General features: G+C 64.8%; 104 protein-coding genes and 1 riboswitch (2 of these 105 running past the window's edge). Of the genes, 52 read left to right on the top strand and 52 right to left on the bottom strand.

The window, feature by feature from the left end:
- Positions 1-358, bottom strand: the 5' portion of a protein-coding gene (mreC, locus tag ACNFH5_RS06430; protein ID WP_416744967.1) for a rod shape-determining protein MreC. 701 nt of this gene lie to the left of the window's left edge; only the first 358 of its 1,059 coding nucleotides appear in the window; its start codon is at positions 356-358; its stop codon lies off the left edge, out of view.
- A gap of 93 nt (positions 359-451) precedes the next feature.
- Positions 452-1,489, bottom strand: coding sequence for a rod shape-determining protein MreB (gene mreB, locus ACNFH5_RS06425; protein WP_017518164.1), 1,038 nt, complete (start codon positions 1,487-1,489; stop codon positions 452-454).
- A 239-nt stretch (positions 1,490-1,728) separates the two neighbouring features.
- Here mreB and gatC point away from each other — a divergent pair, with 239 nt between their 5' ends.
- The 5 genes from gatC to ACNFH5_RS06400 are packed head-to-tail and all read left to right on the top strand — an operon-like array spanning position 1,729 to position 5,788.
- Entirely contained in the window at positions 1,729-2,016 is a 288-nt protein-coding gene (gene gatC, locus ACNFH5_RS06420) for an Asp-tRNA(Asn)/Glu-tRNA(Gln) amidotransferase subunit GatC (RefSeq protein WP_015475813.1), read from the top strand.
- 19 nt (positions 2,017-2,035) lie between these two features.
- Positions 2,036-3,490, top strand: a complete 1,455-nt coding sequence (gene gatA, locus ACNFH5_RS06415; RefSeq protein WP_416744834.1) for an Asp-tRNA(Asn)/Glu-tRNA(Gln) amidotransferase subunit GatA — start codon at positions 2,036-2,038, stop codon at positions 3,488-3,490.
- Positions 3,491-3,504: 14 nt separating this feature from the next.
- Positions 3,505-4,950, top strand: coding sequence for an Asp-tRNA(Asn)/Glu-tRNA(Gln) amidotransferase subunit GatB (gatB, locus tag ACNFH5_RS06410; RefSeq protein ID WP_416744832.1), 1,446 nt, complete (start codon positions 3,505-3,507; stop codon positions 4,948-4,950).
- Positions 4,951-5,004: 54 nt separating this feature from the next.
- The gene (locus ACNFH5_RS06405) at positions 5,005-5,388 is read left to right on the top strand and encodes a septal ring lytic transglycosylase RlpA family protein (protein ID WP_416744831.1); all 384 of its coding nucleotides are present in this window, start codon (positions 5,005-5,007) and stop codon (positions 5,386-5,388) included.
- Positions 5,389-5,398: 10 nt separating this feature from the next.
- Positions 5,399-5,788 carry a carboxymuconolactone decarboxylase family protein gene (locus tag ACNFH5_RS06400; RefSeq protein ID WP_416744830.1) on the top strand — a complete coding sequence of 130 codons (390 nt, stop codon included), beginning with the start codon at positions 5,399-5,401 and terminating at the stop codon, positions 5,786-5,788.
- Positions 5,789-5,889: 101 nt separating this feature from the next.
- Here the strand turns inward: ACNFH5_RS06400 and ACNFH5_RS06395 are convergent, their stop codons facing one another.
- From ACNFH5_RS06395 to ACNFH5_RS06335, 13 genes are all read right to left on the bottom strand, one after another.
- Positions 5,890-6,705: a YfaP family protein gene (locus ACNFH5_RS06395; RefSeq protein ID WP_138521215.1), complete on the bottom strand. Its 816-nt coding sequence runs from the start codon at positions 6,703-6,705 to the stop codon at positions 5,890-5,892.
- Between the two features lie 5 nt (positions 6,706-6,710).
- A complete protein-coding gene (locus ACNFH5_RS06390) occupies positions 6,711-8,354 on the bottom strand; it encodes a DUF2300 domain-containing protein (RefSeq protein ID WP_416744829.1) in 1,644 nt (547 codons plus the stop codon).
- Between the two features lie 3 nt (positions 8,355-8,357).
- The gene (locus tag ACNFH5_RS06385; RefSeq protein ID WP_416744828.1) at positions 8,358-12,911 is read right to left on the bottom strand and encodes an alpha-2-macroglobulin family protein; all 4,554 of its coding nucleotides are present in this window, start codon (positions 12,909-12,911) and stop codon (positions 8,358-8,360) included.
- Positions 12,908-13,522, bottom strand: coding sequence for a DUF1175 domain-containing protein (locus ACNFH5_RS06380; protein ID WP_416744966.1), 615 nt, complete (start codon positions 13,520-13,522; stop codon positions 12,908-12,910). Before ACNFH5_RS06380 ends, ACNFH5_RS06385 begins: the two co-directional genes overlap by 4 nt.
- A gap of 14 nt (positions 13,523-13,536) precedes the next feature.
- Positions 13,537-15,285 carry a DUF2138 domain-containing protein gene (locus ACNFH5_RS06375; RefSeq protein ID WP_416744827.1) on the bottom strand — a complete coding sequence of 583 codons (1,749 nt, stop codon included), beginning with the start codon at positions 15,283-15,285 and terminating at the stop codon, positions 13,537-13,539.
- A 38-nt stretch (positions 15,286-15,323) separates the two neighbouring features.
- The gene (locus tag ACNFH5_RS06370; protein WP_416744965.1) at positions 15,324-16,118 is read right to left on the bottom strand and encodes a YfaP family protein; all 795 of its coding nucleotides are present in this window, start codon (positions 16,116-16,118) and stop codon (positions 15,324-15,326) included.
- A 187-nt stretch (positions 16,119-16,305) separates the two neighbouring features.
- The gene (locus ACNFH5_RS06365; protein WP_416744826.1) at positions 16,306-17,247 is read right to left on the bottom strand and encodes an AEC family transporter; all 942 of its coding nucleotides are present in this window, start codon (positions 17,245-17,247) and stop codon (positions 16,306-16,308) included.
- A gap of 69 nt (positions 17,248-17,316) precedes the next feature.
- Entirely contained in the window at positions 17,317-17,751 is a 435-nt protein-coding gene (locus tag ACNFH5_RS06360; protein WP_416744825.1) for a bactofilin family protein, read from the bottom strand.
- Positions 17,752-17,769: 18 nt separating this feature from the next.
- Positions 17,770-18,135 (bottom strand): hypothetical protein, encoded by a 366-nt coding sequence (locus tag ACNFH5_RS06355; RefSeq protein WP_416744824.1) that lies wholly within the window; start codon positions 18,133-18,135, stop codon positions 17,770-17,772.
- On the bottom strand, positions 18,116-19,075 hold the full coding sequence (locus ACNFH5_RS06350) for a M23 family metallopeptidase (protein WP_416744823.1): 960 nt from the start codon (positions 19,073-19,075) through the stop codon (positions 18,116-18,118). The genes ACNFH5_RS06355 and ACNFH5_RS06350 overlap by 20 nt, the downstream gene beginning before the upstream one ends.
- A 191-nt stretch (positions 19,076-19,266) precedes the next feature.
- Entirely contained in the window at positions 19,267-21,000 is a 1,734-nt protein-coding gene (locus ACNFH5_RS06345) for an ABC transporter ATP-binding protein/permease (RefSeq protein WP_416744964.1), read from the bottom strand.
- A gap of 71 nt (positions 21,001-21,071) precedes the next feature.
- Positions 21,072-21,632, bottom strand: coding sequence for a response regulator transcription factor (locus tag ACNFH5_RS06340; RefSeq protein ID WP_017518181.1), 561 nt, complete (start codon positions 21,630-21,632; stop codon positions 21,072-21,074).
- Between the two features lie 24 nt (positions 21,633-21,656).
- Positions 21,657-22,913: an ATP-binding protein gene (locus ACNFH5_RS06335; RefSeq protein ID WP_416744822.1), complete on the bottom strand. Its 1,257-nt coding sequence runs from the start codon at positions 22,911-22,913 to the stop codon at positions 21,657-21,659.
- Positions 22,914-23,143: 230 nt separating this feature from the next.
- On the opposite strand from ACNFH5_RS06335, the gene ACNFH5_RS06330 reads away from it, so the two are divergent.
- The 3 genes from ACNFH5_RS06330 (at position 23,144) to ACNFH5_RS06320 (ending at position 27,329) form a co-directional block, all read left to right on the top strand.
- The gene (locus ACNFH5_RS06330; RefSeq protein WP_416744821.1) at positions 23,144-23,860 is read left to right on the top strand and encodes an SIMPL domain-containing protein; all 717 of its coding nucleotides are present in this window, start codon (positions 23,144-23,146) and stop codon (positions 23,858-23,860) included.
- 222 nt (positions 23,861-24,082) lie between these two features.
- Positions 24,083-25,684 carry an ABC transporter substrate-binding protein gene (locus tag ACNFH5_RS06325; RefSeq protein WP_416744820.1) on the top strand — a complete coding sequence of 534 codons (1,602 nt, stop codon included), beginning with the start codon at positions 24,083-24,085 and terminating at the stop codon, positions 25,682-25,684.
- A gap of 52 nt (positions 25,685-25,736) precedes the next feature.
- Entirely contained in the window at positions 25,737-27,329 is a 1,593-nt protein-coding gene (locus ACNFH5_RS06320; protein WP_416744819.1) for an ABC transporter substrate-binding protein, read from the top strand.
- A 91-nt stretch (positions 27,330-27,420) separates the two neighbouring features.
- Here the strand turns inward: ACNFH5_RS06320 and ACNFH5_RS06315 are convergent, their stop codons facing one another.
- Positions 27,421-28,638 carry a M24 family metallopeptidase gene (locus ACNFH5_RS06315; RefSeq protein WP_416744818.1) on the bottom strand — a complete coding sequence of 406 codons (1,218 nt, stop codon included), beginning with the start codon at positions 28,636-28,638 and terminating at the stop codon, positions 27,421-27,423.
- Between the two features lie 174 nt (positions 28,639-28,812).
- Here ACNFH5_RS06315 and ACNFH5_RS06310 point away from each other — a divergent pair, with 174 nt between their 5' ends.
- The 9 genes from ACNFH5_RS06310 to ACNFH5_RS06270 all read left to right on the top strand — a co-directional run bounded on the left by ACNFH5_RS06310 (position 28,813) and on the right by ACNFH5_RS06270 (position 39,246).
- The gene (locus tag ACNFH5_RS06310; protein WP_416744817.1) at positions 28,813-29,376 is read left to right on the top strand and encodes a helix-turn-helix domain-containing protein; all 564 of its coding nucleotides are present in this window, start codon (positions 28,813-28,815) and stop codon (positions 29,374-29,376) included.
- A gap of 207 nt (positions 29,377-29,583) precedes the next feature.
- Positions 29,584-31,182: an ABC transporter substrate-binding protein gene (locus ACNFH5_RS06305; protein ID WP_416744816.1), complete on the top strand. Its 1,599-nt coding sequence runs from the start codon at positions 29,584-29,586 to the stop codon at positions 31,180-31,182.
- 157 nt (positions 31,183-31,339) lie between these two features.
- Positions 31,340-32,749, top strand: coding sequence for an OprD family porin (locus tag ACNFH5_RS06300; protein WP_416744815.1), 1,410 nt, complete (start codon positions 31,340-31,342; stop codon positions 32,747-32,749).
- Positions 32,750-32,760: 11 nt separating this feature from the next.
- Entirely contained in the window at positions 32,761-34,344 is a 1,584-nt protein-coding gene (locus ACNFH5_RS06295) for an ABC transporter substrate-binding protein (RefSeq protein ID WP_416744814.1), read from the top strand.
- A 74-nt stretch (positions 34,345-34,418) separates the two neighbouring features.
- The gene (locus ACNFH5_RS06290; RefSeq protein WP_054906646.1) at positions 34,419-35,429 is read left to right on the top strand and encodes an ABC transporter permease subunit; all 1,011 of its coding nucleotides are present in this window, start codon (positions 34,419-34,421) and stop codon (positions 35,427-35,429) included.
- 14 nt (positions 35,430-35,443) lie between these two features.
- Positions 35,444-36,355: an ABC transporter permease subunit gene (locus ACNFH5_RS06285; RefSeq protein ID WP_416744813.1), complete on the top strand. Its 912-nt coding sequence runs from the start codon at positions 35,444-35,446 to the stop codon at positions 36,353-36,355.
- 133 nt (positions 36,356-36,488) lie between these two features.
- Positions 36,489-37,466 carry an ABC transporter ATP-binding protein gene (locus tag ACNFH5_RS06280; protein WP_416744812.1) on the top strand — a complete coding sequence of 326 codons (978 nt, stop codon included), beginning with the start codon at positions 36,489-36,491 and terminating at the stop codon, positions 37,464-37,466.
- A complete protein-coding gene (locus ACNFH5_RS06275; RefSeq protein ID WP_416744811.1) occupies positions 37,463-38,434 on the top strand; it encodes a peptide ABC transporter ATP-binding protein in 972 nt (323 codons plus the stop codon). The genes ACNFH5_RS06280 and ACNFH5_RS06275 overlap by 4 nt, the downstream gene beginning before the upstream one ends.
- A 161-nt stretch (positions 38,435-38,595) precedes the next feature.
- Complete coding sequence (locus ACNFH5_RS06270) at positions 38,596-39,246, top strand: hypothetical protein (protein WP_416744810.1); 651 nt, start codon at positions 38,596-38,598, stop codon at positions 39,244-39,246.
- A gap of 102 nt (positions 39,247-39,348) precedes the next feature.
- Here the strand turns inward: ACNFH5_RS06270 and ACNFH5_RS06265 are convergent, their stop codons facing one another.
- A complete protein-coding gene (locus tag ACNFH5_RS06265; protein ID WP_416744809.1) occupies positions 39,349-39,975 on the bottom strand; it encodes a LysE family translocator in 627 nt (208 codons plus the stop codon).
- Between the two features lie 134 nt (positions 39,976-40,109).
- Between ACNFH5_RS06265 and ACNFH5_RS06260 the strand changes: the two genes are divergently transcribed.
- The 3 genes from ACNFH5_RS06260 (at position 40,110) to prfH (ending at position 42,549) form a co-directional block, all read left to right on the top strand.
- On the top strand, positions 40,110-40,592 hold the full coding sequence (locus ACNFH5_RS06260) for an Lrp/AsnC family transcriptional regulator (RefSeq protein ID WP_416744808.1): 483 nt from the start codon (positions 40,110-40,112) through the stop codon (positions 40,590-40,592).
- A 209-nt stretch (positions 40,593-40,801) separates the two neighbouring features.
- Complete coding sequence (locus tag ACNFH5_RS06255) at positions 40,802-41,938, top strand: RNA ligase RtcB family protein (protein WP_416744807.1); 1,137 nt, start codon at positions 40,802-40,804, stop codon at positions 41,936-41,938.
- On the top strand, positions 41,938-42,549 hold the full coding sequence (gene prfH / locus ACNFH5_RS06250) for a peptide chain release factor H (protein WP_416744806.1): 612 nt from the start codon (positions 41,938-41,940) through the stop codon (positions 42,547-42,549). Before ACNFH5_RS06255 ends, prfH begins: the two co-directional genes overlap by 1 nt.
- Before the next feature lie 2 nt (positions 42,550-42,551).
- Here prfH and ACNFH5_RS06245 read toward each other — a convergent pair whose 3' ends face one another.
- Genes ACNFH5_RS06245 through ACNFH5_RS06235 form a run of 3 tightly spaced genes read right to left on the bottom strand, consistent with a single transcriptional unit; the run spans position 42,552 to position 44,895 of the window.
- The gene (locus tag ACNFH5_RS06245) at positions 42,552-43,469 is read right to left on the bottom strand and encodes a biotin-dependent carboxyltransferase family protein (RefSeq protein WP_416744805.1); all 918 of its coding nucleotides are present in this window, start codon (positions 43,467-43,469) and stop codon (positions 42,552-42,554) included.
- Positions 43,466-44,143 carry a 5-oxoprolinase subunit PxpB gene (gene pxpB, locus ACNFH5_RS06240; protein ID WP_416744804.1) on the bottom strand — a complete coding sequence of 226 codons (678 nt, stop codon included), beginning with the start codon at positions 44,141-44,143 and terminating at the stop codon, positions 43,466-43,468. The genes ACNFH5_RS06245 and pxpB overlap by 4 nt, the downstream gene beginning before the upstream one ends.
- Positions 44,140-44,895 (bottom strand): 5-oxoprolinase subunit PxpA, encoded by a 756-nt coding sequence (locus ACNFH5_RS06235; protein WP_416744803.1) that lies wholly within the window; start codon positions 44,893-44,895, stop codon positions 44,140-44,142. Before ACNFH5_RS06235 ends, pxpB begins: the two co-directional genes overlap by 4 nt.
- 131 nt (positions 44,896-45,026) lie before the next feature.
- Here ACNFH5_RS06235 and lpxO point away from each other — a divergent pair, with 131 nt between their 5' ends.
- Positions 45,027-45,926, top strand: coding sequence for a lipid A hydroxylase LpxO (gene lpxO / locus ACNFH5_RS06230; RefSeq protein WP_416744963.1), 900 nt, complete (start codon positions 45,027-45,029; stop codon positions 45,924-45,926).
- 297 nt (positions 45,927-46,223) lie between these two features.
- Here lpxO and ACNFH5_RS06225 read toward each other — a convergent pair whose 3' ends face one another.
- Together ACNFH5_RS06225 and ACNFH5_RS06220 are read right to left on the bottom strand one after the other, a co-directional pair.
- Positions 46,224-48,773 (bottom strand): PepSY domain-containing protein, encoded by a 2,550-nt coding sequence (locus tag ACNFH5_RS06225; protein ID WP_416744802.1) that lies wholly within the window; start codon positions 48,771-48,773, stop codon positions 46,224-46,226.
- A 180-nt stretch (positions 48,774-48,953) separates the two neighbouring features.
- A complete protein-coding gene (locus tag ACNFH5_RS06220) occupies positions 48,954-51,260 on the bottom strand; it encodes a TonB-dependent receptor (protein WP_416744801.1) in 2,307 nt (768 codons plus the stop codon).
- A gap of 201 nt (positions 51,261-51,461) precedes the next feature.
- Here ACNFH5_RS06220 and ACNFH5_RS06215 point away from each other — a divergent pair, with 201 nt between their 5' ends.
- The 3 genes from ACNFH5_RS06215 (at position 51,462) to ACNFH5_RS06205 (ending at position 54,843) form a co-directional block, all read left to right on the top strand.
- Positions 51,462-52,142, top strand: a complete 681-nt coding sequence (locus tag ACNFH5_RS06215; protein ID WP_192224694.1) for a Fe2+-dependent dioxygenase — start codon at positions 51,462-51,464, stop codon at positions 52,140-52,142.
- Positions 52,143-52,148: 6 nt separating this feature from the next.
- Entirely contained in the window at positions 52,149-52,943 is a 795-nt protein-coding gene (locus ACNFH5_RS06210; RefSeq protein WP_416744800.1) for a tetratricopeptide repeat protein, read from the top strand.
- A 97-nt stretch (positions 52,944-53,040) separates the two neighbouring features.
- Positions 53,041-54,843: a phosphoethanolamine transferase CptA gene (locus ACNFH5_RS06205; protein ID WP_416744799.1), complete on the top strand. Its 1,803-nt coding sequence runs from the start codon at positions 53,041-53,043 to the stop codon at positions 54,841-54,843.
- Between the two features lie 465 nt (positions 54,844-55,308).
- Here the strand turns inward: ACNFH5_RS06205 and ACNFH5_RS06200 are convergent, their stop codons facing one another.
- The 5 genes from ACNFH5_RS06200 to ACNFH5_RS06180 form a co-directional block, all read right to left on the bottom strand.
- The gene (locus tag ACNFH5_RS06200) at positions 55,309-56,472 is read right to left on the bottom strand and encodes a type III PLP-dependent enzyme (protein ID WP_054906660.1); all 1,164 of its coding nucleotides are present in this window, start codon (positions 56,470-56,472) and stop codon (positions 55,309-55,311) included.
- Between the two features lie 522 nt (positions 56,473-56,994).
- Complete coding sequence (locus ACNFH5_RS06195) at positions 56,995-58,161, bottom strand: betaine/proline/choline family ABC transporter ATP-binding protein (RefSeq protein WP_416744798.1); 1,167 nt, start codon at positions 58,159-58,161, stop codon at positions 56,995-56,997.
- A 2-nt stretch (positions 58,162-58,163) separates the two neighbouring features.
- Positions 58,164-58,829, bottom strand: a complete 666-nt coding sequence (locus ACNFH5_RS06190; RefSeq protein ID WP_416744797.1) for an ABC transporter permease — start codon at positions 58,827-58,829, stop codon at positions 58,164-58,166.
- Position 58,830: 1 nt separating this feature from the next.
- Positions 58,831-59,772 (bottom strand): glycine betaine ABC transporter substrate-binding protein, encoded by a 942-nt coding sequence (locus ACNFH5_RS06185; protein WP_416744796.1) that lies wholly within the window; start codon positions 59,770-59,772, stop codon positions 58,831-58,833.
- Between the two features lie 26 nt (positions 59,773-59,798).
- Positions 59,799-60,515 (bottom strand): ABC transporter permease, encoded by a 717-nt coding sequence (locus ACNFH5_RS06180; RefSeq protein ID WP_416744795.1) that lies wholly within the window; start codon positions 60,513-60,515, stop codon positions 59,799-59,801.
- A gap of 449 nt (positions 60,516-60,964) precedes the next feature.
- On the opposite strand from ACNFH5_RS06180, the gene ACNFH5_RS06175 reads away from it, so the two are divergent.
- The 6 genes from ACNFH5_RS06175 (at position 60,965) to ACNFH5_RS06150 (ending at position 66,532) form a co-directional block, all read left to right on the top strand.
- Positions 60,965-62,236: a cation:proton antiporter gene (locus ACNFH5_RS06175; protein ID WP_037014467.1), complete on the top strand. Its 1,272-nt coding sequence runs from the start codon at positions 60,965-60,967 to the stop codon at positions 62,234-62,236.
- Positions 62,237-62,364: 128 nt separating this feature from the next.
- Complete coding sequence (locus tag ACNFH5_RS06170) at positions 62,365-63,948, top strand: peptide chain release factor 3 (protein WP_017517575.1); 1,584 nt, start codon at positions 62,365-62,367, stop codon at positions 63,946-63,948.
- 250 nt (positions 63,949-64,198) lie between these two features.
- A complete protein-coding gene (locus ACNFH5_RS06165; protein ID WP_416744962.1) occupies positions 64,199-64,786 on the top strand; it encodes a GNAT family acetyltransferase in 588 nt (195 codons plus the stop codon).
- Between the two features lie 149 nt (positions 64,787-64,935).
- Positions 64,936-65,514, top strand: a complete 579-nt coding sequence (locus tag ACNFH5_RS06160; RefSeq protein WP_416744794.1) for a DUF2846 domain-containing protein — start codon at positions 64,936-64,938, stop codon at positions 65,512-65,514.
- Between the two features lie 100 nt (positions 65,515-65,614).
- Complete coding sequence (locus ACNFH5_RS06155; RefSeq protein ID WP_331319267.1) at positions 65,615-66,196, top strand: DJ-1/PfpI family protein; 582 nt, start codon at positions 65,615-65,617, stop codon at positions 66,194-66,196.
- A gap of 33 nt (positions 66,197-66,229) precedes the next feature.
- Complete coding sequence (locus tag ACNFH5_RS06150; protein WP_017519692.1) at positions 66,230-66,532, top strand: ribbon-helix-helix domain-containing protein; 303 nt, start codon at positions 66,230-66,232, stop codon at positions 66,530-66,532.
- A 307-nt stretch (positions 66,533-66,839) separates the two neighbouring features.
- Here ACNFH5_RS06150 and ACNFH5_RS06145 read toward each other — a convergent pair whose 3' ends face one another.
- Positions 66,840-68,363: a fumarate hydratase gene (locus ACNFH5_RS06145; protein WP_416744793.1), complete on the bottom strand. Its 1,524-nt coding sequence runs from the start codon at positions 68,361-68,363 to the stop codon at positions 66,840-66,842.
- A 252-nt stretch (positions 68,364-68,615) separates the two neighbouring features.
- On the opposite strand from ACNFH5_RS06145, the gene ACNFH5_RS06140 reads away from it, so the two are divergent.
- From ACNFH5_RS06140 to ACNFH5_RS06130, 3 genes are all read left to right on the top strand, one after another.
- Positions 68,616-69,743, top strand: a complete 1,128-nt coding sequence (locus tag ACNFH5_RS06140) for a diguanylate cyclase domain-containing protein (protein WP_416744792.1) — start codon at positions 68,616-68,618, stop codon at positions 69,741-69,743.
- A complete protein-coding gene (locus tag ACNFH5_RS06135; protein WP_416744791.1) occupies positions 69,736-70,674 on the top strand; it encodes an iron-sulfur-binding ferredoxin reductase in 939 nt (312 codons plus the stop codon). Before ACNFH5_RS06140 ends, ACNFH5_RS06135 begins: the two co-directional genes overlap by 8 nt.
- Before the next feature lie 106 nt (positions 70,675-70,780).
- Positions 70,781-71,554, top strand: coding sequence for an enoyl-CoA hydratase-related protein (locus ACNFH5_RS06130; RefSeq protein WP_416744790.1), 774 nt, complete (start codon positions 70,781-70,783; stop codon positions 71,552-71,554).
- A gap of 451 nt (positions 71,555-72,005) precedes the next feature.
- On the opposite strand, the gene pyk is transcribed toward ACNFH5_RS06130, so the two are convergent.
- The 3 genes from pyk to ACNFH5_RS06115 all read right to left on the bottom strand — a co-directional run bounded on the left by pyk (position 72,006) and on the right by ACNFH5_RS06115 (position 75,387).
- Positions 72,006-73,457, bottom strand: coding sequence for a pyruvate kinase (gene pyk / locus ACNFH5_RS06125; protein WP_205337346.1), 1,452 nt, complete (start codon positions 73,455-73,457; stop codon positions 72,006-72,008).
- A 106-nt stretch (positions 73,458-73,563) separates the two neighbouring features.
- A complete protein-coding gene (locus tag ACNFH5_RS06120; protein WP_416744789.1) occupies positions 73,564-74,472 on the bottom strand; it encodes a universal stress protein in 909 nt (302 codons plus the stop codon).
- A gap of 102 nt (positions 74,473-74,574) precedes the next feature.
- Positions 74,575-75,387 (bottom strand): outer membrane assembly lipoprotein YfiO, encoded by an 813-nt coding sequence (locus ACNFH5_RS06115; protein WP_416744788.1) that lies wholly within the window; start codon positions 75,385-75,387, stop codon positions 74,575-74,577.
- A gap of 99 nt (positions 75,388-75,486) precedes the next feature.
- Here ACNFH5_RS06115 and ACNFH5_RS06110 point away from each other — a divergent pair, with 99 nt between their 5' ends.
- From ACNFH5_RS06110 to ACNFH5_RS06100, 3 genes are all read left to right on the top strand, one after another.
- Positions 75,487-75,855 carry a tetratricopeptide repeat protein gene (locus tag ACNFH5_RS06110; RefSeq protein ID WP_416744787.1) on the top strand — a complete coding sequence of 123 codons (369 nt, stop codon included), beginning with the start codon at positions 75,487-75,489 and terminating at the stop codon, positions 75,853-75,855.
- Between the two features lie 86 nt (positions 75,856-75,941).
- On the top strand, positions 75,942-76,364 hold the full coding sequence (locus ACNFH5_RS06105; protein ID WP_416744786.1) for a DUF4124 domain-containing protein: 423 nt from the start codon (positions 75,942-75,944) through the stop codon (positions 76,362-76,364).
- A gap of 60 nt (positions 76,365-76,424) precedes the next feature.
- Positions 76,425-76,784: a PilZ domain-containing protein gene (locus ACNFH5_RS06100; RefSeq protein WP_138522220.1), complete on the top strand. Its 360-nt coding sequence runs from the start codon at positions 76,425-76,427 to the stop codon at positions 76,782-76,784.
- 135 nt (positions 76,785-76,919) lie between these two features.
- Here the strand turns inward: ACNFH5_RS06100 and ACNFH5_RS06095 are convergent, their stop codons facing one another.
- The 8 genes from ACNFH5_RS06095 to ACNFH5_RS06060 all read right to left on the bottom strand — a co-directional run bounded on the left by ACNFH5_RS06095 (position 76,920) and on the right by ACNFH5_RS06060 (position 85,659).
- A complete protein-coding gene (locus tag ACNFH5_RS06095; protein WP_416744785.1) occupies positions 76,920-78,248 on the bottom strand; it encodes a DUF58 domain-containing protein in 1,329 nt (442 codons plus the stop codon).
- Positions 78,245-79,255 carry an AAA family ATPase gene (locus ACNFH5_RS06090; protein WP_416744784.1) on the bottom strand — a complete coding sequence of 337 codons (1,011 nt, stop codon included), beginning with the start codon at positions 79,253-79,255 and terminating at the stop codon, positions 78,245-78,247. The genes ACNFH5_RS06095 and ACNFH5_RS06090 overlap by 4 nt, the downstream gene beginning before the upstream one ends.
- Entirely contained in the window at positions 79,252-80,541 is a 1,290-nt protein-coding gene (locus ACNFH5_RS06085) for a DUF4350 domain-containing protein (RefSeq protein ID WP_416744783.1), read from the bottom strand. The genes ACNFH5_RS06090 and ACNFH5_RS06085 overlap by 4 nt, the downstream gene beginning before the upstream one ends.
- Positions 80,538-82,133 carry a DUF4129 domain-containing protein gene (locus ACNFH5_RS06080; RefSeq protein ID WP_416744782.1) on the bottom strand — a complete coding sequence of 532 codons (1,596 nt, stop codon included), beginning with the start codon at positions 82,131-82,133 and terminating at the stop codon, positions 80,538-80,540. Before ACNFH5_RS06080 ends, ACNFH5_RS06085 begins: the two co-directional genes overlap by 4 nt.
- Entirely contained in the window at positions 82,120-83,106 is a 987-nt protein-coding gene (locus ACNFH5_RS06075) for a stage II sporulation protein M (protein ID WP_416744781.1), read from the bottom strand. The genes ACNFH5_RS06080 and ACNFH5_RS06075 overlap by 14 nt, the downstream gene beginning before the upstream one ends.
- The gene (locus tag ACNFH5_RS06070; RefSeq protein WP_416744961.1) at positions 83,103-83,792 is read right to left on the bottom strand and encodes an RDD family protein; all 690 of its coding nucleotides are present in this window, start codon (positions 83,790-83,792) and stop codon (positions 83,103-83,105) included. The genes ACNFH5_RS06075 and ACNFH5_RS06070 overlap by 4 nt, the downstream gene beginning before the upstream one ends.
- 136 nt (positions 83,793-83,928) lie before the next feature.
- Positions 83,929-84,696 carry a hypothetical protein gene (locus tag ACNFH5_RS06065; RefSeq protein WP_416744780.1) on the bottom strand — a complete coding sequence of 256 codons (768 nt, stop codon included), beginning with the start codon at positions 84,694-84,696 and terminating at the stop codon, positions 83,929-83,931.
- 147 nt (positions 84,697-84,843) lie between these two features.
- Positions 84,844-85,659, bottom strand: a complete 816-nt coding sequence (locus tag ACNFH5_RS06060; protein WP_416744779.1) for a hypothetical protein — start codon at positions 85,657-85,659, stop codon at positions 84,844-84,846.
- 142 nt (positions 85,660-85,801) lie between these two features.
- On the opposite strand from ACNFH5_RS06060, the gene sbcB reads away from it, so the two are divergent.
- Positions 85,802-87,232 carry an exodeoxyribonuclease I gene (sbcB, locus tag ACNFH5_RS06055; RefSeq protein ID WP_416744778.1) on the top strand — a complete coding sequence of 477 codons (1,431 nt, stop codon included), beginning with the start codon at positions 85,802-85,804 and terminating at the stop codon, positions 87,230-87,232.
- 69 nt (positions 87,233-87,301) lie between these two features.
- On the opposite strand, the gene mvaT is transcribed toward sbcB, so the two are convergent.
- Positions 87,302-87,676: a histone-like nucleoid-structuring protein MvaT gene (gene mvaT, locus ACNFH5_RS06050; protein WP_416744777.1), complete on the bottom strand. Its 375-nt coding sequence runs from the start codon at positions 87,674-87,676 to the stop codon at positions 87,302-87,304.
- A 258-nt stretch (positions 87,677-87,934) separates the two neighbouring features.
- On the opposite strand from mvaT, the gene purU reads away from it, so the two are divergent.
- Together purU and ACNFH5_RS06040 are read left to right on the top strand one after the other, a co-directional pair.
- Positions 87,935-88,786, top strand: coding sequence for a formyltetrahydrofolate deformylase (gene purU, locus ACNFH5_RS06045; protein ID WP_017519713.1), 852 nt, complete (start codon positions 87,935-87,937; stop codon positions 88,784-88,786).
- A 90-nt stretch (positions 88,787-88,876) separates the two neighbouring features.
- On the top strand, positions 88,877-89,056 hold the full coding sequence (locus ACNFH5_RS06040) for a hypothetical protein (RefSeq protein WP_416744776.1): 180 nt from the start codon (positions 88,877-88,879) through the stop codon (positions 89,054-89,056).
- Positions 89,057-89,059: 3 nt separating this feature from the next.
- Here ACNFH5_RS06040 and ACNFH5_RS06035 read toward each other — a convergent pair whose 3' ends face one another.
- The 3 genes from ACNFH5_RS06035 to upp all read right to left on the bottom strand — a co-directional run bounded on the left by ACNFH5_RS06035 (position 89,060) and on the right by upp (position 92,150).
- A complete protein-coding gene (locus tag ACNFH5_RS06035; RefSeq protein ID WP_416744775.1) occupies positions 89,060-90,058 on the bottom strand; it encodes a lysylphosphatidylglycerol synthase transmembrane domain-containing protein in 999 nt (332 codons plus the stop codon).
- A gap of 160 nt (positions 90,059-90,218) precedes the next feature.
- The gene (locus ACNFH5_RS06030; RefSeq protein ID WP_416744774.1) at positions 90,219-91,508 is read right to left on the bottom strand and encodes a uracil-xanthine permease family protein; all 1,290 of its coding nucleotides are present in this window, start codon (positions 91,506-91,508) and stop codon (positions 90,219-90,221) included.
- A gap of 3 nt (positions 91,509-91,511) precedes the next feature.
- The gene (upp, locus tag ACNFH5_RS06025) at positions 91,512-92,150 is read right to left on the bottom strand and encodes a uracil phosphoribosyltransferase (RefSeq protein WP_416744773.1); all 639 of its coding nucleotides are present in this window, start codon (positions 92,148-92,150) and stop codon (positions 91,512-91,514) included.
- A gap of 155 nt (positions 92,151-92,305) precedes the next feature.
- Here upp and ACNFH5_RS06020 point away from each other — a divergent pair, with 155 nt between their 5' ends.
- From ACNFH5_RS06020 to ACNFH5_RS06010, 3 genes are all read left to right on the top strand, one after another.
- Positions 92,306-92,863 carry a hypoxanthine-guanine phosphoribosyltransferase gene (locus ACNFH5_RS06020; protein WP_017519718.1) on the top strand — a complete coding sequence of 186 codons (558 nt, stop codon included), beginning with the start codon at positions 92,306-92,308 and terminating at the stop codon, positions 92,861-92,863.
- Between the two features lie 2 nt (positions 92,864-92,865).
- A complete protein-coding gene (locus tag ACNFH5_RS06015; protein ID WP_416744772.1) occupies positions 92,866-93,339 on the top strand; it encodes a WbuC family cupin fold metalloprotein in 474 nt (157 codons plus the stop codon).
- Positions 93,340-93,550: 211 nt separating this feature from the next.
- Positions 93,551-94,975: an aldehyde dehydrogenase family protein gene (locus tag ACNFH5_RS06010; RefSeq protein WP_416744771.1), complete on the top strand. Its 1,425-nt coding sequence runs from the start codon at positions 93,551-93,553 to the stop codon at positions 94,973-94,975.
- On the opposite strand, the gene ACNFH5_RS06005 is transcribed toward ACNFH5_RS06010, so the two are convergent.
- Entirely contained in the window at positions 94,959-95,876 is a 918-nt protein-coding gene (locus ACNFH5_RS06005) for a LysR family transcriptional regulator (protein WP_416744770.1), read from the bottom strand. The two genes, ACNFH5_RS06010 and ACNFH5_RS06005, sit on opposite strands and share 17 nt — an antisense overlap.
- Before the next feature lie 150 nt (positions 95,877-96,026).
- Between ACNFH5_RS06005 and ACNFH5_RS06000 the strand changes: the two genes are divergently transcribed.
- From ACNFH5_RS06000 to ACNFH5_RS05990, 3 genes are all read left to right on the top strand, one after another.
- Positions 96,027-96,509 (top strand): hypothetical protein, encoded by a 483-nt coding sequence (locus ACNFH5_RS06000; protein WP_416744960.1) that lies wholly within the window; start codon positions 96,027-96,029, stop codon positions 96,507-96,509.
- Positions 96,510-96,607: 98 nt separating this feature from the next.
- A complete protein-coding gene (locus ACNFH5_RS05995) occupies positions 96,608-96,895 on the top strand; it encodes a PA4642 family protein (RefSeq protein WP_416744769.1) in 288 nt (95 codons plus the stop codon).
- Positions 96,896-97,135: 240 nt separating this feature from the next.
- Positions 97,136-97,537, top strand: coding sequence for a VOC family protein (locus ACNFH5_RS05990; RefSeq protein WP_416744768.1), 402 nt, complete (start codon positions 97,136-97,138; stop codon positions 97,535-97,537).
- 70 nt (positions 97,538-97,607) lie between these two features.
- Here ACNFH5_RS05990 and mqo read toward each other — a convergent pair whose 3' ends face one another.
- A complete protein-coding gene (gene mqo / locus ACNFH5_RS05985; protein WP_416744767.1) occupies positions 97,608-99,101 on the bottom strand; it encodes a malate dehydrogenase (quinone) in 1,494 nt (497 codons plus the stop codon).
- Between the two features lie 796 nt (positions 99,102-99,897).
- Between mqo and ACNFH5_RS05980 the strand changes: the two genes are divergently transcribed.
- Positions 99,898-100,485: a YajG family lipoprotein gene (locus ACNFH5_RS05980; protein ID WP_416744766.1), complete on the top strand. Its 588-nt coding sequence runs from the start codon at positions 99,898-99,900 to the stop codon at positions 100,483-100,485.
- Between the two features lie 69 nt (positions 100,486-100,554).
- Here ACNFH5_RS05980 and ACNFH5_RS05975 read toward each other — a convergent pair whose 3' ends face one another.
- Complete coding sequence (locus tag ACNFH5_RS05975; RefSeq protein ID WP_416744765.1) at positions 100,555-100,761, bottom strand: hypothetical protein; 207 nt, start codon at positions 100,759-100,761, stop codon at positions 100,555-100,557.
- Between the two features lie 262 nt (positions 100,762-101,023).
- Between ACNFH5_RS05975 and ACNFH5_RS05970 the strand changes: the two genes are divergently transcribed.
- Entirely contained in the window at positions 101,024-101,308 is a 285-nt protein-coding gene (locus ACNFH5_RS05970; protein WP_416744764.1) for a hypothetical protein, read from the top strand.
- A 47-nt stretch (positions 101,309-101,355) separates the two neighbouring features.
- On the opposite strand, the gene ACNFH5_RS05965 is transcribed toward ACNFH5_RS05970, so the two are convergent.
- Complete coding sequence (locus ACNFH5_RS05965) at positions 101,356-102,507, bottom strand: 1-acyl-sn-glycerol-3-phosphate acyltransferase (RefSeq protein WP_416744959.1); 1,152 nt, start codon at positions 102,505-102,507, stop codon at positions 101,356-101,358.
- Positions 102,508-102,646: 139 nt separating this feature from the next.
- Here ACNFH5_RS05965 and ACNFH5_RS05960 point away from each other — a divergent pair, with 139 nt between their 5' ends.
- From ACNFH5_RS05960 to ACNFH5_RS05950, 3 genes are read left to right on the top strand one after another with little or no spacing between them, the layout of a single operon-like run.
- Positions 102,647-102,829 carry a CPXCG motif-containing cysteine-rich protein gene (locus ACNFH5_RS05960; protein ID WP_416744763.1) on the top strand — a complete coding sequence of 61 codons (183 nt, stop codon included), beginning with the start codon at positions 102,647-102,649 and terminating at the stop codon, positions 102,827-102,829.
- Entirely contained in the window at positions 102,829-103,095 is a 267-nt protein-coding gene (locus tag ACNFH5_RS05955) for a putative signal transducing protein (RefSeq protein WP_416744762.1), read from the top strand. The genes ACNFH5_RS05960 and ACNFH5_RS05955 overlap by 1 nt, the downstream gene beginning before the upstream one ends.
- A gap of 19 nt (positions 103,096-103,114) precedes the next feature.
- A complete protein-coding gene (locus ACNFH5_RS05950) occupies positions 103,115-103,726 on the top strand; it encodes an SOS response-associated peptidase (protein WP_416744761.1) in 612 nt (203 codons plus the stop codon).
- Between the two features lie 227 nt (positions 103,727-103,953).
- Here ACNFH5_RS05950 and ACNFH5_RS05945 read toward each other — a convergent pair whose 3' ends face one another.
- Positions 103,954-106,086 (bottom strand): methyl-accepting chemotaxis protein, encoded by a 2,133-nt coding sequence (locus ACNFH5_RS05945; protein WP_416744760.1) that lies wholly within the window; start codon positions 106,084-106,086, stop codon positions 103,954-103,956.
- A gap of 428 nt (positions 106,087-106,514) precedes the next feature.
- On the opposite strand from ACNFH5_RS05945, the gene ACNFH5_RS05940 reads away from it, so the two are divergent.
- Positions 106,515-107,333, top strand: a complete 819-nt coding sequence (locus ACNFH5_RS05940; RefSeq protein WP_416744759.1) for a M48 family metallopeptidase — start codon at positions 106,515-106,517, stop codon at positions 107,331-107,333.
- Between the two features lie 92 nt (positions 107,334-107,425).
- Positions 107,426-108,409, top strand: coding sequence for an NAD-dependent epimerase/dehydratase family protein (locus ACNFH5_RS05935; RefSeq protein ID WP_045210965.1), 984 nt, complete (start codon positions 107,426-107,428; stop codon positions 108,407-108,409).
- A gap of 145 nt (positions 108,410-108,554) precedes the next feature.
- On the opposite strand, the gene ACNFH5_RS05930 is transcribed toward ACNFH5_RS05935, so the two are convergent.
- The 4 genes from ACNFH5_RS05930 to ACNFH5_RS05915 form a co-directional block, all read right to left on the bottom strand.
- Entirely contained in the window at positions 108,555-108,998 is a 444-nt protein-coding gene (locus ACNFH5_RS05930; protein ID WP_416744758.1) for a ketosteroid isomerase-related protein, read from the bottom strand.
- Between the two features lie 100 nt (positions 108,999-109,098).
- On the bottom strand, positions 109,099-109,680 hold the full coding sequence (locus tag ACNFH5_RS05925) for a TMEM165/GDT1 family protein (RefSeq protein ID WP_081516290.1): 582 nt from the start codon (positions 109,678-109,680) through the stop codon (positions 109,099-109,101).
- A 6-nt stretch (positions 109,681-109,686) separates the two neighbouring features.
- A riboswitch (yybP-ykoY riboswitch) is annotated at positions 109,687-109,889 on the bottom strand.
- A gap of 44 nt (positions 109,890-109,933) precedes the next feature.
- Positions 109,934-111,391, bottom strand: a complete 1,458-nt coding sequence (locus ACNFH5_RS05920; RefSeq protein ID WP_416744958.1) for an amino acid permease — start codon at positions 111,389-111,391, stop codon at positions 109,934-109,936.
- Positions 111,392-111,511: 120 nt separating this feature from the next.
- Positions 111,512-112,291, bottom strand: partial view of a methyltransferase gene (locus ACNFH5_RS05915; protein WP_416744757.1) — the 3' portion only. Its footprint extends 222 nt past the window's final position; the window shows 780 of its 1,002 coding nt (coding positions 223-1,002); its start codon lies off the right edge, out of view; it ends in the stop codon at positions 111,512-111,514.

The raw sequence follows: 112,291 nt of genomic DNA, 5'->3' as shown, positions 1-112,291 counted from the left end.
GCTCGCCCACCAGCACCTTGTCATCGACCAGCGCGGAGGAGTTGAGCAACTCGCGCAGGCGCACGTTCTGTTCGGTGAGGGTGGCGAGCTTCTGCAGACGGCGCTGCATCAGCAGCTGCTCAGCCTTCAGGCGCTCGTTCTCGGCCTGCAGTTCGCTGCGGCTGGTGAACTGATCACGCACACCTTCCCAGGCACGAACAGGGAAGTCGGCAATGCCATAGAAAGGACTCAGCACGAGGCCCATCTGGCTGCGTACCGGTTTCAGATAATCGAAGCGGGCATCGACCACCATCAAGGCGACCGACAGGACAGCGAGCACCAGCAGGCGCGCACCCAGCGAGGGCCCTTTGGAGAATATCGGTTTGATGACCGGCTCCTAGCTGTTCGAAGTCGGTTGAAGTTTCACCAGTGCGGGCGAAACGTCAACCGACCTTTACAGGGCTTTCCTACCTTATTCGGTGGAAAGCAGGTCCATCGAATGACGGTCCATCATTTCCAGCGCCTTGCCGCCGCCACGGGCGACGCAGGTCAGCGGGTCTTCGGCGACAATCACCGGCAGGCCGGTTTCCTGGGCCAGCAGCTTGTCCAGGTCGCGCAGCAGCGCGCCACCACCGGTCAGCACCAGGCCGCGCTCGGCGATGTCCGAAGCCAGTTCCGGCGGGGACTGCTCCAGGGCGCTCTTGACCGCCTGGACGATGGTCGCCAGCGATTCCTGCAACGCTTCGAGCACTTCGTTGGAGTTCAGAGTGAAGCTGCGCGGTACGCCTTCGGCCAGGTTGCGACCACGGACGTCGACTTCGCGGACTTCGCCGCCCGGGAAGGCGGTGCCGATTTCCTGCTTGATGCGCTCGGCGGTGGATTCGCCGATCAGGCTGCCGTAGTTGCGGCGCACGTAGGTGACGATGGCCTCGTCGAAGCGGTCGCCGCCGACGCGGACGGATTCGGCGTAAACCACGCCATTGAGGGAGATCAGGGCGATCTCGGTGGTGCCGCCGCCGATGTCGACGACCATGGAGCCACGGGCCTCTTCCACCGGCAGGCCGGCGCCAATGGCTGCAGCCATCGGTTCTTCGATCAGGTACACCTCACGGGCGCCAGCGCCCAGGGCCGATTCACGGATCGCGCGGCGTTCCACCTGGGTGGACTTGCACGGTACGCAGATCAGCACGCGGGGGCTGGGCTGCAGGAAGCTGTTCTCGTGAACCTTGTTGATGAAGTACTGCAGCATCTTCTCGCAGACGCTGAAGTCGGCGATCACGCCATCCTTCATCGGACGAATGGCAGCAATGTTGCCCGGGGTACGGCCCAGCATGCGCTTGGCTTCGGTACCGACCGCCACCACGCTCTTCTGGCTGCCGTGGCTACGAATGGCGACCACGGACGGTTCGTTCAGGACGATGCCGCGCTCGCGCACATAAATAAGGGTATTGGCAGTGCCCAGGTCGATCGACAGATCACTGGAGAACATGCCACGCAGTTTTTTGAACATTGGAAAGAAACCCATAGGTGGCGCGTGGGTGAAAAGTGCGCGGGTAAAAAAGTGCGGCAAACTCTAACAATGACGGGGGTTTTGGGCAAGGCGGCAATTTATGCTAGATTCCTCGTTTTTCGGGCCTGCAGGCCCGTCCCAGCGGCCTTCGACCGTCCGCCGCGGGTTCTGTTCCCTGCCCCACCAATTCCTTCCGGCCAGGTCCAGTTCGAACCGGGCCGCTCTAGCTGGAGACCTCGATGGCGCTTGAACGCTCCGACGTGGAAAAGATCGCCCACCTCGCCCGCCTGGGCCTGGAGGAAGCCGACATTTCGCGTACCACCGACACCCTGAACAACATCCTCGGCCTGATCGACGCCATGCAGGCGGTCGACACCGACGGCGTGGAGCCCCTGGCCCACCCGCTGGAAGCCACCCAGCGCCTGCGTGCCGACGCCGTCACCGAGGAGAACCGCCGCGAAGCCTACCAGGCCATCGCGCCGGCCGTGGAAGACGGCCTTTACCTCGTCCCGAAAGTCATCGAGTAAGCGCTAAGGACACGGACATATGCTGCATCAATTGACCCTCGCCGAAGTCGCCCGCGGACTCGCCGACAAGCAATTCTCCGCCCAGGAACTGGCCACTGCCCTGCTCGCGCGCATCCAGCAGCTCGACCCGCAGCTGAACAGTTTCATCACCGTCACCGAAGAGAGCGCCCTGGCCCAGGCCAAGGCGGCCGACGAGCGGCGCGCCAAAGGCGAGACCGGTGCCCTGCTGGGCGCGCCGATCGCCCACAAGGACCTGTTCTGCACCCAGGGCGTGCGCACCAGCTGCGGTTCGAAGATCCTCGACGCTTTCGTCTCGCCCTACGACGCCACTGTCGTCGAGCGCCTGGCCGACGCCGGCACCGTGAGCCTGGGCAAGCTGAACATGGACGAATTCGCCATGGGTTCGGCCAACGAGTCCAGCCACTACGGGCCGGTGAAGAACCCCTGGGATACCTCCCGCGTGCCGGGCGGCTCCTCCGGCGGCTCGGCTGCCGCCGTGGCCGCGCGCCTGATTCCGGCCGCCACCGGCACCGACACCGGCGGCTCGATCCGCCAGCCGGCCGCGCTGACCAACCTCACCGGCATCAAGCCCACCTACGGCCGCGTATCGCGCTGGGGCATGATCGCCTACGCCTCCAGCCTCGATCAGGGCGGCCCGCTGGCCCGCACCGCCGAGGACTGCGCGCTGATGCTCGGCGCCATGGCCGGCTTCGATCCAAAGGACTCCACCTGCGTCGACCAGCCAGTGGACGACTACCTGGCCGCCCTTTCCAAGCCGCTGACCGGTCTGCGTATCGGCCTGCCGAAAGAGTACTTCGGCGCAGGTCTCGACGGCCGCATCGCCGATGCGGTCATGAAGGTGGTCGAGCAGCTCAAGCAGCTCGGCGCGGTGGTCAAGGAGATTTCCCTGCCGAACATGCAGCACGCGATCCCTGCCTATTATGTGATCGCGCCCGCAGAAGCCAGCTCCAACCTGTCACGTTTCGACGGCGTTCGCTACGGCTACCGCTGCGAAGACCCGAAGGACCTGCAGGACCTGTACAAGCGCTCCCGCGCCGAAGGCTTCGGCGCTGAAGTGAAGAACCGCATCATGGTCGGCACCTACGCGCTTTCCGCTGGCTACTACGACGCGTATTACCTGAAAGCTCAGAAAATTCGCCGCCTGATCAAGAACGACTTCACCAATGCTTTCGCAGAAGTCGACGTGATCCTCGGCCCCACCACGCCGAACCCGGCCTGGAAACTGGGCGAGAAGAACAACGATCCAGTCGCCCAGTACCTGGAAGACATCTACACCATCACCGCCAACCTCGCCGGCATTCCGGGCCTGTCCATGCCCGCCGGCTTCGTCGACGGCCTGCCGGTGGGTGTCCAACTGCTCGCGCCATACTTCCAGGAAGGCCGCCTGCTCAACGTCGCGCACCAGTACCAACTGGTCAGCGACTGGCACAAACAAGCACCGGCTGGGTTCTGAGGAAGGATTACGATATGCAATGGGAAACCGTGATCGGGCTGGAAATCCACGCACAGCTCTCCACCCAATCGAAAATATTCTCCGGCAGCGCCACCACCTTCGGCGCCGCCCCGAATACCCAGGCCAGCCTGATCGACCTGGCGATGCCCGGCACCCTGCCGGTGCTGAACCAGGAGGCCGTGCGCATGGCCTGCCAGTTCGGCCTGGCGATCAACGCCGAGATCGCCGAGCGCAACGTGTTCGCGCGCAAGAACTACTTCTACCCGGACCTACCCAAGGGCTACCAGACCAGCCAGATGGACCACCCCATCGTCGGCAAGGGGCACCTGGACATCACCCTGGAAGATGGCACCGTCAAGCGCGTCGGCATCACCCGCGCACACCTGGAAGAGGACGCCGGCAAGAGCCTGCACGAAGACTTCCACGGCATGAGCGGCATCGACCTGAACCGCGCCGGTACTCCGCTGCTGGAAATCGTTTCCGAGCCGGATATCCGCAGCGCCAAGGAAGCCGTGGCCTACGTCAAGGCGATCCACGCGCTGGTGCGCTATCTGGGCATCTGCGACGGCAACATGGCCGAAGGTTCGCTGCGTTGCGACTGCAACGTTTCGGTACGGCCGAAGGGCCAGGCCGAGTTCGGCACCCGCGCCGAGATCAAGAACGTGAACTCCTTCCGCTTCATCGAGAAGGCGATCAACCACGAAGTGCAGCGTCAGATCGAGCTGATCGAGGATGGCGGCAAGGTCGTGCAGGAAACCCGCCTGTACGACCCGAACAAGGACGAAACGCGCTCCATGCGCAGCAAGGAAGAAGCCAACGACTACCGTTACTTCCCCTGCCCGGACCTGCTGCCGGTGGTGATCGAGCGCGCCTTCCTCGACGACCTGCGCACCCAGCTGCCGGAACTGCCGGACCAGAAGCGCGAGCGCTTCGAGAGCCAGTACGGCCTGTCCGCCTATGACGCCAGCGTGCTGTCCGCCAGCCGCGAGATGGCCGACTACTTCGAACAGGTCCAGACCATCTGTGGCGATGCCAAGCTGGCCGCCAACTGGGTGATGGGCGAGCTCTCCAGCCTCCTCAACAAGGACGGCCTGGAAATCGAGCAATCGCCGGTCTCCGCCGAGCACCTGGGCCATATGATCCTGCGCCTGAAGGACGGCACCATCAACGGCAAGGCCGCGAAGACCGTGTTCGCTGCCCTGGCCGAGGGCGAGGGCTCGCCGGACGAGATCATCAAGGCCAAGGACCTGGTACAGAACACCGATTCCGGCGCCGTCGAGAAGCTGCTGGATGACGTGCTGGCAGCCAACGCCGAGCAGGTCGAACAGTACCGCGCCAGCGACGAAGCCAAGCGCGGCAAGATGTTCGGCTTCTTCGTCGGCCAGGCCATGAAGGCCGCCAAGGGCAAGGCTAACCCGGCACAAGTGAACGAACTGCTGAAGAAGAAGCTCGAAGCCTGAGCCCACACTTCAACGACGCCGGGCTTGCCCGGCGTTTTTTCGTCCGGAGGTTCGATGCTGCGACCCATGGCCCTCATCGGCTGCCTGGCCTTGCTGGCCGGCTGTAGCACCACGTCATATGACAGCGACTCGGAGGTTTCCGGCCGCGGCTACCGCGCCGAAGGTACCGCGTCCTATTACGGCAAGGCTCACCATGGCAAGCGCACCGCCAGCGGCGAGCGCTTCAACCAGAACGCCCTGACCGCCGCGCACCGCACTCTTCCCTTCGGTACGCGAGTCAAAGTCACCAACCTCGACAACGGCCGCAGCGTCGTCGTGCGCATCAATGACCGCGGGCCGTTCGGCCGCGGGCGGATCATCGACGTCTCGAAAGCCGCTGCCGAACAACTCAATATGCTGCGCTCCGGCACCGCGCCGGTGCGCCTGGAAGGTCTCTGAAGGAGCCAGAATGAGCAACGACAACCGCAAGGCCGGCGAGCAGGTTCGCCGCGAAGTGATGGGCGACGTTTTCGTCGATCGTGCGCTGGGCAACGCCACCGACTTCACCCAGCCGCTGCAGGACTTTGTCAACGAGCATGCCTGGGGTGGCGTGTGGAACCGTGAAGGCTTGCCACGCAAGACCCGCAGCCTGATCACCCTGGCCGCGCTGACTGCGCTCAAATGCCCGCAAGAGCTGAAAGGCCATGTGCGCGGCGCACTGAACAACGGCTGCACGGTGGAAGAGATTCGCGAAGCGCTGCTGCATTGCGCGGTCTATGCCGGTGTTCCGGCGGCTATCGATGCCTTCCGCGCGGCACAGGAAGTGGTCGACGCGTGGCAGGCAGACCAGAACGCCTGATTCAGACGTTACGTAGGAGCGGACTCCGTCCGCGATAGGTCCGAATCGCGCCGGATGCCATCGCGAACAAAGTCCGCTCCTACGCAGGCCTGAACATTCATTTATGGATAACTGAACCGCTTCACCAGGGTCAGCTCACCCGGCTGGCGCATCGGGATCAGGAAGGACTCCTGCTTCTCGTTCACCGTGCCCTCCTCTGTGACGATGGTCACCTGCGCCGTGGTCAGCGGCTTGGCTGCATTCACGTCGCCGGAGCTTTCGTCCGAACTCCAGCCGCCACCGTAGTAGTTCACATAGACCAGGTACTGCCCCTTGAGCGGAGTTGGGCTGGCGATGATTTCCGGGCCATAGCCAGTGGTCACGTCGACGTCCTGGGCCGCGCCGTTGGGCAGTGAGCGGTTGCCGTACCAGACGTGCCCGCCATCGGGCGTCACCAGGTGCAGGTCGAGGTCGGTATTGTCCGAATCCCAGGACAGCATGACCCGCAGCTTGGCCGCCACCTCGCCACCACCGCCGCCGTGGTAGAACTGCACGCGCTTGCGCTGCTGGCCGTCCGGGCTGACGACTTCGACGCTGTTGGAGCCCGCCGGGAAGGCGAACGGACGGTCGAACCGTCCGTCACTTTCGACCCGCATCGGCATGGCCACGCCATTGACCACCAGGCGTGCCGGTTCCTTGCTGTCCTTTGGCAACCCACGGATTTCGCCACGGATGCGCGCGGTGTCGGACTGGTCCTCCCGCGAGTTCACCGAGGACGCCGGGTAGTTCACCGTCTGCCGGAAGTCGGCCTTGTCGCCGTCGCCTGAGCGCCAGCCGCCCAGTGGGGTATCCAGGCTGATCGGCGATTCGGCGGCCTGCGCACCCAACGGAATCAGGCTGGCAAGCAGGGACAGGCGGAGCACATGGGCGAGTTTCATGCTGATCATTCCAGTATCAGGCGACGGGCCAGGCTTTCCACGTAGCCCTCGTCTTGTCCATTGGGGTGCGCCTGGAAAGCCAGGTGCAGATATTCATGAGCCAGGTCGAGGCGATCCTGCTGGGAGTAGAGGCCGCGCACGTAGATGCGCTGGCGTTCGCGGTCAACATAGGGCCGGCCGCTGCTCAGGCGGCACACGGCGAAGGACTGCAGCTCCTCATAGCCGGCCTCGGTCTCCAGGCGCGGACGCCAGTCCCGCCGTTGCGCCTTCAGCCAACGCTCCGCCTCCGGTAGCGGCTGGCAGGCGGCGATCGGATTGCTCCAACGGCTGAGGCTGGTGCGCGGGAAAGCGCGAGCGAGGATCGCGTCATAGCGCAGGCCCTTGGCTGCCTGCTCCTGAGCGTCGCGCCAGGACAGTTTCGACTGCCCCGCCTCGTCCGAGTGATAGGTGACGGTGCCACCGGCCAGCACCAGGTCGGCCGTCCAGGCGGCAATACCCCGCGCCGCTTCGCTGGCCGGGCGCGGTGCCACGCGCTGGCGCTGGCTGCTGTCGTCGATACTCAGGCAGTCGCCGCGCGGCGCGCCGTTCTGCAACAGATAAGTGCGGATGGTCACCGCCAGCGCCTTGGCCGCCTCCGGCGGCGTAGCGGACGCCTCGCGATCCAGCACGCGGGCGACGTACTCCTCGCGGGACAGGCGCGCAGTCAGGCGCGGGCCTTCGGCACCGCGCTCGAGGAACAGATCGCCGCTGCTGTTCACATCCAGTCGGACGCCATTGGCGAACAACACATTCTGCCGGCCCGCCAACATGCCTTCGGTGGCAGGTTGATTGCGTACGTCGTAGACCTCTTTCAGCGGATAGCGGCTGAACAGCCCCACCTCCACGCAGCGCCCAGGATCACTGGGCCACGGAGCCGGCAAGGCGGCGCCGATTGCGTTGCCGTACTTCGCCAGCACCGTCTTGCTGGTGCCCGGGCCGCGAGCCCAGAGTGGCGTCCCGTCCACCAGCCACCCGGCAAAGCCACCCTCGCGCGGGCCATTCTCGTCCCAGCTCCAGGTTTTCACCCGCAGGCGGCCGCCCAGTGAAGCCGCGGCGCGACCGTCATCCGCAGCGAGACTGACGTCCAGCAGTACCTTCCGGGCCTGCTCCTGGGCAGGCAGGTGTTGAAGTTGTTCGAGCAGTTCGGCGACCGGGACTTCGGTCCGCGGCGCCAGCTTGTCCAACTGAGTGATCCAGGCCGGCGCATGGCGCGCCTGCCAGTATTGCTGCCAGACCGAACCGTCGACGCCCAGGCGCTGCGGCTGGAAATACAGGCCACAGGACTTCACCAGCGCGGCATCACGCGCGACGCTCTGTCCCGCCGAGCAGCAGTAGACCTCTTCCTTGCTCTCGCCACGGCACTGGTAGGCCGGCTCCTGCTGGCCCGTGTCGCTGAGCCAGGCGTAGACGAACAGCTTCCACAGGCTACCCAGCGGCGCGCGCAGGTCCGCGGGCAGCGGCTGGCGATCAAGCACCTGCTGCGGCCCGAGCCGCAGCAGCTCGTCGCCCTGCGCTGTGCGCCAGGCCAACTGCGCCTGCTCCTGCGAGCTGGGCGCCGCCAGGGCGCTCAGCGGCAACAACAGAATCAGTCCGGCGAGGCGCACGCGCATGGATTACTGGACCTTGATCTTCGCCAGGGCCGGCTGCTGCTCCAGCGCCTGCTCCTGCGGCGCATAGAGGCGCTGGTAACGCGCCGGCGGGAGGACGAACTCGCCTTTCTGCGAGAAGCGGACCAGATGGCGGAAGCGCAGCTCGCCGCCCAGGGTATCCACAGGCACGCCGTAGAACAGGTCGCCGGGTTCGTTGCGAGCTCGCTCCAGGCTGGTCGCCTCGACACCGCCCAGACCGCTGATCTGCAGGCCCCAGGTGGTGCGCTCGACGTCCGCGCCCGGCGGCAGCGGCACTTCCAGCATGCCGTAGCGCAGGGCTTGCGCCTGCTCGGTGGTCAGAGTCACTTCGTCGAGGTACAGCTCGTCGCTGGACAGCGGCTTGTCGCCCAACGCCTCGGCACTGAAGGCGAAGGCGTCTTCGCCCGGCACCAGGCGCAGCAGGCGACGCTTGATGGTCACCGGCAACTGGCTGGCCGGCGCTTCGGCGCTGCGGAAGGTCACAGAAGCGTTGAGCGGACGCGACGGCGCGGCGCTCAGGTCCAGCTGCGCGGGCACCTCCTTGCCCTGCCAATGCCAGAAGGCATCGCCGGTGGTGCTGCGGCCTTCCTTCCAATCCGCCACCGGTTTGGGCAGCTCGGCAGCCGGAGCATCGGCCACTGCGCGCTGCATCCAGGTCAGCGCGAGGGCGCGTTCGATAGTGGACTGCTGCGGCGCCAGGCTCAGCAGCAGCGCGCGGGCGCGGTTGGCGTCCACGCTACCGCTATAGAGCTGCACGGCACGGGCGAACGGCTGATCACTGGTGTTCAGCTTCAGGCGTGCGCCATCCAGTTGCTTGGCGAAGCCTTGCGGCAGCGCGACCTTGTTCTGCTCGGCCAGGCTGGCCGTCAGCACACGAGCCACTGCCAGGCCCAGTTCAGAGTCCGGCCGGCCCATGACCAGGCTGTCGTCGCTGTCGAAATCGTTCACCGACTTCGCCGCCTCGCCGTTGCCGGCGTTCTCCAGATCGGTGAGCAGACCGCTGACCAGCGTCTGCACCGGCAACTTCATGTCGCGGGCAAAAGCCAGGATCAGCGCGCGCTGCAGCAGCGGCGTGGCGCTGGCACGCGCGGAGTAAAGCTCCAGCACGCGCTGCCAGTGATCCGGCGGCAGCTGGATTTCCAACGCGCGGCTGGCGTGCCAGTCGGCGTAATAGGCGTACGCGGTAAGGAAGGCGTCATTGTCTTCGCCGCCCCACCAGGTGAAGTACGCGTCCGGACCGGCCATCTGCACCAGACGCAGGCGGCTGGTCTGCATGATCAGGCGCAGACGGTCACGTACCCGCGGCTCGCCGTTCGCCAGCATCGGATAGGCGACGCTCAGCGGCAGCAGTTGGCTGGCGGTCTGCTCGACACCACCCCACGGATAGTCGAGCAGCGAATCGAGGTTGCCGCGCAGCAGGGCCTGGGCGCTGTCGTCCAGGCGCAGAGTGACATCGCGGGCATCCGCCGGAAGTTGCAGCGGAGTGTTCTGTGCGTTGACCTGCAGCGGCTTGGACTGCAGCACTTGCCAGCTGTCGGCCACCAGGCTGAAGTGAACGCCGAGGCTATCGCGAATCTGGCTGTCCTGGCGCAGCTCGACGGTCCAGTCACCCTCGTTCAGTGGCTGCTGCGGCAGGGCGATATAGTTGACGCCACGCTTGAGCTCCAGTGCCTGCGTCTTCTCAACGCCGTTGGCGCGGATCAGCAGCTCGGCCTTGGTGTCCTGCTCACCCTGGTTGAAGACGAACAGGCCGAGGTCCGGAGCGTCGCCGCTGCGGAAACGTTTCGGCCCGCTCCACTTCAGATACAGCGGTTTCTCGGAGCGGATGAACTGTTTCTTCTGGCCGACCTGGCCTTCGTCATCCATGGCCCGAGCAGTGATACGCCAGCGAGTCAGTGAGTCCGGCATGCGGAACTTGAACTGGGCCTTGCCGTTGGCATCGGTGACCAGCTCCGGTTCCCAGGCGGCGGTGTCCACTTCCTCGCGGCGCGGGCGCTCCAGCACCTTCACGCCACGCTCGCTGCGGTTGGCGCGACCGGGCGCGCTGGGTGTGCCAGGCAGTGCCACGTCGTAACTGATGAACGCGAGGCTGGCGCTGGTGCGCACGTTGTTGCGCCGCGGATGGTAGAAGAACTGGTCGATGCCCGGGGCGATCTCCGGCTGCAGCGCGTAGATCATCTCGTCCACCACACTCACGGTGAGATGGCTGGCAACGGGTTTGCCGGCGTAGCGGGTGTCGAGGTTGACGGTGACCGTCTCACCCGGCTCGTAGCGCTCCTTGTCGGTGCTGACGGCAATCTCCACCTGCGGCACGGCGACCTTGATGCCGGCGTTCTGGAAGCTGTAGTCACCGCTGCGGGTGTAGAGCACGGAGAAGGTCAGGTTCGGCGAGAACTCCGGCTTCACCGGAATGCGTGCGCGGTACTGCGTGGGGTTGAGCTTCTCCAGCTTCAGCCAGTCGCCGCCCTTGGACAGCAGCGCGGTGGCCTCGACCTTGTCGCGCTCCAGCGACAGCAGCGCATCATCGACCGGCTCGGGGAAGGTAATCAGCGCCAGCGCTTCTTCACCCGCCTGGTACTCGGCCTTGTCGAGGACGATTTCCACGGTACCCGGCACGGCTTTGACGCCATCGCCGCTGACCGAGTGGCCGGTACCGCCGAGCAGTTGGCCGGCCTTGTCACGCAGTTCGACACTGTAGGTGCCGGGCTTGTCGAAGGTGATGGCGAACTTGCCGTCGGCCACTGTGCCGTCGCCGCTGCTGCGATCTTCCAGGCGCAGCCAGCGGTAGGCGGTCGGCTGGATCTGCGTCTGTTGTTCAGCGGCATAGCTGAATTCGACTTTGTCACCAGCGGCGCTGAAGCGCTGCGGTGCGCTCACGCGGTAGCGCGCGGCGCCCCGTTCGATGAGGATTTCCTTGCTGGTTTTCACGCGATACGCGGCGCCATCGCTGGCGAACACGGTGAGCATGTAGCGGCTGGGTTTCTCCGCTGCCGGCAGGTCCAGCGCGGCGCGGCCCTGGTCGTCGGTGGTGATCTGTGCGCTCGACAGCTCCACGGGGAATTGGCCGAGGTACTGCAGTTCGTTGTCCACCATGGACAGCTGTTGCGCGCGCAGGCTCAGCTCCAGGCGAGCGTTGGCCACCGGCTTGCCGTCCGGGTAGAGCAGGATCAGGTTGCCCTTTACCGGCTCGCCGGTCTTGAAATCGGGCTTGGCGAGGTCGAGGGAAATCTCGAAGTGCGGCTTGATGTACTCGGCAACGCGGAAGGCGCTGCTGTAGGTCTGGTCGCGGTAGTCGAAGCGCAGCTCATAGCCACCGGCTACGGCGTTGGCTGGCAGCTGGAAGCGACCGTTGGTGCCGCTCTTGGCGTCGTACTTGAGGTCGAGCGTCTGCAACGTGGTACCGGCGGCATCGATCACCGACAGGCGCAGCGGCGCGCTCTGCGGCGACTGCGATTCGCGGGAGTTCTTGAACTCGCGGCCGACGATCTTCAGCGAAACCCAGTCGCCCGGACGGTAAAGCGGGCGGTCGGTAAAGGCATAGAGCTTGGTGTCGTAGATTTCGCTGTCGTAATAGAAGTTTTCGGAAACGAAGACGCCGCCCTCCTCGTCCTCACCAATCACGAAGGAGCGCTCGGGGCTGACGTGTTGCAGGCGCAGCAGGCCGTCGGCATCGCTGCTCCCGCTGCTCATCACGCCCAGGCCATCGGTCCACAGCACCTTGGCGCCACCCACTGGCGTGCCTTCATGCTTGCGCGCGGTCCACACCAGCAGCTCGTTGCCGGCGATCTTGCTCACCGCAACGCTGTTGGAGACGAACACCACGGTGGTCGCACGGTATTTGCCGACCATCGCTTCGACCAGGTACAGGCCGGGTTTCAGCTTGCCCAGCGGCACATAGACGTTGCCCGGGGCGACGTTGATGAATTCGCTGGAGGAGCCAGCCAGGGTGACTTCCTTCGGCGGCTGGATCGGCTTGGCATCCCACAGCGGATAGCGGAACTGGCTGACCATCGGCAGTCCGGGGATCGGCGCGTACTGCGGCTGCGCATCGTACGGGGTCGGCGCGCGCATGGCATTGCCCATCTTCAGCTCGGGCACTACCTCGGTGACCTGCTGACGCGACTCATAGGAGAAGGTCCGCTGCATCACCCGACGCGACTTGCGGTACCAGTTGTCCCACAGGTAGGCCAGGGTATTGGACAGCCCCTCGCCCTTGAACTGCCCTTCGGACAGCACGCGGTGCAGGTTCTTCTGGCGCTTGAGGAAGTCCAGCGGCTGGTCGATGCGGTAGACGCGGATGTCTGCGCCGCCGTAGGGCTCCATGCGGTAGCGGCGGTAGTCGCGACCGGGCGCTTCCAGGCGCACCTTGGCCACTTCGTCTGAGGCGAAGCTCGAGTCGGCTAGCAGGAAGAACGACTCGCCGGCCATGGGCGTGTAGCCGCTCGCCGGGACGTCGTCGTCCGCCTGCACGATCGCAGGCGCGGCGGCGAACAGGCCGGCGCAGGCCAGAGCAGCGACAATGCCGCGCAGCGCGCTCATCGGGTCAGGAAGGACAAGCGATAGACGCCGATAAAGTTGGGATTGGATTCGTCGGGTATCCATCGGGTGTCCTTCCATGTCATGAGTTGTTGCAGGCTGACCGAGCGCATGCCGTTGTCGGTCGCCGTACGAGTGCCGGTGTGATAAGCGATGTCGCGGCCCATCCAGATCATCAGATGCTGGTCATCGCCCTGGTCGAAGAACATCAGGTCGCCGGGGCGCGCCTGGTTGAGGTCGCGGCCGATGAGCTGGCTGTTGTATTGAATGAGTTTGATCGCGTTGACGTAGGGGCCGGTCTTGCCGCCCCCCTGCTGCCAGCTCTGCGCGAGATTGCGCTGCGCGTCGGACAGTTCCAGCTCCGGCGGCAGGTAGCGGTTGGACATGCCATTGGCGCGCAGCCACTTGGCGTCGTGCACCTTCAGCGCCTCGTTGGCGGCGAAGCGTACCAACCCTGCACAGTCCTGCTGGTACCAGCGCGGGTTCGGCCCACGGCGCAGTTGCTCCTCGGCAATACGCACGAACCAGGCGCGGAACACCTGGGTCTGCTGCGCATCCAGCGCCGGCTCGGTCGCATGCGCCAGCGTGGCGACAAGCAGACTGGCCAGCAGCATGAGGGGTTTGCGGATCACAGCGCCTTCCATTCCAGCGGCAGCCACTCCCACTCGCCGCTGGGCTCGCTGCCGGCCGGCAGGGTCAGGGCGTAGGAGCCGTTGCCGGCGAGGGTCTTCAGGCGTGGCAGGAGCAGCGTGTCAGCGGCGTTGCGGAACACCGGCTCGATGTCCTGCGGCAGGCTGTCGAGGGTTTCGCGCTGGAGCAGTGCTGACAGCGTCTTGGGCGCCAGGTAGGCGGGCACCAGAGCATCCTTGGGCAGTACGTCGGCCAGCGGCGGGAAGCGCTTGGCCAGGGTGTTGCGCGCCTTGTCCAGCAGCTTGTCGTCGATGGAGAAGAGCAGCGTGTTGCCGTCGCGCAGCAGGCTGACACGGAAGAAGCCATTGCCGCTGACCTGGTCGGGGTTCTCCGCCTCGCTGGCCGGGTACTGGCCGAAGCGCGAGCTGACCTGGCGTTGCCACAGACGACCTTCGCCCTCGGCTCGACTTTCAACCTCGAAGGCGCCGGCCTCCACGTTGGCCTCGTAGGCGCCGATCATGCTGCCGAAGAGCTTGCCCAGCTGCTCGTCCAGCTCGGGGCTGGCCGGCGCGTCGAGCTTCACCGCGAGCAACGGCGAGTGCAGGCGCGACTCCGGGTACCAGCACAGGCCGGCGGCACCGGAGAGATGCTCGGAGAACGCGGCGGCCATCTTCTGCTCGGCGCCGAGCTTCACCAGCATGTTGTCGTACAGGCCCGGCGTAACCGGCAGCGCGACGCACGCGCTGGCGCCCATGGGCATGGCCTGCCAGACGGGGGTGAAATCCAGGTCCGGCTGGCGGGCGACCTCATTGAGCGCCAGGTAGCTGTGCCAACCGTCCTTGCCCTGATCGAAGCGCACGCCTGCGAAGGTCGGGATGAAGCGTTGGTAGCCCATGGCGAGCACACCGGCACCCAGGGTGATGCGCTGCTTCAGCTCACCGCGCGGCTCCAGGGCGAAGTCCTTGGCAAACAGCGGTTCGCCTTCCAGCGCGGTGCCCAGGTCCTTGGCGATGGCCGCGTCGGGCTCGCCCAGGTTGTCGTAGTCCGGGTTTGGGAAGAGCATCTTCGGGTTCGACAACACCAGCATCTGGTCGCCACGGGAGACCAACAGCAAGGCCTTCTCGGCACCGTAGCGCAGGCTGTAGACCGGCGTGGCGCTGCCCTTCACCTGGATTTCCGAGACCTTCTTCAGTTGGGTGTCATCGGCCGCGACTTTGGCCAGCGGCTCCAGTACCTTGGCCAGCCCACCACGCTTGAGCACCACCATGAAGTCGCGCAGGCGGCCGTCGGCGCCACGCCACAGGGCGACCTGCGCCGGCTGGTCGAGCAACTCCTCGATCACGCTGTCCTTCAGAGTCAGGTCGTGTTCGTAGACGATGCGTCGCAGGGTGCCGGTCAGGCCCAGGCGGTCGGCGTTGTTCTCGTAGTAGAAGACGAAGTCCTCGGTGAGCACATCGCGCAGCAGCGGCACTTCCAGCAAGGCCTTGGGCAACTGGCTGAGAGAGGCGCTTTCGATCAGCGCGTCCGGGCGCTTGAGGTCGCGGACCACCTTCGGGCTCTCCGGCGCTTCCAGGGTGCCCACCGGCGCCGAGTGGAAGGCCGGAATCAGGCCGAAGGCCAGGGCCAGGCCACCGGCGACCAGGGCGGCGGCGAGCGCGCCGATGGCGATCAGCGGGCCACGGCGCGGAGCCTGTGCCGGCGGCGTAGGGGTACTGTCTTGGCTGCTGGAGGGCGTGTTGTCGCTCATGGATCGCTTGTCCCGTGTCATCCCTGCGAGGGGCGAATTCAGTAGTTGAAGGTCTTCACCAGCACCAGATCACCGATGGTGCGCATGGGCACCACGAAGGTCTCGCGCTTCTCGTTGACGGTATTTTCGTTGAACACCAGGTTGATCTCGGCGGTGATCACATCCTGCTCGTGATTGCCTTCCTGGAAGTTGTAACCCTGGCTGGCGTTGTAGTTGCCCCAGTAGTTCACATAGACCAGGTAGGTGCCATGCAGCGGCGCAGCCATGGTGAACATTTCCGGGCCGGGGCCATCGACGCCGTCCGGGTCGAGGCCGCCGCCGTTGCTCAGCCGCGGCCGCGCCCAGAAGGCATGCTGGCCGTCAGGCGTGACAATATGCAGGTCGAGCTCGGCCTTGGGGTCGTTCCAGCCCAGCGCCAGGCGGATGCGTGGCGCGACCCGACTGTTGTTGGCTTCATAGAACTGGATGCGCTTGAGGGATTTGCCCTCGGCACTGGCCACTTCGACGCTGTTGCTGCCAGCACCGAAGTTGTACGGGCGGACAAACTTGCCTTCGGCGTCGGTATAGAGAGGGAGCGGGTTGCCGTTGACTACCAGGCGCTGGGCGCGGTCGATACCGGCCACTTCGCGCAGATGGCCTTCGATCAGGCTGCGGCCACGGGAACCGCCCCGGTCGATGGGTGGCGTGGGATAGGCCACGCGAGGCACGCTGGGATCATCGGTCAGGCCGGAATAACGCCAGCCGGCGGCAGGGCTGGAGAGGTCCGCACTCGGCTCGGCAGCAACCGTCGCAGCCAGGAGACTGGCTGATAAAAAGAAGACGGCACGAACCATCCGACGCGTGAGCTGCATGAACATTCCTTGATCGTGCATAGCGGGGGAGCCAAATGTAACCGGTCTTGTCGACGCGCGGAACGGCGTTCGCGCGGCGTTGCGACATAGAGCGATCTTTCAGAAATTTCCTACAAGCTGAATCGCCATTTACCCAACACCAATTGGAAGAATCTCGACTTCCCTCGAGTCACATCCAGCCGCCCCACTGCAGGACGAAGATGCCGACATTGGTGGTCAGCGCCGCCACCAGGGTGGTGATGACGATGATCGACGCCGCCAGCTCGTGGTTGCCATTGGCCGCACGGGCCATGACATAGCTGGCCGCCGCCGTGGGGCTGGCGAAGTAAAGGAACAGCACGCCCAGTTCGGCTCCGCGGAAGCCCAATGCCCAGGCGACGGAGGTGCAGATCAGCGGCAGCCAGACCATCTTCATCAGGCTCGCGCTGATCGCCAGCCCACCGCTCTCGCGCAGCGAGGCCAGCGACAGGGTGCCGCCGATACACACCAGCGCCAGCGGCAAGGTCATCTGGGCGAAGTAGTCGGCGGAGGTCAACAGCCACTTCGGCAGGGCGATACCGAACCAGGAGAACGGCAGCGCTGCCAGCACACTGATGATCAGCGGGTTGCAGATGACGTTGCGCGCAATGCTCAGCGGATCGGACTTCATACTCGGGCTGTAGATCGCCAGCACCACCGAGGACAGCGTGTTGTAGCAGAGGATCACCAGCGCGGCGAGGACCGAGCCCAGCGCCAGACCATGGTCACCATACAGGCTGGTGGCCAGTGCCAGACCGATGATGCCGTTGTTGCCACGGAACGAACCCTGAACGTAGACGCCCCGCTCCGCGCGCGGCACCCGCCATGCGGCCCAGCCCCAGGCAAGCAGGAAACCCGCCAGGGTCGCCGCGCAAAAGTACAGCAGCACTTCCGGGCGCGCAGCGCTGTGCAGGTCGGAGTGGTAGATGCCGAGGAAGAGCATCGCCGGCATAGTGGCGTTGAAGACCAGCGCCGACGCTGTCTGGATGAATTCCGGATTGATCGCCCCGACGCGGCGCAACAGCACTCCAAGGAAAAGCATGGCGAAGACCGGAGCAGTGATGCTGAAGGTCTGGAGCAGGAGTGCGAGCATGGGGCGAAACGATCTGGGCGGAGGGGGCGACAATCATAGCAAGCTAAGTACCCACTGCGCCGGGGCAAATCAGGCTTCGACTTCCTCTTCGCGCACCGGAGCCGGCAGCTCCAGCGGCTTGGGGGCCTCACCGTCAGCCAGGCGGGTCAGCTTGCCGTCCACCGTAGCGCCGTTTTCCATGCTCAGTTGGCGATACTGGATATTGCCGACCACCCGCGCATTGGAGTGCAGCTCCAGCAGGTGCTCGACGTACAGGTCGCCGATGATGGTGCCGTCGATCAGCGCGTCGTAGCTGCTGACGTTGCCCTCGATCCGCCCTTCCGCGCTGAGCGCCAGCAGGCTGGCCGCGCCGGGCTTGTGACAGACATTGCCCTTCACGGTACCGAGTATCTTCAGGCCATCCTGAAACTGCATATCGCCAACCAGGTCCACATTGCCCGACAGCAGGCTGGAGAACTTGTCCACCGACACTTGCGGGCCTTTCTTCTTGCTGTTGCTGAACATCGCAATTCCTCGCGCGTACTACTTGCCAGGTTTCTGCTGGCGGTAGAACGCCTGCTCCGTCTTCAGTTGCTTGATCTGGGCGGACATCACGTCGATGCGACGCATCAGTTGGTCGCGATTCGCCATTTCTTCGTTCACTTGCAAGCGCTCCCTTTCCAGGGCCTCGCTCAATTCCTGGTTACGCGCCTCGAGTTCGGCGATCCGCTGTTGCGCCTGCTGGTCATCACCCTGGCGCATCCAGTACACGGCGACGGCGGCAGCCACCGCGATCACCAACACCAGCGCCACCCAGACCAGCCAGCCATGACCGCGGGGAACATGAGGCCGGTGCTCGGCATGCAGCAACTGACGGGTATCGAGTTTTCTAGTCCGCGGCCATGCCATCGCTGTCTATCTCCATCCCGCCCAGCGAAAGGAAGTTCTGCGGGTCGACGAACTCGCCCTTGAGCAATACTTCGAAATGCAGGTGCGCTCCCGTCGAGCGGCCGGTCGAGCCTACCGCGGCAATCTTCTGCTCCGGCAACACGACATCGCCGACCTTCACGAAGACTTTCGACGCGTGCGCATAGCGCGTGACCAATCCATTGCCGTGGTCAATCTCCACCAGGTTTCCATACGATGTATGCGGACCCGCGGCGATGACGCGGCCACCGGCAGCGGCGTGAATCGGCGTGCCGATCGGCGCAGAGAAATCCTGCCCGGAATGGAAGGCCAGGCGCCGATTGAAAGGATCGACTCGATTGCCGAAGGGCGAACCCAGGCGAGCGTCCTCCAGCGGTCGGCGCGCGGGGATGGCCATGAAATCGGCATTGCGCCGGGCGACCTGATCCATCAATTGGTCGAAGACACGGCGCAGGCAGCGGACGGATTGCTCGCTCTGAGTCAGGTCGGTGGCAGCGGCGGTACCGCAATCTCGCGGCGGCAACAGTACCCCGCCTTCGCCCTTGGTGCTGACCGGTTTCGGCTTCGGAATCAGCGTGGGGTCGAGCCTGGTGACCTTGCGGGTGATTTCCTGCTGGCTATCCACTGCCTTGAGCAAGTAGGCAGCGTCTTTCTCCAGCACCTGCAGGCGCCCAGCCAGCTCACCGACACGTTCGGCGGTGAAGCGCTCCTCGGAGGCATCAGGGGTGGTGGCCTCGGTGACCGTCACCACCGGTTGCACAGGAAGCCCCGCGGGCTGGCGGCCGATCCACAGCCCACCGGCAAACGCCGCGATGGCCAGGACGATGGCCATGCACGCGGCACCCAGCACGTACCGGCGCGTGTCGACCAGGCGCAGGTCCGAGCGGGTCAGGGCTTGCCGTGACGGGGAAAGGGATTTCATGGCGGTACCGTTGGATTGCATTCGGCCCGGCGGGGTAACCGCCGGGGTGCACAGGGTACCTGTTATTGAAAACTTCGCAGCGGCTAAACACTGAAAAATGTAAATAAATAAGAAGAAATCATCCCGTCTGAGAAGACTTTCAGATGTTTCCCACTAACCTGATCACAATATCCCAGTGAATCAAACTGCCACTACGCTGGCAAAACAGACTCGATCTCCTGCAAACGATGTTCCTCCAGACGCAGTTGGCGCGGATGGAATCGCTTCAGGCTTACCCGGTGGCCAATGCTGACCAGGGTGACGCCCGGCAACTGGTCTAGGAGCACCTGATAAAGGGCGGCTTCGTCGGTTTCATCCAGTGCGGAGGTAGCCTCGTCGAGGAACAGCCACTGCGGCGCATAGAGCAACGCACGGGCAATAGCCAGACGCTGCTGCTCGCCCGGAGAAAGGAGGCGTTGCCAATGGTCGGCTTCGTCCAGGCGCGGTATCAGGGAATCCAGGCGGCACAGGTGCAGCACCTGCTTCAGTTGTTCGGGATCGTGACGATCGCCCTGCTCCGGATAGCACAGCGCCTCGGCGAGCGTACCGATGGGCAGGTAGGGTTTCTGCGGGACGAACAGGCTGCGCGCCTCAGGCATCTGCACCACGCCGCTGCCGTAGCGCCAGAGGCCGCTCATCGCTCGCAGCAGGGTGCTCTTGCCACCGCCGGACGGCCCACCGATCAGCACGTGCTCGCCGGTATTGACTGCCAGGCTGGTGGGCTGCAGCAGCTCACGGCCATTGCCCAGGCTGAGGGTGAGGTTGTGCAGTTGCAGGTTATCGCCGGACTTGCGCACGTCGATATTGGCCGATTCCTGGGCGATGTCAGCCATGGCGCCGCGGAAGCTCAGTAGACGGTCACAGGTAGCGCGCCAGTTGGCGAGACTGGCGTAGGCGTCGATGAACCAGCTCAGGCCATCCTGCACGTTGCTGAAGGCGGAGTTGATCTGCATGAGTTCGCCCAGCTGGATCTTGCCGGCGAAGTAGCGCGGCGCGGCGACGACCAACGGGAAGATAATGGCGATCTGGGCGTAGCCGGAGCTGAAGAAAGTCAGGCGCTTCTGCACCTTCATCAACTCCCAGAAATTGCCCCAGACATTGCGGAAGCGCGTCATCAGCCGATCGTTCTCGTTGGCCTCGCCGTTGTACAGGGCGATGCTCTCGGCATTCTCGCGAACGCGCACCAGACCGAAACGCAGGTCCGCCTCGAAGCGCTGCTGCTGGTTGTTCAGGCTGATCAGGCGACGGGCAATGAGGTGGGTCAGCCAGCTACCGACCGCAGCGTAGAGCAGCGCGGCCCAGAACATGTAACCGGGGATGGTGATGCCGAACAACTCGATGCTGCCGGAAACGCCCCAGAGAATGACCGAGAAGGACACCAGGCTGACCACATTGCGGATCAGGCCCAGGCCCAGAGTCAGGGTAGTGTCGGTGAAGTTGTTGAGGTCTTCGGTCAGACGCTGGTCAGGGTTGTCGGTGTGGCCGCGTTGTTCCAGGCGGTAGTAGTTCTTGTCGCCGAGCCAGGCGGCGAAGTGCTTCTCCGTCAACCAGCGGCGCCAGCGGATGGTCAGCATCTGGGTCAGGTAGAGGCGATAGACGGCGATCAGAATGGCCGCCGCGGCGATGCCGCAGAAGTACAGGACCAGTCGGATGAAGGAATCGACGTCCTTGTTCTGCAGTGCGTTGTAGAAGTCACGGTACCAGCTGTTGAGCCAGACGGAGACGGCCACGCCGACCAACGACAGGGCGATCACCACGATCAGCAGCAACCAGGCCATCCCCTTCTCTTCGCTGCGCCAGTAGGGAGCGGTGAGTTGCCAGACTCGGTGGAAGAAGCGGCTGCGAACGGCATCGTTCGCGGCGCGGTATTCGGCGCTGTCGGTCATGGGGATGGGCTCGCACGGCTGTACATACAAAAAAGGAGCGCTCATTGGCGCTCCTTTGTGTTATCGATCGCTTAACGCCTCACCGGGCGCTTCTGCAGCTTACGTTGCAATGTGCGCCGGTGCATACCCAGCGCTCGGGCGGTCGCGGAGATGTTGCCGTCATGTTCGGCAAGCACGCGCTGGATATGTTCCCACTGCAGGCGGTCGACCGACATGGGGTTTTCCGGCACCAGGGTTTCCAGGTCCGCATGTTGCGACAGCAGCGCGGTCAGCACGTCGTCGGCGTCAGCCGGCTTGCACAGGTAGTTGGTGGCGCCGCGCTTGATGGCCTCGACCGCGGTAGCGATGCTGGAATAGCCGGTGAGGATCACCACACGCATCTCGGCATCGAGCTCGAGCAGCTTGGGCAGCAGCACCAGGCCGGAATCGCCGTCCATTTTCAGGTCCAGCACGGCGTAGTCGGGCAGATCTTCCTTGGCCATGGCCAGGCCTTCCTCGGCGGAGCCGGCGACCGATACCCGCAACCCGCGACGGGTCATGGCGCGGGCCATGACGCGGGTAAAGGTGGCATCGTCGTCCACCAGCAGCAGGTGGGGCTGCTCTTCGCCTTCGAACAGGATCTCTTCGCTCATGGTACTTCCTCGCGGGCGCGGCAATCAGGCCACGCCATAGCTTCTGGGCAGACGCAACTCCGTCAGAGTGCCGCCATCTTCATGGTTATACAACTTCACCGTTCCACCTGCGCGGGTCACGCTGGCCTGGCTGAGGAACAACCCCAGGCCAAAGCCCTTGCCCTTGGTGGTGAAGAACGGCTTGCCGAGCTGTTCGGCAATGGCCAGCGGCACGCCCGGGCCCTGATCGCGGATGCTCAGGCAGATTTCTCCGGCATCCCAGTCCAGGCGGATGTCCAGATCGTCCGGACAGGCGTCCGTCGCGTTATTGAGCAGGTTCAGCAACGCCTGGCTCAGGTCGGTCGGCGGAGTCATCCGCGGCGCCTTGCCCTTGCCCAGCGTCTGGTAGCGATAGCTCGCCTCGGGGCGCATCAGGTGCCAGCGGCGCAGCACCGATTCAACCCATTCGTTGGCGCCCTGCTCTTCCACTGCCTGGCGACGATCCGCTTCGGCGGCACGTACCAGGTGCTGAAGAGTAGTCTTGCAGAGCTTGACCTGCTCCTGCAGCAGGGCGAGATCTTCCTGCAACATCGGCTGGTCCGCATTGGTCTGGCGCAATTCCTTGAGCAGTACGCTCATGGTCGCCAGCGGCGTGCCCAGTTCGTGGGCGGCACCAGCGGCCTGGGTGGCGACGGCCAGCAGTTGCTGGTCACGCATGCCTTCCTCGCGGCGCTGGGCCTGCAGTTGTTCCTGCCGGCGCAACGCCTCGGACATGCGGGCGACGAAGAAGGTGATCAGTGCGGCGGCCAGGGCGAAGCTCAGCCACATCCCATAGATCAGCAGGTTGTCGCGTTGCCCCGCGGCCATCTCCAGCGGGTGGAACCACACCAGCAGCACCGTGTAGCTGGCCAGCGCGAGACCAGCCAGGGCGATGGTGTAGAGCCACGGCAGAGTCGCCGCGGCGATGGTCAACGGCACCAGGTAATAGGAGACGAAGGGGTTGCTCGACCCGCCCGAGTAATAGAGCAGCACGCTGTGGATGACCAGGTCGCAGGCCAACTGGACGGCGTACTCCAGTTCGGTCACAGGCCACGGGCCGCGCAGGCGCAGCGCGGTGCCAAGGCACAGCACGAGGGATACGCCGATGGTCACGCCGAGCGCGAGCCAGGGCAGCTGGATCAGCTGAGCCTTGTAGGCAAGCCCGACGGAGCCGGCCTGGGCGGCGAGCACGAGAATACGGATGAGCGTCAGATGCAGAAGGTTCTGACGACTGGCGGAAAGCTGGAAAACCGGTGGGCGCATGGTGAATTCCGGAATTTGCGCGAGTATAGCCAAGAGCCCCCTCCTCTTTATGCGGCATAGCGCCACAGCATACTCCAGCGCGCGCTGTGACGGCCGCCTCAGCCCGAAACAATTGGTGACACCCGCCGTTAACCCGAACTCGAACCATTCCTCGTCAAAGGGTCTGACAGTCCTCGCCACTGCCTCTACTAAGCTGTGGCCCGGACATTTTCTGGAGCAAGGAGTCATCCATGTCTGTACTGAAGAAACCCTTCACCGCCATCGCCGCCGCCATCGCCCTGTGCGCCACCAGCCTGGGAGCCCTGGCAGACGAACCTCGCTACAACCAGGTTTCGCTGCGCGCCGAGGTCAGCCAGGAAGTCGCCCACGACCTGATGCACGTGACCCTGTTCAGCGAAGGCCAGGCCAGCGACCCGGCGAAACTGGCAGCCGAGACCACTACCACGCTGAACGCGGCGCTCGAGCAGGCGCGCAAGGTCAAAGGCGTGACCGTCAGCCTGGGCAGCCGCAACAGCTACCCGGTGTATGACGACAAGGGCCAGAAGATCACCGCCTGGCGCGAGCGTGCGGAAATCCGCCTGGAAAGCACCGATTTCGCAGCCCTCTCGCAACTCACCGCCGACCTGCTGGGCAAACTGAAGATGGGCAGCATGGACTTCAGCATCGCCGACGCCACCCGCGCGAAAAACGAGGACGCGATGATGAAAGGCGCGGTGGATGCCTTCAAGGCACGCGCCCAGGTGCTCACCGACGCGCTCGGCGGCAAGGGCTACAAGCTGGTCAGCCTGAACCTGAACACCTCCGGCGCACCGCGCCCGATGCCGGTGATGCGCATGGCCGCCGCCAAGTTCGCCTCCATGGATTCAGCCCCGGCGCAGGAAATCGAAGCCGGCACCAGCCAGGTCACCGTCAGCGCCGACGGCACGATCGAGGTGCAGATGCCGTAACACCCGCGGCCTCTTCCAGCGCGGCGCCTTGGGGGACCGGGGCGCCGTCGCTCGACTGCACGGTTCCCATTGTCGAAATTGCGACATTCCCTTGCACCCGCGTCACAACTTCTACACTCATCCCCGCCAGCAGCTTGCGCCCGGCATGTGCCGTGCATAGTTTCACGCAACGCAGCTCACGAGGCTGCCCCTCGATGACAACCAGAATAAACAGAGGTCCGTATGCGTAAGAACGCCGTCATCCGCTCCATGATCGCCGCTGGGCTGATCGCCAGTGCCCCGCTCGCCCACGCCGCCAACAACCTCGTCTATTGCTCCGAAGGCAGCCCGGCAGGCTTCGACCCCGGCCAGTACACCACCGGCACCGACTTCGACGCCTCGGCCGAAACGGTCTTCAACCGCCTCACCCAGTTCGAGCGCGGCGGCACCCAGGTCATCCCGGGCCTGGCGGAAAAGTGGGATGTATCCGATGACGGCAAGACCTACACCTTCCATCTGCGCTCGGGCGTGAAGTTCCACACCACCGACTACTTCAAGCCGACCCGCGAGTTCAACGCCGACGACGTGCTGTTCACCTTCAACCGCATGCTCGACAAGAATCACCCGTTCCGTAAGGCATACCAGACCGAATTCCCGTACTTCACCGACATGGGCATGGACGCAAACATCGCCAAGGTGGAGAAGGTCGATGACAAGACCGTCAAGTTCACCCTCAACGAAGTCGACGCCGCGTTCATCCAGAACCTGGCCATGAGCTTCGCCTCGATCCAGTCCGGCGAATACGCCGACCAGTTGCTCAAGCAGGGCAAGGCCGCCGACATCAACCAGAAGCCGATCGGCACCGGCCCGTTCGTGTTCAGTCGCTACCAGAAGGACGCGATGATCCGCTTCAAGGCCAACCCGGATTACTGGAACAAGGGTGAGGTGAAGATCGACAACCTGATCTTCGCCATCAACACCGACGCCTCGGTGCGCATGCAGAAGCTCAAGGCCAATGAGTGCCAGATCACCCTCTTCCCGCGCCCCGCCGACCTGGAAGCGCTGAAGAAGGACGCGAACCTGAACATGCCGTCGCAGCCAGGCTTCAACCTTGGCTACATCGCCTACAACGTCCTGCACAAGCCGTTCGACAAGCTCGAAGTGCGCGAAGCGCTGGACATGGCGGTGAACAAGAAGGCCATCATCGATGCCGTCTACCAGGGCGCCGGCCAGCTCGCCGTGAACGGCATGCCGCCGACCCAGTGGTCCTACGACGACACCATCAAGGATGCCGGCTACAACCCGGAGAAAGCCAAGGAGCTGCTGAAGAAGGCCGGCGTTGCCGAAGGCACCGAGATAACCCTGTGGGCGATGCCGGTGCAGCGCCCGTACAACCCCAACGCCAAGCTGATGGCCGAGATGCTGCAATCCGACTGGGCCAAGGTCGGCATCAAGGCGAAGATCGTCACCTACGAGTGGGGCGAGTACATCAAACGCGCCAAGGGCGGCGAGCACGACGCCATGCTGATCGGCTGGAGCGGCGACAACGGTGATCCGGACAACTGGCTGGGCACCCTGTATGGCTGCGACGCAGTGGACGGCAACAACTTCTCCAAGTGGTGCGACCCGGCCTACGACAAGCTGATCAAGGATGCCAAGCGCACCCCGGACCAGGCCAAGCGTACCGAGCTGTACAAGCAGGCCCAGCACATCCTCAAGGAGCAGGTGCCGATCACCCCGATCGCCCACTCCACCGTGTACCAGCCGATGCGCAAGACGGTGCAGGACTTCAAGATCAGCCCGTTCGCGCTGAACTCCTTCTACGGCGTCAGCGTAGGCAAGTAAGGCCAGAGGCCGCCGCTCACACCGGCGGCCTTTTTCTTTTCGAGTCCAGTCCGTGCCCAAGACCCTCGCCCGCTTTTGCCTGCTCGGCCTGCTCGGCTGCACGCCGGCGTTCGGCCAATCCCTGGTGGTCTGCACCGAGGCCAGCCCGGAAGGCTTCGACATCACCCAGTACACTGCCGCCACCACTGCCGACGCCTCGGCCGAAACAGTCTTCGAGCGCCTGGTGCAGTTCGCCCCCGGCAGTACCCGCGTCGTGCCCGCGCTGGCGGAGAGCTGGGAGATCAGCGACGACGGTCTGCAGTACACCTTCGCCTTGCGTCAGGGCGTGAAATTCCACAGCACCGACTACTTCACCCCAACCCGAGACTTCAACGCCGACGACGTGCTCTGGAGCTTCCAGCGCCAGCTCGACCCGAAGCACCCGTGGAACAAGCTGGCCCCGCGCGGCTTCCCCTACGCCGAGGCAATGGGCCTGCCGGGCCTCATCAGCGCAGTGGAAAAGCTCGACCAGCATCACGTGCGCTTCACCCTCAAACATCCCGAGGCGCCCTTCCTCGCCGACCTGGCAATGGGCTTCGCCTCCATCTATTCCGCCGAATACGGCGACCTGCTGCTGGCCGCCGAAAAGGCCGACCAACTGAACAACCTGCCCATCGGCACCGGACCCTTCATCTTCCAGCGCTACCAGAAGGACGCTCAGGTGCGTTTCATCGCCAATCCGGATTACTGGGGCGGCAAGCCGAAGATCGAGCGCCTGCTGCTGGCGATCACTCCCGATCCGAACGTGCGCATCCAGAAGGTCAAGGCCGGCGACTGCCAGATCGCCGTCTACCCCAAGCCCACCGATGTTCCCGCGCTGCGCCAGGACCCGAAGCTGAAGATCGAGGAACTGGACTCTCTGCTGGTCGCCTACGTCGGCCTCAACACCCGCCACAAGCCGCTGGACGACGTGCGCGTGCGCCAGGCGATCAACCTCGCCTTCGACCGCGACGCCTACCTGCGAGCACAGTTCGGCGACGGTGCTGCCACCCTGGCCGTGGCGCCGTATCCGCCGACGCTGTGGGGGTCCGATCCGCAGCTCAAGGTATGGCCCCACGACCCGGCGCGGGCGAAACAACTGCTGGAAGAAGCCGGCATCAAGCCAGGCCTCAAGCTATCGATCTGGACGCGACCGGGCGGCGGCCCGACCAATCCCAATCCCGGTATCGGCGCGCAGATGCTGCAGAACGACCTGGGGCAGATCGGCATCCAGGCCGATATCCGTGTGTTCGAATGGGGCGAGTTGATCAAGCGCGCCAAGCAGGGCGAGCACGACCTGATCTTCATGGGCTGGGCCGGCGACAATGGCGATCCGGATAACTTCCTGACGCCGAACCTGTCCTGCGCCGCCGCAAAGAGTGGTGAGAACCAGGCGGGCTGGTGCAATGCGGAGTTCGACGAACTGCTGCGCAAGGCCCGCGCGATCACCGACCAGGAGGCCCGCGCAGGGCTCTATCGGCAGGCGCTGGCGATCTACCAGCGCGAAGCGCCGTGGATCGCCCTGGCCTATCCGAAACAGTTCGCGGTGGTACGACCGGGCGTGAGTGGCTTCACCCTGAGCCCGCTTGGGTCGAACAACTTCTCGCGGGTTGAACTGGCCCCCTGATTGCTCTTTGTAGGAGCGAGCGTGCTCGCGAACCGCCCCGCAATCGTGCTGCCGGGAAATGCATTCGCGAGCATGCTCACTCCTACAGGGACTATGCGTTCAAGCCAAAGGGATCATCCACCGAATGACTCGGCTGGGTGAACCAGCGCGGGCCTTCCGCCGTCATGTAAAAGTGGTCTTCCAGACGAATGCCGAACTCCCCCGGCACACAGATCATCGGCTCGTTGCTGAAGCACATGCCGACGTCCAGCAGCGTACTGTCGCCGCGCACCAGGTAAGGACCTTCGTGGATATCCAGGCCGATGCCATGACCAGTGCGGTGCGGCAAACCCGGCAACGCGTAGTCCGGCCCGAGGCCGCCGACCTCCAGGCAACGGCGGGCGGCGGCGTCAACCTGCTCGCAGGGCGAGCCGAGCGCGGCGGCATCGAAAGCGGCCTGCTGTGCGGCCTTCTCCAAGTTCCACAACTCACGCTGGCGCGTGCTGGCCGTGCCGAACACGTAGCTGCGGGTGATATCCGAGTTGTAGCCGAACAGCTGGCAGCCGGTGTCGATCAACACCATGTCGCCTTCGCGCAACGGGCGCGGCTGGCGCACGCCGTGAGGAAAGGCGCTGTCCTCGCCGAACAGCACGATGCAGAAGGTCGAACCCGGCGCGCCGACCTGCCGGTGCGCTGCCTCGATGAAGCGCGTCACCTCGGTGGTCGTGATGCCCTCGCGCAGGATGCTCGCAGCGGCCTTCTGCACTTCCAGGGTCATGTCCTTCGCCCGCTGCATCAGCGCCAGCTCCGCCGGCGACTTGCAACGGCGGCACTGCTCGATCAGCGCGCCGGCGTCCACCAACTGCAGCTGGCCCGTTGCCTGACGCAGGCGTTCGACCATGCCGAACGGCAGGCTATGGGACAGACCGACCCGCGCGCCGTCGCACACCTCGATCTCGGCCAGCATGCCGGCCAGCAGAGTGAACGGACTTTCATGCTCGGCCCACACGCAGATGCTGCCCGGCAGCGCCTGCAGGTCGCGCACGGTGCCCTCCTCGAAGGCCGGGGCGATGTAGCGCACTTCGCCCCGCGCCGGCACCAGCGCACCCACTAGCCGTTCGCTGGGGCTCCACTTCAAGCCGGTGAAATAGAACAGCGAGCTGCCGGCATCGAGGAACACCGCCGAGATTTCCCGTGCCTGCATCAGGCGCTGTAACTGTGCGATCCGCGCCTGGTATTCCTCGAGCGCGATGGGGCGAGCACCGGCCGTCATGCTCTGCAATTTCGCCAGCGCCTGCTCAGGGCCTACGCCCCCAACTCCCAATGTCATGTGACTCTCCCGAGGAATGAAAACAACACGAAATTTAAGCAGCACTGAAATTTCTGGTCAAAGACTTTTCCAACCTCGAGCATTACCCACAGGAATTTCTGCGGCATCATGGCCCGGTGCATTCAGCGCACGGCGACGCTGGTATGCTGCCCGCGTCCTAAAAGAGCCTTCCCAATGTCCGCAGATCGTATCGGAGAACGCCTGCGCCGTTATCGGCGCGCGGCGAAAAAGACACTGAACCAGGTGGCAGCCGAGTCCGGCCTCACCGCCAGCTTCCTGTCTCAGGCCGAACGCAATCTCACAGGCGTCTCGCTGTCGTCCCTGGCCAGCATCGCCAAGGCGCTGGACGTACCGCTCAATGCGCTGTTCGACTCGCCGCAGCAGATCCCCCCCGACTCGCACCAGGGCGAGCGCGTGCGCTACACCATCGAAGGCCAGCCGCTGAGCTACGAACGACTGTCCAGCAGCTTCCCCGGCAACCAGCTGAACGCGGTGAAAGTAACGGTCCCGGTCGGCTACGAATCCGAACTGATTACGCATGACGGCTCGGAATTCGCCTACGTCCTCACCGGGCGCATCGCCTACGACATCGATGGCCACACCTATCCGCTGGGCCCCGGCGACTCCGTCCACTTCGACTCCGGCAAGCGTCATTGCCTGCGCAACATCGGTGACAACGTGGCGGAAATGCTCACCGTGACCACCCTGCCGCTGTTCGGCGAACATCCCGCCACCTGATTCACAAACCGGCAAAACTTTCAGTGCCACTGAATTTTAAGTTGAACTTAATTTCAGCCTGACTTAACTTCGGCGCGGCGTGGCCGGGTACAGCCCGACCATGAATGGATAGGCCTTATCCGGACCAATCCGACCGGGCCGGCTGCTAACCCCATCGGTTCGCCGGCCCCTGAAGAAAAACAAGAACGAGGTCAGGCAATGCGCAAGATGCGACGTAATCCCCTGCACGCACTCGCCTTTGGCGGGCTGCTGCTCGCCGGCTCCGCGGCCCATGCCGCCTCCAGCCTGGTGTACTGCTCCGAGGGCAGCCCGGCGGGTTTCGACCCCGGCCAGTACACCGTTGGCACAGACTACGATGCCTCGGCGGAAACCCTGTTCAATCGCCTCGTGCAGTTCCCGCGCGGCGGCACCGAAGCCCAGCCGGCCCTGGCGGAAAGCTGGGAAACCTCCCCCGACGGCAAGGTCTGGACCTTCCACCTGCGCTCCGGCGTGAAGTTCCACACCACCGACTACTTCAAGCCGACTCGCGAGTTCAACGCCGACGACGTGCTGTTCACCTTCAACCGCATGCTCGACAAGAACCATCCGTTCCGTAAGGCCTACCCCAGCGAATTCCCGTACTTCACCGACATGGGCATGGACACCAACATCGCCAAGGTGGAGAAGCTCGACGACAAGACCGTCCGGTTCACCCTCAATAACATCGACGCAGCCTTCATCCAGAACCTGGCGATGAGCTTTGCCTCGATCCAGTCCGCCGAGTACGCCGATCAGTTGCTCAAGCAGGGCAAGGCCAGCGACATCAACCAGAAGCCCATCGGCACCGGCCCCTTCGCGTTCAATCGCCACCAGAAAGACGCGATGATCCGCTTCAAGGGCAACAAGGATTATTGGAAGCCGGCGGACGTGCGGGTCGACAACCTGATCTTCGCTATCAACACCGATGCCTCGGTGCGCATGCAGAAGCTCAAGGCCAACGAATGCCAGATCACGCTCTTCCCGCGCCCGGCCGACCTGGAAGCGCTGAAGAACGACCCCAACCTGAATGTGCCTTCGCAGCCAGGCTTCAACCTTGGCTACATCGCCTACAACGTCCTGCACAAGCCGCTCGACAACACCGACGTGCGCCGCGCGCTGGACATGGCGGTGAACAAGAAGGCGATCATCGACGCCGTCTACCAGGGCGCTGGCCAACTGGCCGTGAACGCCATGCCGCCGACCCAGTGGTCCTACGACACCTCGATCAAGGGCCAGGCCTATGATCCGGAACAGGCCAAGGCGCTGCTGAAGAAAGCCGGCATCGCCGAAGGCACCGAGATCACCCTGTGGGCCATGCCCGTGCAGCGCCCGTACAACCCCAACGCCAAACTGATGGCCGAGATGATCCAGGCTGACTGGGCCAAGGTGGGCATCCAGGCGAAGATCGTCACCTACGAGTGGGGCGAGTACATCAAGCGCGCCCATGCCGGCGAGCAGGACGCCATGCTGATCGGCTGGAGCGGCGATAACGGCGACCCGGACAACTGGCTTGGCACCCTGTACGGCTGCGACGCAGTGGACGGCAACAACTTCTCCAAGTGGTGCGACCCGGCCTACGACAAGCTGATCAAGGAAGCCAAGACCACCAACGATCACGAGAAACGCGTGGCGCTCTATCAACAGGCGCAGCAGGTGCTGGCTCAGCAGCTCCCGATCAGTCCCATCGCTCACTCCACCGTCTACCAGCCCATGCGCAAGACGGTGCAGGGCTTCCTGATCAGTCCTTTCGGACTCAACTCCTTCTACGGCGTGTCCAACCACCCCTGACCGCCGATCAGTCACTGGCGGCTCCGGCCGCCTGAACGCCAGCCCGGCGCAGACCGGGCGGTGCCCCGACTTCCCCCCGCCTGCCGGCTTCCCCATTTCTGCGATGGGTGGAGGGGATGCATTCGTTGCTAGGAAAACCAACAACAAGGAGCAACTCATGCAACGTCACATACTCACCCAGTCCCTGATAACCCTAGCCATCGGCGCCGCCAGCCTGGGCCAGGCCTGGGCCGACGGGGAAGATCTGCCGCCAGACGAAATCCACCGCGGCACCGAAGTGGTGGTCAAGGGCCAGGACGCCGCGAAAGGCTTCGTCGAAGGCCAGAGCCTGACCTTCAGCACCCGCAACTTCGCCACCCGCGAACAGATGAAGGACAGCTTCCACTTCAACATCAAGAAGGACGGTTACACCGAGCCGACCCACAGTCGCTACACCTGGACCCAGGGCAGCCAGCTCACCTACAGCTCCGGCTATACCCAGGGCACCGTAGGGGTCGGCGTGGACGCTGCCGCCTTCAACGAGATCGCCCTCGAGCGCGGCCACGGCCGTATCGCAGGCGGCGGCACACGCACGCTGACCGACAGTGATGGGGATGCCGTACCACAGTGGTCGAAGATGGGCGTGGCCAACGTGAAGCTGCGCGTCTCCAACACTGAAGTGCGCGTGGGCCGCCAGCAGACCGAAAACCCGGTGTTCAATATCAACGACAACCGCGCCCTGCCCTCATCCTTCGACGGCATCAGTCTGCTCAGCGAGGAGCTTGAAGGCCTGCAGCTGCAAGCCGGCAACTTCACACGCGGTACCCCGCGCACCGGCTCCAGCCATGAAGGGCTGACCACCGAATACGGTTCGATGGACTTCACCGGAAGCCATTTCAGCTACCTGGGCGGCAGCTACCAGGCAGTGAAGGATCTGAAGCTTACGGCCTATGGCACTCACTTCGAGGACGTCTGGAACCAGTACTACCTCGGCGCTACGCACGACCTGGGCGATCCGGCCACCCTGGCCCTGAACACCAGCCTGAACTACTACCACACCGCCGACACCGGCGAGCGCAAGGCGGGCTACATCGACAACGACGCCTACAGCCTGGCCTTCACCCTGACCCACGGTGCCCATGCCGTACTGCTGGGCTGGCAGCAGATCCGAGGCGACGAGTACTTCGACTACGTGCACGAGACTGCCGCCATCTACCTCGCCAACTCGTTGCTGTCTGACTATAACGGCCCCAACGAAAAGTCCCTGCAGCTGCGCTACAGCACCGACTGGGCAACGTTCGGCGTGCCCGGCCTGACCACCATGGCGTGGTACGCCAAGGGCTGGGGTATCGACGGCACCCACTACGACGGCGACCGCAACGGCGTGAGTGGCTACAACGTACGCGCCATGGACGACGAGAGGCACCACGAACTCGGACTCTCCACTGGCTACACGCTGCAGGACGGCCCGTTCAAGAGCGCCAGTTTCCGCGTGACCTACATGAAGCACCTGGCGAGCCAGAACCAGGCGGACGGCAGCGTCAACGAGATTCGCCTGGTCAGCAACTTCCCCTTCAACCTGCTGTAAGGAGAACCGGCATGCCCATCCCGCGTCTGATCCCCCTTCTGCTGGCGCTCGCCAGCGGCACCGCCCTGGCGCAGAACCTGGTGGTCTGCACCGAAGCGAGCCCGGAAGGTTTCGATGTGGTCCAGTACACCGGCGCCGTCACCAACGATGCCACCTCGGAAACCATCTTCAACCGCCTGGTGGGCTTCCGCCCCGGCACCACCGAGCTGGTGCCGTCCCTGGCGCAGAACTGGGAGGTCAGCCCCGATGGGCTGACCTACACCTTCCACCTGCGCCCTGAGGTGAAGTTCCATACCACCGACTACTTCAAACCCACCCGTGCGTTCAATGCCGATGATGTGCTCTGGACCTTCCAGCGGGCGCTGGACCCCAAGCATCCCTGGCATGAGACGGCCAACCGCGGTTACGCCTACTTCGACGCCATGGGCATGCGCGAGCTGATCAAATCGGTGGAGAAGGTCGATGACCTCACCGTGCGCTTCACCCTGAACCATCCCGAAGCGCCCTTCCTCGCCGACATGGCCATGGGTTTCGCCTCGATCTACTCCGCCGAATACGGCGATCAGTTGCTGGCCGCCGGCAAGCAGGGCCAGATCAACAACCTGCCCATCGGCACCGGCCCCTTCGTCTTCAACCGCTACGCCAAGGACGCCCAGGTACGCTACCGCGCCAACCCGGACTATTTCGGCGGCAAGCCGGCGATCGACAACCTGGTGTTCGCCATCACCCTCGACCCCAACGTGCGCATGCAGAAGGTGCGGCGCAACGAATGCCAGATCGCCCTCTACCCCAAGCCGTCGGACGTGCCCGACTTGCAGCAGGACAAGAACCTGGCGGTAGACAGCATCGACGCCCTGATGACCACCTACGTGGCCATCAACACGAAGCACAAGCCGCTGGACGACGTGCGCGTACGCCAGGCGATCAACCTCGCCATCGACAAGAAAGCCCTGCTCGACGCCGTTTTCGGCGCCAACGCCGCCAGCCCGGCGATCAACCCCTATCCCTCGACGCTGCTGGGCTACAACAACGACGTCCAGGACTGGCCCCACGACCCCGAGCGTGCCAGGGCCCTTCTCAAGGAGGCCGGGGCGGAAAACCTCAAGCTGAGCATTTTCATTCGCAACGGCAGCTCGCCGACCATCCCCAATCCGGCGCTGGCGGCACAGATGATGCAGGCGGATCTGGCCAAGGCCGGTATCGATTTACAGATCCGATCCCTGGAATGGGGCGAGTTGCTCAAGCGCTCCAAGGCCGGCGAGCACGACCTGTCCCTGCTGGGCTGGGCCGGCGACAACGGCGACCCGGACAACTTCGTCAGCCCGAACCTGTCCTGCGCCGCGGCGAAGTCCGGCGAAAACCAGGCATTCTGGTGCAATCAGGAATTCGAAGCGCTGATTCAGCAGGCCCGTGAGAGCAATGACACGGCAAAACGGGCGGAACTTTATAGAAAGGCGACATCCATATTCCACGAACAATCACCGTGGATTCCCCTGGCGCATCCTAAGCTGTTCAATGTGCGCCGCAGCGACATCTCGGGTTACACCATCAACCCGATGACAAACAACAACTTCGCCGACGTTCGAATCCAGTAACTGGCGAAGTAATAAGAAACCGGCGCCCGTCGTGACCCGACGGGTAGCCGCTCGATGAGGAGCCCCCGACCACCATGCTGAGTTTCATCGCACGCCGATTCGGTCTGCTGATCCCGACCTTCTTCGGCGTCACCCTGCTCACCTTCGCGCTGATCCGCCTGATTCCGGGCGACCCCGTGGAAGTGATGATGGGTGAACGCCGCGTCGATCCGCAGATGCACGCCGAAGCCATGCACCGTCTGGGCCTCGACAAACCCCTCTACCAGCAGTACCTCGACTACATCGGCAACCTTGCCCAAGGCAACCTCGGCGAATCGCTGACCACTCGCGACAGCGTCTGGCACGAGTTCCTCACCCTGTTCCCCGCCACCCTCGAATTGTCCCTGGCCGCCCTGCTGTTCGCCGGCGTCTTCGGCCTGCTCGCCGGAGTGATCGCGGCACTCAAGCGCGGCTCGCTGTTCGACCACGGGGTGATGACCATCTCCCTGGCCGGCTACTCCATGCCGATCTTCTGGTGGGGCCTGATCCTCATCATGCTGTTCTCCGTCTCCCTGGGCTGGACGCCGGTTTCCGGGCGCCTGGACCTGCTCTACGACATCGAGCCGAAGACTGGCTTCATGCTCATCGACACGCTGCTGTCCGATGAAGAAGGCGCCTTCATGGACGCCGTGCGCCACCTGATCCTGCCGGCAATCGTGCTGGGCACCATCCCCCTGGCGGTGATCGCGCGGATGACCCGCTCCTCGATGCTCGAGGTGCTGCGCGAAGACTACGTACGCACTGCCCGCGCCAAGGGCCTGTCGCCGGCACGTGTGGTGTTCGTGCATGCCTTGCGCAACGCCATGATCCCGGTGCTCACCGTATTCGGCCTGCAGGTCGGCACGCTGCTGGCCGGCGCGGTCCTGACCGAAACCATCTTTTCCTGGCCCGGCATCGGCAAATGGCTGATCGACGCCATCGGCCGGCGCGACTACCCGGTGGTGCAGAACGGCATCCTGCTGGTGGCGACCCTGGTGATCCTGGTGAACTTCATCGTGGACATCCTCTACGGCCTCGCCAACCCACGCATCCGCCACCAACGCTAACCGGAGCCGACGCCATGAATGTCAACGCCAAAGCTCCCGCCAGCGACCCGAGCCTGGTCTATCCGTCCCCCCTGAAAGAATTCTGGCACGCCTTCTCGCGCAACAAGGGCGCGGTCGGCGGCCTGCTGTTCATGCTGGTCATCGTGTTCTGCGCGCTGTTCGCGCCGTGGGTCGCGCCCCATGATCCGAGCGAACAATTCCGCGACTTCCTGCTCACCCCGCCGCTGTGGCTCGAAGGCGGCAACGCGCAGTTCCTGCTGGGCACCGACGAACTGGGCCGCGACCTGCTCTCGCGCCTGATGCACGGTGCACGGCTGTCGCTGATGATCGGCCTGACCTCGGTACTGATCTCGATGATCCCCGGCATCTTCCTCGGCCTGCTCGCCGGCTTCTCGCCGACCCGCCTGGGCCCGGTGATCATGCGCCTGATGGACATCATGCTGGCCTTGCCCTCGCTGCTGCTGGCGGTGGCCATCGTCGCCATCCTCGGCCCAGGCCTGATCAACACCGTGATCGCCATCGCCATCGTCTCGCTGCCGGCCTATGTGCGCCTGACCCGCGCCGCCGTGATGGGCGAGCTGAACCGCGACTACGTCACCGCCTCGCGCCTGGCCGGCGCCGGCACTTTGCGCCTGATGTTCGTCACCGTGCTGCCCAACTGCATGGCGCCGCTGATCGTGCAGGCCACCCTGAGCTTCTCCTCGGCGATCCTCGACGCCGCCGCCCTTGGCTTCCTCGGCCTCGGCGTGCAGCCGCCAACGCCCGAGTGGGGCACCATGCTGGCCTCCGCGCGCGACTACATCGAGCGTGCCTGGTGGGTCGTCTCGCTGCCCGGCCTGACCATCCTGCTCAGCGTGCTGGCGATCAACCTGATGGGCGACGGCCTGCGCGATGCGCTGGATCCGAAGCTGAAGAATGCGGCGTGAGGAGCAACTCGTTGAATACTTTCGTGCTCTTCGTAGGAGCGAGCTTGCTCGCGAACCTGCAATCCCCCGCGTTCCCCGTTCGCGAGCAAGCTCGCTCCTACACCAAGAACAGAAGACTGACGGAGACCGCCGTATGAGCCTCCTCGACCTGCGCAATCTGTCGGTCCGCTTCGGCGACCGCAACGCCATCCCGGTGGTGGATGGCCTCGACCTCTCGGTGGACAAGGGCGAAGTCCTGGCCATCGTCGGCGAATCCGGCTCCGGCAAGTCGGTGACCATGATGGCCCTGATGGGCCTGATCGATGCCCCGGGCATCATCACCGCCGACACCATGCAGTTCGACGGCACCGACATGCTGCGCCTGAAGGGCCGCGAGCGGCGGCGCATCGTCGGCAAGGACATCGCCATGGTCTTCCAGGACCCGATGACCGCCCTCAACCCCAGCTTCACCGTCGGCTACCAGATCGAGGAAGTGCTCAAGCTGCACCTCGGCCTGCGCGGCAAGGCACTGCGCCAGCGCGCGCTGGAACTGCTCGAGCGGGTGGAAATCCCCGGCGCTGCCCAGCGCCTGGACGCCTACCCGCACCAGCTGTCCGGCGGCATGAGCCAGCGCGTCGCGATCGCCATGGCCATCGCCGGCGAGCCCAAGTTGCTGATCGCTGACGAGCCCACCACCGCACTGGACGTGACCATCCAGGCGCAGATCATGGAGCTGCTGCTGAACCTGCAGCGCGACCAGGGCATGGCGCTGATCCTGATCACCCACGACCTCGCCGTGGTCGCCGAGACCGCCCAGCGCGTCTGCGTGATGTACGCCGGGCAGGCGGTGGAGATCGGCCAGGTGCCGGCGCTGTTCGACCTGCCGACCCACCCGTACACCGAGGCGCTGCTCAAGGCGATTCCCGAGCACAGTGCCGGCGAGGAACGCCTGGCCACCCTGCCGGGCATCGTCCCCGGCAAGTTCGACCGGCCACAGGGTTGCCTGCTGTCGCCGCGCTGCCCCTACGTGCAGGACAACTGCCGCGCCGTACGCCCGGCCCTGGAAGCCCATGAGCGCGGCGCGGTGCGCTGCTTCTACCCGCTCAACCTGAATACCGAGGTGGCCCGATGAGCGCCGTCCTGACCGCCCGCGACCTGACCCGTCACTACGAAATCTCCCAGGGCCTGTTCAAGCCCCACGCCCTGGTCCGTGCGCTCAACGGCGTGTCCTTCGACCTGCAGGCCGGCAAAACCCTCGCCGTGGTCGGCGAATCCGGCTGCGGCAAATCCACCCTCGCCCGTGCGCTGACGCTGATCGAAGAACCTACCTCCGGTTCCCTGCAGATTGCCGGTCACGAGGTGAAAGGCGCCGACCACGACACCCGCAAGCAACTGCGCCGTGACGTGCAGATGGTCTTCCAGAACCCCTACGCCTCGCTCAACCCGCGGCAGAAGATCGGCGACCAGTTGGCCGAGCCGCTGCTGATCAACACCAGTCTCTCCCGCGTCGAACGCCGCGAACGGGTGCAGGCGATGATGAAGCAGGTCGGCCTGCGCCCGGAGCATTACCAGCGCTACCCGCACATGTTCTCCGGCGGTCAGCGCCAGCGCATCGCACTGGCCCGCGCCATGATGCTCAGGCCCAAGGTGCTGGTGGCGGACGAGCCGACCTCGGCGCTGGACGTGTCGATCCAGGCCCAGGTGCTCAATCTGTTCATGGACCTGCAGCAGGAGTTCGGCACCGCCTACGTGTTCATCTCCCACAACCTCGCCGTGGTCCGCCACGTGGCTGACGACGTGCTGGTGATGTACCTCGGCCGCCCGGCGGAAATGGGCCCTGCGGAGAAGCTCTACGAGCGCCCGCTGCATCCCTATACCCAGGCTCTGCTCTCGGCGACGCCGGCGATCCATCCCGACCCGAGCAAGCCCAAGATCAAGATCCAGGGCGAGCTGCCCAACCCGCTCAACCCGCCGACCGGCTGCGCCTTCCACAAGCGCTGCCCCTACGCGACCGAACGCTGCAAAACCGAGGTGCCAGAGCTGCGCCTGCTGGACGAACGACAAGTCGCCTGTCATCACGCCGAGCAGTTCCTGAACTGATACGAAACGGGCCGGTCATAGGCCGGCCCCTCTTTCGGATACAGCTGCGTCCTACAACGCAGAAGGAACAGGCCTACCGCCTTATCCATCACTTCCCGCTAGGGTGGCCTCCCGCCACCGCCCGCACGCCGTGGCCGTTATCCACAGGGCCACTACCTTCCATGCTGCTGTTCTTCCTTCTGCTCATCCTTGTCACCGCCATCGTCGCCAACGTGCAGTTGCACAAATGGAAACGTCAGCGGCGGATGAATACCCGCGCACCGAAGAAACCCAGCAGAGCGGTGCAGAAGAAATTGCCCAAGCAAGGGTTCGACCTGGACGAGATCGACTGGGAAGGCCTGGCCGCGGATGAGCTGGATGTCGCTCCAGCGCCTGCGGCAGCCACTGCGGTAGCACGCGCCAAACCTGCACCGGCAAAAACTCAGCCGCCTCCCCCGCCTGCGCAGCCGAAAGCCGCACCCCGTGAAGAGTTCTTGCCGCTGGAACAGGCGCTGCAGGAGCAGATGTCCGGCGCACAGCGCAACAAGGCGCTGACGCATCTGCTCAAGGCCAACCTGCACGTTCCCGCGCCGGATGCCGGAGAACAGCATGTGGTGCTGGACATGGACGATGGCAGCTACGTCCCGGTCGCCACACACCCGGCGGCGGCGAGCATCGCCCTGGGTTATCTCGCCGAAGCCATGCAGCAGCGCAAGGGCGAACACCTGGTGCGCGAGCTGCGCGGCGGCGACGTCGGTCTGCTGGTGGTCGCGCGCAATCCGCAGAAGCCGTCCGTGGCACGGCTGTGGAAGATCCAACCGCAAGACCTCTGAGCAGATCCTTGTAGGAGCGAGCTTGCTCGCGAACAACCCAGGCTTCGAAGCTGCTGGCAAACTGGTTCGCGAGCAAGCTCGCTCCTACGAAAGACTTCAGCCTTACAGATCGCGGATCAGCGCCAGACGCACACCGAACCCCAGCAGAAGCCCGCCGAAGCCCCACTGCTGCACGCGCTGCATTGTCTTGTGCCGCGCCAGCCAGCGCCCCATGCGCTCGCCGCTGACGGCGTAGAACGCGTCGAAGCCCAACCCGACCACCACCAGCACGCCACCCAGCAGCGCGAATTGCAGCGCCAGCGGGCCGTACTGCGGATGGATGAACTGCGGCAGCAGCACCGAGCAGAACAGCAGGGCCTTAGGGTTGAGCAGATTGGTCAGCAGGCCCCGGCGAAAGGCGCGCCGATAGCTGACTGTGGATAACCCGGCCGCCCCCGTTGCCACCGGCAACCCCACCGGCGCACGCAGCAGTTGCACGCCGATCCAGGCCAGGTAGAGACCGCCGCCGACGCGCACGGCGTCGAACGTCCAGGGCGCAGTGCGGAACAGCAGCGCCAGCCCGGTCGCTGCCAGAGCCACATGGCATGCGCGCGCCGCGCCCAGCCCAAGCGCGGTCGCCAATGCAGCGCGGCAGCCATCACGGGCGCCGGTGTGCAGCAGGAGAATCATGTCCGGTCCGGGCAGCAGGTAAACCATCGCCAGGGCCAGCAGGAAGACGCCGATATCCACAGGAACCACTCCGAAGAAGTCATTGCGGATAAGGATTCTATGCCTGAAGGCACAGGCAGGTGCTTGCGTAATTGACCAGCAAAAGCGCCCTAGCTGGCATATCCTGCCAATCCTGAACCGCAGAGAAGCCATTCATGCCAACTCCGAAACTGGACGCCTACGACCACCGCATCCTTGCCGCGCTACAGCGCGACGGCCGCCTGACCAACGTGCAGCTCGCCGAAGAGATCGGCCTGTCGCCCTCCCCCTGCCTGCGCCGCGTCCGCATCCTGGAAGAGGCCGGCATGATCCGCGGCTACCACGCGGAGCTGGGCCGCGACGAAGTCGGCCTGGGGCTGACGGTGTTCGTCGGGGTGAAAGTGGAGCGCCACAGCGATAGCAGCGCTGCTGCCTTTCGCCAGGCGGTGATCGACCTGCCGGAAGTCATCTCGGTACATCTGGTCAGCGGCGAGTCGGACTTCCTCCTGCAAGTTGTGCTGCCCGACCTGCGCGCCTACGAGCAGTTCCTCACTGGCACCCTGCTCAAGCTGCCGGGCGTCAGCGACATCCGCAGCAACTTCGCTATCCAGACGGTAAAGGAGTCAGCGCCGCTGCCGCTGCGGCATCTGCCGAAATAGCGGGATTGCGCGCGGGCGACCGCGCGCCTATCATTCGCCACCTTCCATCCACCGACAGCAAAGGAGAGACATCATGCAAACACTGATCACCCTTTGCAGGTCGCGTCTGGCGTAATCGCTTCCCCGCCGCCCCTCTGGCGGCATCGCATTGCCCGGCTCCGGCCTGCCCCCATCCTCTTTTTTCGTTTCATTCCTCATGGGATTGGACAATGGGCAATTGCATCCAAAATCTGTCCGACGGCATCACCCTGATCGCCGCGGACGACACCTGGATCGAAGGTAAAGCGATCCAGCAACTTGAAACCACCGCTCGCCTGCCGGGCATGCAGCGAGTCGCCGGCATGCCGGACCTGCACCCCGGGCGCGGCTACCCGATCGGCGCGGCGTTCTTCTCCACCGGCCGACTGTATCCGGCGCTGGTGGGCAACGACATTGGCTGCGGCATGGCGCTGTGGCGCACCGATATCGCCACCGCCAAGCTGAACCTGGACAAGCTGGAAAAGCGCCTGGGCAACCTCGACGGCCCCCTGGACGAAGACTGGAGCGAGCGCATCGCGAGCTTCGCTCTACCGCCCTGCGGCCACGAGCATTCGCTGGGTACCATCGGCGGCGGCAACCACTTCGCCGAGCTGCAGCAACTCGATCAGCGCTACGACGAGCAGGCCGTGGAAGCCCTCGGTCTCGACCGTCGCCACCTGCTCCTGCTGGTGCACAGCGGTTCGCGCGGCCTGGGCGAAGCCATCCTGCGCGAGCAGGTGGACCGCTTCAGCCACCAGGGCCTGGAACAAGGCAGCGACGACTGCGCGCACTACCTGGCTCGCCATGACGGCGCGCTGCGTTTCGCCGAAGCCAACCGCCAGTTGATCGCCCTGCGCATGCTCGACCGCCTGCGCGCAGACGGCGCGCAGGTGCTGGACGTGAACCACAACCTCGTCAGCCCGGCGCAGGTCGAAGGCGTCGACGGCTGGCTGCACCGCAAGGGCGCGACGCCGGCGGATCGCGGGGTGATGGTCATCCCCGGCTCGCGCGGCGACTACAGCTACCTGGTGGAACCGGTTGCGGACCCGCGCAGCCTCTTCTCCCTCGCCCACGGTGCAGGGCGCAAGTGGATGCGCAGCGAGTGCAAGGACCGTCTCTCGGCGCGCTACCGCGTCGAGCAACTGGCCCGCACCGCGCTGGGCAGCCGGGTGATCTGCGGTGATCGCGGACTGATCTACGAGGAGGCACCGGAAGCGTACAAGGCCATCGACTCGGTGGTCGGCGCGCTGCGCGAAGCGGGGTTGCTGCGGGTCCTGGCGCGACTCAAGCCGGTGCTGACCTACAAGACCCGCGGGGAGTGCTGCTGATGATTCTGCTGCAACTTTCCGCGGCCCAGGGGCCCGACGAATGTGCGCTGGCCGTGGCCAAGGCTCTGCAGCGACTGCTGCGCGAAGCCGAGGCTCTCGGCACCGAGGTGCGCGTGATCGAGGAGGAAGCCGGCCCGCGCCGGGGCACCCTGCTCTCGGTACTGCTGGCGCTCGACGGCGACTCGGCGGCAACCCTGGCCGAGGGCTGGAGCGGCACCCTGCAATGGGTCTGCGCCAGCCCCTACCGGCCCAACCACGGGCGCAAGAACTGGTACTTCGGCGGCGCGCGATTCAACGCGCCATCGGCCAGCCTCGAAGGTGAAGTGCGCTTCGAAACCTTGCGCTCCTCGGGTCCCGGCGGGCAGCACGTCAACACCACCGACTCGGCGGTGCGCGCCACCCACGTTGCCAGCGGCCTGAGCGTGAAGGTCCAGAGCGAGCGCAGCCAGCACGCCAACAAGCGCCTGGCGCTGCTGCTGATCGCCCGCAAGCTGGAGGAACGCACGAAGCAGGCGAGCAGCGAGCTGCGTGCCGAACGCCGACTGGTGCATCACCATCTGCAACGCGGCAATCCGCGCCGGGTGTTTCGTGGCGATCGCTTCGAGGGCTGAGATCAGCCGCAGAAGAAGCGCAGGAATGCGCGCAGGTCCGCCTGCGCCTGTTCCACGCTTGCCGGGACGAATCGCACTTCGCTGTGCGCCGGACATTGCGCCAGTCGGCCGATGTCCAGCGGGTGCAGCACGCCCAGCAACGGGTAGCCGCCCATGGTCTGGCGGTCGGCCAGCAGGACAATCGGCTGGCCGTCCGGCGGCACCTGGATGGCGCCCTCCAATATCCCCAACGACCATTGCCGGCGAGGCGCACTCAGCGCCTCGCCGCGCAGTCGCACACCCATGCGATCGGATTGCGGGCTGACCTGCCAACACTGCTCGAAGAAGGCCTGTCGCTGTTTCTCGCTGAAAGCATCCGGGCCGGGCAGCACACGCAGCGTCGGGGTTTCGCGGTAATCCGGTCGATACGGCCAGGGCACGCTGGCACCGCCAGCGATGCGCTCGCCGAGGGCCGCGCACTGCAGCACATCACCGGCGGTCAGCGGTTGGCCATTGCCGCCAAGCCCGCCCAGTTTTTCCCGCGTCTGAGTCGCAACGCTGTCCAGTATCGGCTCCGTGTGGAAGCCTCCGGCAGTGGCGAGATAGGCGCGCTGACCGGCTCGGGCGAAGCCCAGTTTCAGGCGTTGCCCGACTCGCACGCGAAAGCGCGACCAGCCCGGCACTGGCTCGCCATCCAGGATTGCCGGCAGCTCTGCGCCGGTCAGCGCCAGCCAGGCGTCCGCCTGCACTTCCAGCTCCACACCACCCAGCGCGATTTCCAGCAACGGCACCCCCGGCGTGTTGCCGAGCAGGCGATTGGCCCAGGCCGCCGCCTGTTTATCCACCGGGCCAGCGGGCGAAACGCCCAGGTGCTGCCAGCCTTGCCGGCCGCCATCCTGCAGCAGGCACAGCGGGCCGCAGGCAATCACCGTCAGGCTCATGGCGCACCTCCGGCCGCGCGATAAGCCGCCTCATCGATGGGCAGGAAGCGCACGAGATCGCCCACCGCCAGCGGGCAAGGCGGCTCCCGATGCGCATCGAACAAGCGCTGCGAGCTGCGCCCCAGCAGATGCCAACCACCGGGCGATGCCTGTGGATAAACCGCCGTCTGGCGCTCGGCAATCGCCAGACTGCCTGCGGGCACGTGCGTACGCGGCGTGGCCCGGCGCGGCAAAGCGAGGCGTTCGTCCAACTCGCCGAGATAGGCGAAGCCAGGAGAGAAGCCGATAGCGCCGACGCGATAGTCGCGGCCGGCATGCAGGTCGATCACCTGCGCGCAGGTGAGGCCGCAGAGACGAGCGACGTCAGCGAGGTCCTCGCCGCCATACCACACGGCGATTTCATGCAGGCGCCCGGCGTCGTTCGCCAGGGCGTCGCCGGGACTGTCCGCCAGCGCCGCCTGGACGCGGCTTTGCAGTTGCGGCAGGTCGATGCGCAGCAGGTCATAGTGCAACAGCAGCGTGGTCCAGCCCGGTACGCAATCCGTCAGTGCCGCGCCCAGCTCGGTGCGCAGGCGCTCGGTCAGCCGGGCGATGCGCAGCGGCAGCGCATCGTCAGGATGCTCCGCAAGGGTGATCAGCAGCGCCGTGGCGCCGAAGGGCTCGACGCGGATCATGCCTGGTCCAGCAGGCCACGCAGGCGCCGCAGCACCGCCAGGGATTCGGGGTTGTCGCCATGCACGCAGAGGCTATCGGCACGCAGGCGCAGCGGGTTGCCATCGATGTCCGGGAAGGCTTCGCCACGGGCGATGGCCAGGGCCTGGTCGAGGATGCGCTGCGGCTCGTGGTGCACGGCGTTGGGCAGGCGGCGTGGGGCAAGCTGGCCGTCGGGCAGGTAGGCGCGGTCGGCGAAGGCTTCGAACATCAGCGGCACGTCGGCGGCGTCAGCCAGTTGCAGCTCGCGGTTGTTGTCGGCCAGGGCCAGCACCATCAGCGGCAGGCGCTTGCGGTAGGCGGAGCAGGCATCGAGCACCGCTGCGAGCAGCGCGTCATCGCGCACCAGGTCGTTGTACAGCGCGCCGTGCGGCTTCACGTAGGCCACCTGGGTGCCGGCCGCGCGGCAGAAGGCGTCCAGCGCGCCGATCTGGTAGAGCACCAGGGCGTGGACTTCCTCGGGCGAGCAACTCATGTGGCGGCGACCGAAGCCGGCCAGGTCCGGGTAAGAAGGGTGCGCGCCGATGCTGACGCCCTGCTCCACCGCCAGGCGGACCGTGCGCTGCATGGTCAGTGGGTCACCCGCATGGTAGCCGCAGGCAAGGTTGGCCTGGTCGATCAGAGGCATGGCGTGGATATCGTCGCCCATGCGCCAGGCGCCGAAGCTTTCGCCCATGTCGCAGTTGAGCAGGATTCGCGTGCTGCGCTCGGTCATCGGTGTCGCCGTCCTTCCAGATTTCCTACAGGGTAAAGCAGCAAATGGCCTTTGGCCTTCGGAGAATACTCAGTCACGTTCAGGAGGAGTACCATTCCGCCTCTAGCCCCGTGGAAAACTCCCCCCGAATGATCAAAGCCGCCATTCTGGCCGCCTTCGGCCTGAGCATCGTTTATGTCCACCTGCGTGGGCGGGTGCGCCACAAGTTCACACGTCAGTTGAGCGACCACTCCAGCTTCCTGGCGCCGATCAACTGCCTGATGTACCTGTTCTCCAGGGTACCGAGCCGCCCCTACCTGGCGACCGACGAATTCCCCGAGATGCGCCTGCTCAGCGAGAACTGGGAGACCATCCGCAGCGAAGCCCTGCACCTGCGCGACGCCGGCAGCATCAAGCGCTCCGACCAGCTCAACGACGTGGGCTTCAACTCATTCTTCAAGACCGGCTGGAAGCGCTTCTACCTGAAATGGTACGACGACAGCCATCCGTCCGCCGACGCCCTGTGCCCGAAGACCACCGAGCTGCTGCGGCAGATTCCGTCGGTAAAGGCCGCGATGTTTGCCGAACTGCCACCGGGCTCGCGCCTGGTGCGCCATCGCGACCCCTACGCCGGTTCGCTGCGCTACCACCTGGGCCTGCTGACGCCGAACGATCCGGGCTGCTTCATCGAGGTGGACGGCGAGCGCTACCACTGGCGCGACGGCGAGGCGGTGGTGTTCGACGAGACCTACATCCACTACGCCGAGAACACCACGGACCATGACCGGGTGATTCTCTTCTGCGACATCGAACGACCGCTGAAATACGGCTGGGTGACGGCGTTCAATCGCTGGTTCAGCCGCAACGTGATGGCCGCGGCCGCATCTCCCAACGACGCGGGCGATAAAACCGGCGGCATCAACCGCGCCTTCGCCTCGCTGTACAAGATCCGCCTGCAGGGCAAGGCGCTGAAGAAGCGCAACCGCAAGCTGTACTACCTGCAGAAGTGGGGCTTCTTCGCGGCGGTGCTGGCACTGTTCCTGTGGATATGAATCGCAGGGTTTAAGCACGCCGATATCAAAAAGGCCTCCGCATTCGCGGGGGCCTTTTTGTTTGTGGGGCTCGGAAAAGGATTACCAGCGTCTCCCGGTAGGAGCGAGCTTGCTCGCGAACCAGCCCAGCGCTGGAGCCGCCAGTGAATCCGTTCGCGAGCAAGCTCGCTCCTACGACAAGCAATGCGCGCGGCCGCGTAAGGCATACAACTGTTCACGGTTGTACGCCGTCGCACCGGTTGCACGGCGCATAACGTCGAACGTTATGCACCCTACGACTTGGCTCGGCGCTCTCGTTCAATACACGTCGCGTCGGTAGCGCCCACTCTCCAGCAACGCTTCGACCTCGGCATCACCTAGCATCTCGCGCAGGGCGTGGTCGACGCCCTCGGCCATGCCCTGCAGGCTACCGCAGACGTAGATCGCCGCACCCTCATCGAGCCACTGGGCGAGGACTTCGCCACTGGCGCGCAGGCGGTCCTGCACGTAGACCTTCTCGGCCTGGTCGCGGGAGAAAGCGACGTCCAGGCGTTGCAGTTCGCCGCACGCCAGCATGCCTTCGAGTTCTTCACGACAGTAGAAGTCGTGGGCGATGTTGCGCTCGCCGAACAGCAGCCAATTGCGCGAGCGGCCTTCGGCGACGCTTGCCTGCAACAGTGCGCGCAGGCCGGCGATGCCGGTGCCATTGCCGATCAGGATCAGCGGGCGGTCATCCTCGCTCAGGTGGAAGCTGCGGTTACGGCGCAGACGCAGCAACAGGCTGCCGCCCTCAGGCAGGTACTCGGTCAGCCAGCCGGAACAGATGCCCAGCGAGCCGTCGGCGTGCTGCTCCTGGCGGACAATCAGTTCCAGGGCGCCTGCGCTGCGCAGCGAGGCGATGGAGTACTGGCGCACCGAGAGCTTGACCAGCGCGTCGTAGACCGCCTGGCCATGCTGGCCAACCAGGTGTTCGAGGTTGCCCGGCAGCAGGCATCCGGCCAGGGCGTCCTGCAGCGGCATGGCCAGGCCATCCACTTGCACCTTGGCGGCGCCGTCGAGGCCGAGGCGTTCGAGCCAACGGCGGACGAGAAAGTCCGGCTGGCGCGGGACGATTTCCACCAGATCGCCAGCGGCCCAGTCGATCTGCGAATCGTGCGGCGCAGCGAGACGCAGCAGCCAGGTGGATTCGCCCTGGCTGCCAGGGTTCAGGTGCTCACGGCCACTCAGCGTCCAGACCTCGAAGGCCGGCGCGTTGAAGGCCACTTGCGGCGCGGCGCCGGAGAGCTCGGCCAGGCGTACCTGCCAGTCATGCAGCGCGGCAGCATCGCCGTTATCCACTTCCACGCCGTCGAACAACGGGCGCGCGCCCTGCCCCTGCAGCCAGCCCTGCATGCGCCGGGCGAAGCCGCAAAAGTGCTCATACTGGCGATCGCCCAGGGCCAGCACGGCGAAGCGCAGGTCGTTGAGGCCAAGGGTCTGGCCGAGCACCTGGCGCTCGAAACCACGGGCGCTATCCGGCGCCTCGCCTTCGCCGAAAGTGCTGACCACAAACAGCGCGTTGCGGGTCTGCTCCAGTTGCACGCGGTCCAGCTTGCCCAGCGGTTCGACGCGCACCGGCAGGCCGGCAGCCTGCAATTGGCCGGCACTCTGCCAGGCCAGTTGCTCGGCGAAGCCGCTCTGGCTGGCGTAGCCCACCAGCCAGGAATCGGCGCCACCGGCGTTCTTGTCCAACTCGCCGCGGGCGGCCAGCGCTGCGCGCTTCTTGCGGCGGCGATCAAGGTAGAGCAGCCAGCCGGTGATGAAGAACAGCGGCATGGTCAGGCTGGCGACCATCATCAGGATGCGCCCGGTGAGGCCGAAATAGCTGCCGACGTGCAGGGCGTAGACGCTGGTGAGCAGTTGCTTGCCGAAGCGGCTGTCGTTATAGCGGCGGTCCTTGAGCAGCTTGCCGCTGGCCGGGTCGATGGTCATCTCGTTGAAGGCACGCTCGTGGGCAGCGTCATCGAGAAGGTAGAAGACCGTGGCCGGCTGGCCCTTCACCGGCGGCAGGCGCAGGTTGTAGGCAGTCATGGCGGAGCCGCCAGTCTGCTGGATGGTGTTCCAGATGGCGGTGGCATCGACTACCGGCGGTGGGCCCTGGGGCGCCGGGCCGCGCTTGCCGCCACCGCGCTGGCCGCCCTTGGCCTGGCCGGCGGGAGCGTCGTCGAGCAGCTTGAACAGGCCGTTGCGGTACCACTCGTAGGACCAGTACAGGCCGGTCAGCGAGGCCAGGAGGTAGAACACCAGGCACCAGGTGCCGGCCACGGCATGCAGGTCCCAGTTGAAGGCGCGGCCCTTCTTGCGCCAGTCGAACGTCAGCCAGGTGCGCCAGTTCAGCGCCTTGCGCGGCCAGCGCAGGTACAACCCGGAAAGGCAGAAGAAGACCAGGATCAGGGTGCAGGCGGCAGTGATCCGCTGGCCGACTTCGCCGGCGGCGAGGAAGCGGTGCAGCTGCATGATGAACATGAAGGCGCCCTCGCCCACTGGCGCGGGCAGGGCATCTGCGGTGTAGGGGTCCACATACAGGGATTCGCCACGGCGCTGGCCCGGTGGCGGGGTGAAGAAGATGCGTGCGGACTCCACGCCCTCGGTCTTGAGCCAGAGGAAGGAGACCTTCTTGCCCGGCTCGGCGCTCTCCACCCGGCGGATCAGTTCGTCCATCGGCAGCACGGCTTCGGCGCGCTTTTCCACCACCAGGCTCTCGGGGTTGATGGCGCGCAGGATTTCATCCTGGAATGACAGCATCGCCCCGGTGATGCCCATCAGCGCCAGCACGAGACCCGCGCTGATACCGAACAGCCAATGCAACTGGAAAAGGACTTTCTTCAACACCGCGGCTTCACCTTCGGACACCCATCACGCAGGGCGGGCATTTTAATGAGAATGGCTCGCAAACGCAGCCGATTTAACAATCTTTACCCTGGCCTTACCTTTGCCGGAGAGGCCCGGACAAAGAAAAGCCCCGGCCGAGGAGCGTCGGCCGGGGCAGGTCGCCGGAAGTGCGCGGCCCTAGAAGTGGAAGTTGGTGGACAACAGCACGGTGCGACCGGCCGCCTGCGACGCGTAGTGCGAGGCGTAGGCCTTGTCGAAGTACTTCTTGTCGAAGACGTTCTGCACGTTGAGCTGGAAGTCGACGTTCTTGCTCAGCTTGTAGGCGGCCATCGCGTCATAGCGCCAGTAGTCCGGGACGTACATGGTGTTGGCCACATCGCCGTAGACCTTGTCGACGTAGAAGGTGCCGCCGCCGATGGTGGCGTTGGGCAGTACGTCGTAGGTGGTCCACAGGCTGAAGCTGTTTTCCGGGGTGTTGGGCATCTGGTTGCCGTCGTTGGACGGTGCGGTGGCGTTCACCGTGCCGCTGCGGCCGGCCTTGCCTGCCTTGACCAGTTCGCTGTCGAGGTAGCTGTAGCCGGCAAAGACCTTCCACTTGTCTGTGATCTTGCCGCTGGCGGACAGCTCGATGCCGTCGACGCGGGACTGGCCGGCGTTGTCGTAGGTCTGGTTGGAGACCAGTACGCGAGCGTTGTCCTTGTCGGTGCGGAAGATCGCCGCGGTCAGCTCCAGGCGCTCGTCGAGGAAGTTCCACTTGGTACCGATTTCGTAGTTGGTGGTTTCTTCGGGCTCCAGGTTGTTCTTCACCGCGAAGGTGTCCACGGCGTTGCCGGTGTCACCGTTGTCCAGCATCGAGCCAGGCGGGGTCGCGGAGGTGGCGTAGGAGGCGTAGATGCTGCCATTGGGCGCCGGTTTGTAGACCACGCCGGCCTGCCAGTTCCAGAAGCTGGAGCTGTCCTCGAACTTGGTGGTCGGGCTCACGCCATGGTTCTTCGCGGTGGTCTCGAAGCTGTCGAAACGCGCGCCGACGTTGACCTGCCATTGCTCGTTCAGGTCGATGGTGTCGAAGCCGTAGATCGCCTTGGTGGTGGCGACGGTGTTCAGCGGCTTGTAGTTGCGAACGATGCTGCCGGTCCACGGATCGTGCGGGTTCGGGTTTTCCAGGCTGGTGCAGTTGTAGCCGCTGGGCGCGCCGACGATGGCCGGGCGGCACTTGTTGGCGCCGGCGCTGGAGCCGGTGTTGGTGTTCACCGTGTAGCCATCGCGCTTGCTGTCTTCGCGGGTGAATTCCAGGCCGGTGGTGAAGCTGTTCTTGAAGCCGGCCAGGTAGAACTCGCCGAACAGGTCGGTCTGGTTGGTCGCGGTGGTGGTGGTGCTGATGCGGTTGTTGTTGCGGCGCCAGACGGTCCCGTTGTTGATGTTGCCCTGGCTGTCGTCGGGCTGGGTCCAGATGTAGTCCTGGTGCGCGGTGCCGTAGCGCGTGGTATTGCGCAGGCTCAGGGCATCGTTGAAGTCGTGCTCGAAGGTGATGGTGCTGGTGTCGATGCGGCTCTTCTGGAAGTCGCGATCCTCGAGGCCGTAGTAGTTGTCGCGGTCGACGTTCACCGGCTTGTCGGGGTTGTGCTTGCTGCGGTCGGCGCTCTTGGCGTACGGGATGCCGGAATCCGGGGTGTCGTCGCTTTCCAGGTGGTAGTGGCTGACGGTGACGCGGGTCGGGCCGTTGAGGCCGAAGGTCAGGGACGGCGCGATACCCCAGCGGCTGGCGTCCACCGCCTGGCGACCGGCGACGTTCTGGTCGTGGGTCATCAGGTTCAGGCGGAACGCGGCATTGCCGTCGAGGAACTCCTGGTTGGTGTCGAGGGTGTAGCGACGGGTCTGATCCGAGCCGTAGGTGAAGCTGCCGTCGGTGAAGTTGCCGGCCTTGGCCTGCTTGCTGATCAGGTTCAGGCTGCCACCGGCCGAGCCGCGACCACCGAAGGCCGAGTTCGGGCCCTTGCTGACTTCGATCTGCTCGAGGTTGAAGACTTCGCGCGATTGCGCGCCGGTGTCGCGCACGCCGTCGACGTAAGTGTCGCTCTGCGCGTCGAAGCCACGGATGAACGGACGGTCACCCGTCGGGTTGCCACCTTCGCCGGCGCCGAAGGTGATGCCCGGCACGGTGCGCAGGGCGTCCTGCAGGGTCAGCGCGCCGGTGTCCTTGATTACCTGCTGCGGCACCACGGTCACCGAACGCGGCGTATCCAGCAACGGCGCGGTGTACTTCTTCGACGCGGACTTCTCGACGTTGTAGGTGGTCGGGTCCTGCTGCTGGGTGCCAACCACAGTGTCGGCATCCAGGGACAGCACGTCCTGGCCGGACTTCTTCGGCGAAGCTTCGGCGGCGTGGGCCAGATGAGTACCGGACATGGCGGTGATCGCCACGCCGACAGCGCTGACTAGAAGGCGCGGCTTGCTGCCGGCGAACTCGGTGGATTGACGCGACATCGAAACTCCCTCCCCAGGGGCTCATGAAGGCCGCGCAATCTATTGCAAATAAGAATTTGTATCAATTCACATTCATTACCATACGCAGATGATTTACAACTTTTACACTTTCTCCCTGTCGGAAGTAGGGGTATGGCGGTTGTATCGATCTGTTGCAAATCATTATCATTGGCAAATTATCGAACCTGATGGAACCGGCCCATGCTGCTGCACATTCCTGGCGTCTTCACCCGCGATGAGGTGACGCGCATCCGCGCCGCCCTGGAACAGGCCGAATGGGCCGACGGCAAGGTCACCGCCGGTTACCAGTCGTCCCGCGCCAAGCACAACCTGCAACTGCCGCAGGACCACCCGCTGGCCCGCGAAATCGGCGAGGCCATGCTGCAGCGCCTATGGAGCAACCCGCTGTTCCAGTCGGCGGCCCTCCCGAGCAAGGTCTTCCCGCCGCTGTTCAACTGCTACACCGGCGGCGGCTCGTTCGACTTCCACATCGACAATGCCGTGCGCGACACCCAGGGCGGCCGCGAACGGGTGCGCACCGACGTGTCCTCGACGCTGTTCTTCAGCGACCCCGAGGACTACGACGGCGGCGAACTGGTGATCCAGGACACCTACGGCACCCAGCAGGTGAAGTTGCCGGCCGGCGATCTGGTCCTCTACCCCGCCACCAGCCTGCACAAGGTCAACCCGGTGACCCGCGGCGCGCGTATCGCCTCGTTCTTCTGGACCCAGAGTCTGGTGCGCGAGGACAGCCAGCGCGCCCTGCTGTTCCAGATGGACCAGTCGATCCAGGCACTGACCCGCGACGTGCCGGACCACCCGGCGCTGATCGAGCTGACCGGCACCTACCACAACCTGCTGCGCCGCTGGGTGGACGTTTGACCCGCCATGAGTTTCGTCCTGCGTCGCACTGAAGAAATCAACGTCGAAGACCTCACCGGCCAACTCGCCGACGATCCGCGGCAGACCGCCCGGCTGATCCTGGCCGGCGCTCGTGAAGGGGACGTCGAGGCCCAGGCGCTGCTCGGGCAGATCCTTCTCGACGGCCATGGCATCGAACAGGACGTCGGCCTCGCCCTGACCTGGTTCGGCATCGCCGCCGAGCGCGGCCACGCCATGGCGCGCAACATGCTCGGGCGCTGCCTGGAGCACGGCTGGGGCTGCGAAAAGGACGAGGCCGGCGCCGCCCGCCATTACGCGATCGCTGCGCAGCAGAAGCTCGACTGGGCCATGTACAACCTCGCCAACCTGCTCTCCACCGGCCGCGGCGTGGTGCGCGACGACGCCCGCGCGCTGGCGCTGTACCAGAGCGCGGCGGCGTTGGGGCATGCCAAGTCGATGAACCTGGTCGGGCGCTTCCACGAAGAAGGCCTGGTGGTCCCGCGCGACCTGGATACAGCCCATCAGTGGTACCGCCGGTCGGCCGAGGCCGGTGACTTCCGTGGCCAGTTCAGCCACGCCTCGGTGCTCGCCGAGCGCGGCGACCTGCCGGCCGCGCGCATCTGGCTGGAACGGGCGCTGGAAGGCGGCAACCTCAACTTCCTGCGCGTGGCCCGCCAGCAGCTCGCCGCCTCCATGCCGCCGAGCCTGCGCGAGCTGACCCTGGCCTACTTCCAGCGCGCCGCCGAACTGGGCGACGAGTCGGACCTGCGTCACCTCGCTGAGCAGATGGGCGTCGCCTGACGCCCCTTGACGTAATTTTCACGCCCGCCCTGCTAGCTTTGCCGGCTAACCTGGTTGCCGGAGCGTTCGGCAGCCGCCTGGCAACGACGAGGCGCAAGTGTCGAACACCACATCCCCCGTAGCGCGCAAACGCGTGGACTGGGCCGCCCTGGGCTGGCTCCTGCTGTTCTTCTGGTACTTCTCCGGCGTTACCCAGGCGCTGATCCTGTTCAGCGGCACCACCGGCTTCGCCGGCTTCCGTGACGCCTTCTTCCTCAGCAGCCTGTGGCTCGCACCGCCGCTGCTGCTGCCGCGCTTCACCAAGGGCATCGCCGCACTCATCGGGCTGGTGCTCTGGGGGGCCTCGCTGGTGGGCCTGAGCTACTTCGGCATCTACAAGCAGGAGTTCTCGCAGAGCGTCATCTTCGTGATGTTCGAGTCGAACACCGCCGAAGCCGGCGAGTACTTCAGCCAGTACTTCAGCCTCTGGCTGTGCCTGGCATTGCTGGCCTACACCGTGGTCGCCGTGGTGCTGTGGAAGCGCATCCGCCCGATCAGCATGCCTGCCTATGCCCGCGTGCCGCTGGCCGTGCTGCTGGTCGTGCTGAACCTGTTCTACCCCTTCTACAAGCAGATGGTCACCCAGGAACGCACCTTCGCCCAGGCGGTGGAAAAGGTGCAGTCGCGCATGGAGCCGGCGGTACCCTGGCAGTTGGTGGTCGGCTACGTCCAGTACCGCCAGCAGCTGGACAACATGCAGAAGCTGCTGCAGCAGAACGCTTCGCTGCCGCCCTTGCAGAACCTCAAGGACAGCAGCGGTAACGAGCCGCGCACCCTGGTCCTGGTGCTGGGCGAATCCACCACCCGCCAGCACATGCACCTGTACGGCTACGGCCGCGACACCACGCCGAACCTCGACGCCCTTGCCGCCAGCGGCCAGGGCCTGACCGTGTTCCAGAACGTGGTTGCGCCGCGCCCGTACACCATCGAGGTGATGCAGCAGATCCTCACCTTCGGCGATGAGCAGAACCCGGACCGGTTCCTCACCGATCCGTCGCTGATCAACCTGATGAAACAGGCGGGCTACAAGACCTTCTGGATCACCAACCAGCAGACGATGACCAAGCGCAACACCATGCTCACCACCTTCTCCCAGCAGACGGACGAGCAGGCGTACCTGAACAACCAGCGCAATCAGAACGCCAGCCAGTACGACGGCGTGGTGCTGGACCCGTTCGAGAAGGCCCTGAAGGACCCGGCGCAGAAGAAGTTCATCGTGATCCACCTGCTGGGCACGCACATGGACTACCGCTATCGCTACCCGGACGAGTTCGCCTACTTCAAGGACCGCCAGGGCGTTCCTTCGGCGCTGTCGGATGACCAGGTGGAAACCTACAACTTCTACGACAACGCGGTTCGCTACAACGACTTCGTGGTGTCGAGCCTGATCAAGCGCTACTCGGCAGCCAACGCCAACGGCTTCATGCTCTACCTCTCCGACCATGGCGAAGAGGTCTACAGCTCGGGCAACCACGACCGCCTGGGCCGCAACGAGATGGACCCTACCCGGCCCATGTACACCATTCCGTTCATGGTCTGGACCTCGCCCAGCTGGCAGGCCGAGCACCCCCGCGACCTGCAGGCGGTGGCCAACCGCTCGTACAGCAGTTCGCACCTGATCCACACCCTGTCGGACCTCGCCGGCCTGAGCTACGACCGTTACGAACCGGCCAAGAGCCTGGTGAACCAGCAGTTCGCCGCCGCCCCGCGCTGGATCGGCGACCCGTACCGCAAGGACGGTCTGCACGAGTTCGACAAGCTGCCGATGGACCAGGCTGCACCGCAGCAGGACATCGCCACCGAGAGCAAGGCGCCGACCACCGCGCAGGCACCGGCGAAGGCGCAACCCAACGAGGGTTGAGCCGTTGCCGATGCCATGAAAAACGCCCCGCACTGCGGGGCGTTTTTCATTCGGCAGACGAGAGTGCGCAGGCTCTTTGTAGGAGCGAGCTTGCTCGCGAGCCGCCCATCGCAGCGGGACCAGAGCGTTCGCGAGCAAGCTCGCTCCTACAGGTGGCGTGCAGCTTTGCTTTTCTTCCTGGGCGCAGGATTTCGCGGACAAGGTCCGCTGCGCGCAAAAAGAAACAGCCCATAGGTGAGCTTGCCTCTCCATTAGCCATGAATGTGCGGGCCCTTTGTAGGAGCGAGCTTGCTCGCGAACCATCTATCGTCGCGGGGCCAGAACGTTCGCGAGCAAGCTCGCTCCTACAAGTTGCGTGCGTCCTGGGCGCGGGAATTCGCGGACAAGGTCCACTCCTACGGCGCTCGTGCGCGCCCAAAGAAAAAGCCCCGCATCAAGCGGGGCTTTTTCGGCACGAGCCAGGTCTTACAGGTAGAAAGCTTTCAGCGGCGGGAAGCCGTTGAATTCCACCGCGCTGTAGCTGGTGGTGTAGGCACCAGTGGACAGCCAGTACAGGCGGTCGCCAGCGGCCAGGTTCAGCGGCAGGCCGTACTTGTAGTGCTCGTACATGATGTCCGCGCTGTCGCAGGTCGGGCCGGCGATCACCACTTCTTCCAGCTCGCCCTTCTTCTCCACGTGAATCGGGAACTTGATGGACTCGTCCATGGTTTCGATCAGGCCGGAGAACTTGCCCACGTCGGTGAACACCCAGCGCTCGACGGCGGTACGCGACTTGCGCGCCACCAGCACGACTTCGCTGACCAGGATGCCGGCGTTGGCAATCAGCGAGCGGCCCGGCTCGAGGATGATTTCCGGCAGCTCGTCACCGAAGTCTTCCTTGAGGAAGCGGATGATCTCTTCAGCGTAGGTTTCCAGGCTGTTGGTCTTGGCGATGTAGTTGGCCGGGAAGCCGCCGCCCATGTTGATCAGCTTCAGCTCGATGCCGTCTTCTTCCTTCAGGCGCTCGAAGATGACCTTGACCTTGGCGATGGCCGCGTCCCAGACACCGATATCACGCTGCTGCGAACCGACGTGGAAGGACACGCCGTAGGGCACCAGGCCCAGGTCGCGGGCCAGCACCAGCAGGTCCATGGCCATATCGGACTGGCAGCCGAACTTGCGCGACAGCGGCCAGTCGGCCGAGGTGGAACCCTCGGTGAGGATACGCACGTAGACCTTGGAGCCCGGCGCGGCCTTGGCGATGTTGCGCAGGTCGGCTTCGGAGTCGGTGGCGAACAGGCGCACGCCCTTCTCGTAGAAGTAGCGAATGTCGCGAGCTTTCTTGATGGTGTTGCCGTAGCTGATCTGCTCGGCGCGCACGCCGGTCTTCATCACCTTGTCCAGCTCATAGATGGAGGCGATGTCGAAGTTCGAACCCTTGTCGCGCAGCAACTCGGTGATCTCGGTGGCCGGGTTGGCCTTCACCGCGTAGTAGATCTTGGCGAACGGGAAGCAGCCGGTCAGCTGGTCGTAGGCATCGGCGATGGTCTGCTTGTCGATGACGACGAAGGGGGTTTCCTGCTTGTCGGCAAACGCCTTCATACGCTGGAAGGTTTCGGGGGCGAAGTAATCCTCGACCTTGATGGACATGGTTGGGACTCCAAATGGCAGAACAGGTTATTCGTAGGGGTGAAGCTGAACGTCGAATCCGTTTCCCCACTTTGGTTCGCCTACTTCCCAAGGCATGTCGCCGAGTATCACCGGTACCGGTCAATGGCGCCGGTGCCTCTCGTCGTCAGTACTTGAGCCGGATGGATCGTTTCCAGCATGGACGTTCGGGCGCGAACTTTAGGACCTGAAGTTCGTGAGTTCAACCCTGAATTGCCGCTTTTTTACATCCCTTTGTCGCACTGCCGGTTGACTGTTTTGGATACTCAACAAAATGCACGGAATACCGCACAGAACGGGGCTTTCGACGGGTTTCTGCATCATCGTCCTACTTCGATTAACGACCGATGACAGAGGGGGGAGTTCAGCGATTTGGGATGGGTGGTGCAGAGGAGAGTTTGCGAGCGCAATGAACGAGCTTTTGTAGGAGCGAGCTTGCTCGCGAACCTGGCCCCGCAGAAGGAAACCGGGTTCGCGAGCAAGCTCGCTCCTACAGGTAATGCCTTAGGAAGCCTGCGCCACCTCCGCCGGCGACACGATGTTCGTCTTGCGCCCACGGGAACGCCCGGAGCTCAGGTAGTCCGCGATCGATTCCTGCGTCACCTCCCCGAGGAACTGCCCTTCCGCATCCAGTACAGGCAGCCACGAACTGTTGAACTCGTACATGCGCGACAAGAGGATGCGCAGGTGCTCATCGTGGCTGGCGGTGACGCGGAACTCGTTGAGGAAGTCGTTGCACACACCGTCCTTGCGGCGCATGTCCTTGCGGCGCACGTAGCCCAGGCCCTTGCCGTTGGCATCCACCACGACGAGGTAACGGCGATCGTCTTCTTCCATCTTCTCCAGCGCTTCGGCCACCGTGGTCTGCGGACTGGCGGTGACAATGCTGCTGTCGGCGGCATCCTCGGCACGCACCAGCAGCAGACGCTTGAGCGTGCTGTCCTGGCCGGTGAAGGCGCTGACGAACTCGTCCGCCGGGTGCGCCAGCAGGGTGTCCGGATGGTCGAACTGAAGCAGGCGGCCGCTCTTGAACACCGCCACCTTGTCGCCCAGCTTGATCGCCTCATCGATGTCATGGCTGACCATGATCACAGTCATGCCCAGCTTGCGCTGCAACTCGAAGAACTCGTTCTGGATTGACTCGCGGTTGATCGGGTCCACCGCGCCGAACGGCTCGTCCATCAGCAGCAGCGGCGCGTCGGCCGCCAGCGCGCGGATCACCCCGATGCGCTGTTGCTGCCCGCCAGAGAGTTCACGCGGGTAGCGCGACAGGTACTGCTTGGGTTCGAGCTTGACCATGGACATCAGTTCGCGCGCCTTCTCCTTGCACTTCTGCTTGTCCCAGCCCAGCAGGCGCGGCACGACCATGATGTTTTCCTCGATGGTCATGTTGGGGAACAGGCCGATCTGCTGGATCACGTAGCCGATGTGCCGGCGCAGGGTCACTTCGTCCAGCTCGCGGGTGTCCTGGCCGTCGATCAGCACGCGCCCGGAGGTGGGCTGGATGATGCGGTTGATCATCTTCAGCGTGGTGGTCTTGCCGCAACCGGAGGGGCCGAGGAACACGCAGATCTCACCCTTCTCCACGGTCAGGCTGACCTTGTCCACGGCACGGAATTCCTTGCCGTCCTTGAGGGTGAAGGTCTTGGTGAGTTGGTCGAGTTCGATCATGTTCAGTCTCCTGTCTGCGGGCGCAGGCCCTTCGGGGTGAGCGCACGCTGCAGCCACTGCAGCAGCAGGTCGGCGGCGATGGCGAGCAGGCTCACCAGAACCGCGCCGACCACCAGCATGGGCATGTTGGATTGGCTGATGGAATTGAGGATGAGCACGCCCAGGCCACCGGCGCCGATCACCGCGGCGATGGTCATCACGCCGATGTTCATCACCACGGCAGTGCGCACACCGGCGAGGATCACCGGCACGGCGATGGGGATGTCGACCATCCACAGGCGCTGCCAGAAGGTCATGCCGATGCCCTTGCCGGCCTCGCGGATGCCGGGTTCGACGTTGGTCAGCGCCAGGTAGGTGTTGCGCAGGATCGGCAGCAGCGAATAGAGGAACACTGCGGTGATCGCCGGCAGCGGCCCGAGACCCTGGCCGATCTTCGAGTACAGCGGCAGCATCAGGCCGAACAGCGCGATGGAGGGGATGGTCAGCACCACGGTAGCGGCGCCCTGCAGCGGCCCGGCGAGCCACTTGAATCGCGTCATCAGCACGCCCAACGGTACGCCGACGACGATGGCCAGGCCCACGGCGATGGACACCAGCATCAGGTGCTGCAGCGTCAGTTGGCCGACCTGTGCCCAGTCGAGGCGGGAAATCACGGTCATGAAGTCCATGTCAGTTCTCCTCCCCGGCAGGCTGCTTCTGAGTGGTCTGCGCGCGGTCGCCGATCAGTTGGTGCTCACGCAGGAACTGCTGCGCGACGCGCTGTACCGGCTCCTGCCGGATGTCGACCTGGGCATTGAGCGCCTGCATGGTCTTGTCATCGAGCAGCCTGGCGATGGGGTCGAACAGGGTTTTCAGCTCCGGGTGCTTGTCCAGCAGATCGGCGCGCATCACCGGGGCGGCGTTGTAGAACGGGAAGAACTGCTTGTCGTCTTCCAGAACGCGCAGCTTGAAGTCCTTCAGGCGGCCATCGGTGGTGTAGACGAGGCCGACGAACACCTGGCGATTCTTCAGGGCCGTGTAGACCAGGCCGGCGTCCATCTGGCGCACGTCATCGCGGGTGAAGTGGAAGCCGTACAGCTCGCTCATCGGCGCGAGGCCATCGGGGCGGCCGGCGAATTCCGGGTCCATGGCGAACAGGTGAGTCTTCTTGTCACCCTGCTCCTTCATCACCCGGGCGAGGTCACTGAGGGTACGCACTCCGAGCTGTTCGGCCTGCTCCTCGGGCATGGCCAGGGCGTAGGTGTTGTTGAACGGCGCGGGCGTGGGCCAGACCAATCCCTTCTTGCCGTCCAGTTCGCGGACCTTGGCCAGGGATTGCTCGGCATCCAGCTTTTCCGTGACCTTGTTGTAGACGATCAGCGACGAGCCGGTGTACTCCCAGACCAGGTCCAGTTGGCCGCTCTGCTGCGCGCTACGCGCCAGGGTGCTGCCCAGGCCGTTGGTAACCTTCACCTCGTAGCCCTTGCTCTGCAGGTACTGCGCGGTGATGGCGGTGAGCAGGCGCTGTTCGGTGAACGGCTTGCCGCCGATACGGATCACATCCGCCGCATGGGCAGTACCGATTGCGGCGGCCAGCAGCAGGCCCAGCGCGCCGAGCAGGCGTCGTGTCATGCGGGCTCCTTTCAAACAATTCCCTCTCATTTCGCCAGCCCTCGTTCCAGCAGGGTGCGGCTGAACAGCACCACCAGACCGTCGAGCACCAGCGCCAGCAGTGCAGTGCAGACGGCGCCGAGCAGCAGCTTGGACTGATCGTCCAGGGCGATGCCGGGGAAGATCAGGCTGCCCAGGCTGTTGGCACCGATCAGGAAGGCCAGCGGTGCAGAACCAACGTTCAGCGCCAGGGCGATGCGCACGCCGCCCATGATCAATGGCACGGCGTTGGGCAGTTCGACGCGTAGCAGCACCTGGCCAGGCGTCATGCCGATGCCGGTGGCCGCTTCCTTCAGCGAGACCGGCACGGCGCGCAGGCCTTCGTAGGTGTTGCGCACGATGGGCAACAGCGAAGCGAGGAACAGCGCGAGAATCGCCGGACCATTGCCGATCCCGACGATCGCCAGGGCGATGGCCAGTACAGCCAGTGGCGGGATGGTGTTGCCGACGTTGAATATCTGCATCAGGCGCTCAGCCTGTCCTTGCAGCGCGGGCCGGCTGAGCAGCATGCCGGCGGGGATGCCGACCACGATGGCGGCGAACATGGACGCGAACACCAGGACCAGGTGCGCCTGCAAGTAGAACAGCAGGTCTTCGCGGTACTGCCACAGAGTGGCGGGGGTGATCCAGTGGATCAGCAAAGCCAGCACAACGACTGCAAAGCAGACGCCGAACAGGGCCTTGCCCGTGGTGGACTTCACCATGGTTGGGGGACTCCCTTCGGGTGCGCGGCGACTGGCATCGCCACGCTCACTTGACGCTCGGCCCCGTCCAGAAACCTATCTGGGACCGCGATTAAACGCGACGAGAATCAAGTACTTGCACAAGGCTTTCAGGGATTGTCGTCGCGAAGGGGTGGACCCCCGTGCGTGCCGTTACGTTCAATAAAATTGCCATCCTTGTGCCATCGCACGGCCGTGCATTCGGCTTCAGCCCCCATGGTCCGGGGGCTGTGGCGGACAAACTTTTTTTCGAAAAAAGTTGCGATCGGGCTGAACCATCGCCCTGTGTCACTTGCCCAACGGCGGATGCGCCCGGCGAAAACGCACGCAGATTCGCTCAGCGGTTATCATCGGGATTCTTTCGCGTGCCCCCGACCCATGGATAGGTCACTCGGGGCCGGCGTTCTTGCCTACCACGGAGATCCATCGCCATGCTTGACCTGGCCGCGGCGTTCATCGCGCTGACCACCCTGCTCACCTACGTCAATTACCGCTTCATCCGCCTGCCGCCGACCATCGGCGTCATGGCCACCGCCCTGATCTTTTCCTTCATCGCCCAGGGCATGTCGCTGCTGGGCTACCCGGTGCTGGAAGTCGAGATGCAGCAGATCATCAGCCGCATCGACTTCTCCGACGTGCTGATGACCTGGTTCCTGCCCGCCCTGCTGTTTGCCGGCGCGCTGCATGTGAACCTCGCCGACCTGCGCAACTACAAATGGCCCATCGGCCTGCTGGCCACCTTCGGCGTGCTGATCGCCACCACGGTGATCGGCTACCTGGCCTACTACACCTTCGCCCTCTTCGGCTGGCACGTGGACTTCATCTACTGCCTGCTGTTCGGCGCGCTGATCTCGCCCACCGACCCCATCGCGGTGCTGGGCATCCTCAAATCCGCCGGCGCACCCAAGCCGCTGGCCACCACCATCGTCGGCGAGTCGCTGTTCAACGACGGCACTGCCGTGGTGGTGTTCACCATCCTGCTGGGCATCCTCCTGGCCGGCGAAACGCCCACCGCCTCGACGATTGCCTGGCTGTTCGTGCAGGAGGCCATCGGCGGCATCCTGTTCGGCGCGGCGCTGGGCTATGGGGTGTTCCTGATGATGCGCGGCATCGACCAGTACCAGGTGGAAGTCATGCTGACCCTGGCCCTGGTGATCGGCGGCGCGGCGCTGGCCGCGCGGCTGCACGTGTCGGCGCCGATCGCCATGGTGGTGGCCGGCCTGATCATCGGCAACCAGGCGCGGCACTACGCCATGTCCGACGAGACGCGGCGCTACATCGACAAATTCTGGGAGCTGATCGACGAGATACTCAACGCCCTGCTGTTCGCCCTGATCGGCCTGGAACTGCTCCTGCTGCCGTTCAACTGGCTGCACGTGGTGGCGGCGTTCACCCTGGGCGGCGCGGTGCTGATCTCGCGCCTGCTCACCGTCGCCCCGGCCATCGTCGTACTGCGGCAGACCGAGAACGGCCGCCGCCAGGTGCCGGCCGGGACCATCCGCATCCTCGTCTGGGGTGGGCTGCGCGGCGGCGTCTCGGTGGCCCTGGCGCTGTCCCTGCCGCTGGGCGAGCAGCGCGACCTGATCCTCAGCCTGACCTACGTCGTGGTGCTGGTGTCGATCCTGCTCCAGGGCCTGTCCATCGGCCCGCTGGTGCGGCGCATCTACAAGGGCGCCGAGCCGGTCGCCGACAGCGACCACTGACAGCGCCCTCCAGGGTCCTTGAGCCTTGCGTCGCGGGGTCTGCCGGCGACGCCTCGATTCAGGCTATAATCCCGCGTTTTTCGGGCCGCTCGCTGCCCGTCTTCACCGAATCGACCAGGCATCCATCCATGAGCATCCAAGCCGCCGAAGTCGCGAAGCGCCGCACGTTCGCGATCATTTCCCACCCCGACGCCGGTAAGACCACCATTACCGAGAAGCTCCTGCTGATGGGCAAGGCGATTGCCGTCGCCGGTACCGTGAAGTCGCGCAAGTCCGACCGCCACGCCACCTCCGACTGGATGGAGATGGAGAAGCAGCGCGGCATCTCCATCACCACCTCGGTGATGCAGTTCCCCTACCGCGAGCACATGATCAACCTGCTCGACACCCCCGGCCACGAAGACTTCTCCGAAGACACCTACCGCACCTTGACCGCGGTGGACTCGGCGCTGATGGTGCTCGACGGCGGTAAGGGCGTAGAGCCCCGTACCATTGCCCTGATGGAAGTCTGCCGCCTGCGCGACACGCCCATCGTCAGCTTCATCAACAAACTCGACCGCGACATCCGCGACCCGATCGAGCTGCTCGACGAGATCGAAGCGGTGCTGAAGATCAAGGCCGCGCCGATCACCTGGCCGATCGGTTGCTACCGCGACTTCAAGGGCGTGTACCACCTCGCCCAGGACAAGATCATCGTCTACGTGCCGGGCCACGGCCACGAGCGCATCGAAACCAAGATCATCGACAAGCTCGACTCGGACGAAGCGCGCGCGCACCTGGGCGACCTCTACGACAACTTCCTCGAAGAGCTGGAGCTGGTGCAGGGCGCCTGCCACGAGTTCGACAAGGACGCCTTCCTCAAGGGCGAGATGACCCCGGTGTTCTTCGGTACCGCGCTGGGCAACTTCGGGGTCGACCAGGTGCTGGACTGCATCGTCGACTGGGCCCCGCAACCGCTGGAGCGTGGCGCCCACGAGCGCACCGTGGCGCCGACCGAGGAGAAGTTCTCCGGCTTCGTGTTCAAGATCCAGGCGAACATGGACCCGAAACACCGCGACCGCATCGCCTTCATGCGCATCTGCTCGGGCAAGTACGAGAAGGGCATGAAGATGCGCCACGTGCGCCTGGGCAAGGACGTGAAGATCGCCGACGCGCTGACCTTCTTCTCCAGCGAGCGTGAGCAGTTGGAAGAGGCCTTCGCCGGCGACATCATCGGCCTGCACAACCACGGCACCATCCAGATCGGTGACACCTTCACCGAAGGCGAGGCGCTGGGCTTCACCGGCATCCCGCACTTCGCCCCGGAACTGTTCCGCCGCGTGCGCCTGAAGGACCCGCTGAAGTCCAAGCAGCTGCGCCAGGGCCTGCAGGAACTGGCCGAGGAAGGCGCCACCCAGGTGTTCTTCCCCGAGCGCAACAACGACATCATCCTCGGCGCCGTCGGTGTGCTGCAGTTCGACGTCGTCGCCAGCCGCCTGAAAGAGGAATACAAGGTCGAGTGCGCCTACGAGCAGATCAACGTCTGGTCCGCGCGCTGGATAGAGTGCAAGGACGAGAAGAAGCTCAAGGAGTTCAAGGACAAGGCTTTCGAGAACCTGTCCGTGGACGGCGGCGGCCACCTCACCTACCTGGCCCCGACCCGCGTGAACCTGAGCCTGATGGAAGAGCGCTGGCCGGACATCACCTTCCGCGCCACCCGCGAACACCACTGAGTTCGCCGCCCTTTGAAACGCCCGCCTTGTGCGGGCGTTTTTGTTTTCCCTTCCTGGCTTTTTGTAGGAGCGAGCTTGCTCGCGAACCGGACCCCACAGGTTCGCGAGCAAGCTCGCTCCTACGAAGAGCGAGCGAGCTTGCTCGCGAACCGCGCCGCCCCTTTCCTGCTTCTGCCGACCTGCGCTGCCCGTGCTAGGTTTTCTGCAGCGCCGCCGCTGCGGCCCGTTGCGGAAGAAAACCACCATGGCCATCGAGTCCCGCCTGCTTAGTGGCGACGCCCTTCGTCCGTTCATCGATGATCTGGCGCGGCTGCGCATCACCGTGTTCCGCGAGTATCCGTACCTCTACGACGGCAGTCCGGAATATGAAGCCGGGTACCTCGAAGGCCATGTGCGCTCGGCCTGGAGCCTGTGCGTGCTGGTGATCGATGAGGGCAGGGTAGTGGGGGCGTCGACCGGGCTGCCGCTGCTGGACGAGTCCGAGGCCTTCCAGCAGCCGTTCCTGGCACAGGGTTGGAACCCGGAGCGAATTTTCTATTTTGGCGAGTCGGTGGTTCTGCCGGAGTACCGCAGCGCCGCTCTCGACCTGCGTTTCTTCGAGGAACGCGAGCGCTTTGCGCGTGGTCTGGGGCGTTTCGATTGGGGGGCCTTCTGCGCCCTTCGGCGGCCGCCGGAGCACCCCGCACGACCCGTCAGCTACCGCACGCCGGACGCCTTCTGGCTGCAGCGCGGCTTCACTCCGCAACCCTCTCTGCAGACCGAATACCACTGGCGCGATATCGGCGAGCAACGGGAGACTGCCAAGACGATGATGTTCTGGCTCAAGGAACTGACCTGACTATCATCCGTGTTCAGGACGCTGTATCAGGAATTGGTTTGCGCCGACGACACCGGCATCGCCGAGAACTGCTCGACCCGGACTTTCGACGGGTGGCAAGGCGTGGTGGCGTGGTTATGCTCCGGGGATAACCATAAGAGGGACTTTCCATGCTCCGATTGGCCCTGTGCGCCTTTCTCCTGATGCTGGCCGGCTGCAGTTCGCCCGGCGCCTTCTTCGGCGCGGTGGATGGGCCGCCGTACAGTGCGCAACCGGCAGACACGCAGCAGGCCACGGTGTACCTGTACCGACCACAGAACCAGTGGTCCGACGAGGAACTGGAAGCGCCGGGGCTGTTTATCAACAACGAGTTGATCGGCAGTTTGCCGAGCAATGGCTACTTCGCCCTGAGCTTCGCGCCGGGCAGCTATCCGCTGCAGATGCGTCGCCCGCTGCTGGGCAGCTTCTGGACCTTCTTCGCCGGCGGCAGCATGGACTTTACCCTGATCGCCGGCTTCACCCTGGAAGCCCGCGCTGGCGAGGTCTACTACCTGCGCTACGACGAGACCCACACGCCGCCCAAATACGAGCACACCGCCGGCCAGGGGGCCGGCCCGCTGCAACTGGTGGGCAAGGAGCTGGGCTCGCGGGAAATCCCCGCCACGCGCCAGGTACAGGAGCCGGTGAGCATCGCCGCCAGCGGCAAGGAAGTCGAAGGGCCGGGCTTCTTCGAGCGCATCGGCCTCTGAACATACGTAGTAGCGGCGTATTACCCCGCCGCCAGCACGACTGTCTAAGCTCTCCCGCATGCCCGGCCGCCATGGCCGGCCCTGCCCGGAGAACGCCCAGATGGCCGCGAAGAAGATCCTGATGCTGGTCGGCGATTACGCCGAAGACTACGAAACCATGGTGCCGTTCCAGGCGCTGTTGATGGTCGGGCACACCGTCCATGCCGTCTGCCCGGACAAGAAGGCCGGCCAGAGCATCCGCACCGCGATCCACGATTTCGAAGGCGATCAGACCTACAGCGAGAAGCCGGGCCACAACTTTGCGCTGAACGCCACCTTCGCCGATGTGCGTGCTGAGGACTACGACGCGCTGCTGGTCCCCGGTGGTCGCGCCCCCGAGTACCTGCGCCTGAATGCCAGGGTGATCGAGCTGGTGAAAGCCTTCGACGCCGCGAAGAAGCCCATCGCTGCTGTTTGCCACGGCGCCCAGCTGCTGGCCGCCGCCGGCGTGCTCAAGGGCCGCGCGTGCAGCGCCTACCCCGCCTGCGGCCCGGAGGTGACTCTGGCCGGCGGCGAGTACGTGGACATCCCGGTGGATGCCGCCCACGTCGACGGCAACCTGGTCACCGCGCCTGCGTGGCCGGCGCATCCTGCCTGGCTGGCGAAATTCCTCGACGTGCTGGGCACCAGGATCAGCCTGTAAACTGGCCCGACATCGAAGCTGGAGAAGCCGTCCATGTGCGAACTCTATGTAAAGGCCGACCCGATCCTCTATGAGTCGCGCTCCCGCTCGCTGCGTATCCGTGGCGTGGTCACCACGCTGCGCCTGGAAAACCAGTTCTGGGACATCCTGCGCGAGATCGCCGAGGTGGACGGCATGACTACCAACCAGCTGATCGCCAAGCTTTACGACGAGGTAATGGACTATCGCGGGGAGGTGGTGAACTTCGCTTCCTTCCTGCGGGTGAGTTGCACGCGCTTCCTCGCCCAGCGCCGTGACAATGTCGTGGAGCTGAACCGCGTGCCGCGCAGCGCGTGATGGTCTGGGCGAGCCTTGCTCGCCAGATCGCGGACAAGGCCCGTTCCTGCGGGAGTATGTAGACGCAGCGCACGGCGTGAACCTGGGTGCTTTTTGTAGGAGCGAGCTTGCTCGCGAACTGGTTTCCCGGCAGCACCGGTGCTGTGCTGTGCTGTGCTGTGCGCTTCGCGAGCAAGCTCGCTCCTACAGGAGAACGCCGGAGCGGATTCATCCGCGATCGGCTTGCCCCCGCACCATGCCGCCCGGATTTCACCCATGAAAAAGCCCGGCACATGGCCGGGCTTTTTCATGGTGCGGTCGCGCAGGCTTACTGCACTTCCACCGCCAGGTTCTCGGCGATCTTCTTCTGCCAGATGGCCGGGCCGGTGATGTGCACCGACTCGCCATTGGTGTCGACCGCAACGGTCACCGGCATGTCTTTGACTTCGAACTCGTAGATCGCTTCCATGCCCAGTTCGGCGAAGGCCAGGACCTTGGACTTCTTGATCGCCTGGGCGACCAGGTAGGCGGCGCCGCCTACGGCCATCAAGTAGACGGCCTTGTTGTCCTTGATCGCCTCAATCGCGATGGGGCCGCGCTCGGACTTGCCGATCATGCCCAGCAGACCGGTCTGCTCGAGGATCTGGCGGGTGAACTTGTCCATGCGGGTCGCGGTGGTCGGGCCAGCCGGGCCAACCACTTCGTCACCGACCGGATCGACCGGGCCGACGTAGTAGATGAAGCGGCCCTTGAGGTCCACCGGCAGCTCTTCACCCTTGTTCAGCATGTCGACCATGCGCTTGTGCGCGGCGTCGCGGCCGGTGAGCATCTTGCCGTTGAGCAGGATGGTCTCGCCCGGCTTCCAGCTCTGCACTTCTTCGGGGGTGATGCTGTCGAGGTTGACGCGGCGCGCGGACGGGCCGGCTTCCCAGACGATTTCCGGGTAGGCGTCCAGCGACGGCGCTTCCAGCACGGCCGGACCGGAGCCATCGAGCACGAAGTGCGCGTGACGGGTGGCGGCGCAGTTGGGGATCATGCAGACCGGCAGCGAAGCGGCGTGGGTCGGGTAGTCCATGATCTTCACGTCGAGCACGGTGGTCAGGCCGCCCAGGCCCTGGGCACCGATGCCCAGCTGGTTGACCTTCTCGAACAGTTCGAGGCGCATTTCCTCGATCTTGTTCTGCGGGCCACGGGCTTTCAGCTCGTGGATGTCGATCTCGTCCATCAGGACTTCCTTCGCCATCACTGCGGCCTTCTCGGCGGTACCGCCGATGCCGATGCCGAGCATGCCCGGCGGGCACCAGCCGGCGCCCATGGTCGGAACGGTCTTCAGCACCCAGTCGACGATGGAGTCGGACGGGTTGAGCATGGCCATCTTCGACTTGTTCTCGGAGCCGCCGCCCTTGGCCGCGACGTCCACTTCCACGGTGTTGCCCGGGACGATGGAGTAGTGGATCACTGCCGGGGTGTTGTCCTTGGTGTTCTTACGCGCGCCGGCCGGGTCGGCCAGGATGGAGGCGCGCAGGACGTTCTCCGGCAGGTTGTAGGCGCGACGCACGCCTTCGTTGATCATGTCGTCGACGCTCATGGTGGCGCCGGCCCAGCTCACGTCCATGCCGACGCGGACGAACACGGTGACGATACCGGTGTCCTGGCAGATCGGGCGATGACCGGTGGCGCACATGCGCGAGTTGATCAGGATCTGCGCCATCGAGTCCCGGGCGGCCGGCGATTCTTCGCGCAGGTAGGCCTCATGCATGGCCTGGATGAAATCAACCGGGTGGTAGTAGGAGATGAACTGCAGGGCATCGGCGACGCTCTGGATCAGGTCGTCTTGCTTGATCACGGCCATGGAGCACGGTCCTCTTCAGGCGGGGTAAGACAGGCTTGGTGCCTGTTACATCAGGGGTTCGCCGACACGGCTGCGGCGAAAAAAGGCGCCGTAGTATACCGCTGCGGCTGCTTGCCGCGCACCCGCCAGCGATCCGACCTTGGTCCCAGATGACCTCTGCGCTTGATAAGGGAGCCCACATTCCGATCGGCTAGGCACTGGGGCGCTTTGATAGTAGAGTGAAGGCCAGGTGCCATTACGGGACGGAGCCCCATGAGCACGCTGAAACCACCTCTGAAGCAGCACGCCTTACAAAAACTACTCATCAGGCGATTCGGCATGGCCCTCGGGACCTATGCCTTGGCGCTTCTGTTGTTGTGGTTGGCCGTGTTCGGCGAGTTCTACCGCGCGCCCGTCAGCTTTGCTCTGACCTGCACGATGCTGGTCGCGGGTAGCCAACTGGTTTTCGCCTGGCTGTTCCTCACCGGGCGCAACCAACGCTTCACCGACCCGAGCATGACCGAGCCGCAGGTGCTGGTGGCGGTGGCCTGGAACACCCTGTTCCTGGCCAACGTCGATACCGCGCGCGGCACGCTGATGGTGCTCTACGTGCTGATCCTGCTGTTCGGCGTATTCCAGTTGCAGCCCCGGGTATTCGCTCGCTGCGCCGCGCTGGCCTTCATTGCCTTCGCCGGCCTGAATCTTCACGAAGCCTTCCAGCAACGCCTGCAACTGCCAGCCCAGGCCGTCCTGCAACTGCTGGTGCTGTTCATCGTATTGACCTGGCTGAGCCTGTTCGCCGGCTACGTGCAGTCGCTGCGCCAACGCATGCGCCAGCGCCGCTATGCGCTGCAGGCGCACCAGGACACCCTGCGCGGCATGATGCGCCAGCTGGAAGACCTGGTCGCCACTGACGAACTCACCGGGCTGTTCAACCGTCGCCACTTCCTGCGCCTGGCTGGGCGCGCGCTGGAAGAAATGCGCGAAGGCCAACGCCACGGCCTGGCGCTGATCGACCTGGACCACTTCAAGCGCATCAACGATGTACACGGCCACGCCGCCGGTGACCGCGTGCTGCAGACCTTCGCTGCCGTGGCACGGGCCTGCCTGCGCGAGGGCGATGTGCTGGCGCGCTATGGCGGCGAGGAATTCGTCCTGCTGCTGCCCAACGCCGATGCCGACCGCCTGACCACCTGCTGCGAACGCCTGCGGATGGCCTATGCGGCCGCAGAGCCGGTGGGGGTGAACATTGAAACCCTGAGTCTGTCGGCGGGGATGACCCTGCTGGAGGCCAACGACGATCTCGACGAGGCCTTGCAACGGGCCGATCAGGCGCTCTACCGTGCGAAACGCAGCGGACGTAACCGCTGCGATGCCGCATGGGAGTGGACGCGTGCCTGAAATACAGGCCGGATCGCAACGCTTTTCGGTAAGCCCCGGAGCCAACCTGCTCGATGCCCTGCGCGGGGCCGGCATCGCCGTGCCCTATAGCTGCCGGGCCGGCAGTTGCCACGCGTGCCTGGTGCGTTGCACCCAGGGCGAAGTCCACGATGCCTTGCCCGACGCGCTGGAATCCGCTCGTCGCGCCGAAGGCTGGCGCCTTTCCTGCCAGTGCCAGGTGATCGAAGACCTGGCAGTGGAAACCTTCGACCCGCAGCGCGACGGCCTGCCCGCCACGGTTGCCGAACTGGACTGGCCGGCGTCGGACGTCCTGCGCCTGCGCCTGGTTCCGCAGCGCCCTCTGCGCTACAGCGCCGGTCAGCACGTGGTCCTCTGGAGCGCCGAGGGCGTCGCACGACCGTACTCCCTGGCCAGCGTGCCGGGACTCGATCCCTGGCTGGAGTTCCACATCGACTGTCGTGAACGCGGCGCCTTCGCCGATTTCGCCCGAGGCCTGAAGCACGGCGACAGTGTTCGTCTGGGCGAGCTGCGAGGCGGCGCGCTGCACTACGACCCGGAATGGCATGAGCGACCGCTGCTGCTGATGGCCTCCGGCACTGGTCTGGCGCCGCTCTGGGGCGTGCTGCGCGAAGCTCTGCGGCAGCATCACAGCGGGCCGATCCGCGTCATTCACCAGGCCCATGACCACGCTGCTCATTACCTCGCCGAACCCTTGCAAACCCTGGCCGCCAGCCATCCCGAGCTGGACGTGACATTGATGACCACGGCCGAGTCGGCCGAGGTTTTGGCGCAACTCCGGCTTGTTTCGCGGCGGACCCTCGCCTTACTCTGCGGCCATCCCGCCAGCGTCGATGCCTTCGCGCGCCGCCTCTACCTCTGCGGCGTGCCTCGCGGCCAGACGCTGGCCGACCTGTATCTGCCCCACGCCTGAGAGCCAGTTCAACACCTGTTGCGCGTCGGCATAACTGCGTTAGCTCGCGAGGTGTTGAACGGGCTCTGAAACGGTCTTCTCACATCAATAAGAACAAGGAATTGCCATGAGCGAACAGATTCTGCTCGAGCGCGAAGAGGGCTTGCTGACCCTGCGCCTGAACCGTCCGGACAAGATGAACGCGCTGACCCGCACGATGTATGCCGGTCTCGCCGACGCCCTGGAAGCGGCGCAGGAGGATCGTTCCGTGCGTGTGGTGCTGATCACCGGCAACGCCGAGTGCTTCACCAGCGGCAATGACATCGTCGACTTCCTCCAGGAGCCGCCGAGCGGCCCGGACAGTGCGGTGTTCCGCTTCATGCGCGCGCTGATGGAGTTCAGCAAGCCGGTGGTCGCCGCCGTCGCTGGTCCGGCCGTGGGCATCGGCACCACCCTGCTGCTGCATTGCGACCAGGTGTTCATCGCCAAGGGCGCCAAGCTGAAGATGCCCTTCGTCAACCTGGGCCTGTGCCCTGAATTCGGTTCCAGCTTCCTGGTGCCGCGCCTGGTCGGCCCGGTGAAGGCTTCCAGCCTGTTGCTGCGCGGCGAAGGTTTTACCGGCGAGCAGGCCGTGGCCTACGGGATTGCCAATGAGGCACTGGAAGACGGAGCGGCTGCGCTGGAGCGTGCCCGCGAGGTCTGCCAAGCGTTCCAGCAACTGCCACCGGCTGCCGTGGCGCTGAGCAAGCGCCTGCTGAAAGCGCCTTTCATCGAGGAACTGCGCCGCGTGGTGGCGGAGGAGGGCCAGCACTTCGTGCAGCGCCTGCATTCGCCGGAAGCCCACGAAGCGCTAAGCGCCTTTACCCAGCGTCGCCAGCCGGACTTCTCGAAGTTCCTGTAAGCGCTGCCTGTCGGCGTACAACCGCGAACGGTTGTACGCCCTACGGATTGGCATCGGTGCCTTTGGTCAGGATGTTCGCGAGCAAGCTCGCTCCTACAGGGAACACCAGCCGGCTCCCGATGGCGTAGGAGCGGACTTTGTCCGCGATAGGTCTGCATCACCCGGAAAGTTTGCCCACACAATCTGTGGAACGCGCTGTGGATAACCTCTGGTGCAACCGCTGCAGGCCAGGAGCGGCGCTGGATAGCACAGGTTGAGCAAAGTTTGATCAGCCTGCTGAAGCCCCCGGCGGCCGATTTTTTCGTAGGAGCGAGCTTGCTCGCGAACCGCGTGACGCCGGTGCTGCCGGGATATGGTTCGCGAGCAAGCTCGCTCCTACAGGTACCGCTCTTCCTCTTCAGCACAAATGAAAAAGCCGCCCTAAGGCGGCTTTTTCATTGGCAAGGCAGGATCACACCAGCAGATCACCCACGTGCAGCACCTTCATGGTGTTGGTGCCGCCCTGGGCGGTGTAGCTGTCGCCCTTGGTCAGGATCACCCAGTCACCCTTGGTCACCACGCCACGCTGCAGCAGCGCGTCGACGGCTTCCTGGCTGACACGCTCCGGCGGCAGGGCAGCAGGGTCGAAGGGGATGGTCTCCACGCCACGGAACAGCGCCACGCGGGCCTGGGTTTCGCGGTGCGGGGAGTAGGCGAAGATCGGTACCGAGGAACGGATGCGCGACATGATCAGCGGGGTGTAGCCGCTTTCGGTCAGGCAGATGATCGCCTTGATGCCCGGGAAGTGGTTGGCGGTGTACATGGCCGCCAGGGCGATACTCTCGTCGCAGCGCTCGAAGGTCTGGCCGATACGGTGGCTGGACTTCTTGGTGGTCGGGTGCTTCTCGGCGCCGGCGCAGATGCGCGCCATGGCCTTGACCGCTTCCACCGGGTATTCGCCAGCGGCGGATTCGGCCGAGAGCATCACGGCGTCGGTGTAGTCGAGCACGGCGTTGGCCACGTCGGAGACTTCCGCGCGGGTCGGCATCGGGTTGTGGATCATCGACTCCATCATCTGGGTCGCGGTGATCACCGCCTTGTTGTAGCGGCGTGCGTGCAGAATGATCTTCTTCTGGATGCCTACCAGCTCGGCATCGCCGATTTCCACGCCGAGGTCGCCACGGGCCACCATCACGGCGTCACTGGCGCGGATCAGGCCGTCGAGTGCTTCGTCGTCGGCCACGGCTTCGGCGCGTTCGATCTTGGCCACCAGCCAGGCGGTGCCGCCGGCTTCGGTGAGCAGGCTGCGGGCGTATTCCATGTCCTTGGCGTCACGCGGGAAGGACACGGCGACGTAGTCCAGGTCCATGCTCGCGGCCAGCTTGATGTCGGCCTTGTCCTTCTCGGTCAGGGCCGGCGCGGTGAGGCCGCCGCCACGGCGGTTGATGCCCTTGTGGTCGGACAGCGGCCCGCCGATCAGCACTTCGCAGACCAGTTCGTCCGCCTTCACTTCCTTGACCACCATGACCACACGGCCGTCGTCCAGCAGCAGCTCGTCGCCAATGCCGCAGTCCTTCACCAGGTCCGGGTAGTCGATGCCGACCACTTGCTGGTTGCCTTCGGTGCGCGGATGGCTGGTGGAGAAGCGGAAGGTGTCGCCGACTGCCAGCTCGATGCGCTTGTTGGCGAACTTGGCGATGCGAATCTTCGGACCCTGCAGGTCGCCCAGCAGCGCTACGAAGCGACCGTGCTTGGCGGCGATGTCGCGCACCAGCTGGGCGCGGGCGCGGTGTTCGTCGGGAGTGCCGTGGGAGAAGTTCAGACGGGCGACGTCGATCCCGGCGAGGATCAGCTGTTCCAGGACTTCGGGGGAATTACTGGCTGGGCCGAGGGTGGCGACGATCTTGGTGCGGCGAAGGGACATGCGGGACTCCTAGGGGAAAGCAGCGGTCAGGCCGCCGCCGGAGCGGGTCCGGAGCGGCCAGGGCGCCATCTTACTCTCTTTCAGGTGACTCTTTCAGGTCGCTCTATCAGGGGCCCGGCCTGATCACCAGCAGATCACATTCGACGTCCTCGAAGACCCGCTCGGCGGTCTGACCGATCAGTGCGTTGTCCAGCTGTCCGCGGGCGACAGCGCCCATCAGCAGCAGGTCGATGCCGTGCTCCTTCACATAGGTGGGGATAACTTCCTCGGCAAAGCCCTGGCCCAGATGAGTACGTGCGCGGTCGATCTGTGGATAACCAGCCAGCAGGGCGTCGAAGGCTTTGCGGTGATGCGCTTCGGTACGCAGCACGTAGTTATCGTAGTCGGCCAGCAGTTCCGCGTTGAAGGCCAGGGTGTGCGGCAGTGCCATGTAGGCGTGCAGATAATGGTCATCCAGGTGCAGGCGCTGCCCCAGCTCGCGCGCCACCGTGATCAGCCGATGGTCCAGAGCGGCCGGGGTATCGCCGGCGTGCAGCGGATCGACGGCGACGCACAGGTTCTTCCCGGCCCATTCGCCGTGCTGCACCAGCCACAGTGGCTGCGGGCAATGGCGAATCAGTTGCCAGTCGTTGTTGGTGAGGAACAGGCGCTTGAGCAGATTGTGGTGATGCGCGGACTTGAGTACCAGGTCGGGCGCGGACTGTTCGCAATGGAGCACGACCTGGTGGTGCAGGGATTTGCCCCAGCGTACCTGGCAGTGCACGTCGATACCGGCCTCGCGTAGCGGCGCAGCCAGTTGCTGAAGCCAGGCCAGGCGCTCGTCCAGCAGGTTGCGCTGGGCGGTGTCGAGGTCGCCGCGTTCCAGCAGCAGGGCATTGTCCAGCGCCGGGTTGTACTCGCAGGCCAGCAGCTCCAGGCGCGCACCGCAGCGCTGGGCGATCCAGCGGGCGCGGGTCAGGGCGGGCTGGTCGTTGCGGGTCGGGTCGATGATGACGAGCAGGTGCTGCAGCTTCATGGCGGAGTCCTCGCGCGCTCTGTGCTCATTGCAGAGCAAGCGTAGACACTGGCGCCGGCCACGCGCCTTGACGTGGCTCAGCGGTGCGCGCGGGTTTGGCCGTCAGCTGCGCGGCGAGGTCTGGTTCAGCGCGCGGTCCAGGTGACGGGCGCCCTTCTCGGCCAGTTCGCCATTGGGGAATTCGGCGATCTGGCGGCGCAGGTAGGCGATGGCCTTCTCGCGGTCCGGGTGCGGGTTGTCCGGCGCCATGTACATCAGTCCCAGCTGGTACAGCGCCTTTTCGCGGATGTCCGCCGGGATGGCCGGATCGTTGGCGCCCAGCAGGTAGAGCTGTGCGGCTTCGTCCACGCGGCCCTTGAGCACGGCGCGGCGCGACAGCAGGGTCATGTCGGGGTCGAGGGTCGGCTTGTTCAGGTCCAGGTTGTACTGTGGCTGCCAGTCGGCCAGCAACTGCTTGGCGGACTTCTGCACCGGCTCCTTGGCGCGCTGGCGGATGACCAGTTCGCGGGCGTCGGCGTGTTCGGCAGCCTTGGTGCCGGGGAATTCGCGGTCGATGCGCTGGAAGTAGTCCATCGCCTTCTGATCGTCGCGCTGGTCGTTGTAGCGGCTCATGTAGATCAGGCCGATCTGGTACAGCGCAATGGCGCGCACCTCCGGGCCGTAGCGGGTGTTGTCGTAGCCGGTGAGGTAGAGCTGCTCGGCCTCGCTGCTCTTGCCATCGCGGATGGCCTGGGCGCTGTAGGTGAGCAGGTCGCCTTCTTCCTCCACGGCGGCGGTCATGCGTTTGTTCTTGAGTTGCTTGTACTCGGCCACTTCGCCGGTGGTGATCTGGGCAACGAACAAGGGCGTGGTCGGGGCGCAGGCGGCAAGCCAGGGCAGCAGCACGGCGAACGGCAGAACGTAGGCGAAACGCATGGCAGCTCCTTTGCGCCGGGGCGAAGTCCACGTGAGTCTAGTGGCGGGCTACAGTACGGCCAAGACGGGCCGATACACTTCCCAACGGAGGATATGCCCATGCGAACCCTTTTCCTCGCGCTGCTGGCGCTGAGTGTTACCGGCTGCACCAGTTGGTCGATGAACTATCACCTGAACAATGCCTACCGCGCGTACAAGAACGGCGACTGCCAGCGTGTGCAGTTGGAGCTCTCGGAGACCGAGCGCAAGGCCCGCGCGCGGCCGTGGATCCAGCCGGAAATCTCCATGCTGCGCGGCCAGTGCCTGGAGCGCGAGAAGTTCTACGTCGACGCAGCGCAGACCTACCAGTTCATCGTCGCTCGCTATCCCACCAGTGAGTATGCTTACCGGGCCAAGGCACGCCTGGAAACGCTGCGTTTGAATGGCCGCCTGCCCAACGATCTGCGTCTCGATCCGCCCGCACCTTGACCGACGCCTGACCGACGGTCGCGGGCCGACTTGAGCGCCGCCCATAGCTGGCTAATCTCTTGAGTGCTTCATGCAAGGAGGTACGAATGCGCGCCCTGTGGCTCTGCGCCTGGTGTTTCCCCCTGCTGGCTTCGGCGGACATCTACCGCTGGACCGACGCTCAGGGAAAGGTGCACTTCAGCGAAACACCACCACCCGGGGCGCAACGTGTCGAGGTCAAGCCGCAGGTCGTCGAGCGTGACGCGGCGACCCGCGAGCGGGAAGAACGTACCCGCCGCTTCTACGACGCGCGTCGAGATGAAAGCGCTGCCGCCCAGAGCCAGGCGGCGGAGCAGCAGGCCAAGCTGGACCAGCAGTGCGAGAAGTGGCGCCATGATCTGGAATCGCTCAGTCATGGCGGGCGTTACTTCTCGCAGGACAGCAGTGGTGAAAGGACTTACTACAGCGATGCACAGCTCGACGCCGCTCGTCAGGCGCTTAGCGCACGGCTGGCGGAAGGTTGTCGTTAGGACTGGCCCTGCCGGGGCGGCATCGTCATACTGGACGATATTTCATAGCGAAACGCCATTATGCGTCATCAACGACATATCGAGCGCCATCAGCTGCCCTACTACCTGAAGGTGTTCAACAGCATCACCGACAAACCGATGGGCTACCTGGGCAACGTGTCGCTGGATGGGCTGCTGCTGATCAGCCAGTTGCCGATGCTGGTGGGTGGCCGCTTCGAAATGCGCCTGAAGATCCCCGGCCATGACGGCAAGCTGCAACTGATCGAGTTCGCCGCCACCTGCCAGTGGTGCCGCGAGGACGTCAATCCGGGCAACTACGATTCCGGCTTCAGCCTGGTGTCGCCGCCGATGGAGTACGTCGAGCTGGTCGATGCGCTGCGCCGTTATTTCAGTTTTCGCCGGCAGGTGGAGTCGGTCTGAAGCGCAGGACGCGCTGACCGATCTGCACGGTGTGGGGCGCCAGGGAGTTGGCGTCCGGTTGTGGCGCTCGGATGGAACCTGTTCAGAATCTCGCCGAGCGCATTGCGGGTAGCGCAGGCCGATTATGGACAGGCTCTACAGCGCGCCAGCTTTCTTCCAGCCTAGATAACGGCTGATCAGTTCCGGCCCCAGCTGGCTCGGCCGCGTATCGAGCACCGGCACGCCATGGGCCGCCAGCTTCTCGTGCAGGCCCGCGCGGGCGTTCAGGTAATCCACCGCGCCGCAGTACGCCAGCGCTTCCTCGAAGCCCTCCACCGGTGCCTGTCGCAGGCGGTCCAGCACCTCCTCGCGCAGGCTCGCGACCAGCACGCGGTGCTGGCGCCCTAGGCGTTTCACCGCGGCCACCAGTTCCTCGTCATCCTCGTCGCGCAGGTTGGTCACGATCACCACCAGCGCGCGGCGGCGCTGGCGCGTCAGCACCGCCTGCACGGCGGCGGGGAAGTCCGCCGGGCGCTGGCTGCTGCGCAGGTCGTAGACGCTGTTGAGCAGGGCGGTGAGCTGGGCGCTGCCCTTGGCCGGCGGCAGGTGGCGCGGTTGGTCGCCGGCGAAGGTCATCAGGCCCACGGCGTCGCCCTGGCGCAGGGCGACGTAGGCCAGCAGCAGGCTGGCGTTGAGGGCGTGGTCGAAGTGCGAGAGATCGCCGTCATGGCTACGCATGCGCCGGCCGCAGTCGAGCAGGAAGAGGATCTGCTGGTCGCGCTCGTCCTGGTATTCGCGGGCGATGGGCGTGCGCTTGCGCGCTGTGGCCTTCCAGTCGATCTGCCGCAGAGTGTCGCCGTCGCGGAATTCGCGCAGCTGGTGGAAGTCCAGCCCGAGACCACGACGTTGCCCGGCGCGTACGCCGATGCGGTTGAGCCAGTGGTCAACGGCCATCAGTTCGGCGCCATACAGGCGGGCGAAGTCCGGGTAGACGCGGGTTTCGTCGCGCTGCTCCAGGTAGCGGCGGCCCTTCCACAGGCGCAACGGGCTGGACAGCTCGATTTCGCAGCGCTGGAAGACGAAGTGCCCACGGGACAGCGGGCGCACGCGATACCCCAGCTCGGTCTGCTCGCCTGGGTGCAGCTCCACGGTCTGCGGCAAATATTCGAACTCCATGCCGGCGGGCAGGTGGTCGAACACGGTGACGCGTTGCGACTGGGCGTAGCGGTGATGGAATTGCAGGCGCACTTCGCTCCAGCGGCCCAGTGGCAGGTTGCCGCTGAGCTGGCGGCGCAGCTCGGGCGATGGCGTGCGGCGCAGCCAGAGGGCATCGGCCAGGGCCAGCAGGACCAGCGCACAGAGCGCGCCCCACCAGAGACGGCCGAGCAGCGCCGAGCCCGAGTCCAATGCCTCGGCAGCGCCCAACGCGATGGCAATAGACAGCAGGACTGCGAGCAGCGCGAGGAGCGCGCGCGATGGCTTCATACGCGCGGCGCCGGTACCTGGTCGAGCAGCTGTTGCAGCACCTGGTCCACCGACAGACCTTCGATCTCCAGCTCCGGCGACAGGCGCACACGGTGGCGCAGCACGGCCAGGGCGCTGCCTTTGACGTCGTCGGGGATCACGAAGTCGCCGCTGCGCAGCAGGGCGCGGGCGCGGGCGCAACGTACCAGGGCGATGGACGCGCGGGGACCTGCGCCCAGCGCCAGGCCCGGCCAGTTGCGGGTGGTGCGGGCGATGCGCACGGCATAGTCGAGCACCTGGTCATCGATGGGCAGGTCGGCGGCGATCTTCTGCAGGGCCAGCACGTCCTTGTCCTTGAGCAGGGCGCGCATCGGCGCCACGTCGAGCATGTCGCTGCGCGCCGAGCGGGCGACCTGGCGCACCAGGGTCTGTTCCTCGGCCTCCAGCGGATAGTCGATGCGCAGCTTGAGCATGAAGCGGTCGAGTTCGGCTTCGGGCAGCGGGTAGGTGCCTTCCTGCTCGATGGGGTTCTGCGTGGCCAGCACCATGAACGGTTGTGGCACCGGCAAGGCGCGGCCTTCGAGAGTGACCTGGCGCTCCTGCATCACTTCCAGCAACGCGGCCTGGGTTTTGGCCGGTGCACGGTTGATCTCGTCGGCCAGCAGCAGGTGGGTGAACACCGGGCCCTTGCGCAGCTTGAACTGCTCGGTGGCCAGGTCGTACACGGCGTGACCGGTGACGTCGCTGGGCATCAGGTCAGGGGTGAACTGGATGCGCGCGAAGCCCCCATCGAAGCAGCGGGCGAGGGCGCGCACCAGCAGCGTCTTGCCCAGGCCGGGAACGCCTTCGATGAGCACGTGGCCGCCGGCGAGCAGGGCGGTGAGCACGTCGTCGATCACGGCCTGCTGGCCGATCAGGGCCTTCTGCAATTCGTGGCGCAGCGCCTGGGCCAGCTGGCTGGCGCGCTGGCGCTGGGCGGCGGCATTGGGGGCGGTGGTGCTGGACGGTTCAGGCGTCTGTTCGCTCATAGGGCATTCCTGAGGCTTTGCAGGTGCGCGACCTGGCGGGTGAATTCGGCGACGGCCATGCGTTGTTGCGGATAGGGGCGCATGGCCTGGCTGATGGCGCTGGCCGACATGCGCGTCATGCGGCCCAGAGCTTGCCATTGTTCGGCGACCGGCAGGCGGTCGAAGCCGGGCTGGCGCTGCCGCGCCCGGCGCATCACGTCACGTTGCAGCCCCTGCAGCAGGGCGAGCTGGCCGCGCTGGCGGAGGGTGAAGTCGGCGCCGGCGCGCAGGTGTTCCTCCAGTTGCCGGCGGCTGCGGTCTGGGTTGGGTTGCAGCGGGCCCTGGCGCAGGCCGTTGCGCCAGAGCACCAGCACCAGCAGCAGGACGGCGGCCAACAATGCTTGCGGGAAATAGCGCATCAGCAGGGTAATCAGGCTGGTGCCATCGGCGCGATAGACCAGGGTGACGGCGCTGTCCTGGGTCAGGTACCACAGCAGCCAGGCGTTGTCGTAGGAATCGAGCTCGGCGTTCTGCCAGATCCAGTTGTCGGTGAGCACGGTGATCAGCCCCTGGCCCTGCTGCAGTTGCAACAGATGGGTGGCGTCGGCGCTGTTGGCCCAGGCGTAGGCTAGGTTCTTCGAGTCGAACAGGTGGTAGTCGGTGTCGAAACCGAAGTAGGCCGGGGCCTTCTCGTTTTCCAGGTAGAGCTTGGTCAGGTCCGGGTAGGGATCGGCCTCTGCGGCGACGTTGTCGCTGGCGCTGGAGGCCTGGTCCGGGTGTTCTTCTTCCACTTCCGGTTTGGCAGTGTCGTCCTGCGCCTGCTCTTGGGACGCATCTGCCGATTTCTCGTCGGCCGGCGCGGATTTCTCATCCTCCTTGTCCTTCAGATCGGAGGTGAGGAATTGCTGCACGCCCAGTTGATCCAGCAGCGCGTCGCCGCTCTTGCCTTCGTCTTCGTCCCACAGGCTTTCGGCGGTGACGATGAGGTGGCCGCCGCGGTTGGCCCAGGCCAGCAGGCGGGCGTTCTGGGTCGGCGTGACGTTCTCGCGGGTGCCCAGCAGGATCAGGGTCTGGCCCTTGCTCGGCAGCTGGTCCAGCACCTCCATGCCGCGGGCGGTGGTGACGCGGATGCCGCGGCCGCGCAGGTACATTTCCGCAGCGAGATAGGGATTGGCGCGGGCTTCGGGCGAGGCGCCGTGCTCGACCGTCTCGGTGTAGGGCTCGAGGTTGCGATACAGGTAATAGCCGATGCCGCCGAACACCAGCAGGACGAGCACCACCAGCAGGGCGAGGTTGCCGCGCTTCATGCCCGCACCTCGTTGCCGAACAGGTGGCGCCATTCGCTGCACAGTTGCTGCTTGAGTTCAGCATGTGGCGCGCGATGACCATAGGCGAGCGCCTGCCACTGCTGGGTCAGGCTGCGGGCGAAGTTATCCAGCGGCGGGTCATTGAGGTCGGCCACGCGCACCAGGACTTCGCCTTCGGTGGTCGATTCGCGCAGCGGCACGCGGAAGTCATGCAGCAGGCGGCTGAGCAGGGCGCGGTAGAGCAGGCCGAGCGCGGCGCGGGGCTGTTCGTCCCACAGGCGTTCGGCTTCGCTGGCGACGTCGCTGGGCAGGGTTTCCGGCGCCAGATCGAGCCCGAACAGCACGCTGGGGGCTTCGCGGCGCGGCGCCTGCGGCAGGCCGATGCGCCCGACGAACAGTCGCAGCCATTCGCGGTAGCGCCAGATGACCAGGGCGATGATGGTGAACAGAATCCCCCAGAGCAGCACTTCGATGCCTTGCGCGGCGAACTTGAAGGCCTTCCAGTTTTCCAGTGCCTCGAAGAAGCTCTTCAGCCGTTTGGCCTCGTCCGGGTCGGCCTGCTTCGGGTCTTTCCTGTCTTCATGCAGACGCCAGCTGGTGACCTTCTCGCTGTTCTTGAAGGGCGGCGCGGTGAGGATTTTTTCCGCAGCGCTGCGCGAGTCTTCGCTGTTGAGTTTCTGTTGCGTGAGCCGCGCGCCCTGTGGGCCGTCGGGGTTCTGGTCGGGCAGCGGGCAACTGTGGCTGACGCCACTGGGCGTTGCGGCGCCGGCTGCCAGCGCGTCATTGGCCGGCAGCAACGCGAGGGCGCCGGCCACGACCAGCAGCAGGGCGTAGGCGCTGCCGATCAGGCGCTGGCGCAGGCGGCGGAACACCAGCTCGATGTCCCAGGCTTCCAGCTCGGTGCGGCGGTTGAGGTAGAGGGTGAAGCCGCAGGCGACGTACACCGGCTCCCAGACGATCAGCAGCAGCGCGTAGATCAGGTTGCTGACGTGCTCCAGCCACGCCCAGTCGCCCTGCGCCACGCTGATCAGCGACTGCCATTTCCAGTCGTCCACCCACTGCTGCGGCAGCATCAGGTACATCAGCGCGGAAAATCCCAGCCAGAGTGCCAGTTCGAAATGCATGCCGACGATGGTCAGCCAGGTAGCGCCGCCGGCATTGCGCTGGCCGAGCACCACCAGGCGCTGGCTGCGCGCCTGGCCCTTGAGCCCTTCGAGTTGCAGTACCGGCAGGTCGAAGCTGCGCGTCGGGCTAAGTCGGCGCCAGAGCAGGCTGGGCAGCAATTGCGACTTGAGCAGGCTGGGGAAGGCCTGCAGTGCTTCCTTGAGCGTCGGCGTATCGCCGAACAGCGAGCGCGACAGGATGTACAGCGGCAGGCGTTCGAAGGCGGGCTTGAGCCACCAGAAGATCAGCACTGCCCAACTGGAGTAGTTCCACAGCAGCACGGAAAGCAGCACGAACACCGGCAGGGTGACGATCGCCCAGCTGGCCATCAGCACGCCGGCGTGGCGCCGCGCGAGCAGGATGCCCAGGTCCAGCGCCTCCCAGGCGCTGCGCGGACGGATGGCGACGCTGGCATCAGTCAGGCGCATGACGACCCCGTCCGGCAAACAGGAAATAGCCGCCCACCAGTAGCCACAGGCAGGCGCCGACAATGTACTTCACGGTCGCCGAGAACTGCGTCATGGACGACCAGTAGCCCTCGACGAAGGCGGCGATCAGCAGCATCAGGATCACCCCGCCGATCAGCTGCACGGCGCGGCTGGCAGCCTGGCGCAGGGCTTCCAGGCGGCTCAGGCGGCCGGGGGAGAGCAACGCCCAGCCGAGCTTGAGGCCAGCGGCACCGGCGAAGGTGATGGCAGTCAGTTCGAAGGCGCCGTGACCGATGACGAAGGACCAGAAGGTCTCGATGTAGCCGACCTGGGTCAGGTGGCCGGCTACCGTGCCGATCACCACGCCGTTGAACAGCAGGAAGAACAGGGTGCCGACGCAGAAAAGCAGGCCGCTGGCGAAGGTCTGAAAGGCGATGCCGATGTTGTTCATGATGTAGTGGCCGAACATCTGCCAGTCATCGCCGGCGTCGCGCGTGCTCATGGGCCCCAGGCGCGTAGTGTCCGGCGAGTACATCGATTCCATCTCGGAAACCCGTTCCGGCGCCATGACGCTGTAGACCAGGTCGGGGAAGTGGTAGACCAGTACGCCCATCAGCATCAGGCTGCCGTAGAACAGCAGGCTGGCGATGGCGATGCAGCGCCATTCCTCGCGCACCAGGCGCGGGAAGCCGGCGACCAGGAACCCGAGGATGCGGGCGCCCAGGTGGCTGCGGTGACGGTAGAACTGCTGGTGGCCGCGCATGGCGAGTTGCTGCAACTGGTCGATCAGATGGCTGCTGTAGCCGCGCTCCTGGGCCAGGGCAAGCTGCTGGCAGATGCGTCGGTAATCGGCGGCAAACTCCTCGGGCTTCTCGCTCGGTTCCTGGCGCTTGCCGTTTTCCAGTTGCTCCAGGCGCTTGGCGAAGCGCTTCCAGCTGCCCTGGTGGCGTTGTTCGAAGAAGGCCTGCTTCATGGATGGGCCGTCCCGTTGCCGAGCAGGCCGCTGGCGATGCGGTTCAGGCGTGCCTCCGCCTGTTCCGGCGTGATGCCCAGTGGTTGCGCAAGGATGCCCGCCAACTCCTCTCTGCGCGCGGCCGAAAGTTGCGTGCCGCGTTCGGCGAAGCTCATCAGGGCGCGTTGTTCTTCCAGGCTCAAGGGCCACGGGGCGAGCTCGGGCGTGGTCTCCGGCACCTGCGGGCGGCTCGGCGGTGGATCGCGATAGATCACCAGGGTGCCGGCGGCCAGATCTCCCAGGCGCTTGAACCCGGAATTGGACAGGCAACTGAGTAGCCCGAGCGTGTAGGCGAACGGCAGGATATCGGCAAAGCGCAGCAGGTTGCGCAGCAGCGACGCTGACCAGCCGATCGGCGTCCCATCGTCGTGCACCACCCGCAGGCCCATCATCTGCTTGCCGGGCGAGCGACCCTGGTTGAGCACCTCGAACAGCACCATGTACCACCAGGTCATGATGAAGGTCAGGATCAGCCCCAGCCCGGTGCCCAGTTCGCCCAGGAAAGCCAGCAGCATGAACAGCGCCACCATCAGCAGGACGCGGATGCCCAGGTCGATCAGGTAGGCGAGGGCGCGGGGAACAACGCCGGCGGGACGCAGCAGCAGGTCGATGCCTTCCGGGGTCTCCACGTGGTAGCGGGTATCCAGGACGGGCGCGTGGGAGGACGCTGGGAACGAAAGGTCTGCTGGGCTCAAGGGAAACCGCTGTCGATAACGTAGGTGCCAGATGCTAGCCAGCGCGGTGCGGCGAGGCAACCGCGCTGGCGGGCACAGGCTGATTTGATCAGTTGGCCGGCGGCAATACGCCAAAAATGGTGCGATACAGCACACCGACGCTGATGACCATCAGCGGCAGCGTCCAGATCACGCCGATGCCCAGTGGGATCATGCTGACCAGCATGATCAGGCCGAGCACCAGGAACAGGCCGAAAACCTTGAACCAGTGCTGGGAAATGGCTTTGCGCGAGGCTTCCAGCGCCTGCCAGGGGCTCAGCTTGCGCTCCACCACCAGCGGGATCGCCAGGATGTAGGCCATGCTCAGGTAGATACCCGGCAGTACCAGCAGCAACAAGCCAATGTAGATCAGCACGGTCATCAGCAGACCGGTGATCAGCAGCGGCACGAACTGGCCGAAGTGGCTGAACATCTCGTTGAAGGAGATCGGCTGGTCGGCGGCGCGGCGAATACCGAGCATGTTGATGCCGGCCATGAAGGGATAGCCCACAGTGCCGGCGAGGATGCCGACGACCATCTGCAGGACGACCGCGGTGCCGCTGGGTTCGGCGCCGGAGGCTGCGTAGCCCACGCCGAGGATCAGGCCCAGCACGAAGCTGATGGCCTGGACCACCACCATGTAGATGATGAAGCCGACGAAGATCAGGCCCTTGGCACCGCTGACGCGCTGCCAGGCCTCCTTGATCAGGTCCGTGATGGAGAAGTCGTAGCCGCGGGCCAGGGCGTCCTCGATGCTCGGCACGGTGCCGCTGGCAATCGGGTCCTGCAGGACACTGGCGGGTGGCGCGAAGGGGTTGGGAGAACTATCGGTGCTCATTTGAATGCTCCACAGGCGTTGTGTTGGGCGCCGGAGTTTGACGGGGCGGGCTAATGCCGGTCGTAGGAACGCTTCTTTAATAATTCGCGGAAATTTCTGTACTACCACTTGCTGAAGGCGGCGCACTTGGCCGCCTCCGGGGCGTCGTCACGCGTTGACGGGCAGTACGCCGAAAATGATGCGGTAGAGCACACCGATGGCGACGATCAGCCACGGCATCACCCAGATCAGCGCGATACCCAGGGTCAGGGTGCTGAGCATGAACAGCAGGCCGAACACCAGCAGCAGGCCGAAGACCTTGAACCAGTGCTGGGTAATGGCCTTGCGTGAGACCTCCATTGCCGCCCAGGGCGACAGGCCGCGCTCGACCACCAACGGGATGGCGAGCATGTAGGCGATGCTCAGGTAGATGCCCGGCAGCACGAAGAGGAAGTAGCCGATGAAGATCATGACGGTGCTCAGCAGCACGCAGACCACCACCTGGAAGGTGCGGCCGAAGTGGCTGAAGACCTCGTTGAAGCGCAACGGCTGATCGGCCGCGCGGCGGATGCCGAGCATGTTCACGCCTGCCAGCAGGGGGTAGCAAACGGCCGTGGCGATGAAGCTCAGGACAATGGAGCCGATGAAGAACGCGACCAGCGCGCCGACCGCCATGTCGCCGGCGGCTTCGCTGTCACCGAGCAGGCCCATGCCGGCAATCCCGGCGACACCGACCACGGTGAGGAACAGGCTGAGCACGTTGACGAGGGCGAAGATCGCCGCATAGAAGACCACGAAGCCGCCGATGATCAGGCCCTTGGTGCCTTTCGTGCGGCGCCAGGATTCGCCCAGCAATTCGTTGATGCTGAAGTTGTAGCCGCGGCTCAGTGCCTCGGCGACGGAGGGCACGGCGCCCTGGGCTGCGCCCGGTTCGAGGTTGCTCAGCGGAGCGCTGTAGGGATTTTGTGCAGCGATGTCTTGCATGAGGAAAGTCCTTTCCAATGGGGTGTCCTTGCGACGTCCATCATAAAGGTGGGGGCTGGCGAGGTGCCAGCGAGGCGTTTTGGAAGTGTGGCCGGCCGCACTGTTAGACTGCGACGCACTCGCTTGCAGGCAAGGAAAAACAATGAACGCCAGCATCTTCTGGTACGACTACGAAACCACCGGCATCGACCCGCGCCGTGACCGTCCGCTGCAGGTGGCCGGCATTCGCACGGACGAGGACCTCAACGAGATCGGCGAATCGCTGAACCTCTATTGCCGCCCCAGCGACGATATCCTTCCGCACCCGGCTGCCTGCCTGGTCACCGGTATCACGCCGGATCGCCTGGAAGAGCGCGGTCTGGGCGAGGCCGAGTTCATGACTCGCCTGCACGCCGAACTGGCGCAGCCGGGCACTTGTGTCGCGGGTTACAACAGCCTTCGCTTCGATGACGAGGTGACGCGCTACAGCCTGTACCGCAACTTCTTCGACCCCTACGCGCGCGAGTGGCAGGGCGGTAACAGCCGCTGGGACCTGATCGACATGGTGCGCACCGCCTACGCCCTGCGGCCCGAAGGCATCGTCTGGCCCGAACAGGACGGCGTCGTCAGCCTCAAGTTGGAGCGCCTCACCGCGGCCAACGGTATCGATCATGGGCAGGCCCACGATGCGCTGTCCGACGTGCGCGCCACCATCGCCCTGGCGCGACTGGTGCGAGACCGCCAGCCCAAACTCTACGATTACCTCTATCGCCTGCGCGGCAAGCAGGGCGTGCTGGACCAGGTGCGTGTACTGCAGCCGATGGTGCACATCTCCGGCATGTTCTCCGGTGCGCGGCACTATCTGTCCGTGGTGCTGCCGCTGGGCTGGCATCCGCGTAACCGCAACGCGTTGATCGTCTGTGACCTGGGCGCCGATGTTTCGCCGTTGCTGGAGCTGGATGCGGAAACCCTGCGCAAGCGCCTCTACACGCGTCGTGACGAACTGGCCGAGGGCGAGCTGCCGGTTCCGCTGAAGCTGCTGCACATCAACAAATGCCCGGTGGTGGCGCCGCTGTCCGTGCTGCGCTCGCAGGATCGCGAACGCATCGGCCTGGACCTCGACGCCTGCCTGGCGGCGGCCCGGATGCTGACCGAGGCGAAAGCGAGCTGGCAGGACAAACTCGCGCCCTTGTATGCCGAGGAAAGTTTCGCTGGCAGTGAAGATCCGGAGCAGCAGTTGTATGACGGATTTATCGGAGACCGTGATCGCCGATTGTGCGAGCAGGTGCGTCAGGCTGATCCGACGCGGCTGGCGAAAGAACAATGGCCGTTCGACGATGCGCGACTTCCCGAACTTCTCTTCCGTTATCGTGCACGCAATTTTCCGGAAACTTTGAGTGCCACGGAACAGCAACAATGGCAGGACTTCTGCCGCGCGCGCCTGAGTCAGGCCGAGTGCGGCGCGCCCAATACTCTGGACAACTTTGCTGCGGCAATGAGCGAACAGCTGCTCAATGCCACGCCGGCCGGTCGTTTGGTACTGCAAGAGTGGGATAAGTATGCGCAGGTGTTGCGCGCGCGCTATAGCCTGTAGCGCTTCACACTTTTCTGCGGGCAATAAAAAACGCCAGCGCAAGGCTGGCGTTTTTCATCCGTGCAAGGCTTAGCCCAGCAGTGTGGCCCAGCCTTCAACGGCCTCGGCGCCCCACTTGGCTTTCCACTCCTTGAGGGTCTTGTGGTTGCCGCCCTTGGTTTCGATGACTTCGCCAGTGTGCGGGTTCTTGTATTGCTTGACCTTGCGAGCGCGCTTGCTCACGGTAGCTTTTGCGGTGCGCGGCGATTTGCTCAGCTTCGCGTCCGGATCAAGCAGGGCGATGACATCACGCAGGGACTTGCCATAGCTGGCCATCAGCGCGCGAAGTTTCTCTTCGAACTCAAGCTCTTTCTTCAGCTTGTCGTCCTGCTCCAGGGATTTCAGGCGCTCCTGAAGTTCCTTGATGGCTTCTTCGGTAGCGCGGTACTCGTTGATCAGCGACATGTTGGGTACCTTGTTCTGGGTCCAGCGGTGGCGGATAGTTTGTAGCAGACATAATAGTCAGCGAAGTTGTGCAAGTAAATGCTTGGGAAAAGTTTTGTCGGTAATTGTCGACTTATTTAAATAATTTATTCGCCGGTAATTAATCGATGCACTCGCAATGCGCCGAACTGGCTCTCGTCGGCGTACCGCGGCAATGGCTGATCTTTTCCCCCGCAGCCGCTAGAATGGCGGCCTTCGCGATGTATCTGGAGTACACCCATGCGCACTTTCCGACTGGTGATCGCCTGCCCCGACGGGGTTGGCATCGTCGCCAAGGTGAGTAATTTCCTGGCCACTTACAACGGCTGGATCACCGAGGCCAGTCACCATTCCGACAACGACAACGGCTGGTTCTTCATGCGGCATGAGATTCGTGCCGACTCGCTGCCGTTCGATATCGACGGTTTCCGCCAGGCTTTCGCTCCGATTGCCCGCGAGTTCTCCATGGAGTGGCGTATCACCGACTCCTCGGTGAAGAAGCGCGTCGTGCTGATGGCGAGCCGCGAGTCGCACTGCCTGGCCGACCTGCTGCACCGCTGGCACAGCGGCGAGCTGGACTGCGAAATCCCCTGCGTGATTGCCAACCACGATGACCTGCGCAGCATGGTGGAATGGCACGGTATTCCGTACTTCCACGTTCCGGTGGACCCGAAGAACAAGCAGCCGGCCTTCGAGCAGGTGTCGCGCCTGATCGACGAACACCAGGCCGACAACGTGGTGCTGGCGCGCTACATGCAAATCCTGCCGCCGGACTTGTGCCAGAAGTATCGCCACCAGGTGATCAACATCCACCACAGCTTCCTGCCGTCCTTCGTCGGCGCCAAGCCATACCATCAGGCTTCGCTGCGCGGTGTGAAGCTGATCGGTGCGACCTGTCACTACGTGACCGAAGAACTGGACGCCGGCCCGATCATCGAGCAGGACGTGGTGCGCATCAGTCACCGCGACAACATCGAAGACCTGGTGCGCCTGGGCAAGGACGTGGAGAAGCTGGTGCTGGCCCGCGGTCTGCGCTACCACCTCGAAGACCGCGTGCTGGTGCACGACAACAAGACCGTGGTGTTCGACTGATCCACCCCGGCTCGTTCGCTACACTGGGTACTCCGCATGCTCCCGTCGCCAGACTTGGCGGCGGGCGCTGCGCTTGAAGGAGATGCCGCCATGAGCGACCCGAAGAACCCCGGCACCGCCACCCCGCCGCCCACCCTGGGCGAGGGCTGTACCAGCCGCTACGATCCCGACGCGTTGAGCGACGAGGACGGCACCGAGTTTCCCGGCGCCGCCGAGCTCTGGGATTCGCTCAATCCTGAGCAGAACGAAGACAAGCCCACCAGCGACTGATCCTCAGGCGCTTTCCCGCAGCCCCATGAGCTTGCGCAGCAGCGGCCGGCCCGCCATCAGGGCGAACACCGGCGCGCCCATCGCCAGGTAGAAGTAATAGGTCACCACGCGCCATATCAGGATGGCCGCAGCCGCCGTGGACTTGCCCACCAGCGGGGCGAGCAGCGCGGCGCTGGTCAGCTCGGTGCCGCCGGCGCCGCCGGGCAGCAGCGTGGCGAGGCCCGCCGCCAGCGACAGCAGCTGGATCAGGAAGGCCCAGGCCCAGTGCAGGTCCACCCCCAGCGCCTTCAAGGTGATGTAGAGCACCGAGAAGCGCAGGATCCAGTGGCAGCAGGTGAAGAAGAAGATCAGCAGCAGGCGGCGCTTGGGCTGGCGCAGGCAGCTCACCAGTGTGTCGCGGAAGTGCAGGCATTTGCGTGCCCAGTGCAGGCGCGTGCGCGGTTTCATCCCCAGGCGTCTGAACAGCCGGCCGTTGGCCCTGATCACCCTGCGCTGGAAGCGCGCCAGCAGCACCACCCCGAAGAATATTCCGCCCAGCAGCACGCCGCTGGTGATCAGCGACGTCTCCAGGTTCGGGCTGACACTGTGGGACAGCGCCCAGACCAGCACCGCCGCCAGCGCGCAGAGGAAGAACAGCAGGTCGCTCAACTGGTCCACGGCGAAGATCGCGCTACTGTGCGCGGGGCGCATGCCGTGGCGGGCCAGCAGGGCCATCAGGGTCAGCGGCCCGCCGGTGCCACCGGGCGTGGCATAGAAGGCGAACTCCGAGGCCATGATGATGCCCACCGAGCGCGCCTTGCCGATCTCGCCGGCGCGGCCGTTGAGCAGCACGCGCAGTTTTTGCGCGTTGATCAGCCAGCACAGGCAGATCATGCCGAACATGATCAGCAGCTTGTCGAGGGGGAAGGCCAGGACGTGGTCAAGCATCTCCCGGCCGCCCAGGGCCAGGGGGATCAGCGAGGCGCCGATCAGACCAAGCAGCAGCCACGCGGCGCGGCTCACGGGCGCACCTTCGGTGGCTGGAAAGGCGAGGGCGAGGCGAAGCGGATAACCAGAGCCTCCTGTCGGAATCGAACTGTCATGCTGAGTGGACCGTGATCGGCATGTGGCGTTCGCCCAACTTTTCGTGGGTAGGGCGCCGCCGTCGGGCGGCGCCTCTGCCTCACTCGGCGGGCTTCTCGTCGGCGCCTTGTTCCAGCGCCTTGTTCTCCCAGCCTTCCTCACCCGGCAGGATGAGGTTGAGCAGGATCGCGACGATGGCGCACAGGGCGATGCCCTTCAGGCCGAAGTCGTCCGGGCCGGTGCCGGTGCCGATCAGCACGCCGCCGATGCCGAACACCAGGGTGACCGAAACGATGCACAGGTTGCGCGCCTGGGACAGATCAACCTTGTGGCGGATCAGGGTGTTCATGCCCACCGAGGCGATGGTGCCGAACAGCAGGCAGAGGATGCCTCCCATGACCGGGACCGGAATGCTCTGCAGGATGGCGCCGAACTTGCCGACGAAGGCCAGGCTGATGGCGAAAATCGCCGCCCAGGTCATGATCTTCGGGTTGTAGTTCTTGGTCAGCATCACCGCGCCGGTCACTTCCGCGTAGGTCGTGTTCGGGGGCCCGCCGAACAGGCCGGCGGTGGAGGTGGCGATGCCGTCGCCCAGCAGGGTGCGGTGCAGGCCCGGTGTCTTCAGGTAGTTCTTGCCGGTCACGCCGCCCACAGCGATGACGCCACCGATGTGTTCGATGGCCGGAGCCAGCGCCACCGGAACGATGAACAGGATCGCCTGCCAGTTGAATTCCGGCGCGGTGAACTTCGGCAGCTCCAACCAGGGCGCGGCGACAATCTTGGCGACATCGACGACGCCGAAGGCGAACGCCAGGCCGTAGCCCACCAGCACACCGGCGATGATCGGTACCAGGCGCAGCATGCCCTTGCCGAACACCGCAACGATCAGCGTGGTCAGCAGTGCCGGCATGGAGATGAACATGGCGGTCTTGTAGGGGATCAGCTCGGTACCGTCACCGGCCTTGCCCATCGCCATGTTGGCGGCGATCGGCGCCATGGCCAGGCCGATGGAGATGATCACGGGGCCGATCACCACCGGCGGCAGCAGGCGGTCGATGAACCCGGTGCCCTTGATCTTCACCGCCAGGCCCAGGAAGGTGTAGACGAAGCCCGCCGCCACCACGCCGCCCATGGTTGCCGCCAGACCGAACTGGCCTTTGGCAAGGATGATCGGGGTGATGAAGGCGAAGCTCGACGCCAGGAACACCGGTACCTGGCGGCCGGTGACGAGCTGGAACATCAGGGTGCCGAAGCCGGCGGTGAACAGTGCAACGTTCGGGTCCAGGCCCGTGATCAGCGGCATCAGCACCAGCGCGCCGAAGGCCACGAAAAGCATCTGCGCGCCAGAAATGATCTGACGCCACAGAGGTTCGTTGAATTCATCGGCCATGAATCAGGTTTCCTTCTGCTTGGTGCCGAAGATCTTGTCACCGGCATCGCCCAGGCCCGGCATGATGTAGCCGTTCTCATTCAGGCACTGGTCGATGGAGGCGGTATAGATGAGCACGTCCGGATGCGCATCATTGACTGCCTTGATCCCTTCCGGCGCTGCCACCAGTACCATGGCGCGGATGTCCTTGCTGCCGGCCTTCTTGAGCAGGTTGATGGTGGCGACCATGGAGCCGCCGGTGGCCAGCATCGGGTCGATGATCAGCGAGCGGCGCTCGGCGATGTCCGGCGCGAGCTTTTCCAGGTAGGTATGCGCTTCGAGGGTTTCCTCGTTGCGCGCGACGCCGACGGCGCTGACCTTGGCGCCCGGGATCAGGGTGAGCACGCCGTCGAGCATGCCGATACCGGCGCGCAGGATCGGCACCACGGTGATCTTCTTGCCAGCGATCTTCTCGACCTGCACCGGGCCAGCCCAGCCTTCGATCTCGTAGTTCTCCAGGGGCAGGTCCTTGGTCGCCTCGTAGGTCAGCAGGGCGCCCACTTCCTGGGCCAGCTCGCGGAAGTTCTTGGTACTGATATCGTGACGGCGCATCAGTCCGATCTTGTGGCGGATCAGGGGATGGCGAATCTCGAGGACGGGCATGGACGGGTTCTCCGGACGGGCTGGCAAAAAAATTGCGGTAGCGTAATGCATCCTAGCTACCTTGGGCCACGATTGTCGGCGACATTCGTCCGCTGACCCTTGCTCCGTGGCACGCCGATAGGTACCTTTGCGCACTTTTTCACGGGAGAACCCCCATGTCCGTCGATCTCGCGCACATCCGCCAAGTCATGGCCGAAGCCGACTGCCTGTACACCAACGCCGAGGTAGAGGCCGCCATCGCCCGTGTGGCCGAGGCCATCAACGGCTCGCTGGCCGACACCAACCCGGTGGTGTTCTGCGTGATGAACGGTGGCCTGATCTTCTCCGGCAAGCTGCTCCCGCTGCTGAATTTCCCGCTGGAAGCCTCCTACCTGCATGCGACCCGTTACCGCAACGAGACCACCGGTGGCGAGCTGTTCTGGAAGGCCAAGCCGGAAATCTCCTTCATCGACCGCGAAGTGCTGATCATCGACGACATCCTCGACGAAGGGCACACCCTCTCGGCGATCATGGACTTCTGCAAGCATGCCGGCGCCAAGCGCGTGCACACTGCCGTGCTGATCGACAAGGACCACGACCGCAAGGCCCGCCCGGACCTGAAGGCCGACTACGTGGGCCTGTCCTGCATCGACCGCTACATCTTCGGCTACGGCATGGACTACAAGGGCTACTGGCGCAACGCCGCCGGCATCTTCGCCGTCAAAGGGCTCTGAAGATGAACGGGCCGCGTTTCCTCGACAGTGCGCTGTTCGACGAGGTTGCGGCCCGTGCCGCCGCCAGCCCCCGGCGCCGGCAGAACCACAATTTCCATGAGCAGACCGAGCCCTGCCATCGCCTGCTCAACGCGCTGCAGCCCGACAGCTACATCCCGCCGCATTGTCATCGCCATCCGGACAAGGCCGAGAGCCTGCTGGTGGTGAAGGGCGCGCTGGGGCTGCTGATCTTCTCCGACAGCGGCGAGCTGGTGACCACCCGCGTTCTGCGCGCGGGCGGCGAGTGCGTTGGCGCGGACCTGCCGCCGGGCACCTTCCACGCGATCGTGGCGCTGGAGCCGGACAGCATCATGTTCGAAGCCAAGGCCGGACCGTTCGTGCCGCTGGGCGAGGACGAGCGCGGGCAATGGGCGCCGCGCGAAGGCGAGCCGGGCGCCGCCGAGTACCTGGCCTGGATGCGTTCCCACTTCGCCTGAGGTGCCTGCTTCTTGTAGGAGCGAGCTTGCTCGCGAACATCACGACAACGATGGGGAGATTTGGCGTGCCGCGGTTCGCGAGCAAGCTCGCTCCTACAGCTCTGTCTGATACATCTGCCAGAATCGATGCATGCATGGGTTGACTCGCATTTTTGCCGATGCATGCCCCGCCTATCCTGCGCACCTCACCAGACAACCGTCCGAGGTTCGCATGTCCCGTCTCCTTTATATCGATGGCCAATGGCAGGCTGCCGACAGTGGCGCCGTCCTGCGCCCGATCGCCCCCGCTACCCGTGAAGCGCTGCCGGAAGTCGCCTGCGCCGGTGTGTCCGACGTGGAGCGCGCCGTCGCTGCCGCCAAGCGTGCCTTTGCCGACTGGCGTCTGACCACTGCGGCTGAACGTGCCGGCTACCTGCGCGCTTTCGCCGAACAGCTCGAAGCACGCAGCGAAGCGCTGATTACCCTGCAGATGCAGGCCAGCGGCAAGCCGCGTCTGGAAGCCGAAATCGATATCGGCGACGCCATTGCCACCTTCGCTTACTACGCCGAACTGGCCGCCCAACTGGATGCCCGACAGAACGCCGAAGTGGCCCTGCCGGACGCCGGCTACCGCTCGCAGACCCGCTTCGAGCCCATCGGCGTGGTCGGCCTGATCGTGCCGTGGAACTTCCCGCTGGTGACCAGCGCCTGGAAAGTCGCGCCGGCCCTGGCGGCCGGATGCACGGTGGTGCTCAAGCCCTCGGAGATCACCCCGCTGATCGAACTGGTACTGGGCGAGATCGCCGACGCCATCGGCTTGCCGGCCGGCGTGCTGAACCTGGTGCCGGGCCTGGCCGATGCCGGCGCTGCGCTGTGCAGCCATCCGGGCATCGCCAAGCTGTCCTTCACCGGCAGCAACGTCGTCGGCCGCAAGGTCATGGAAGCCGCGGCGGCGCGTACTCTGCCGGTGGGCCTGGAGCTGGGCGGCAAGTCGCCGATTCTGGTGTTCGAGGACTGCGACCTGGATGAAGCCGTGCAGTGGATCATCGCCGGCGTCTACTGGAACGCCGGGCAGATGTGCTCCGCCACGTCGCGCCTGCTGGTGCAGGAATCCATCGCCGAGCCGTTGCTGGCGAAGCTGCAGGTGGCGGTGGAAGCCCTGCGCGTTGGCGACTCGTTGCTCGGTGAAACCGACATGGGCCCGATGACCAGCGAAGCGCAGTACCGCAAGGTGCTCGACTACTTCGCCGTGGCCCGCGACGAAGGCCTGGCCTGCCTGACGGGCGGCGCTGCAGCCGAGGGCTGGTTCATCCGGCCGACCGTGTACACCGACGTGCCGGCGGACAGCCGCCTGTGGCGCGAGGAAATCTTCGGCCCGGTACTGTGCGTACGCACCTTCAGCGACGAAGCCGACGCCCTGCGTCAGGCCAACGACAGCGATTTCGCCTTGGCCGCGACCGTGTGCAGCGCCGACCTCGAGCGCGCTCAGCGCGTCGCCGAGAACCTGGAAGCTGGCAACGTCTGGCTGAACTCGCCGCAAGTGGTGTTCCCGCAGACTTCCTGGGGCGGCGGCAAGCGCAGCGGCATCGGTCGCGAACTGGGCCCGTGGGGGCTGTCGGCGTTCTTCGACATCAAGCACATCACCGCGCCGCGCTGATCGGCGTCACCCCGTGCTCCAGGCATAGGTCTTCGACCAGCGCCTGGAGCGCTTCGTTATGCCCTGGCTCGTCGCGCACCACCAGGCTGTGGGTGATGCCGTAGCCGAGGCTGTCCGGCAGCAGCGCGCGCATCTCACCCTGTTCCACCCAGCGCTCGGCGTAGTGGGTTGGCAGGTAGCCCAGGTGCGTGCCGGCGCGCACGGCGTGGAGCACTGCTTCCATGTGCTGGGCGAAGGCCGTGCTGCGTTGCGGGTCGGCCGGCAGTTGCACGTCCGCCACGGCGTAACCGTGTTGAATCCAGTTGCAGCTTTCCAGTTCGGCGGCGTCGCGCACGTCCTTGTCGAATAGCGGATGCGCGCGCCCGCAGAACACCGCTACGCGCTCGTGGTACAGCGGCTCGTAACGCAGGTTCGGCAGGCGCCGGCTGAAGCAGGCGATGGCCAGGTGCAGGCGGCCGTTCAGTACCAGCCGCTCCAGTTCGCTGGACGACTCTATGAGGAAATGCAGGCGCACGTCCTGGTCGCGGCGGTTGAACCGCGCCAGGGTCTGGTGGATGCGGGCGTCGGGCAGGGTGGCAATGTTGTCGGCCAGGCCCAGGTGCAGCTCGCCAACCAATCGGCCGGCCAGGGATTGCACCTGATCGCGGAAGTCTCCCAGCGCAGCGAACAGGTTCTGCGCGTAGTCCAGCACCCGCTCGCCTTTCTCGGTCAGGCGAAAGCCGCTCTTGCCGCGCTCGCACAGGCGATAACCCAGGCGTGTCTCCAGGCTGGCGATGTGCGTGCTGATGGTCGACTGGCCCATGCCCAGTTCGCCCTGGGCGGCGGAGAAGCCGCCGCAGCGCACCACGCAGGCGAAGATGCGCAGCAGGCGTAGGTCGAGGTCGGAGACATTGTGCAGCATGGCTGGATCGGCTTCCGTCGATGCAAGGAGTGAGTTGTGTCGAAGGCTATCAATGTATCGGCGCGCTCGCCATGCGCGCCTGTCGTGGCGCTCGACGTGCGTGCTAGAGTGCCGGGCCCTGTCCCCCCGGAGGTGATGATGTCCGTTCGCATGCCGGGCGCCGCGCTGGCGCTGCTGTTCTGCGTTCCCCTCGGTCTTGCTGGTGCAGCCATTGCCGCGCCGATGCACAGCCAGTTCCTGCCGCCGGATGATGCCGGATTGCGCCAGGGCGAGCCGGAGCAGCAGCAACTGCTGCAGGTCACCGAATACAGCGTGGTGCTGGGCAACCAGCGCCAGTCGAACCAGCAGCCCATCCCGATCACCACGCCGTCGCTGCTGCGCCTCAAGGGCAAGCCGCTGAACAAGGGCGCGCAGATCAGCCAGGTGGTGATCAGCTTCGATGCCGAGGGCAAGAGTCTGAAGAAGCCGGCCTACGACGAGAAGACCCGCGTGCTCAGCCTGTATTACCCGCAGGCGGCTTATCCACAACTGCTCGATCTGCTGCGCAACGGCACTGTCTATGTACAGTTCCTGACCTACGGCAATGGCCATATCTGGGCCGACCTGCACACCGGCGCGGTGCGTGCGCGTTGAGCCGCGCACGGCGCAGGGTTAAACTGCCCGACCCGTGGTGCCCGGCCTGAACCGATGCGGGCCGCGATTCCCGAGACAGCCGTAGAGAGAAGCGAGCGATGCGTAAAGACAAGAAGCAGGTGATTGGCGAAGAGATCAACGACGACGCCATCAAGCTGTTCCTCGACGTGGAACCGGCCGACGACACCCCGGCGTCCCTGCACAAGCTGGTCAAGGCCTACCGTGGCCTGCGCATCGACGACTTCGAGCGCTTCGTTGGTTTCTTCGTCGAAGCCGGTTACGACCTGTCCGCCAAGGATGCCCAGGGCAAGGACTTCGTCGCCCTGATCCAGGACCAGCGCCAGGCCGAGCCCTACATCGAAGTGATCAAGGCCGCCCGCGGCTGATCGCATCGGTGTGCTGAAAAGCCCGCCTTGTGCGGGCTTTTTCGTTTGGGCGATTCGCGAGCGAGCTCGCTCCTACGAAAGTCTCTTGCTCCAAGGTCTGGGCGAGCCTGCTTTCAGTAGGAGCGAGCTTGCTCGCGAACATAGCCCGCAGAGAGGCTTTTGAGGCAGCTCAGGGCACTGCTCCAAAATCCCCGCCTAGACTTCCCCTCAGAACGATAACGACAAGGCGAGGACGAAGCCGTGCAAGTACAGCCCTATCTGTTTTTCCATGGTCGAGCCGATGAGGCCATTGCCTTCTACCAACACGCCGTGGGCGCCCAACTGGGCGCGCTGATGCGCTTCGAGGAGGCGCCGGGACCTTCGCCGGTGCCCGATGGCTGGCTGGACAAGGTGATGCACGCCAGCCTGCAGATTGGCGAGACGGAGGTGTTCCTGTCCGATGGTCGCGGTGAGCACAACGCCGCTTTCAACGGCTTCTCCCTGCACCTGACACTGCGCAGCGTGGTGGCGGCGGAGCAGGCGTTCGCCGCCCTGGCCGAGGAAGGGCGGGTGGAAATGCCCCTGGAGAAGACCTTCTGGGCGCAGCGTTTCGGCATGCTCACCGATCGCTTCGGTGTGGGGTGGATGGTCAGCTGCCACTGAGCCTTTCGCTGAAACTGAAGCAGAAACGAAAAAGCCCGCCGGAAGGCGGGCTTTTTCATGAGCGCAAAACTCAGGACGCGGCGACGATCTGCAGACGGTCGGCGGTCATCTGGTTGACTTCACGGTATACCGCGGCGTCGGTTTCCAGTTGCTTCTCGCGGGCCGGGAAGATCTCCTTGAGCTTCGCGGTCCACTCGGCCGACTTGTAGCGTTCGGGGAAGCAGCGCTCCAGCAGGCCCAGCATGATCGACACGGTGACCGAAGCGCCCGGCGAGGCGCCCAGCAGGGCGGCGATGCTGCCGTCCTGAGCCGCCACCAGTTCGGTGCCGAACTGCAGGATGCCGCCTTTCTTCGGATCCTTCTTGATGATCTGCACGCGCTGGCCTGCGGTTTCGAGGCGCCAGTCGGCCGGATTCAGTTCCGGGTAGAACTTGCGCAGGGCTTCGATACGCTGGTCCATGGACTGCATGACTTCCTTCACCAGGTAGCGGGTGAGGTCCATGTTGTCGCGGGCCACGGCGAGCATCGGCAGCAGGTTGCTGGTGCGCACCGAGAGCGGCAGGTCGAGGAACGAACCGTGGCGCAGGAACTTGGTGGAGAAGCCGGCGTAGGGGCCGAACAGCAGGGAGGTCTTGCCCTCGACCACGCGGGTGTCCAGGTGCGGCACGGACATCGGCGGGGCGCCCACTTCGGCCTGGCTGTAGACCTTGGCCTGGTGGTGCCTGACCACTTCCGGATTGTCGCAACGCAGCCACTGGCCGCTCACCGGGAAGCCGCCGAAGCCCTTGCTTTCCGGGATACCGGACATCTGCAGCAGCGGCAGCGCGCCGCCGCCGGCGCCGAGGAAGACGAACTTCGCCTTGACCTTGCGCGAGTCGCCGGTCTGGGTGTTCTTGATGTCCACCAGCCAGCCATCGCCGGAGCGCTCGAGGCCGACGACCTTCTGGAAGTAGCGGACTTCGCTGCCTTCGCGGCTGGAGAGATAGCCCAGCAGCTGGTTGGTCAGGGCGCCGAAGTTGACGTCGGTGCCGCTTTCCACGCGGGTCATCGCGACCTGTTCGTCAGCCGGGCGGCCAGGAATGGTCAGCGGGGCCCAGTCGGCGATCTTTGCGCGGTCCTCGGTGTATTCCATCGAGGTGAAGGCATGGTGCTGGCTGAGCAGCTCATGGCGCTTCTTCAGGAACGGAATGTCCTTGCCACGCACGAAGCTCATGTGCGGAACGGGGTTGATGAAGTTGCGCGGTGCGCCGAAGGCGTCCTTCCCGGTCAGGTAGGCCCAGAACTGCTTGGACACCTCGAACTGGGCGTTGATGTTCACCGCCTTCTTGATGTCGATCGAGCCGTCGGCGGCCTGCGGGGTGTAGTTCAGCTCGCAGAGGCCGGCGTGACCGGTGCCGGCGTTGTTCCACGGGTTGGAACTCTCGATGGCTCCGGATTCCTGCAGTTCGACGATCTCGAGCTTCACGCCCGGATCGACTTCCTTGAGCAGGACAGCCAGGGTTGCGCTCATGATGCCGGCGCCGACCAGCAGCACGTCCATCGATTCGATTTCGTTCTGCGCCATTAACGCGTCTCCAAAACTATCAGCAGCCAGTTGTGACAGAGGTTTCGCGCCCACTGCGCAAAACCATTGTCCGAATTCTTCTCAGGTCAAAGGACCTTTCGCGAATGTCTCGGGCCGGGATCGGAGGAGGGGAATGCGCACCTTCTCGGCAATCCACGGACGGACAAGTCATCCGCAAGTGCATCGGGGAGCGGCGCTTATGCGCGGCTTCCGGTGCCGAAAAAGCGATTCAGTGCTGCGGGGTCAGACGTCAATGGTGCTACCAACGCAAAACTCTTCATTGCTCGCCACACTCTCGTGAAGTAGTGAAAAACCTTCGATCACGCTCTTTTGGAGGCGTGAAGCTCAAAGGGGATCGTCGTCGCGGGCCGGTCCGGTCTCCGTGCGGAGGGGGCGGCTGCATCCTTGCCAAGTTCTGCGCAACGAACGTACAAAGCGCGACGGCCAGTGACCGAGGCGAGTGGCGACTCTCTTTGAGGGGTGGCAGAGGCGAGACACGGTGTGTCGGCATCGTGCGGGGCCCGACCAGGAGGCGTCCTTATAATCGGGGGGCGATTATAACGGCGAAACACAAAAAAAAGCTCTGCACCTTAGACTTTTTTCCTAGTGTGTACCCCTTGATTCTCCATTTGTGCCCCCTCCCGGTGCGTCTTGCCTCCAGGTGGGTCAAGGCGGCCTATCGACGCGTGGCCAGGGAACCCTGAGAACGGGTTCCGCGTCCAATGGCCAAGCGCTATCTGACTGCGCTGCCCGCCGGTATACTGCCGGCCATCGCTTACCCCATGGAGAGATGAGCATGCTGCCTCGCCTGTTGCTCGGCTTTATCGCTGCCGCCAGCCTGACCTTGACCGGCTGCGCCCTCAGCCCGCAACAACTCAACCCGACGCCCGAATTCAAGGGGCCGGTCGCCGCCGTTGGCCAGGGCCAGCCGGTGGTAGTTAAAGTCGTCGACGGTCGCCCGAGCACCGCGCTGGGTACCCGTGGCGGCCTGTATTCGGAAACCAGCCAGCTGACCGTGCGCAGCGAAGACGTGATCCCCAAGCTGCAACTGCAGGCTGAGACCGCCGTGCGCCTGCTGGGCTTCACCCCGTCGGCCAACGCCTACAACGCGCCGCAACTGACCCTGACCCTGGCCGAGCTGAAGTACCAGTCGCCCAAGGAAGGCATGTACGTCACCGAGGCCGACATCGGCGCCACCTTCCGCGCCGACGTGCAGAGCGGTAGCCGCCGTTACAGCGGCCGCTACGGCGCTTCGACCAACCAGCGTTTCGGCATGGCGCCCAACCAGGCGACCAACACCAAGCTGGTGAGCGAAGTGCTCAGCGATGCGCTGACCCGTGTGTTCAAGGACCCGACCATCGGCCAGACGCTGAACCAGCGCTGATCGATCCGTTCGGACATGAAAAAGCCCGGCCAATGCCGGGCTTTTTCATGTCCGCCTCAAGCGCAGTAATCAGGCGGCCTGGTGGTACGGGTCGACCTCGACCAGGCGCATGCGCTCGTCGGCTTCCGGCAGGTCCAGGTGCTCGTGGCCGCAGGCCTGGGTGTAGACCAGCCAGTGGTCGTCCTGGACGTTGAACGAGAGTTCGACGACCACGGCTTCGATTTCTTCCAGGTGTTCGATCAGGTAGGCATTTTCGTGGGGGACGATGTCGAGCATGGCGAATCTCCTTGGCGAAAGACCGGGTTTGCAGAATTCGTAAAGCCAGCAACGTGCCAGGGCGCGGGAGAGGTCTTAGACCATTTCTCGATAACTTTTACGCTCGTCGTAAATAAGCGTTACGCGCTGGCTGCGAAGCGGGGCCAGCGGATAAAATGCGCGTCGATTGTTTCTCATCCATGACGGGCCATGCCCGTTCGTCCAGACTGACCCCCGCTTTGCTTCGAAGTCGTTGGCGTGCAGTTCTGAAGCGGAGGTTGTGATGTCGCTGCAGGCGCTCTGGAGTCTTTTCCAGGCCCATCCCGGTCGTATCGTGAACGACCTGGCCCTGTTCTTCGCCCTGGCCGGAGGCTGGCTGCTGCTGGCGACCCGCCGCCGCGAGCGTCTCGCCCTGGCGCGCCTGGCTGCCGAGAGCGAAATCGCGCCGGTGCCGCTGGACAGCGTCGAGCCGACAGCGCGGATGAACCGCTTCTTCTACCGTTTCGGTTTCGCCTGCATGGCCCTGGCCATGGCGGTGAGCTGGTACAGCACGCAGCTCGGCCAGTAACCGACGAGAAGAAAAAAGGCGCCCGAGGGCGCCTTTTTTCATGCCTGCTACTTGAGCCGGTACTGGTTCAGTACCGGGTTGGCGTACTGCAGGATCAGGTGGCCGCGCTGCTCCGCGGGGCATTCGCCCAGGCGACGCTCCCATTCGGTGCGCGCACGCTGCAGTTCCTCGGCCTTGAACAGGGTCTCGGCGCGCGGCACGTTCAGTGCGGCGTCGCGCAGCTCGGAGGCCTCGTAGGCGAGGTAGTGCACCGGGAACAACCGGTAGTTGCCGAGGATCTGCCGGTCCAGCTCGGCGGCGAGCTGCTTGGCGTCGGCAAAGTCGCCGGTGATCTCTTCGCCGAAGTTGATGTGCACCCGGCCCTTGTAGCCGGTAATGCCCTGCACGATGCTGCGGTCGTCCTCGCCCGGCGCCTTCCTGTACTCGCCGGTGGTCGCGCGGGTGAACAGTTCGCGGGCCTTGGCGGCATCGCAGGGGTCGTATTCGTAGCTGATCGACACCGGGATCAGGTGCAGCTGGCGGATCACCTCGGCGAACGGCTCGTCCTTGCGGCTCATGTGGAACATCTTGAGGATCGCCGAATCGGTACGGTCGTCACCGTCCTTGGCGCGGCCCTCGGCCTGGGCAATCCAGATCGACTGGACGTCCTGGCAGATCGAGTGATTGATGTAGGCCGAGAGGTTCTGGTACGCCGCCAGCTTCTCGCGGCGACCGCTGATGGAGCGGTGCACGATGAAGCTCTTGTTCAGGCGCATCAGGTCGCTGACGAAAGGTTTCTGCAGCAGGTTGTCGCCGATGGCGATGCGCGGCGTCGGCAATTTCGCGTGGAAGATCGCGTAGTTGCAGAAGGCCGGGTCCATCACGATATCGCGGTGGTTGGCGATGAACAGGTAGGCGCGGCCGGACTTCAGGCGTTCGACGCCCGAATAGGTAACGCCGTCGGTGGCGTGCTCAATGGTCCGGTCGACGTAGGGCTCGAACTTGTCCTGCAGCGCGACGACACTGCGGATGCCGGTGACTTCGCGGGCCAGCCGATGGGCTATAAGAGGTCTGAGCAGCCAGCCGAACGGACCGGACAGACGCGGGAAACGGTAACGCGCCAGCGCGCCGAGGAAGGCGTCATCGCTCAGCAGGCGCTGCAGGACAGCCGGGACTTCGGCGTCGTTGTACGGTCGGATGGCTTCGAACTCGCCCATCATGCTCTCTATGAATTCTGGGGGTGTCACGGGTCGGAACCGCGAAGTAGACGGTCCGCAAGGGTATGCCGCCGACTCACCGGCCAGGCGGGCACCCAAAAAGACCGCGCGATTATAAACGGAAGTCACGGGGGAACCAGCGATGCTCGAAAGTCAGACCTATTCCTGCCCTTATTGTGGCGAGCCGGCCGAGGCCGTGCTCGACCTCTCCGGGGGCGACCAGAGCTACTATGAAGATTGCCCGGTGTGTTGCCGGCCGATCCTGTTCCAGCTCCATACCGATGGGGTGGAATGGTCCCTGGAAGTCCAGCGCGAGGACGATTGATGCAGCGAATCTACGCACCTGCCGACCTGATCGAAGCCGAACTGTTGAGCGGCATGCTGGCCAATGAAGGCATTTCGTCGCACCTGGGCGGACGCCACCTGGTTGGCGGCATCGGCGAGCTGCCGGGCATGGGACTGCTGCACCTGTGGGTGGAGGATGAGGTGGCTGAGCGGGCGCGTGAGCTGATCGCCGCGTACAATGTCGCGCAACCCCTGCCGGGGCCCGCCGACGATCACGAAGGTGGCCCGGGCGTCCTGCTTTGCTGAATCCCTTCAACGAGTCCCGATGACCAGCCGCTACGCCCTGTTCCGCTGGAACCGCGAGCTTGCCGACAGCGCCGGCTTCCCCGCCGACCTGCAGCCGCAATGGAGCGTCGCGCCCGGCGCGCGCGTGCTGATGCTGCGCGAGGAGAACGGCGTGCGTAGTGCCGACCTCGCACGCTGGGGCCTGACGCCGGCCTGGCTGAAGGACCTGTCGCGCACTCCCGCCCATGCCCGTACGGAAACCATCGCCGAGCAGCCGATGTTCCGCGATGCGTTTGCCCAGCGCCGCTGCCTGCTGCCGGCCAACGGATTCTACGAATGGCGTGGCGTGCGCAAGCGGCCGCACTGGGTTTCCGGCGGCGGGCTGATCTGCTTTGCGGGGGTGTGGGAGGCTTATCCGGTGGAAGGCCACACCTATTACAGTGTGGCGATGCTGACGCAGGAAGCGGGCGGCATGCGTCGTCCGCTGATTCTCGATGTTGCCGAGCAGGCGCAGTGGCTGTCGAACCAGACGCCGACGGCGCGATTGCTGGAGCTGCTGCAATTGCCCCAGGCGCGGCTGCGCGAGCAGGCGCTGGCGAACTTCATCAATGATCCGACCTGCAACGGGCCGGAGTGCCTGACGCCGGCGTGACGCTGATCTGTCCCTGCTCCTGCAGGATCAAGAGCCCCTCTCCCTAACCCTCTCCCGCAAGCGGGAGAGGGGACCGTTCGGTGCAGGATGTAACCTAGGTATCACCCGGCACGGGCAGCTCCCTCTCCCTTCAGGGAGAGGGCAGGGGAGAGGGAGCCTCCTGCTGCGGGGGTGGTTCGCGAGCAAGCTCGCTCCTACAGGAGCAGGAAGCATCCTGCCGATGTCGCTTACACCTTGAACTGATTCACCAGCCTGCGTTGCTGCTCGGCCAGCTTGGTCAGCTCGGCGCTGGCCTGGGAGGCTTCGTCGGCGCCGCCGGCCACCTGGTTGGCGACCATGCCAATGTTGCTGACGTTGCGGTTGATGTCCTCGGCTACCGCGCTCTGCTCCTCGGCGGCGCTGGCGATCTGGGTGTTCATGTCATTGATCACCGACACCGCCTGGGTAATCGACTCCAGCGCCTGGGCCGCTTCGCCAGCATGGCGCACGCTGTCTTCGGTCTTGTCCTGGCTCTGCTGCATCACCTGCACCACTTCGCGGGTGCCGTTCTGCAGTTGCTGGATCATCGACTGGATTTCCTCGGTGGCCTGCTGGGTCTTCTGCGCCAGGTTGCGCACTTCGTCGGCGACCACCGCGAAGCCACGGCCTTGTTCGCCAGCACGGGCGGCCTCGATGGCGGCGTTGAGCGCCAGCAGGTTGGTCTGCTCGGCGATGCCACGGATGGCTACCAGGATCGCATTGATGTTCTCGCTGTCGCGGGCCAGCGACTGCACCACGCCCACCGCGCGGCCGATCTCGCTGGCCAGCGCCTGGATCGCCGTGGAGCTGCTCTCGACGATGCGCTTGCCGTGGTGCGCGGCCTGGTCGGCGTGGTTGGCCGCTTCCGCAGCGTGGGTGGCGTTGCGCGCCACGTCCTGGGCGGTGGCGGTCATCTCGTGGACGGCGGTAGCCACCAGTTCGATCTCCGCCAGTTGCTTCTGCACGCCCTGGTTGGTGCGGATGGCGATGTCGGCAGTGTGCTCGGAAGAGTCGCTGACGTGCTGCACCGAGGTCACCACCTGGCCAATCATGCCCTGCAGTTTGACCAGGAAGGTGTTGAAGCCCTTGGCGATGGAGCCCAGTTCGTCGGCGCGGTCGCTGGTCAGGCGGCGGGTCAGGTCGCCTTCGCCCTGGGCGATGTCGTCGAGCATGCCGACCAGTTGGCGCAGCGGGCGGGCAATGCCATGGCCGACCAGCCAGATCACGGCGAGACCAATGGCGGCGATCAGCAGGCCGACCAGGGTCATGCCCAGGGTGTCGCTGTCGCGCTGGGATTTCAGGTCGCTCTGCAACTTATTCAGGTCACCCAGCACGGCTTCCTGCGGCAGTTGCAGCATCAGGGTCCAGCGTGCGCCGGAGTCGGCGATGGTGAAGGGCAGGAACAGCTCGATATGGCCATGTTCCTTGTCCATCGAGGTCAGCGGCTGGTCGAGGGTGAGCTTGGCCAGGTTGGCCACTTCGTTGGTGTCCAGCACGCTGCTGGCGGATTCGCCGAGCTTGGCCGGGTCCTTGGTGTAGGCGACCAGGCGGCCGTTGGTGGAGATCAGCGCCATCTCGCCGGCACCGTCGTAGAGCTGGCTGTCGGCGGTCTTGAGCAGATCCTGGATGAAGTCCAGCGACAGGTCCACGCCGACAGTGCCCTTGAACTGGCCCTTGACCATGATCGGCGCGTTGAACGAGGACATCAGCACCATCTTGCCGCCCATTTCATAGGGCGCCGGGTCGATGATGCAGGGCTGGTGCTTCTCTTTCGGGCACAGGTAGTACTCGCCTTCGCGCACGCCGGTGGGCTGCATCTTCTGGCTTTCCAGGGTGTCGCCCATGGCTTCCACGGTCAGGCCGCCGTCCTTGCGGTACCACCAGGGCATGAAGCGGCCGCTGGCGTCGTAGCCGGGCAGGCCGGAGTACTGGCTGTCGTTGCCAGCGAAGGCGTTGGGTTCCCAGCCGGCGAAGGCGTCGAGCAGCTTGGGGTTCTGCGCCACGGTCTGGCGCAGCAGGTTGGACATACCGGCACGGCCGATGCCCAGCAGCGGCTGGCCATTGGCGTCGGTCTCGTCGAGCAGGGCGTTGGTGTTGGCGAGGTCGCGGGCGACGGTCAGGGGGTATTCCAGTTCGCGCTGGATCTGCGCGACCTGGCCGCGAGCAATGGCCACCAGGCGTTCGTTGATCACCTGTTCGAGCAGCGCCTGAGTGCGCTCCTGCACCAGCGCCTGGGTCCGCGAACCGGCGAACAGGGCGTACAGCACCAGCGCGGCGACCACCGCCAGAACGCTGGCACCGGCCAGCGCAACCACGGAAAACTGGATCGACTTGAATTTCATACGGGTACCCGGAATGCGCCAGTGGCTTGCTTGTCTATCTGTATCGGCAGGACCGGGGAAATTCCTTAGGTGGCCGTTGTAATGGCTTGTAACGCGGCTGTTGCCGCCTGTCGCAGGATTGTCGGCGCTGACCGGGAGGTCTAGCATGTGATGTCAAATTGAAATTATCCGGTCGCGCCGAGTGCCCCGCTACCTGCATTGGCAGAATGCAAAGGGCGTCCGCCGCGGCTGTCGCACGGGTGCGGATCACCGGTTTGCCGCCCCGCCCCGCGAATGCCACGACAGGTCGCCCATGGCGCCTTCCGATAAGCCGGTCCGGTTTCCTAAGTCCCTGCTGTGCTGGCTGTTTCCTGCCAGTTGCCGGGCATCGGGGGTGGGCCTACCATGCGCGCTGTCCGTGGGAGATTGCATTGTTTCGGGAGAGCAACATGCCCAGAGTTTTCCGTATCGCCGGCCTCGCCGCCGCGCTGATGCTGACCGCTTGCCAGCAGGTGAATACCACCAGCGGCGGCGTCGTTGGCGTGGAGCGCAAACAGACCATGTTCAGCATGCTGTCGAGTGCGCAGGTTGACCAGATGTATGCGCAGTCCTACCAGCAGACCCTCAGCCAGGCCTCCCAGGCCGGCAAGCTGGACGCCAGCAGCAATGACGCCAAGCGCGTGAAGGCCATCGCCGACCGCCTGATTCCGCAGACCGGCGCTTTCCGCCAGGATGCGCCGTCGTGGAAGTGGGAAGTCAACGTGATCCAGAGCGACGAGCTCAACGCCAACTGTGGTCCGGGCGGCAAGATCATCGTCTACACCGGGCTGATCGATAAGCTGAAGCTAACCGACGACGAACTCGCCGCGGTGATGGGCCACGAGATCGCCCACGCACTGCGCGAGCATGGCCGCGAAGCCATGTCCCGCGCCTATGCCGAACAGGTCGGCCTGGGCCTGGGCGGCCAGTTGCTGGGCCTGGGACAGACCAGCGTCGACCTCGCGCACCAGGTGGTCGAGTACAGTATGACGTTGCCCAACAGCCGGCAGAACGAGAACGAAGCCGACCTCATCGGCCTGGAATTGGCGGCGCGAGCCGGCTATAACCCCAACGCCGCAATCACCTTGTGGCAGAAGATGGGCCAGGCCGGCGGCGACGCTCCGCCGGAAATCCTCAGCACTCACCCGGCGGACAGCACACGGATGGCCAACCTGCAGGCCGCCATCCCGAAGGTCATGCCGCTCTATGAGCAGGCCAAAACCCGCTGAGCATTGGTTTTGCAGCAGTGGTTCGTGATTCTCTCGAACGGCCAGGAGCGGCGTAAGGTTGCGCCGCTTTACCCAGTGAACAGGGAGCACCCGTGAAAATCGCTGTACTCGGAGCCACAGGGCTCCTGGGCCACCATGCCGCCCGCGCGATCAAGGCGGCCGGCCACCAGTTGGTGCTGATCCATCGACCCTCGTCGCAGATCCAGCGCCTGGCTTACCTGGAGCCTGAGTGCCGGGTAGCCGAACTCTTCGATCACCAGGGCATGGCCCGTGCGCTCAGCGGGCTGGACGCGGTGATCTTCAGTGCCGGTTATTACCCGGTGCGCCCGCGTCGCTGGCAGGAGGAAGTCGCCAGCGCACTGGACCTGACCAATCATTTCTACGCCGCCTGCCTACAGGCGAAAGTGCCGCGCATTCTCTATGTCGGCTCGGCATTCGCCATGCCCAGCCACCCACAGGGGCTGCCGGGGCATGAAGGGCTGTTCTATGAAGGCCTGCCCACCGGCAAGAGCGCCTACGTGATGTGCAAGTGGGCGCTGGATGAGCAGGCTCGCGAGCAGGCCCGCGGCGGGCTGCCGGTAGTGATCGGGATTCCCGGCATGGTGCTGGGCGAGCTGGATATCGGCCCCACCACCGGGCGCCTCATCACCGCCATCGGTCGCGATGAGATGCTGCATTACGTGCCGGGCCGGCGGAACGTCATCGATGCATCCGAAGCCGGGCGCGGTCTGCTCACGGCGCTCGAGCGTGGCCGGGTAGGGGAGCGTTACCTGCTTACCGGGCACAACATCGAAATGGGCGAGCTGACCACCACCATCGCCAAGCTGCTGGGCAAGCCGGCGCCGACGCCGATGCCGCTGCACCGTGCTCGCGCACTGGCAACACTGGGCCGCTGGCGCTACCGCCTGACCGGCAAGATGCCGCTGCTGGACGACACCGCCATCGAAGTCATGGCCGGCGGGCAGTTCCTCGACGGTCGCAAGGCGCGCGAGGAGCTGGGCTTCGAGTCCCATGTGCCGTTGGAAGACACGCTGGAGCGGGCGATTTCCTGGTTCCACGCCAACGATTACCTCTGAGCCAAGGCTAGGGGCCCTGTAGGAGCGAGCTTGCTCGCGAACTGCACAACCCCGAGCGGTCCTGTTCGCGAGCAAGCTCGCTCCTACAAGAGCAGCATTGGTAACGAGGAACAAAAAAGCCCGGCAGATGCCGGGCTTTTCCTTGTCAGGGCAGTGCCTTCTCGGCAAAGGGCCGATTGGGCAGCCCCATCTGTGCGCGGAAGCTCTCCATGTCGAACAGCGTGCACAGTTCCTGTACCTGGCTCTGGCTGTTGAACACCCAGAAGCCCATGGCCGAAATGCTGACGATGCGGTCGCTGGCCGGGTAGCCCAGCACCGGGCGTACGATACAGCCCATCAGCGTGCTCCAGGTGAAGACCTTGTTGCCCTCACGGATACATTCCTCCACGGCCACCTCCAGGTCCTCCATGCCACTGCGGATCTCCTCCACCAGCGCCCGGTAGCCGGTACTGTCCAGCGGCTGGGCGGTGAAGGCGCTCTTGTAGATGAAGTCCGGGCTGTGCAATTGCTCCACCAGCGCCAGGTGTCCCTTGTTCCAGGCGAGGTCGACGTGGTGGCGGGCGATCTTCTTCAGGTCTTTTTCCGGCATGGCGACATCCTTTGTCGTGGGAGGCGGAAACGCCACTGTGTATCGCGGGCGATACACAGGCATTGGCCGGCGCGCCAGCCTCCCGACGAAAAGCGGCCGGTCAGAACACCCCGGAGAGCTTCAGTGCGTGGTACACCGCAGCCAGGCCGAGGATGGCGAAGGCGGCAGCGGCCAGGCGACGGATCAGGTTCAGCGGCAGGCGCTCGGCGGCGAAGTTGCCGGCCAGCACTACCGGTACGTTGGCGATCAGCATGCCCAGCGTGGTGCCGATGACCACCAGCCAGAAGTGCGGGTACTGCGCGGCCAGCATCACGGTGGCAACCTGGGTCTTGTCGCCCATCTCGGCGAGGAAGAAGGCGATCAGGGTGGTCAGGAAGGGGCCGAACTTCTTCAGCGAGCCTTCTTCGTCGTCATCCAGCTTGTCCGGAATCAGGGTCCAGCCAGCGACCGCCAGGAAGCACACGGCCAGTACCCAGCTCAGCGTGCTTTCCGAGAAGAACGAGGCGACCCAGCTGCCAACGGCGCCGGCGGCGAAGTGGTTGGCCAGGGTGGCGGCAATGATCCCGGCAATGATCGGCCAGGGCTTGCGGAAGCGCGCGGCGAGGACGAGCGCGAGCAGTTGCGTCTTGTCGCCGATTTCCGCGAGGGCAACGATCAGGGTTGGGACGAAGAGGGATTCCATCAGACTTCCTAAGGGGCGGGTCGACTAATCACCATGACACGCGCCACCTGCCCGCCCCGGGTCAGGTTGCTCGTGTCATAGGTCTTGTCAAACCCCGGCCTGAACGCTGCAGGCCTGGATCGTACGCGCCATGGTCTGCGGACCAAGTGTGTTGACGCGTACCGGGCGAGCCGGTTGCTCGCGGGAGACTACTCCCCTAGGACGGGGCGCATTCTGCCCAAGTCCTTGGGCTTGGGCAAGCCTGCGCGTCGGATCAATCGCGGGTGGGGCGAATGTCCATGTCCTCGTAGCGGATGAAGCGGGTGCCGTTCTTGAAGCGGTAGCCCAGCCAGATCGCGAGGAACAGCGGAATGGTGATGTAGGTGGCGACCAGGCCGGCCCAGTCCACGTGTTCGCCGACGAAGGCCTGGTAGTTCTGCCCCAGGGTGATGATCAGGCAGAGCACGAAGGCGAACAGCGGGCCGAACGGGAACCACTTGGCGCGGTAGGGCAGGTCATTGAGGTTGCCGCCCTGCAGGACGAAACCCTTGCGGAAGCGGTAGTGCGATACCGCGATGCCCAGCCAGACGATGAAGCCGCACATGCCCGAGGCGTTGAGCAGCCAGGTGTAGACGGTCTTGTCGCCGATGAAGCTGGTGAGGAAGCACAGCGCGCCGATCAGCGTGGTGGCGTATAGGGCGTAGCGCGGCACGCCGCTCTCGGACACCTGGGTGAACAGGCGCGGTGCCTTGCCCTGGGTGGCCATGGTGTAGAGCATCCGGGTCGAGGCGTACATGCCGGAGTTGCCCGCGGAGAGGATCGCCGAGAGGATCACCGCGTTCATCACGCCAGCCGCGGCGGCAAGACCGGCGCGCTCGAACAGCAGGGTGAAGGGCGAGGTGCTGATGTCGCTGCTGTCGGTCTTGAGCAGGTTGGGATCGGTGTAGGGAATCAGCATGCCGATGACGAAGATCGACAGGATGTAGAACATCAGGATTCGCCAGAACACCTGGCGGATGGCGATGGGAATGGACTTCTGCGGATTCTCCGACTCACCGGCGGCGACACCGATCAGCTCGGTGCCCTGGAACGAGAAGCCGGCGATCATCGCCACCCCGATCATCGCCTGCAGGCCGCCGACGAAGGGCGCGTCACCGGTGGTGAAGTTGCTGAAGCCGGGGCTGTCGATGCCATGCATGATGCCGATGATGCTGGCCAGGCCGATGCCGATGAAGACCACCACGGCGACCACCTTGATCAGCGCGAACCAGAACTCGCTCTCGCCGAAGCCTTTCACCGAGAAGAAGTTGAGCATGAACATGATGCCGAGGAAGCCGGCGCTCCAGTACATGCCCGAGACCTCCGGGAACCAGAACTTCATCACCAACTGTGCCGCCACCAGCTCGGCCGCAATGGTCACCGCCCAGTTGTACCAGTAGTTCCAGCCCATGGCGAAACCGAAGCCATCGTCGATGAAACGGCTGCCATAGGTGCAGAACGAGCCGGAGTCGGGAATGTACGCCGCCAGCTCGCCGAGGCTGGTCATGAGGAAGAACACCATCAGCCCGATGAGCGCGTAGGCCAGCAGCGCACCGCCGGGACCCGCCGTGGCGATGGTGCTGCCGGAGGCGACGAACAGCCCGGTGCCGATGGAGCCGCCGATGGCGATCATGTTCAGGTGGCGCGGTTTCAGAGAGCGCTTCAAGTGATGCGGCTTCTCTTTCGGCCCCATGGCAAAGGTCAGTTCGACGTCATCTTTGATTCTGCGATTCACGGGTGTCCTCGATATTTCAGGGCGAGCGGCGATGCGCCGATCCGGGCGGGCTCGGTGGAGTGTAGTGCGAGCCTGGGATCAGCGCCGGGCGCTGTAGATACGGAAACCGTCGGCCTCAGCCAGGGTGCGGCAGGGGCCCAGGTGCTGTTCGATCAGCGGCGGGTATTTCAGGAAGCTGTTGGCCACCAGGCGTAGTTCGCCGCCGGACGCCAGGTGGCGTGCCGACTGGCGCAGCAGGTTCTCGGTGGCGGCGTAGCTGGTGTGCACGCCCTGATGGAAGGGCGGGTTGCTGACGATGGCGGCGAGGTCCTGCGGTGCGGCGTCGATGCCGTCACCGGCGATCACTTCGCCTTCCAGGTTATTGGCGGCCAGGGTCAGGCGACTGCTCTCGACGGCAAAGGCGTCGACGTCCAGCAGGGTCAGGCGGCTTTGTGGATAACGTCGCTTGAGCGTGGCGCCGAGCACCCCGGCGCCGCAGCCGAAGTCCAGCAGATGGCCGGCTGGCAGTTTGTCCAGATGCTCGAGCAGCAGGGCGCTACCGCGATCCAGACGGCCGTGGCTGAACACGCCGGGCAGGGTGATGACCTGCAGCGGGCCGTCGGCCAGTGGCAGTTCGTAGCGCTGGGCGAGGGCATGCAGGTCGGGGGTAGCCGGTGCGCCATCGATGTGCGTGTGCCACAGCTGGCAGTGGCGGGCGCTGTCCAGCTTGCTGGCGCGGCCGAACTCGCCGAGCTGCTTGCTGGCGCGCTCGACGCCGGCGCGTTTCTCGCCGACCAGGTACAGCTCGCCGTTCGGTACGCAACTGGCCAGTGCGGCCAGCAGGTAGTCGGTCAGTTCGCGGGATTTGGGCAGGAACAG

The sequence above is a fragment of the Pseudomonas sp. NY15435 genome, from assembly GCF_048068295.1.
In the GTDB taxonomy this organism is placed as follows: Bacteria; Pseudomonadota; Gammaproteobacteria; order Pseudomonadales; family Pseudomonadaceae; genus Pseudomonas.
This window is presented reverse-complemented; position numbering and strand designations above follow the sequence as displayed.

Excerpts from the sequence above, each read along its gene's own strand:
- mreB (WP_017518164.1), bottom strand. The coding sequence starts at position 1,489 with ATGTTCAAAAAACTGCGTGGCATGTTCTCCAGTGATCTGTCGATCGAC.
- gatC (WP_015475813.1), top strand. The coding sequence starts at position 1,729 with ATGGCGCTTGAACGCTCCGACGTGGAAAAGATCGCCCACCTCGCCCGC.
- gatA (WP_416744834.1), top strand. The coding sequence starts at position 2,036 with ATGCTGCATCAATTGACCCTCGCCGAAGTCGCCCGCGGACTCGCCGAC.
- gatB (WP_416744832.1), top strand. The coding sequence starts at position 3,505 with ATGCAATGGGAAACCGTGATCGGGCTGGAAATCCACGCACAGCTCTCC.
- ACNFH5_RS06405 (WP_416744831.1), top strand. The coding sequence starts at position 5,005 with ATGCTGCGACCCATGGCCCTCATCGGCTGCCTGGCCTTGCTGGCCGGC.
- ACNFH5_RS06400 (WP_416744830.1), top strand. The coding sequence starts at position 5,399 with ATGAGCAACGACAACCGCAAGGCCGGCGAGCAGGTTCGCCGCGAAGTG.
- ACNFH5_RS06395 (WP_138521215.1), bottom strand. The coding sequence starts at position 6,705 with ATGAAACTCGCCCATGTGCTCCGCCTGTCCCTGCTTGCCAGCCTGATT.
- ACNFH5_RS06390 (WP_416744829.1), bottom strand. The coding sequence starts at position 8,354 with ATGCGCGTGCGCCTCGCCGGACTGATTCTGTTGTTGCCGCTGAGCGCC.
- ACNFH5_RS06385 (WP_416744828.1), bottom strand. The coding sequence starts at position 12,911 with ATGAGCGCGCTGCGCGGCATTGTCGCTGCTCTGGCCTGCGCCGGCCTG.
- ACNFH5_RS06380 (WP_416744966.1), bottom strand. The coding sequence starts at position 13,522 with ATGCTGCTGGCCAGTCTGCTTGTCGCCACGCTGGCGCATGCGACCGAG.
- ACNFH5_RS06375 (WP_416744827.1), bottom strand. The coding sequence starts at position 15,285 with ATGAGCGACAACACGCCCTCCAGCAGCCAAGACAGTACCCCTACGCCG.
- ACNFH5_RS06370 (WP_416744965.1), bottom strand. The coding sequence starts at position 16,118 with ATGGTTCGTGCCGTCTTCTTTTTATCAGCCAGTCTCCTGGCTGCGACG.
- ACNFH5_RS06365 (WP_416744826.1), bottom strand. The coding sequence starts at position 17,247 with ATGCTCGCACTCCTGCTCCAGACCTTCAGCATCACTGCTCCGGTCTTC.
- ACNFH5_RS06360 (WP_416744825.1), bottom strand. The coding sequence starts at position 17,751 with ATGTTCAGCAACAGCAAGAAGAAAGGCCCGCAAGTGTCGGTGGACAAG.
- ACNFH5_RS06355 (WP_416744824.1), bottom strand. The coding sequence starts at position 18,135 with ATGGCATGGCCGCGGACTAGAAAACTCGATACCCGTCAGTTGCTGCAT.
- ACNFH5_RS06350 (WP_416744823.1), bottom strand. The coding sequence starts at position 19,075 with ATGAAATCCCTTTCCCCGTCACGGCAAGCCCTGACCCGCTCGGACCTG.
- ACNFH5_RS06345 (WP_416744964.1), bottom strand. The coding sequence starts at position 21,000 with ATGACCGACAGCGCCGAATACCGCGCCGCGAACGATGCCGTTCGCAGC.
- ACNFH5_RS06340 (WP_017518181.1), bottom strand. The coding sequence starts at position 21,632 with ATGAGCGAAGAGATCCTGTTCGAAGGCGAAGAGCAGCCCCACCTGCTG.
- ACNFH5_RS06335 (WP_416744822.1), bottom strand. The coding sequence starts at position 22,913 with ATGCGCCCACCGGTTTTCCAGCTTTCCGCCAGTCGTCAGAACCTTCTG.
- ACNFH5_RS06330 (WP_416744821.1), top strand. The coding sequence starts at position 23,144 with ATGTCTGTACTGAAGAAACCCTTCACCGCCATCGCCGCCGCCATCGCC.
- ACNFH5_RS06325 (WP_416744820.1), top strand. The coding sequence starts at position 24,083 with ATGCGTAAGAACGCCGTCATCCGCTCCATGATCGCCGCTGGGCTGATC.
- ACNFH5_RS06315 (WP_416744818.1), bottom strand. The coding sequence starts at position 28,638 with ATGACATTGGGAGTTGGGGGCGTAGGCCCTGAGCAGGCGCTGGCGAAA.
- ACNFH5_RS06310 (WP_416744817.1), top strand. The coding sequence starts at position 28,813 with ATGTCCGCAGATCGTATCGGAGAACGCCTGCGCCGTTATCGGCGCGCG.
- ACNFH5_RS06305 (WP_416744816.1), top strand. The coding sequence starts at position 29,584 with ATGCGACGTAATCCCCTGCACGCACTCGCCTTTGGCGGGCTGCTGCTC.
- ACNFH5_RS06300 (WP_416744815.1), top strand. The coding sequence starts at position 31,340 with ATGCAACGTCACATACTCACCCAGTCCCTGATAACCCTAGCCATCGGC.
- ACNFH5_RS06295 (WP_416744814.1), top strand. The coding sequence starts at position 32,761 with ATGCCCATCCCGCGTCTGATCCCCCTTCTGCTGGCGCTCGCCAGCGGC.
- ACNFH5_RS06290 (WP_054906646.1), top strand. The coding sequence starts at position 34,419 with ATGCTGAGTTTCATCGCACGCCGATTCGGTCTGCTGATCCCGACCTTC.
- ACNFH5_RS06285 (WP_416744813.1), top strand. The coding sequence starts at position 35,444 with ATGAATGTCAACGCCAAAGCTCCCGCCAGCGACCCGAGCCTGGTCTAT.
- ACNFH5_RS06280 (WP_416744812.1), top strand. The coding sequence starts at position 36,489 with ATGAGCCTCCTCGACCTGCGCAATCTGTCGGTCCGCTTCGGCGACCGC.
- ACNFH5_RS06275 (WP_416744811.1), top strand. The coding sequence starts at position 37,463 with ATGAGCGCCGTCCTGACCGCCCGCGACCTGACCCGTCACTACGAAATC.
- ACNFH5_RS06270 (WP_416744810.1), top strand. The coding sequence starts at position 38,596 with ATGCTGCTGTTCTTCCTTCTGCTCATCCTTGTCACCGCCATCGTCGCC.
- ACNFH5_RS06260 (WP_416744808.1), top strand. The coding sequence starts at position 40,110 with ATGCCAACTCCGAAACTGGACGCCTACGACCACCGCATCCTTGCCGCG.
- ACNFH5_RS06255 (WP_416744807.1), top strand. The coding sequence starts at position 40,802 with ATGGGCAATTGCATCCAAAATCTGTCCGACGGCATCACCCTGATCGCC.
- prfH (WP_416744806.1), top strand. The coding sequence starts at position 41,938 with ATGATTCTGCTGCAACTTTCCGCGGCCCAGGGGCCCGACGAATGTGCG.
- ACNFH5_RS06245 (WP_416744805.1), bottom strand. The coding sequence starts at position 43,469 with ATGAGCCTGACGGTGATTGCCTGCGGCCCGCTGTGCCTGCTGCAGGAT.
- pxpB (WP_416744804.1), bottom strand. The coding sequence starts at position 44,143 with ATGATCCGCGTCGAGCCCTTCGGCGCCACGGCGCTGCTGATCACCCTT.
- ACNFH5_RS06235 (WP_416744803.1), bottom strand. The coding sequence starts at position 44,895 with ATGACCGAGCGCAGCACGCGAATCCTGCTCAACTGCGACATGGGCGAA.
- ACNFH5_RS06220 (WP_416744801.1), bottom strand. The coding sequence starts at position 51,260 with ATGTCGCGTCAATCCACCGAGTTCGCCGGCAGCAAGCCGCGCCTTCTA.
- ACNFH5_RS06215 (WP_192224694.1), top strand. The coding sequence starts at position 51,462 with ATGCTGCTGCACATTCCTGGCGTCTTCACCCGCGATGAGGTGACGCGC.
- ACNFH5_RS06210 (WP_416744800.1), top strand. The coding sequence starts at position 52,149 with ATGAGTTTCGTCCTGCGTCGCACTGAAGAAATCAACGTCGAAGACCTC.
- ACNFH5_RS06200 (WP_054906660.1), bottom strand. The coding sequence starts at position 56,472 with ATGTCCATCAAGGTCGAGGATTACTTCGCCCCCGAAACCTTCCAGCGT.
- ACNFH5_RS06195 (WP_416744798.1), bottom strand. The coding sequence starts at position 58,161 with ATGATCGAACTCGACCAACTCACCAAGACCTTCACCCTCAAGGACGGC.
- ACNFH5_RS06190 (WP_416744797.1), bottom strand. The coding sequence starts at position 58,829 with ATGGACTTCATGACCGTGATTTCCCGCCTCGACTGGGCACAGGTCGGC.
- ACNFH5_RS06185 (WP_416744796.1), bottom strand. The coding sequence starts at position 59,772 with ATGACACGACGCCTGCTCGGCGCGCTGGGCCTGCTGCTGGCCGCCGCA.
- ACNFH5_RS06180 (WP_416744795.1), bottom strand. The coding sequence starts at position 60,515 with ATGGTGAAGTCCACCACGGGCAAGGCCCTGTTCGGCGTCTGCTTTGCA.
- ACNFH5_RS06175 (WP_037014467.1), top strand. The coding sequence starts at position 60,965 with ATGCTTGACCTGGCCGCGGCGTTCATCGCGCTGACCACCCTGCTCACC.
- ACNFH5_RS06170 (WP_017517575.1), top strand. The coding sequence starts at position 62,365 with ATGAGCATCCAAGCCGCCGAAGTCGCGAAGCGCCGCACGTTCGCGATC.
- ACNFH5_RS06160 (WP_416744794.1), top strand. The coding sequence starts at position 64,936 with ATGCTCCGATTGGCCCTGTGCGCCTTTCTCCTGATGCTGGCCGGCTGC.
- ACNFH5_RS06155 (WP_331319267.1), top strand. The coding sequence starts at position 65,615 with ATGGCCGCGAAGAAGATCCTGATGCTGGTCGGCGATTACGCCGAAGAC.
- ACNFH5_RS06150 (WP_017519692.1), top strand. The coding sequence starts at position 66,230 with ATGTGCGAACTCTATGTAAAGGCCGACCCGATCCTCTATGAGTCGCGC.
- ACNFH5_RS06145 (WP_416744793.1), bottom strand. The coding sequence starts at position 68,363 with ATGGCCGTGATCAAGCAAGACGACCTGATCCAGAGCGTCGCCGATGCC.
- ACNFH5_RS06140 (WP_416744792.1), top strand. The coding sequence starts at position 68,616 with ATGAGCACGCTGAAACCACCTCTGAAGCAGCACGCCTTACAAAAACTA.
- ACNFH5_RS06130 (WP_416744790.1), top strand. The coding sequence starts at position 70,781 with ATGAGCGAACAGATTCTGCTCGAGCGCGAAGAGGGCTTGCTGACCCTG.
- pyk (WP_205337346.1), bottom strand. The coding sequence starts at position 73,457 with ATGTCCCTTCGCCGCACCAAGATCGTCGCCACCCTCGGCCCAGCCAGT.
- ACNFH5_RS06120 (WP_416744789.1), bottom strand. The coding sequence starts at position 74,472 with ATGAAGCTGCAGCACCTGCTCGTCATCATCGACCCGACCCGCAACGAC.
- ACNFH5_RS06115 (WP_416744788.1), bottom strand. The coding sequence starts at position 75,387 with ATGCGTTTCGCCTACGTTCTGCCGTTCGCCGTGCTGCTGCCCTGGCTT.
- ACNFH5_RS06110 (WP_416744787.1), top strand. The coding sequence starts at position 75,487 with ATGCGAACCCTTTTCCTCGCGCTGCTGGCGCTGAGTGTTACCGGCTGC.
- ACNFH5_RS06105 (WP_416744786.1), top strand. The coding sequence starts at position 75,942 with ATGCGCGCCCTGTGGCTCTGCGCCTGGTGTTTCCCCCTGCTGGCTTCG.
- ACNFH5_RS06100 (WP_138522220.1), top strand. The coding sequence starts at position 76,425 with ATGCGTCATCAACGACATATCGAGCGCCATCAGCTGCCCTACTACCTG.
- ACNFH5_RS06095 (WP_416744785.1), bottom strand. The coding sequence starts at position 78,248 with ATGAAGCCATCGCGCGCGCTCCTCGCGCTGCTCGCAGTCCTGCTGTCT.
- ACNFH5_RS06090 (WP_416744784.1), bottom strand. The coding sequence starts at position 79,255 with ATGAGCGAACAGACGCCTGAACCGTCCAGCACCACCGCCCCCAATGCC.
- ACNFH5_RS06085 (WP_416744783.1), bottom strand. The coding sequence starts at position 80,541 with ATGAAGCGCGGCAACCTCGCCCTGCTGGTGGTGCTCGTCCTGCTGGTG.
- ACNFH5_RS06080 (WP_416744782.1), bottom strand. The coding sequence starts at position 82,133 with ATGCGCCTGACTGATGCCAGCGTCGCCATCCGTCCGCGCAGCGCCTGG.
- ACNFH5_RS06075 (WP_416744781.1), bottom strand. The coding sequence starts at position 83,106 with ATGAAGCAGGCCTTCTTCGAACAACGCCACCAGGGCAGCTGGAAGCGC.
- ACNFH5_RS06065 (WP_416744780.1), bottom strand. The coding sequence starts at position 84,696 with ATGAGCACCGATAGTTCTCCCAACCCCTTCGCGCCACCCGCCAGTGTC.
- ACNFH5_RS06060 (WP_416744779.1), bottom strand. The coding sequence starts at position 85,659 with ATGCAAGACATCGCTGCACAAAATCCCTACAGCGCTCCGCTGAGCAAC.
- sbcB (WP_416744778.1), top strand. The coding sequence starts at position 85,802 with ATGAACGCCAGCATCTTCTGGTACGACTACGAAACCACCGGCATCGAC.
- mvaT (WP_416744777.1), bottom strand. The coding sequence starts at position 87,676 with ATGTCGCTGATCAACGAGTACCGCGCTACCGAAGAAGCCATCAAGGAA.
- purU (WP_017519713.1), top strand. The coding sequence starts at position 87,935 with ATGCGCACTTTCCGACTGGTGATCGCCTGCCCCGACGGGGTTGGCATC.
- ACNFH5_RS06040 (WP_416744776.1), top strand. The coding sequence starts at position 88,877 with ATGAGCGACCCGAAGAACCCCGGCACCGCCACCCCGCCGCCCACCCTG.
- ACNFH5_RS06030 (WP_416744774.1), bottom strand. The coding sequence starts at position 91,508 with ATGGCCGATGAATTCAACGAACCTCTGTGGCGTCAGATCATTTCTGGC.
- upp (WP_416744773.1), bottom strand. The coding sequence starts at position 92,150 with ATGCCCGTCCTCGAGATTCGCCATCCCCTGATCCGCCACAAGATCGGA.
- ACNFH5_RS06020 (WP_017519718.1), top strand. The coding sequence starts at position 92,306 with ATGTCCGTCGATCTCGCGCACATCCGCCAAGTCATGGCCGAAGCCGAC.
- ACNFH5_RS06015 (WP_416744772.1), top strand. The coding sequence starts at position 92,866 with ATGAACGGGCCGCGTTTCCTCGACAGTGCGCTGTTCGACGAGGTTGCG.
- ACNFH5_RS06010 (WP_416744771.1), top strand. The coding sequence starts at position 93,551 with ATGTCCCGTCTCCTTTATATCGATGGCCAATGGCAGGCTGCCGACAGT.
- ACNFH5_RS06005 (WP_416744770.1), bottom strand. The coding sequence starts at position 95,876 with ATGCTGCACAATGTCTCCGACCTCGACCTACGCCTGCTGCGCATCTTC.
- ACNFH5_RS06000 (WP_416744960.1), top strand. The coding sequence starts at position 96,027 with ATGCCGGGCGCCGCGCTGGCGCTGCTGTTCTGCGTTCCCCTCGGTCTT.
- ACNFH5_RS05995 (WP_416744769.1), top strand. The coding sequence starts at position 96,608 with ATGCGTAAAGACAAGAAGCAGGTGATTGGCGAAGAGATCAACGACGAC.
- mqo (WP_416744767.1), bottom strand. The coding sequence starts at position 99,101 with ATGGCGCAGAACGAAATCGAATCGATGGACGTGCTGCTGGTCGGCGCC.
- ACNFH5_RS05980 (WP_416744766.1), top strand. The coding sequence starts at position 99,898 with ATGCTGCCTCGCCTGTTGCTCGGCTTTATCGCTGCCGCCAGCCTGACC.
- ACNFH5_RS05975 (WP_416744765.1), bottom strand. The coding sequence starts at position 100,761 with ATGCTCGACATCGTCCCCCACGAAAATGCCTACCTGATCGAACACCTG.
- ACNFH5_RS05970 (WP_416744764.1), top strand. The coding sequence starts at position 101,024 with ATGTCGCTGCAGGCGCTCTGGAGTCTTTTCCAGGCCCATCCCGGTCGT.
- ACNFH5_RS05965 (WP_416744959.1), bottom strand. The coding sequence starts at position 102,507 with ATGATGGGCGAGTTCGAAGCCATCCGACCGTACAACGACGCCGAAGTC.
- ACNFH5_RS05960 (WP_416744763.1), top strand. The coding sequence starts at position 102,647 with ATGCTCGAAAGTCAGACCTATTCCTGCCCTTATTGTGGCGAGCCGGCC.
- ACNFH5_RS05955 (WP_416744762.1), top strand. The coding sequence starts at position 102,829 with ATGCAGCGAATCTACGCACCTGCCGACCTGATCGAAGCCGAACTGTTG.
- ACNFH5_RS05950 (WP_416744761.1), top strand. The coding sequence starts at position 103,115 with ATGACCAGCCGCTACGCCCTGTTCCGCTGGAACCGCGAGCTTGCCGAC.
- ACNFH5_RS05945 (WP_416744760.1), bottom strand. The coding sequence starts at position 106,086 with ATGAAATTCAAGTCGATCCAGTTTTCCGTGGTTGCGCTGGCCGGTGCC.
- ACNFH5_RS05940 (WP_416744759.1), top strand. The coding sequence starts at position 106,515 with ATGCCCAGAGTTTTCCGTATCGCCGGCCTCGCCGCCGCGCTGATGCTG.
- ACNFH5_RS05930 (WP_416744758.1), bottom strand. The coding sequence starts at position 108,998 with ATGCCGGAAAAAGACCTGAAGAAGATCGCCCGCCACCACGTCGACCTC.
- ACNFH5_RS05925 (WP_081516290.1), bottom strand. The coding sequence starts at position 109,680 with ATGGAATCCCTCTTCGTCCCAACCCTGATCGTTGCCCTCGCGGAAATC.
- ACNFH5_RS05920 (WP_416744958.1), bottom strand. The coding sequence starts at position 111,391 with ATGGGGCCGAAAGAGAAGCCGCATCACTTGAAGCGCTCTCTGAAACCG.